This is a genomic window from Burkholderia sp. CpTa8-5 (assembly GCF_017815045.1).
In the GTDB taxonomy this organism is placed as follows: domain Bacteria; phylum Pseudomonadota; class Gammaproteobacteria; order Burkholderiales; family Burkholderiaceae; genus Burkholderia; species Burkholderia sola.
Map to the genome: position 1 here is coordinate 169493 of NZ_JAGIQD010000004.1, position 111952 is coordinate 281444.

At 68.4% G+C, this 111952-nt stretch carries 106 protein-coding genes and 1 pseudogene (1 of these 107 only partly in view); 56 read left to right on the top strand and 51 right to left on the bottom strand.

From position 1 onward, the window contains the following. The 5 genes from J8I35_RS08735 to J8I35_RS08755 all read left to right on the top strand — a co-directional run. Positions 1–645, top strand: the final stretch of a protein-coding gene (locus tag J8I35_RS08735; protein WP_209925010.1) for a sigma 54-interacting transcriptional regulator. The gene continues 843 nt to the left of window position 1, outside the view; the window shows 645 of its 1488 coding nt (coding positions 844–1488); its start codon lies beyond the left edge, outside the window; the stop codon is at positions 643–645. 54 nt (positions 646–699) lie between these two features. Further along, on the top strand, positions 700–1227 hold the full coding sequence (locus tag J8I35_RS08740) for a BON domain-containing protein (protein ID WP_124639674.1): 528 nt from the start codon (positions 700–702) through the stop codon (positions 1225–1227). 61 nt (positions 1228–1288) lie between these two features. Beyond that, positions 1289–1561 carry a hypothetical protein gene (locus J8I35_RS08745; protein ID WP_012493616.1) on the top strand — a complete coding sequence of 91 codons (273 nt, stop codon included), beginning with the start codon at positions 1289–1291 and terminating at the stop codon, positions 1559–1561. Positions 1562–1663: 102 nt separating this feature from the next. Beyond that, positions 1664–1969, top strand: a complete 306-nt coding sequence (locus J8I35_RS08750) for an H-NS histone family protein (protein ID WP_124555229.1) — start codon at positions 1664–1666, stop codon at positions 1967–1969. Positions 1970–2550: 581 nt separating this feature from the next. Further along, on the top strand, positions 2551–4908 hold the full coding sequence (locus tag J8I35_RS08755) for a GNAT family N-acetyltransferase (RefSeq protein ID WP_050013356.1): 2358 nt from the start codon (positions 2551–2553) through the stop codon (positions 4906–4908). A gap of 652 nt (positions 4909–5560) precedes the next feature. Here the strand turns inward: J8I35_RS08755 and J8I35_RS08760 are convergent. Together J8I35_RS08760 and J8I35_RS08765 are read right to left on the bottom strand one after the other, a co-directional pair. Next, the gene (locus J8I35_RS08760) at positions 5561–6112 is read right to left on the bottom strand and encodes a hypothetical protein (protein ID WP_050013355.1); all 552 of its coding nucleotides are present in this window, start codon (positions 6110–6112) and stop codon (positions 5561–5563) included. Between the two features lie 181 nt (positions 6113–6293). Further along, on the bottom strand, positions 6294–7115 hold the full coding sequence (locus J8I35_RS08765; protein ID WP_050013354.1) for an IclR family transcriptional regulator: 822 nt from the start codon (positions 7113–7115) through the stop codon (positions 6294–6296). A 654-nt stretch (positions 7116–7769) separates the two neighbouring features. Between J8I35_RS08765 and J8I35_RS08770 the strand changes: the two genes are divergently transcribed. Continuing rightward, on the top strand, positions 7770–8618 hold the full coding sequence (locus J8I35_RS08770; RefSeq protein WP_209925011.1) for an ureidoglycolate lyase: 849 nt from the start codon (positions 7770–7772) through the stop codon (positions 8616–8618). A gap of 138 nt (positions 8619–8756) precedes the next feature. Here J8I35_RS08770 and J8I35_RS08775 read toward each other — a convergent pair whose 3' ends face one another. After that, a complete protein-coding gene (locus tag J8I35_RS08775) occupies positions 8757–9140 on the bottom strand; it encodes a VOC family protein (protein WP_050013351.1) in 384 nt (127 codons plus the stop codon). A 275-nt stretch (positions 9141–9415) separates the two neighbouring features. On the opposite strand from J8I35_RS08775, the gene J8I35_RS08780 reads away from it, so the two are divergent. Next, positions 9416–10045 carry an ABATE domain-containing protein gene (locus J8I35_RS08780; protein WP_245170170.1) on the top strand — a complete coding sequence of 210 codons (630 nt, stop codon included), beginning with the start codon at positions 9416–9418 and terminating at the stop codon, positions 10043–10045. Between the two features lie 15 nt (positions 10046–10060). Here the strand turns inward: J8I35_RS08780 and prpR are convergent, their stop codons facing one another. After that, a complete protein-coding gene (prpR, locus tag J8I35_RS08785) occupies positions 10061–12049 on the bottom strand; it encodes a propionate catabolism operon regulatory protein PrpR (RefSeq protein WP_209925012.1) in 1989 nt (662 codons plus the stop codon). 170 nt (positions 12050–12219) lie between these two features. Between prpR and prpB the strand changes: the two genes are divergently transcribed. The 4 genes from prpB (at position 12220) to prpF (ending at position 18217) form a co-directional block, all read left to right on the top strand. Continuing rightward, positions 12220–13113: a methylisocitrate lyase gene (prpB, locus tag J8I35_RS08790; protein WP_006480320.1), complete on the top strand. Its 894-nt coding sequence runs from the start codon at positions 12220–12222 to the stop codon at positions 13111–13113. A 40-nt stretch (positions 13114–13153) separates the two neighbouring features. Next, complete coding sequence (gene prpC, locus J8I35_RS08795; protein ID WP_006480321.1) at positions 13154–14326, top strand: 2-methylcitrate synthase; 1173 nt, start codon at positions 13154–13156, stop codon at positions 14324–14326. Between the two features lie 81 nt (positions 14327–14407). Further along, positions 14408–17002 (top strand): Fe/S-dependent 2-methylisocitrate dehydratase AcnD, encoded by a 2595-nt coding sequence (gene acnD / locus J8I35_RS08800; protein ID WP_209925013.1) that lies wholly within the window; start codon positions 14408–14410, stop codon positions 17000–17002. Positions 17003–17026: 24 nt separating this feature from the next. Continuing rightward, complete coding sequence (gene prpF / locus J8I35_RS08805; protein ID WP_209925014.1) at positions 17027–18217, top strand: 2-methylaconitate cis-trans isomerase PrpF; 1191 nt, start codon at positions 17027–17029, stop codon at positions 18215–18217. Positions 18218–18275: 58 nt separating this feature from the next. Here the strand turns inward: prpF and J8I35_RS08810 are convergent, their stop codons facing one another. The 7 genes from J8I35_RS08810 to J8I35_RS08840 form a co-directional block, all read right to left on the bottom strand. Then, positions 18276–19214: an alpha/beta hydrolase gene (locus J8I35_RS08810; protein ID WP_209925015.1), complete on the bottom strand. Its 939-nt coding sequence runs from the start codon at positions 19212–19214 to the stop codon at positions 18276–18278. A 38-nt stretch (positions 19215–19252) separates the two neighbouring features. After that, positions 19253–20407 (bottom strand): acyl-CoA dehydrogenase, encoded by a 1155-nt coding sequence (locus J8I35_RS08815; RefSeq protein ID WP_209925016.1) that lies wholly within the window; start codon positions 20405–20407, stop codon positions 19253–19255. 37 nt (positions 20408–20444) lie between these two features. Further along, the gene (locus J8I35_RS08820) at positions 20445–21767 is read right to left on the bottom strand and encodes an MFS transporter (RefSeq protein ID WP_209925017.1); all 1323 of its coding nucleotides are present in this window, start codon (positions 21765–21767) and stop codon (positions 20445–20447) included. A gap of 10 nt (positions 21768–21777) precedes the next feature. Then, positions 21778–22830 carry a porin gene (locus J8I35_RS08825; protein ID WP_209925018.1) on the bottom strand — a complete coding sequence of 351 codons (1053 nt, stop codon included), beginning with the start codon at positions 22828–22830 and terminating at the stop codon, positions 21778–21780. 81 nt (positions 22831–22911) lie between these two features. Next, positions 22912–23709, bottom strand: coding sequence for an enoyl-CoA hydratase-related protein (locus J8I35_RS08830; protein ID WP_209925019.1), 798 nt, complete (start codon positions 23707–23709; stop codon positions 22912–22914). Further along, positions 23706–24926 (bottom strand): CoA transferase, encoded by a 1221-nt coding sequence (locus tag J8I35_RS08835; protein WP_209925020.1) that lies wholly within the window; start codon positions 24924–24926, stop codon positions 23706–23708. The genes J8I35_RS08830 and J8I35_RS08835 overlap by 4 nt, the downstream gene beginning before the upstream one ends. An 80-nt stretch (positions 24927–25006) precedes the next feature. Further along, on the bottom strand, positions 25007–25789 hold the full coding sequence (locus tag J8I35_RS08840) for a crotonase/enoyl-CoA hydratase family protein (protein WP_050013341.1): 783 nt from the start codon (positions 25787–25789) through the stop codon (positions 25007–25009). A 134-nt stretch (positions 25790–25923) separates the two neighbouring features. On the opposite strand from J8I35_RS08840, the gene J8I35_RS08845 reads away from it, so the two are divergent. The 4 genes from J8I35_RS08845 to J8I35_RS08860 all read left to right on the top strand — a co-directional run bounded on the left by J8I35_RS08845 (position 25924) and on the right by J8I35_RS08860 (position 28549). Then, positions 25924–26688, top strand: a complete 765-nt coding sequence (locus J8I35_RS08845; protein WP_050013340.1) for a helix-turn-helix domain-containing protein — start codon at positions 25924–25926, stop codon at positions 26686–26688. A gap of 160 nt (positions 26689–26848) precedes the next feature. After that, positions 26849–27901, top strand: a complete 1053-nt coding sequence (locus J8I35_RS08850) for a CaiB/BaiF CoA-transferase family protein (RefSeq protein WP_050013339.1) — start codon at positions 26849–26851, stop codon at positions 27899–27901. Positions 27902–28029: 128 nt separating this feature from the next. Then, a complete protein-coding gene (locus J8I35_RS08855; protein WP_048023838.1) occupies positions 28030–28278 on the top strand; it encodes a type II toxin-antitoxin system Phd/YefM family antitoxin in 249 nt (82 codons plus the stop codon). Next, positions 28268–28549, top strand: a complete 282-nt coding sequence (locus tag J8I35_RS08860) for a type II toxin-antitoxin system RelE/ParE family toxin (RefSeq protein WP_050018268.1) — start codon at positions 28268–28270, stop codon at positions 28547–28549. The genes J8I35_RS08855 and J8I35_RS08860 overlap by 11 nt, the downstream gene beginning before the upstream one ends. 28 nt (positions 28550–28577) lie before the next feature. Here J8I35_RS08860 and J8I35_RS08865 read toward each other — a convergent pair whose 3' ends face one another. Beyond that, positions 28578–29021, bottom strand: coding sequence for a PaaI family thioesterase (locus tag J8I35_RS08865; protein WP_050018269.1), 444 nt, complete (start codon positions 29019–29021; stop codon positions 28578–28580). A gap of 281 nt (positions 29022–29302) precedes the next feature. Here J8I35_RS08865 and J8I35_RS08870 point away from each other — a divergent pair, with 281 nt between their 5' ends. Next, positions 29303–30922 (top strand): methyl-accepting chemotaxis protein, encoded by a 1620-nt coding sequence (locus J8I35_RS08870; RefSeq protein WP_209925021.1) that lies wholly within the window; start codon positions 29303–29305, stop codon positions 30920–30922. On the opposite strand, the gene J8I35_RS08875 is transcribed toward J8I35_RS08870, so the two are convergent. Next, on the bottom strand, positions 30895–32004 hold the full coding sequence (locus J8I35_RS08875; protein WP_209925022.1) for an AGE family epimerase/isomerase: 1110 nt from the start codon (positions 32002–32004) through the stop codon (positions 30895–30897). The two genes, J8I35_RS08870 and J8I35_RS08875, sit on opposite strands and share 28 nt — an antisense overlap. A 115-nt stretch (positions 32005–32119) precedes the next feature. Here J8I35_RS08875 and J8I35_RS08880 point away from each other — a divergent pair, with 115 nt between their 5' ends. The 4 genes from J8I35_RS08880 (at position 32120) to J8I35_RS08895 (ending at position 35247) form a co-directional block, all read left to right on the top strand. Further along, on the top strand, positions 32120–32818 hold the full coding sequence (locus tag J8I35_RS08880) for an MgtC/SapB family protein (protein ID WP_209925023.1): 699 nt from the start codon (positions 32120–32122) through the stop codon (positions 32816–32818). A 105-nt stretch (positions 32819–32923) separates the two neighbouring features. Then, positions 32924–34285 carry a flagellar hook-length control protein FliK gene (locus J8I35_RS08885; RefSeq protein ID WP_209925024.1) on the top strand — a complete coding sequence of 454 codons (1362 nt, stop codon included), beginning with the start codon at positions 32924–32926 and terminating at the stop codon, positions 34283–34285. 175 nt (positions 34286–34460) lie between these two features. Continuing rightward, positions 34461–34616, top strand: coding sequence for a hypothetical protein (locus J8I35_RS08890; protein WP_162838117.1), 156 nt, complete (start codon positions 34461–34463; stop codon positions 34614–34616). A 151-nt stretch (positions 34617–34767) separates the two neighbouring features. Further along, positions 34768–35247 (top strand): GNAT family N-acetyltransferase, encoded by a 480-nt coding sequence (locus J8I35_RS08895; protein ID WP_209925025.1) that lies wholly within the window; start codon positions 34768–34770, stop codon positions 35245–35247. A gap of 170 nt (positions 35248–35417) precedes the next feature. Here the strand turns inward: J8I35_RS08895 and J8I35_RS08900 are convergent, their stop codons facing one another. Further along, positions 35418–38240, bottom strand: coding sequence for a heavy metal translocating P-type ATPase (locus tag J8I35_RS08900; RefSeq protein ID WP_209925026.1), 2823 nt, complete (start codon positions 38238–38240; stop codon positions 35418–35420). A gap of 470 nt (positions 38241–38710) precedes the next feature. Between J8I35_RS08900 and J8I35_RS08905 the strand changes: the two genes are divergently transcribed. Both J8I35_RS08905 and J8I35_RS08910 read left to right on the top strand, forming a co-directional pair. Further along, entirely contained in the window at positions 38711–40147 is a 1437-nt protein-coding gene (locus tag J8I35_RS08905) for a DUF1254 domain-containing protein (protein WP_209925027.1), read from the top strand. Positions 40148–40299: 152 nt separating this feature from the next. Then, complete coding sequence (locus J8I35_RS08910) at positions 40300–44133, top strand: DUF748 domain-containing protein (RefSeq protein ID WP_209925028.1); 3834 nt, start codon at positions 40300–40302, stop codon at positions 44131–44133. Positions 44134–44192: 59 nt separating this feature from the next. On the opposite strand, the gene J8I35_RS08915 is transcribed toward J8I35_RS08910, so the two are convergent. Further along, on the bottom strand, positions 44193–44414 hold the full coding sequence (locus tag J8I35_RS08915; protein WP_050012198.1) for a hypothetical protein: 222 nt from the start codon (positions 44412–44414) through the stop codon (positions 44193–44195). Positions 44415–44653: 239 nt separating this feature from the next. Between J8I35_RS08915 and J8I35_RS08920 the strand changes: the two genes are divergently transcribed. Further along, positions 44654–46312: an alkaline phosphatase family protein gene (locus tag J8I35_RS08920; RefSeq protein WP_209925029.1), complete on the top strand. Its 1659-nt coding sequence runs from the start codon at positions 44654–44656 to the stop codon at positions 46310–46312. A 77-nt stretch (positions 46313–46389) separates the two neighbouring features. On the opposite strand, the gene J8I35_RS08925 is transcribed toward J8I35_RS08920, so the two are convergent. Then, on the bottom strand, positions 46390–47286 hold the full coding sequence (locus tag J8I35_RS08925; protein WP_050012197.1) for a LysR substrate-binding domain-containing protein: 897 nt from the start codon (positions 47284–47286) through the stop codon (positions 46390–46392). Positions 47287–47447: 161 nt separating this feature from the next. Here J8I35_RS08925 and J8I35_RS08930 point away from each other — a divergent pair, with 161 nt between their 5' ends. The 6 genes from J8I35_RS08930 to J8I35_RS08955 all read left to right on the top strand — a co-directional run bounded on the left by J8I35_RS08930 (position 47448) and on the right by J8I35_RS08955 (position 52154). After that, the gene (locus J8I35_RS08930) at positions 47448–48299 is read left to right on the top strand and encodes an ABC transporter permease subunit (protein ID WP_209925030.1); all 852 of its coding nucleotides are present in this window, start codon (positions 47448–47450) and stop codon (positions 48297–48299) included. Positions 48300–48306: 7 nt separating this feature from the next. Continuing rightward, on the top strand, positions 48307–49350 hold the full coding sequence (locus tag J8I35_RS08935) for an ABC transporter ATP-binding protein (protein WP_209925031.1): 1044 nt from the start codon (positions 48307–48309) through the stop codon (positions 49348–49350). A gap of 26 nt (positions 49351–49376) precedes the next feature. Continuing rightward, positions 49377–50465, top strand: a complete 1089-nt coding sequence (locus J8I35_RS08940) for an extracellular solute-binding protein (RefSeq protein WP_124653950.1) — start codon at positions 49377–49379, stop codon at positions 50463–50465. 10 nt (positions 50466–50475) lie between these two features. Beyond that, positions 50476–51306: an ABC transporter permease subunit gene (locus J8I35_RS08945; protein WP_050012193.1), complete on the top strand. Its 831-nt coding sequence runs from the start codon at positions 50476–50478 to the stop codon at positions 51304–51306. Between the two features lie 76 nt (positions 51307–51382). Next, on the top strand, positions 51383–51838 hold the full coding sequence (locus J8I35_RS08950; RefSeq protein WP_245170181.1) for a TIGR00725 family protein: 456 nt from the start codon (positions 51383–51385) through the stop codon (positions 51836–51838). Positions 51839–51959: 121 nt separating this feature from the next. Next, entirely contained in the window at positions 51960–52154 is a 195-nt protein-coding gene (locus tag J8I35_RS08955; RefSeq protein WP_034206306.1) for a YqaE/Pmp3 family membrane protein, read from the top strand. Positions 52155–52365: 211 nt separating this feature from the next. Here the strand turns inward: J8I35_RS08955 and J8I35_RS08960 are convergent, their stop codons facing one another. Genes J8I35_RS08960 through J8I35_RS08970 form a run of 3 tightly spaced genes read right to left on the bottom strand, consistent with a single transcriptional unit; the run spans position 52366 to position 54966 of the window. Beyond that, complete coding sequence (locus J8I35_RS08960) at positions 52366–52545, bottom strand: hypothetical protein (RefSeq protein ID WP_209925033.1); 180 nt, start codon at positions 52543–52545, stop codon at positions 52366–52368. Then, positions 52517–53524, bottom strand: a complete 1008-nt coding sequence (gene cydB / locus J8I35_RS08965; RefSeq protein ID WP_209925034.1) for a cytochrome d ubiquinol oxidase subunit II — start codon at positions 53522–53524, stop codon at positions 52517–52519. The genes J8I35_RS08960 and cydB overlap by 29 nt, the downstream gene beginning before the upstream one ends. A 29-nt stretch (positions 53525–53553) precedes the next feature. Beyond that, a complete protein-coding gene (locus J8I35_RS08970; protein WP_069231751.1) occupies positions 53554–54966 on the bottom strand; it encodes a cytochrome ubiquinol oxidase subunit I in 1413 nt (470 codons plus the stop codon). A 386-nt stretch (positions 54967–55352) separates the two neighbouring features. Here J8I35_RS08970 and ltaE point away from each other — a divergent pair, with 386 nt between their 5' ends. Continuing rightward, the gene (gene ltaE / locus J8I35_RS08975) at positions 55353–56366 is read left to right on the top strand and encodes a low-specificity L-threonine aldolase (protein ID WP_124679817.1); all 1014 of its coding nucleotides are present in this window, start codon (positions 55353–55355) and stop codon (positions 56364–56366) included. Between the two features lie 111 nt (positions 56367–56477). On the opposite strand, the gene J8I35_RS08980 is transcribed toward ltaE, so the two are convergent. The 4 genes from J8I35_RS08980 to J8I35_RS08995 all read right to left on the bottom strand — a co-directional run bounded on the left by J8I35_RS08980 (position 56478) and on the right by J8I35_RS08995 (position 59462). After that, a complete protein-coding gene (locus J8I35_RS08980; protein WP_034205979.1) occupies positions 56478–56690 on the bottom strand; it encodes a DUF1059 domain-containing protein in 213 nt (70 codons plus the stop codon). Positions 56691–56849: 159 nt separating this feature from the next. Continuing rightward, positions 56850–57755 carry an HTH-type transcriptional regulator ArgP gene (locus J8I35_RS08985; protein WP_050012187.1) on the bottom strand — a complete coding sequence of 302 codons (906 nt, stop codon included), beginning with the start codon at positions 57753–57755 and terminating at the stop codon, positions 56850–56852. A gap of 103 nt (positions 57756–57858) precedes the next feature. Further along, on the bottom strand, positions 57859–58728 hold the full coding sequence (locus tag J8I35_RS08990; RefSeq protein WP_124638912.1) for a DUF3037 domain-containing protein: 870 nt from the start codon (positions 58726–58728) through the stop codon (positions 57859–57861). Beyond that, on the bottom strand, positions 58725–59462 hold the full coding sequence (locus J8I35_RS08995; protein WP_124638911.1) for a HipA family kinase: 738 nt from the start codon (positions 59460–59462) through the stop codon (positions 58725–58727). The genes J8I35_RS08990 and J8I35_RS08995 overlap by 4 nt, the downstream gene beginning before the upstream one ends. Before the next feature lie 497 nt (positions 59463–59959). Here J8I35_RS08995 and J8I35_RS09000 point away from each other — a divergent pair, with 497 nt between their 5' ends. Both J8I35_RS09000 and J8I35_RS09005 read left to right on the top strand, forming a co-directional pair. Next, the gene (locus tag J8I35_RS09000) at positions 59960–61030 is read left to right on the top strand and encodes an MBL fold metallo-hydrolase (protein WP_209925035.1); all 1071 of its coding nucleotides are present in this window, start codon (positions 59960–59962) and stop codon (positions 61028–61030) included. A gap of 125 nt (positions 61031–61155) precedes the next feature. Next, complete coding sequence (locus tag J8I35_RS09005; protein ID WP_209925036.1) at positions 61156–61815, top strand: glutathione S-transferase family protein; 660 nt, start codon at positions 61156–61158, stop codon at positions 61813–61815. 102 nt (positions 61816–61917) lie between these two features. Here the strand turns inward: J8I35_RS09005 and J8I35_RS09010 are convergent, their stop codons facing one another. Both J8I35_RS09010 and J8I35_RS09015 read right to left on the bottom strand, forming a co-directional pair. Then, positions 61918–62610: a phosphatase PAP2 family protein gene (locus J8I35_RS09010; RefSeq protein WP_209925037.1), complete on the bottom strand. Its 693-nt coding sequence runs from the start codon at positions 62608–62610 to the stop codon at positions 61918–61920. A 428-nt stretch (positions 62611–63038) separates the two neighbouring features. After that, positions 63039–64271, bottom strand: coding sequence for an MFS transporter (locus J8I35_RS09015; protein ID WP_209925038.1), 1233 nt, complete (start codon positions 64269–64271; stop codon positions 63039–63041). A 101-nt stretch (positions 64272–64372) separates the two neighbouring features. Between J8I35_RS09015 and J8I35_RS09020 the strand changes: the two genes are divergently transcribed. Continuing rightward, complete coding sequence (locus J8I35_RS09020) at positions 64373–65356, top strand: LysR family transcriptional regulator (protein WP_209925039.1); 984 nt, start codon at positions 64373–64375, stop codon at positions 65354–65356. Positions 65357–65386: 30 nt separating this feature from the next. Here the strand turns inward: J8I35_RS09020 and J8I35_RS09025 are convergent, their stop codons facing one another. Together J8I35_RS09025 and J8I35_RS09030 are read right to left on the bottom strand one after the other, a co-directional pair. Continuing rightward, complete coding sequence (locus tag J8I35_RS09025) at positions 65387–66025, bottom strand: 2-hydroxychromene-2-carboxylate isomerase (RefSeq protein WP_089489866.1); 639 nt, start codon at positions 66023–66025, stop codon at positions 65387–65389. A 144-nt stretch (positions 66026–66169) separates the two neighbouring features. Continuing rightward, on the bottom strand, positions 66170–66988 hold the full coding sequence (locus tag J8I35_RS09030; protein WP_209925040.1) for an IclR family transcriptional regulator: 819 nt from the start codon (positions 66986–66988) through the stop codon (positions 66170–66172). A gap of 172 nt (positions 66989–67160) precedes the next feature. On the opposite strand from J8I35_RS09030, the gene J8I35_RS09035 reads away from it, so the two are divergent. The 4 genes from J8I35_RS09035 to J8I35_RS09050 all read left to right on the top strand — a co-directional run bounded on the left by J8I35_RS09035 (position 67161) and on the right by J8I35_RS09050 (position 71944). Continuing rightward, complete coding sequence (locus tag J8I35_RS09035) at positions 67161–68147, top strand: hydroxymethylglutaryl-CoA lyase (protein WP_089489865.1); 987 nt, start codon at positions 67161–67163, stop codon at positions 68145–68147. Next, a complete protein-coding gene (locus tag J8I35_RS09040; protein ID WP_209925041.1) occupies positions 68144–69436 on the top strand; it encodes a CaiB/BaiF CoA-transferase family protein in 1293 nt (430 codons plus the stop codon). The genes J8I35_RS09035 and J8I35_RS09040 overlap by 4 nt, the downstream gene beginning before the upstream one ends. 83 nt (positions 69437–69519) lie before the next feature. Next, a complete protein-coding gene (locus J8I35_RS09045) occupies positions 69520–70827 on the top strand; it encodes an MFS transporter (protein ID WP_124638906.1) in 1308 nt (435 codons plus the stop codon). A gap of 1 nt (position 70828) precedes the next feature. Then, positions 70829–71944 (top strand): amidohydrolase family protein, encoded by a 1116-nt coding sequence (locus J8I35_RS09050; protein ID WP_209925042.1) that lies wholly within the window; start codon positions 70829–70831, stop codon positions 71942–71944. Positions 71945–71959: 15 nt separating this feature from the next. On the opposite strand, the gene J8I35_RS09055 is transcribed toward J8I35_RS09050, so the two are convergent. The 3 genes from J8I35_RS09055 to J8I35_RS09065 all read right to left on the bottom strand — a co-directional run bounded on the left by J8I35_RS09055 (position 71960) and on the right by J8I35_RS09065 (position 73378). Then, positions 71960–72436: an SRPBCC family protein gene (locus J8I35_RS09055; RefSeq protein WP_050012440.1), complete on the bottom strand. Its 477-nt coding sequence runs from the start codon at positions 72434–72436 to the stop codon at positions 71960–71962. Positions 72437–72555: 119 nt separating this feature from the next. After that, positions 72556–73041 (bottom strand): SRPBCC family protein, encoded by a 486-nt coding sequence (locus tag J8I35_RS09060; protein ID WP_050012175.1) that lies wholly within the window; start codon positions 73039–73041, stop codon positions 72556–72558. Beyond that, complete coding sequence (locus J8I35_RS09065) at positions 73013–73378, bottom strand: metalloregulator ArsR/SmtB family transcription factor (protein ID WP_124555265.1); 366 nt, start codon at positions 73376–73378, stop codon at positions 73013–73015. Before J8I35_RS09065 ends, J8I35_RS09060 begins: the two co-directional genes overlap by 29 nt. Before the next feature lie 212 nt (positions 73379–73590). Between J8I35_RS09065 and J8I35_RS09070 the strand changes: the two genes are divergently transcribed. Then, complete coding sequence (locus J8I35_RS09070) at positions 73591–74121, top strand: GNAT family N-acetyltransferase (protein WP_209925043.1); 531 nt, start codon at positions 73591–73593, stop codon at positions 74119–74121. 25 nt (positions 74122–74146) lie between these two features. Continuing rightward, entirely contained in the window at positions 74147–74725 is a 579-nt protein-coding gene (locus tag J8I35_RS09075) for a hypothetical protein (RefSeq protein ID WP_050012172.1), read from the top strand. A gap of 48 nt (positions 74726–74773) precedes the next feature. On the opposite strand, the gene J8I35_RS09080 is transcribed toward J8I35_RS09075, so the two are convergent. Further along, positions 74774–75352 (bottom strand): TetR family transcriptional regulator, encoded by a 579-nt coding sequence (locus tag J8I35_RS09080; RefSeq protein WP_176016280.1) that lies wholly within the window; start codon positions 75350–75352, stop codon positions 74774–74776. Positions 75353–75694: 342 nt separating this feature from the next. On the opposite strand from J8I35_RS09080, the gene J8I35_RS09085 reads away from it, so the two are divergent. After that, entirely contained in the window at positions 75695–76399 is a 705-nt protein-coding gene (locus J8I35_RS09085; protein WP_089489858.1) for an SDR family oxidoreductase, read from the top strand. A 57-nt stretch (positions 76400–76456) separates the two neighbouring features. On the opposite strand, the gene fabV is transcribed toward J8I35_RS09085, so the two are convergent. After that, the gene (gene fabV, locus J8I35_RS09090; protein WP_089437238.1) at positions 76457–77659 is read right to left on the bottom strand and encodes an enoyl-ACP reductase FabV; all 1203 of its coding nucleotides are present in this window, start codon (positions 77657–77659) and stop codon (positions 76457–76459) included. 162 nt (positions 77660–77821) lie between these two features. Here fabV and J8I35_RS09095 point away from each other — a divergent pair, with 162 nt between their 5' ends. The 6 genes and pseudogenes from J8I35_RS09095 (at position 77822) to J8I35_RS09120 (ending at position 82990) form a co-directional block, all read left to right on the top strand. Beyond that, positions 77822–78355 (top strand): MarR family transcriptional regulator, encoded by a 534-nt coding sequence (locus J8I35_RS09095; RefSeq protein WP_050012168.1) that lies wholly within the window; start codon positions 77822–77824, stop codon positions 78353–78355. 88 nt (positions 78356–78443) lie between these two features. Further along, positions 78444–79763 carry an SDR family oxidoreductase gene (locus J8I35_RS09100; protein WP_209925044.1) on the top strand — a complete coding sequence of 440 codons (1320 nt, stop codon included), beginning with the start codon at positions 78444–78446 and terminating at the stop codon, positions 79761–79763. Continuing rightward, a complete protein-coding gene (locus J8I35_RS09105) occupies positions 79760–80230 on the top strand; it encodes a DUF2269 domain-containing protein (protein WP_050012166.1) in 471 nt (156 codons plus the stop codon). The genes J8I35_RS09100 and J8I35_RS09105 overlap by 4 nt, the downstream gene beginning before the upstream one ends. Before the next feature lie 145 nt (positions 80231–80375). Next, a pseudogene (locus tag J8I35_RS09110) lies at positions 80376–80798 on the top strand (DUF393 domain-containing protein); the annotation flags it as partial. Then, positions 80795–82294 carry a TIGR01777 family oxidoreductase gene (locus J8I35_RS09115; RefSeq protein WP_209925045.1) on the top strand — a complete coding sequence of 500 codons (1500 nt, stop codon included), beginning with the start codon at positions 80795–80797 and terminating at the stop codon, positions 82292–82294. The pseudogene J8I35_RS09110 and the gene J8I35_RS09115, both read left to right, overlap by 4 nt. Positions 82295–82366: 72 nt before the next feature. Next, positions 82367–82990 carry a glutathione S-transferase gene (locus tag J8I35_RS09120; RefSeq protein ID WP_050012163.1) on the top strand — a complete coding sequence of 208 codons (624 nt, stop codon included), beginning with the start codon at positions 82367–82369 and terminating at the stop codon, positions 82988–82990. Between the two features lie 78 nt (positions 82991–83068). Here the strand turns inward: J8I35_RS09120 and J8I35_RS09125 are convergent, their stop codons facing one another. Continuing rightward, positions 83069–84490, bottom strand: coding sequence for a serine hydrolase (locus J8I35_RS09125; RefSeq protein WP_209925046.1), 1422 nt, complete (start codon positions 84488–84490; stop codon positions 83069–83071). A 235-nt stretch (positions 84491–84725) separates the two neighbouring features. On the opposite strand from J8I35_RS09125, the gene J8I35_RS09130 reads away from it, so the two are divergent. The 5 genes from J8I35_RS09130 to J8I35_RS09150 all read left to right on the top strand — a co-directional run bounded on the left by J8I35_RS09130 (position 84726) and on the right by J8I35_RS09150 (position 88889). Then, positions 84726–85145, top strand: coding sequence for an HIT domain-containing protein (locus tag J8I35_RS09130; RefSeq protein WP_050012161.1), 420 nt, complete (start codon positions 84726–84728; stop codon positions 85143–85145). Positions 85146–85408: 263 nt separating this feature from the next. Then, the gene (locus tag J8I35_RS09135; RefSeq protein WP_162838116.1) at positions 85409–85573 is read left to right on the top strand and encodes a hypothetical protein; all 165 of its coding nucleotides are present in this window, start codon (positions 85409–85411) and stop codon (positions 85571–85573) included. A gap of 156 nt (positions 85574–85729) precedes the next feature. Then, positions 85730–86389, top strand: a complete 660-nt coding sequence (locus J8I35_RS09140; RefSeq protein WP_209925047.1) for an isoprenylcysteine carboxylmethyltransferase family protein — start codon at positions 85730–85732, stop codon at positions 86387–86389. Between the two features lie 379 nt (positions 86390–86768). Continuing rightward, positions 86769–87206: a hypothetical protein gene (locus tag J8I35_RS09145; protein ID WP_050012159.1), complete on the top strand. Its 438-nt coding sequence runs from the start codon at positions 86769–86771 to the stop codon at positions 87204–87206. Between the two features lie 846 nt (positions 87207–88052). Continuing rightward, positions 88053–88889 (top strand): bifunctional allantoicase/(S)-ureidoglycine aminohydrolase, encoded by an 837-nt coding sequence (locus tag J8I35_RS09150; RefSeq protein ID WP_050012158.1) that lies wholly within the window; start codon positions 88053–88055, stop codon positions 88887–88889. A gap of 81 nt (positions 88890–88970) precedes the next feature. Here the strand turns inward: J8I35_RS09150 and J8I35_RS09155 are convergent, their stop codons facing one another. Next, positions 88971–89384, bottom strand: coding sequence for a hypothetical protein (locus J8I35_RS09155; protein ID WP_209925048.1), 414 nt, complete (start codon positions 89382–89384; stop codon positions 88971–88973). Between the two features lie 248 nt (positions 89385–89632). Further along, positions 89633–90427 (bottom strand): aminoglycoside phosphotransferase family protein, encoded by a 795-nt coding sequence (locus J8I35_RS09160; protein WP_209925049.1) that lies wholly within the window; start codon positions 90425–90427, stop codon positions 89633–89635. A 243-nt stretch (positions 90428–90670) separates the two neighbouring features. Between J8I35_RS09160 and J8I35_RS09165 the strand changes: the two genes are divergently transcribed. Then, positions 90671–92800, top strand: coding sequence for a PBP1A family penicillin-binding protein (locus J8I35_RS09165; protein ID WP_124594351.1), 2130 nt, complete (start codon positions 90671–90673; stop codon positions 92798–92800). An 8-nt stretch (positions 92801–92808) separates the two neighbouring features. Then, the gene (locus J8I35_RS09170) at positions 92809–93420 is read left to right on the top strand and encodes a trimeric intracellular cation channel family protein (protein WP_050012154.1); all 612 of its coding nucleotides are present in this window, start codon (positions 92809–92811) and stop codon (positions 93418–93420) included. Positions 93421–93451: 31 nt separating this feature from the next. Here J8I35_RS09170 and J8I35_RS09175 read toward each other — a convergent pair whose 3' ends face one another. From J8I35_RS09175 to J8I35_RS09220, 10 genes are all read right to left on the bottom strand, one after another. Next, the gene (locus J8I35_RS09175; protein WP_209925050.1) at positions 93452–93841 is read right to left on the bottom strand and encodes a VOC family protein; all 390 of its coding nucleotides are present in this window, start codon (positions 93839–93841) and stop codon (positions 93452–93454) included. A gap of 96 nt (positions 93842–93937) precedes the next feature. After that, positions 93938–94768: a heme ABC transporter ATP-binding protein gene (locus tag J8I35_RS09180; RefSeq protein ID WP_209925051.1), complete on the bottom strand. Its 831-nt coding sequence runs from the start codon at positions 94766–94768 to the stop codon at positions 93938–93940. Between the two features lie 19 nt (positions 94769–94787). Continuing rightward, positions 94788–95876, bottom strand: coding sequence for an iron ABC transporter permease (locus J8I35_RS09185; RefSeq protein ID WP_209925052.1), 1089 nt, complete (start codon positions 95874–95876; stop codon positions 94788–94790). A 15-nt stretch (positions 95877–95891) separates the two neighbouring features. After that, positions 95892–96809 (bottom strand): helical backbone metal receptor, encoded by a 918-nt coding sequence (locus tag J8I35_RS09190; RefSeq protein ID WP_209925053.1) that lies wholly within the window; start codon positions 96807–96809, stop codon positions 95892–95894. Further along, positions 96806–97897: a ChuX/HutX family heme-like substrate-binding protein gene (locus J8I35_RS09195; protein ID WP_209925054.1), complete on the bottom strand. Its 1092-nt coding sequence runs from the start codon at positions 97895–97897 to the stop codon at positions 96806–96808. The genes J8I35_RS09190 and J8I35_RS09195 overlap by 4 nt, the downstream gene beginning before the upstream one ends. Before the next feature lie 49 nt (positions 97898–97946). Beyond that, positions 97947–100226, bottom strand: coding sequence for a TonB-dependent hemoglobin/transferrin/lactoferrin family receptor (locus J8I35_RS09200; RefSeq protein WP_209925055.1), 2280 nt, complete (start codon positions 100224–100226; stop codon positions 97947–97949). Positions 100227–100459: 233 nt separating this feature from the next. Beyond that, positions 100460–100687, bottom strand: a complete 228-nt coding sequence (locus tag J8I35_RS09205) for a hypothetical protein (protein WP_012339294.1) — start codon at positions 100685–100687, stop codon at positions 100460–100462. A gap of 186 nt (positions 100688–100873) precedes the next feature. After that, positions 100874–101257 (bottom strand): DUF6232 family protein, encoded by a 384-nt coding sequence (locus J8I35_RS09210; protein ID WP_209925056.1) that lies wholly within the window; start codon positions 101255–101257, stop codon positions 100874–100876. 124 nt (positions 101258–101381) lie between these two features. After that, on the bottom strand, positions 101382–101642 hold the full coding sequence (locus J8I35_RS09215; protein ID WP_011548992.1) for a DUF2866 domain-containing protein: 261 nt from the start codon (positions 101640–101642) through the stop codon (positions 101382–101384). Positions 101643–101862: 220 nt separating this feature from the next. Beyond that, complete coding sequence (locus J8I35_RS09220) at positions 101863–103023, bottom strand: porin (protein WP_050012147.1); 1161 nt, start codon at positions 103021–103023, stop codon at positions 101863–101865. Positions 103024–103333: 310 nt separating this feature from the next. Between J8I35_RS09220 and J8I35_RS09225 the strand changes: the two genes are divergently transcribed. After that, positions 103334–104140 carry a MetQ/NlpA family lipoprotein gene (locus tag J8I35_RS09225; RefSeq protein ID WP_124594358.1) on the top strand — a complete coding sequence of 269 codons (807 nt, stop codon included), beginning with the start codon at positions 103334–103336 and terminating at the stop codon, positions 104138–104140. A 151-nt stretch (positions 104141–104291) separates the two neighbouring features. On the opposite strand, the gene J8I35_RS09230 is transcribed toward J8I35_RS09225, so the two are convergent. The 4 genes from J8I35_RS09230 to J8I35_RS09245 all read right to left on the bottom strand — a co-directional run bounded on the left by J8I35_RS09230 (position 104292) and on the right by J8I35_RS09245 (position 108569). Then, positions 104292–105407 (bottom strand): succinylglutamate desuccinylase/aspartoacylase family protein, encoded by a 1116-nt coding sequence (locus J8I35_RS09230; RefSeq protein WP_209925057.1) that lies wholly within the window; start codon positions 105405–105407, stop codon positions 104292–104294. Between the two features lie 224 nt (positions 105408–105631). After that, positions 105632–106414 carry an ABC transporter substrate-binding protein gene (locus tag J8I35_RS09235; protein WP_050012144.1) on the bottom strand — a complete coding sequence of 261 codons (783 nt, stop codon included), beginning with the start codon at positions 106412–106414 and terminating at the stop codon, positions 105632–105634. A 226-nt stretch (positions 106415–106640) separates the two neighbouring features. Next, a complete protein-coding gene (locus J8I35_RS09240; RefSeq protein ID WP_050012143.1) occupies positions 106641–107561 on the bottom strand; it encodes a LysR substrate-binding domain-containing protein in 921 nt (306 codons plus the stop codon). Between the two features lie 60 nt (positions 107562–107621). After that, on the bottom strand, positions 107622–108569 hold the full coding sequence (locus J8I35_RS09245; protein WP_209925058.1) for a helix-turn-helix domain-containing protein: 948 nt from the start codon (positions 108567–108569) through the stop codon (positions 107622–107624). A 105-nt stretch (positions 108570–108674) separates the two neighbouring features. On the opposite strand from J8I35_RS09245, the gene J8I35_RS09250 reads away from it, so the two are divergent. Both J8I35_RS09250 and J8I35_RS09255 read left to right on the top strand, forming a co-directional pair. Continuing rightward, positions 108675–108983: a DUF3817 domain-containing protein gene (locus tag J8I35_RS09250; RefSeq protein WP_050012141.1), complete on the top strand. Its 309-nt coding sequence runs from the start codon at positions 108675–108677 to the stop codon at positions 108981–108983. Further along, entirely contained in the window at positions 108980–109381 is a 402-nt protein-coding gene (locus J8I35_RS09255; protein WP_050012140.1) for a CopD family protein, read from the top strand. The genes J8I35_RS09250 and J8I35_RS09255 overlap by 4 nt, the downstream gene beginning before the upstream one ends. 10 nt (positions 109382–109391) lie before the next feature. Here the strand turns inward: J8I35_RS09255 and J8I35_RS09260 are convergent, their stop codons facing one another. Continuing rightward, on the bottom strand, positions 109392–109985 hold the full coding sequence (locus J8I35_RS09260; protein ID WP_209925059.1) for a hypothetical protein: 594 nt from the start codon (positions 109983–109985) through the stop codon (positions 109392–109394). Between the two features lie 213 nt (positions 109986–110198). Continuing rightward, complete coding sequence (locus J8I35_RS09265) at positions 110199–111587, bottom strand: NCS2 family permease (protein WP_050012138.1); 1389 nt, start codon at positions 111585–111587, stop codon at positions 110199–110201. Between the last annotated feature and the right edge of the window lie 365 nt (positions 111588–111952).

The window sequence follows — 111952 nt, forward strand, 5'->3', positions numbered from 1 at the left end:
GAGTTCGAGCCGGTCGGCTCGAACCGGATCGTGCGCGCGGACGTGCGCATCATCGCCGCCACGTCGGCCGACCTGCCGGCGCTCGTGGCGGCCGGGCGTTTTCGCGCGGATCTCTATTACCGGCTGAACGTGCTGACGATCCATGCGCCGCCGCTGCGCGAACGCGCATCCGACATCGCGGCGCTCGTCTACGCGACGCTCGAGGAACTGGCCGCGCAGCACGGGCGCGCCGCCCACTGCGAGCTGACCGACGATGCGCTGCGGATGCTGTGCGCGTATCCGTGGCCCGGCAACGTGCGCGAGTTGCGCAATACGCTCGAGCGCGCGCTGATGCTGTCCGACCGTTCGGTGATCGATGCGCGCGCGCTCGCGCCGTTTCTCGGGCCGGTGCGCATCTCGGCGGACGGCGCGGCGCCAACGCAGCGGGTTGCCGCGGTGCCGGCCGAGCAGCGTGCGGGCGATGCGTCGACGGCCTCCGGGGCGCCGGCCGCTTCGTATGCCGATGCACTGGCGGCGTGGGAGCGCCAGTTCCTGAGCGATGCGCTGGCGGCTTGTGACGGCAAGGTCATTGAAGCGGCCGCGCGCATCGGCATCGGCCGCGCGACGCTGTACAAGAAACTGGCCGCGCTCGGTATTGGCCGTTAGGCCGTTCGGCGACGCCGATGCGGCCCGATGTAACGCATCGAACAGGAGGTCACGATGAAGCGGATCGGCTTCGCAGGGTGGTTGACCCTGTTGCTGACGAGTGCCGCGCTCGCGCAGTCGGGCGATGCCGACGCGCCCGACGCGCGGCGCAACTGGTACAACGATCCGTTCGTCGCGCTGTCGCAGGACGTCGCCGAATGCCCGTTGCCGCTCGGCCCGTGGATGACGCGCGCCGAGATGACGGACGATGCGCACTACCGCGCCGAGCGCGGCACGACCTGCTGGCTCGCCCATCGCTGCACGAAGCCGAACTCGTATATGTATGACGCGTCGATCGCCGATGCGGCGAAGGCGCACTTCGCCGGCTCCGATCGCCTGCGCGGCACGAGCCTGTGGATCACCGTGCAGCGACGTTTCATCTACGTCGAAGGATGCGCGGATACGACGCTCGATCGCCACGCGCTGCAACGCGAATTCGAGGCGCTTCCGGACGTCGAGCAGGTTTTCGTTCGCATCACCGACGATCCGCGCAAGCGCTTGCCGTACAAGGCGCGCGGCCAACCCGACCGCGCGCCGGACTGACGGCCGAAGGGCAGCCCATGGCATACTCGCGACATTCAAAAAAAGGTTGACGGGAAGAATAATGAAACACATGCTTGCGTCGGTCTGTCGGTGGCCTCGGGCGGCCGTGATGTTGGCTCTGGTTGCAGGGCTCGGCGGGTGCGGCGGCGGTGCTCCGCTGTTCACGTCGGATGGGCGCCCGACCACTCAGGTGCAATGCACCGGCAGCGACTGGAGCAATTGCACGGACAATGCCCGGGCCATGTGCAACGGGGATTTCGACGTGATCCAGCAATCCACGGATGACGCCGTGCGAAACCTTCTCTTCGCATGCAAGAAGAAAAGCGGTTATTGATCCCGAAATGACCGGCTGAGGAGACACGATCGGGCAAAGCGCTTTTCCGTTTGCTTTGAGTCACTTGTTTTTCACGAATAACACTCATGGAGTCCCATCCATATGGCGACCTACAGGCAACTGAGCGCGCAGCTCGAACGGCTTCAGCAAAAGATCGACAAGGAACGTGAAAAGGCGATTGCCGACGCGATTGCGCATATCCGCGCGAAAATCGACGAATACGACATTACGCCCGAAGAGCTCGGTTTTCGCCCGGCAGGATCGGCCGCCGCCAATGCCGCCGCGAAGCCCAAGCGCACCTTGCCGCCGAAGTACCTGAACCCGAAGACGGGCGAAACGTGGAGTGGCCGCGGGCGGGCGCCGGCATGGCTCGGCAAGAACCGCGGACGTTTCCTGATCAAGGACTGACTCCCGGAAATCCTCACCTTTCGTGTGCCGACTGACGGTGCGAACGGCCATGCGGCCTTCGCACCGTTTTGTTTTCGCGCAATCGTCACGCGATTTTCCCCGACGAATTGAAGTGCAATGCCGCGCAATTAACGGATCCCGTTTTGCGAATTCGCCGCGATCCGGCTGCATGTTGCCGGTAATTCCCGTAAACAACCGCGTAATGGCGCAATGCATGCGCATTGGCATGTGCGATTTTCGCGGTGCATGCATCACGCGGATTTTCATCACCTTTCGCATGCGGATGCGGTGTGTCGTGCGATTCCCGAAGATACTCACCATGGCTCCTGTAAATCCTCACCTTTGAGAAAACGGCTGCAGCGTCGTGCCGAGTGGCGTGCCTCGTGCATGCGGCGCTACGATGCCGGGCCGTATGTGTTGCAGGTCCATGGTGCGGGCGTTGACACCCGTCGAATAGTCGGCCGTTCGGCATATAGGCAGTCGCAAGCGGTTCGCCTATGCTTGGGGTTCGCGTCGATCGGCGCACGGCCTGCCCGGCCGCATGCCGATCGTGTCGTCTTTCGTCACCGCAGGGAGCCGATGTGACCGTTCGCCATCTCGATGCGTTGTTCCAGCCCAAGTCCGTTGCGGTCGTCGGCGCGTCGTCACGCGCCGGCAGTATCGGCGCGATGGTGTGGTCGCGTGTGCTCGACGGCGCGTTCCAGGGGCCTGTGTGGCCGGTCAATCCGAAATATCGCGAGCTCGACGGGCATGCGGTCGTCTCCGATGTCGACCGGCTGCCCACGCCGCCGTCGGTTGCCGTGATCTGCACGCCGCCCGCGACCTGGGCCGGCATCGTGCGCAAGCTCGGCGAACTCGGCACGCGCGTCGCGGTGATCGTCGGCGACGCGCGCACCGATGCCGATCGCGTCGCGGTCGATCGCACGCTGAAGGCGGCGAAGCCGTTCGTGCTCCGTATCGTCGGGCCCGGCAGCCTCGGCGTGTTGTCGCCTGCGCGGCATGCGCATTTCGGCGCGCCTGCCTATACGGCGCGATCGGGCGGCGTCGCGTGGGTGTCGCAATCGAACGCGCTGACGAACGCGGTGCTCGGCTGGGCCGATGCGCGCGGCCTCGGCTTTTCGCACGTCGTCGCGCTCGGTAGTGAAGCCGATGTCGATGCGGGCGACGTCCTCGACTATCTGGCAAGCGATCCCGGCACGCGCGCGATCCTGCTCGAACTCGATACCGTGCGCGCGGCGCGCAAGTTCATGTCGGCGGCGCGGGCGGCCGCACGCAACAAGCCGGTACTCGCGTTGCGCACCGGCCGTGCCGATCCCGGCGACGCGCTGTACACGGCGGCATTCCAGCGCGCGGGCATGGTGCGCGTCGATGCGCTCGACGATCTGCTCGACGAAATCGAGACGCTCGGCGTCGGCCGCGTCACCGCGCGGGGCGCGGCGACGCTCGTGACGAGCGATGCGGGCGTGGCGAAACTGGCGGTCGATGCGGTGGCCGACGTGCGCGACGTGCTGACCGACTGGTCGCCCGCGGCAACGTCGGCCGTCGCGGCCGCGCTGCCGCATCTCGCGGCGCCCGGCAATCCGCTCGCGCTGGGCGACGATGCGCGCCCCGAGCACTTTGCCGCGGCGATCAAGGCGCTCGCCCCGTTTCCGCAGACGGGCACGCTGTTCGTCGTTCATTCCACTTCGCACAGCGCGCCGGCCGAGTCGGTCGCGCGCACGCTGATCGATTCGCGGCAGTACGCGCATCGCGGCATCCTCGCGTGTTTCTTCGGCGCGGTCGACGCGGCGACGCGCGATGCGCTGCACGCGAACGGCATTCCGGTGCACACGACGCCGCAGCGGCTCGCACGCGCGTATGCGCGTCTCGTCGACTACAACCTCGGGCGCCAGTTGCTGATGCAGACGCCGGAGGGCACGCCGCTGCAGCCGGCCGAGTGCGTGGCGTCCGCCCAGGCCGATGCGCGCCGGCTGGTCGAAGCCGGTCAGCATGAACTGGCCGGCGAGGGCGCGCTGCACTGGCTGTCCCGTTTCGGTCTGCAGGGCGAGCAGCCCGACGAACCGGCCGGCAAGAAGGTCGTCGATATCGCGGTCGACATGTACGACGATTCGAACTTCGGTCCGGTGTTTCGCTATGCCGTGCCACCGGCCGATGGCGTATCGGCACCGTTTGTCGTCTACGGCCTGCCGCCGCTGAACACGGTGCTCGCCCGCGCGGTGATGGAGCGCTCGCCGTATGCGCGCAGCACGCGTGTCGAGCCGACGCTCGACGCGCTGACGGCCCTGTCGCAGGTCGTCTGCGACGTGCGCGAAGTCGTCGCGATGTCGGTCACGCTGCGCGTGCTGTCCGACCGCGCCTGGGTGATCGCGCCGCGCATCACGCTTGCCTCGGGGCGCAGCCGGCTCGCGATCATGCCGTATCCGCGACACCTCGAGCAGACGCTCGAGTGGCGTGGCGAGACGGTGACGATCCGTCCGATCCGTCCGGAGGACGAGGCCGCCCACAACGAACTGCTCGGTGCGATGACGCCGGAAGATCTGCGGATGCGTTTCTTCGGCGCGGTGCGCAGCTTCGATCATTCGCAGGTGGCGCGCATGACGCAGATCGACTACGACCGCGAAATGGCGTTCATCGTGTCGTTCACCGATGTGTCCGGGCGCGACCACACGCTCGCGGTGGTGCGTGCGGTCGCCGATCCCGACAACGAGACGGCGGAGTTCGCGATCGCGGTGCGACCCGATCAAAAGGGCAAGGGGCTCGGCCGGTTGTTGATGACTCGCATTATCGATTACGCACGCTCGCGCGGCACCGCGTGGATGGTCGGCGAGGCGCTGCGCGAGAATTCGGCGATGATCTCGCTCGCGAAAGCGTGCGGGTTTGCGGTGTCGACGACCGAGGAGCCCGGCGTCGTGGGTTTCAGGATGAAGTTACAGCCGTAGGCGTCGGTCCGTGGTTCGACGCCGAGGGCAGCGCATGGTGTCGATGCTGCAATGTGTCGCCATGCTGCGAATTCAATCAGGAATGCAAATAACTCCAAATCAATCTGTGCGGTGAAACGTCTGCCAACATGTCGGATCTGTCGATCGCGGCGATATCGCGCCGCACGCACGGTGTCCGGAGACGCATGCAGTGGGCTGCGATGACCACCTTCCGCAGCCGTTTCGAGCGACGTGCATGTCCATGTTCGTGGCCGTATTCCGGCCTCGCCAATTCAAGGCCATCAGCAAGGTGAGACTTTTCGGGAGCAGCGAGTGAGCTTTTCCGGGACAGCGTGGTGAGCCGATACGGGAGCGTTCGGTGAGCCTTCGCGGGAACGGCCGGTGAGCACCTGCGGGAGAGGCCGGTGAGCCTTTTCGGGACGTGTCGGTGAGCCCTTGCGGGAGCGATCGGTGAGGACGTTCGGGAGACGTCAGCGAGCGTCTCAGGGGGCCTTGGGTGAGACTTTTCGGGAGGCCGCGGTGAGTGCTTGCGGGATGCCGAGGTGAGCTTTTACGGGAGCATGCGAACGCACGGCTCCCGTGGGCGTGGCGCCGGCCCATGCCGGCGCGACACGCGGGTGCGGGCACGCAGGAACCGTGCCCGCGGTCACATTCACGCAGCGAGTTTCGACGCCGCGTCGTTCACCTGGTCGCGCGAAATCGCGAGTTCCTCGAGGTGCGGATCGGCGTAGACCGCGCCGGTTTCGCGCTCGAGGCGGGCGATCGTCAGCGCACAGCGCGCGGTGTCTTTCGGCATCGCGATGAAGCGCTTGACCGACTCGCCGGCCGTGAACGCGTCGAACAGTGCGCCGCGCACGTCGTCCGGAAGCGTCTTGGTCCACTGGTACGGCTTGCCGTTGAACGTGATCGACGGCGGCAGCGTGCGCTCCTTCTTGGTCGCCGTGATGAGCCCGTAGGTGCGCGCCGCGTCGCCGATCTGCTCGGGCGAGAAGAGTTCGTCAGGCGTGATGCCGAACTGCTCGATGTAGTTCTCGATCGCCTGCATCGCGGCGGCACGATCGTCGCGCTTTTTCTGCGCGCGCGCGACGATATCGCGCAGCTCGTCCGCTTCCTCGGGCGTGATCGTGAAGCTTGCCTGCTTCTGCTGAAGTTCGGAGAAACGCTGGAATTCTTGATCGTTCAGAAGTTTGGCCATGACATCCATCGGACACGACGGCCGCGACAACCGGCCGCCGTAGTTTTTGAGAGGGCCGCTATTCTAGCGTAGCGCCGCGGGCGCCCGATGCGGCATCGCGCATCGGGCGTCGCACGGGCATCGTGGATGCGGGACCGGAACCGGCGCCGCTGCGCCGCAGCCTGTGCGCGTTGCCTGGAACCCGCGCGTGTCAGCAGGTCTCCGTGCGGCACATCGACAGACGGGCGGCCGTGCCGCGCAGTGCGTCGACGACCACGTCGACGGACGGCGCGAGGTGCGCATCGATCCGGCGCATGTACGGGCACGTCAGCACCGCGATCGCATGGCCGGCCGGCCCGAGGATCGGCACGGTCAGGTCGGTCACGCCGTACGCCTGGCGGCTGTCCTGGCGCAGATAGCCGGACTGCCGGATCGACTGGCACGCGTTCGCGAGTTCCTGCTCGTTCAGCGGCGCTTCGCCCTTCACCTTGCGATGCTCGGCCAGCATGTGCGCGCGTTGCTCGGCGCTCTGGAACGCCAGCATCATGCGCCCCGACGCCGTGTCGGCGAGGCCGACGCGCGAGCCGAGCCGGACCGACACGCCCCACGGGCCGGGCCCGTCCACTTGCGCGATCACGAGCAGGTTGCCGCGATCGTAGACGGACAGGTGGCACGACTGCTCGGCGGCATCGGCGAAGCGCTGCATCGGCGGCAGCGCCTCGGCGATCAGCCGGTTCATCGGCGGATGCCGGTGCGCAAGCGCGAACAGCTTGAGGCTGAGCGTGTAGCGATCGCCGCCGGTCGAACGCATCACGTAGCGGCGCGCGACGAGGCGTTCGAGCATCCGGTAGATTTCGCTCGCATTGCGGCCGAGTTCCTTCGTGATTTCGGTGCGGGTGAGTCCTTCCTTCTGCTCGGACAGGAGTTCGAGAATGTCGAGGCCCTTGTCGAGCGCGGGTGCGCGATAGCGATCAAGAGCGGCCATCGATTCCCGTGCGTCGCAGCCGGGAAGCGGGTCGTTGGTTGTCTGCATTGTCGATGTGAAGTTGGGGGATTACCGTCGATCGGTGGGCGACGCACGCTGGCCGGTTCTGCTCCGCGTATGGCAATGAAAGCCGTCCGTACGAGCTTAGCAATAAACATACAGTGTGCAATGCAGCGTCTTTTTACCGATCATTACCCGACAAGAACGGATGGGCAAACGTTTTCGATGACAGGGGCACCCCGAATAGCCAGTATTCATGCCTCGATGGCAGGCGCGCCTGCGCATGACGGCCGGTCGATCAACGTGGGCGCGGCGCGTGTTGCGAAGCAGCTTCGGCAGTCGCACCAATAGTCGGTATCCGTCGCGTGTCATTTCACGGCGCGCGACCGGTGGTACAAAGGCTTGCGGGCCAGCGACGGCGCGGCCGCGCGTGCAGCCGGCCGGCATGGGCCGGCACGCGTCGCGGATGCCGGGCCGTCGTCGCCGATGCGCAGACCGGCGGCCGCCCGTTCGATGCGTGCCGTACTGCAGTACGGCGCCACGATCGCTGCGCCCGCGCGACGCTCGCGCGTCGACGGCATGCCGCACGCGGCGCCGACGCGTGCAATTGACGATCGACGATCGACGACCAGTCCGGCGCGTGGCTGCGAAAGGCCGCGTCGGCCGGTATCCTGTCCCATTCGACAACAGAGGTTAAGCACGATGAAACTGCTTCGCTACGGCCCGTCCGGCCAGGAAAAGCCCGGCATCCTCGACGCAGCCGGCCGCATTCGCGACCTGTCCGCGAAGGTGCCGGATCTTGCCGGCGATGTGCTGTCCGACGCGGGTCTCGCGCGGCTGCGCGCGATCGATCCGGCCACGCTGCCGCTCGTGTCCGGCGAGCCGCGCATCGGTGCATGCGTCGGCCAGGTCGGCAAGTTCATCGGCATCGGCCTGAACTATGCCGATCACGCGGCCGAAGCCGGCATGCCGGTGCCGAAGGAGCCGGTCGTGTTCGGCAAGTGGACGAGTTCGATCTGCGGCCCGAACGACGGCATCGACATCCCGAAGGGTTCGGTCAAGACCGACTGGGAAGTGGAACTGGGTGTCGTGATCGGCGCGAAGTGCAAGGACGTCGACGAAGCGCGCGCGCTCGATTACGTCGCGGGCTACTGCGTCGTCAACGACGTATCCGAGCGCGAATGGCAGATCGAGCGCGGCGGCCAGTGGGACAAGGGCAAGGGCTTCGACACGTTCGGCCCGATCGGCCCGTGGCTCGTCACGCGCGACGAAGTGCCCGATCCGCAGCGTCTCGACCTGTGGCTCGACGTCGACGGCCATCGTTATCAGAACGGCAATACGCGCACGATGGTGTTCACCGTCGCGCAGCTGATCGCGTATCTGTCGACCTGCATGACGCTGCAGCCGGGCGACGTGATCACGACCGGAACGCCGCCGGGCGTCGGGATGGGGATCAAGCCATCGCCGATATACCTGAAGGCCGGCCAAACGGTGCGCCTCGGGATCGAAGGACTCGGCGAGCAGTTGCAGAGCACACGCCACGCACAATAAGCGCGTGCGCGGCGCGGACCGGCTGGAGGATGCAGCTACCCGCGCGCAGCGAACGACGACGTAGCCAAAAACAGGGGCCCGATTCCGCGCGAGGCGGAATCGGGCCCTTGTCGCTCGTGCGCGTCCGGACGAAGCGGATCACACGACGTTGTCGAGTTCGCAGTGCGCTTCGAGCCGATAGCCGTCGGGGTCGACGACGAACGCCGCGTAATAGCCGGGGCCGTAGTGCTCGCGCTTGCCGGGCCCGCCGTTGTCCTTGCCGCCGTGCTCGAGCGCGGCGCGGTAGAACGCGTCGACCTCGACCGGCGACGCGGCCTTGAACGACAGGTGCAGCCCGGAATCGGGATCGGCGACGACAGGCCGGGCCGCGTGCTGCAACCACAGCTCGGGCTCGGTCGTGCCGTAGCCGAGCGCGCCGTCGTCGCTATACAGGCGCTTGTAGCCGAGTGCGCCGAGCGCGCTGTCGTAGAAGGTGCGGCTGCGATCGATGTGGGCAACGCCGAACGAAAGGTGGTCGATCATCTGTGGCTCCTTGAACTGAGGGGGACGTCAGTGCGGCAAACCTGCTTACAGGCACCATGCCAGCCGCTTGTAGCGCAGCGCGCCGAGCGTGCTGTCGTCGTACCTGCGGCCAGTGGAGGTGTGGATAACGCTGAACGAAAAGCGATCGATCATCTGTGTCTCCTTGGATTGAACCGGCATCGGTGCGGCCAGCCAGTTTTTAACCACCATGCCGGTTATGTTAGAAATCGCTCGGACGCTTGTCAACCGGCATGGTGGTTAGATACGATCGCGTCATGAGCAAAACGCAACCTTCCGTCACAACGGACTGCCTGATCCCGGCGCCGCCCGAAACGTTGAGCCTCGATTTCGCGAACACGCTGTATTGGCGCGGCAGCGACCCACCGACGGAAACCTTCGGCACGATGGACGACCTGTTCGCGTGGTGCCGCGAGCAGGCGGGCGTACCGGCCGGGCTGGCCGACGCGTGTCGTGAGCAATACCTGAACCTGAAGAAGAATGACGAACCCGCGATGCTCGCGCAGGCGCTCGCGTTGCGCGAGGCGCTATACCGGCTCTTTCACGCGCAGGCGGAGCAGCGCGAGCCGCAGGCCGAGGATCTCGCGCTGCTCGGCGGCTTCCTGGTGGAAGCATCGCCGCGCGTTGCGCTGGCGCGCGTCGACGGCCGCTATGCGTGGCGGATCGACGCGTCGGGCGCGACGCTCGCGCGCCTATTGAGCCCGGTGCTCTGGTCGGCGATCGACCTGCTCGGCGGCGCGCGGCTCGCGAAGGTCAAGCGCTGTGCGAACGACGCATGCCAGTGGCTGTTCATCGACGACAGCAAGAACGGCAGCCGACGCTGGTGCTCGATGTCGTCGTGCGGCAATCGCGCGAAGGCGTATCGCCACTATCACAAGGCCGAATGACGGCGCGGACGGAACCTATTTCGCCGACAACTTCCGCCACAGCGTCGTCTTGCTGATGCCGAGCATCGCGCACGCGCGATCGCGGTCGCCGCCGCACGCGTCGAGCACCGCGCGGATCTCGTCGGCTTCCGCGCGACGGCGCCGCGCGTGGAGCGTCCGTGCATCGTCGCCGCCGGCGCCGGCCGCATCGGGCGGCGCGGCGAACAGCTCGGGCGCGATCACTTGCAGCGCGCCAGGGGCGAGCGCCGCGCACGCGGCGGCCGGATCGTTTTCGTCGACTTCCTCGGCCAGCTCCACCGCGATCCGCTCGACCACGTTCTGCAGTTCGCGCACGTTGCCGGGCCAGCGGTAGCGCGCGAGCGTCGCTTGCGTCGCGGCGAGCACGCGCAGCGCGTCGTCGGCGTCGCGCACGCGGTCGGCGAGACGCGGCTCGCGCCGCGCGGCCTGCACGAGCAGCGTCGCCGCGAGCGCGGGGATGTCGGCCGCGCGCTCGCGCAGCGGCGGCAGGCCGATGTTCAGGATGTTGAGCCGGTAATAGAGATCCGCGCGGAACGTACCGGCCTCGACGGCCGCGAGCAGCGGCCGGTGCGTCGCGGCGATCACGCGCACGTCGATGCGGATCGGCTCGGTCGAGCCGAGGCGGATCACCTCGCGCTCCTGCAGCACACGCAGCAGCCGGCTTTGCAGCGACGGCGGCATCTCGCCGATTTCGTCGAGAAACAGCGTGCCGCGGTGCGCGGCCTCGAACAGGCCGGTCTTGCCGCCGCGCCGCGCGCCGGTGAACGCGCCTTCTTCATAACCGAACAGCTCGCTCTCGAGCAGCGCTTCCGGAAACGCGCCGCAGTTGACCGCGACGAACGGATAGCTGCGCCGCGCGGACAGCGCATGCAGGCTCTGCGCGATCATCTCCTTGCCGGTGCCGCTTTCGCCGAGCACGAGCACGGTCGCGTCGGATTTCGCGTAGCGGCGCACGAGGTCGCGCACGCGCGTCATCGGCGCCGACGCGCCGACCACGTCGTCGAGCGCGTAGCGGGCGGCGAACTGCTGCGTGGTCGGCTGCGAACGCAGTGCGCGATCGAGCCGTTCGACCGCGCGCGATTCCTGGAACGTCAGCACGCTGCCCGACGTGACGCCGCGATCGACCAGCGGCCCGCGATGCACGACGTAGCGCACGCCGCGCACGGTCGCGAGCGCGTCGCCGTCCTCGCCGCGCAGCGTGCGCAACTCGGGCCGCAGGTCGACGAGCGCGCGACCGACGGCCGCCGCGGGTTCGACCCCGAACGCCGATGCGAGCCGTTCGTTGATCGCTTCGACGCGGCCGTGCGCGTCGAGCGCGACCACGCCGTCGCGCAGGTGCTGCAGCAGCGTGTCGAGCCGCTGGCGGCGAAACGCCTCGGCGTGCGTCGCATACGCGACTTCGAGCGCCGTCTCGACAGCCTTGCGCACCGACGCATGCGAATACAGGAATACCGCGCCCATGCCGACGCTGGCGGCGAGATCGGTGACGAGGCCCGGGCCGACGATCGTCTCGATGCCGCGATCGCGCAGGTCGTGCACGCAGGCTTCCGCTTCCTGGGCGGACTGATATGACGCAAACTGCACGTCGAGGCCGTACGCGGCGACGAAGCGGCGCACTTCGGGCGGCGTCTCGCCGGCGCTGACGAGCGCGATCCGCGTCGCATCGCGCCGCGCGCGCGCGAGCGCCTGCATCACGTCGAAGCCGGTCGGCGACACGACCACCACCGGCACCTGCGCGCGCGTTTTCAGGAAGCCGCCGTTCGAGCCGGCCGCGACGATCACGTCGGGCCGCGCGGCGCCGGCCTCGGCGATCGCGCTCAGCGCATCTTCATAGGCGCGCGTGACGATGCGCACGTCCGCGCGTTCGTCGAATTCGCCGGCGATCTCGCGAAACAGCTCGCGCAGCCGGCTGATGCCCATCGCCCAGATGCGCGGGCGCACCGTGCGGTCGGCGGGGCCGACGGGCTTGGTCGAGGAGAGGTCCATGATGGCCGATTATGCGCGCGCGATTTCATTTTTGAAACATGAAATCGCTAAATTGAAATCGCCGGGCGGTGCCGCACCCACGGCGGTCGCTTAAGAATCAGTGGGTTAGCGACGTTCCGCAAGCTGGCCCGGTCCTTGCTGTTATCGGGCATTCCATCAGGAGGCCGTTCATGAGCAATACGCATCTTCAGAGCGCCGGCGCGAAGTTCCGCGCGGCAGTCGCGGCCGAGCAGCCGCTGCAGGTGGTCGGCGCGATCACCGCGTACGCGGCCAAGATGGCGCAGGCCGTCGGCTTCAAGGCCGTGTACCTGTCGGGTGGCGGCGTCGCCGCGAACTCGCTCGGCATTCCCGACCTCGGCATCAGCACGATGGAAGACGTGCTGATCGACGCGACGCGGATCACCAACGCGACCGACCTGCCGCTGCTGGTCGACATCGACACGGGCTGGGGCGGTGCGTTCAACATCGCGCGCACGGTCCGCTCGTTCATCAACGCCGGCGTCGCGGCCGTGCACCTCGAGGACCAGGTCGGCCAGAAGCGCTGCGGCCACCGTCCGGGCAAGGAAGTCGTGCCGATCGACGAAATGGTCGATCGCGTGAAGGCCGCGGTCGACGCGCGCACCGACGACCAGTTCGTGATCATGGCGCGCACCGACGCGGCCGCCGCGGAAGGGATCGATTCGGCGATCGAGCGCGCGGTTGCGTACGTCGAAGCCGGCGCGGACATGATCTTCCCGGAAGCGATGAAGACGCTCGACGACTACCGCCGCTTCAAGGCCGCCGTGAAGGTGCCGATCCTCGCGAACCTGACCGAGTTCGGCTCGACGCCGCTGTTCACGGTCGACGAGCTGCGCGAGGCGAACGTCGACATCGCGCTGTACTGCTGCGGCGCGTATCGCGCGATGAACAAGGCCGCGCTGAATTTCTACGAGACGCTGCGCCGCGACGGCACGCAGAAGGCGGCCGTGCCGACGATGCAGACGCGCGCCGAGCTGTACGACTTCCTCGGCTATCACGAATACGAGCGCAAGCTCGACGAACTGTTCGCGCAGGGCAAGAAGTAACGCGGCCCGCACCCCCCGATACCCATTGGAGAAGGAAAACATGAGCGAGACGAAAGACGCAGCAGCACCGGCCGCCGCAGGCGCATTCAAGCCGAAGAAGTCGGTGGCGCTGTCGGGCGTGACGGCCGGCAACACGGCGCTGTGCACGGTCGGCAAGACCGGCAACGACCTCCACTATCGCGGCTACGACATTCTCGACGTCGCCGAATCGTGCGAATTCGAGGAAATCGCGCATCTGCTCGTGCACGGCACGCTGCCGAACCTGACCGAACTGGCCGCGTACAAGACCAAGCTGCGCGCGCTGCGCGGCTTGCCGAGCGCGCTGAAGGCCGCGCTCGAACAGATCCCGGCGTCGGCTCATCCGATGGACGTGATGCGTACCGGTGTGTCGGTGCTCGGCACCGTGCTGCCGGAGAAGGACGACCACAACCTGCCGGGCGCGCGCGACATCGCCGACCGCCTGATGGCGTCGCTCGGTTCGATGCTGCTGTACTGGTATCACTTCTCGCACAACGGCAAGCGCATCGAGACGGAAACCGACGACGACTCGATCGGCGGCCACTTCCTGCACCTGTTGCACGGCAAGACGCCGTCGAAGTCGTGGGTCGAGGCGATGCACACGTCGCTGATCCTGTACGCGGAGCACGAATTCAACGCGTCGACGTTCACCGGTCGCGTGATCGCGGGCACGGGCTCGGACATCTACTCGGCGATCACCGGCGCGATCGGCGCGCTGCGCGGGCCGAAGCACGGCGGCGCGAACGAAGTCGCGTACGAGATCCAGAGCCGCTACAGCTCGCCGGACGACGCCGAAGCCGACATCCGCCGCCGCGTCGAGAACAAGGAAGTCGTGATCGGCTTCGGCCATCCGGTCTACACGATCTCCGATCCGCGCAACAAGGTGATCAAGGGCGTCGCGCACAAGCTGTCGAAGGAAGCGGGCGACACCAAGCTGTACAGCATCGCCGAGCGCCTGGAATCGGTGATGTGGGACGCGAAGAAGATGTTCCCGAACCTCGACTGGTTCAGCGCGGTGTCGTATCACATGATGGGCGTACCGACCGCGATGTTCACGCCGCTGTTCGTGATCTCGCGCACGTCGGGCTGGAGCGCGCACATCATCGAGCAGCGCATCGACAACAAGATCATCCGCCCGAGCGCGAACTACACCGGTCCGGAAGACCTGCAGTTCGTGCCGATCGAGAAGCGCTGATCGTCCGCCGCATGCGCCGGCGCCCGTGATGCGGGCGGCCGGCGCACGCGGCACGTCTTACCCCGAATTCCGCCCCACATCATGAATACCGCCAACCGCAAACCCCTGCCCGGCACGTCGCTGGACTATTTCGACGCGCGTGCCGCGGTCGACGCGATCGCGCCCGGCGCGTACGACACGCTGCCGTACACGTCGCGCGTGCTCGCCGAAAACCTCGTGCGCCGCTGCGATCCGGCGATCCTCGCCGATTCGCTGAAGCAGATCATCGAGCGCAAGCGCGAACGCGATTTCCCGTGGTTCCCGGCGCGCGTGGTGTGCCACGACATCCTCGGACAGACGGCGCTCGTCGATCTCGCGGGCCTGCGCGACGCGATCGCGGACGGCGGCGGCGACCCGGCGAAGGTGAACCCGGTCGTGCCCGTCCAACTGATCGTCGACCACTCGCTCGCCGTCGAATGCGGCGGCTTCGATCCGGACGCATTCGCGAAGAACCGCGCGATCGAGGATCGCCGCAACGAGGATCGCTTCCACTTCATCGAGTGGACGAAGAAGGCGTTCGAGAACGTCGACGTGATCCCGCCGGGCAACGGCATCATGCACCAGATCAACCTCGAGAAGATGTCGCCGGTGATCCAGGTGCAGGATGGCGTAGCGTTCCCGGACACCTGCGTCGGCACCGACAGCCACACGCCGCACGTCGATGCGCTCGGCGTGATCGCGATCGGCGTCGGCGGGCTCGAAGCCGAGAACGTGATGCTCGGCCGTGCGTCGTGGATGCGCCTGCCCGACATCGTCGGCGTCGAGTTGACCGGCAAGCGCCAGCCCGGCATCACCGCGACCGACGTGGTGCTCGCATTGACCGAGTTCCTGCGCAAGGAGAAGGTGGTCGGCGCGTACCTGGAGTTCCGGGGCGTTGGCGCGGCGAGCCTCACGCTCGGCGATCGCGCGACGATCTCGAACATGGCGCCCGAATACGGCGCGACGGCCGCGATGTTCTTCATCGACGGCCAGACGACCGACTATCTGCGCCTCACCGGCCGCAGCGACGAGCAGGTGAAGCTGGTCGAGACCTACGCGAAGGCGGCGGGCCTGTGGGCCGATACGCTCGCCAATGCGCAATACGAGCGCACGCTGACGTTCGACCTGTCGAGCGTCGTGCGCAACATGGCCGGCCCGTCGAATCCGCACAAGCGGCTGCCGACGTCCGATCTCGCCGCGCGCGGGATCGCCGGCCAGTGGGAAGAGAAGGCGGGCGAGATGCCCGACGGCGCGGTGATCATCGCCGCGATCACGAGCTGCACGAACACCAGCAACCCGCGCAACGTGATTGCCGCGGCCTTGCTCGCCCGCAACGCGAACGCGAAGGGCCTGACGCGCAAGCCGTGGGTCAAGAGCTCGCTCGCGCCGGGCTCGAAGGCGGTCGAGCTGTATCTGGAAGAAGCGAACCTGCTGCCGGAACTCGAGAAGCTCGGCTTCGGCATCGTCGCGTTCGCATGCACGACCTGCAACGGGATGTCGGGCGCGCTCGATCCGAAGATCCAGCGGGAGATCGTCGAGCGCGACCTGTACGCGACGGCCGTGCTGTCCGGCAACCGCAACTTCGACGGCCGCATCCACCCGTATGCGAAGCAGGCGTTCCTCGCGTCGCCGCCGCTGGTCGTCGCGTATGCGATCGCCGGCACGATCCGCTTCGACATCGAGAAGGACGTGCTGGGTCACGATCAGGACGGCAAGCCCGTCACGCTGAAGGACATCTGGCCGACCGACGAGGAGATCGATGCGATCGTCGCGTCGAGCGTGAAGCCCGAGCAGTTCCGCAAGGTCTACGAGCCGATGTTCGCGCGCAGCGCCGACGCAGGCGAGCGCGCGGCGCCGCTGTACGACTGGCGTGCGCAGAGCACGTATATCCGCCGCCCGCCGTACTGGGAAGGCGCGCTGGCCGGCGAGCGCACGTTGAAGGGCATGCGTCCGCTCGCGGTGCTCGGCGACAACATCACGACCGACCACCTGTCGCCGTCGAACGCGATTCTGCCGAACAGCGCGGCCGGCGAATACCTCGCGAAGATGGGCCTGCCGGAAGAAGACTTCAACTCGTACGCGACGCACCGGGGCGACCACCTGACCGCGCAGCGCGCGACCTTCGCGAACCCGACGCTGATCAACGAGATGGCGATCGTCGACGGCGCAGTGAAGAAGGGTTCGCTCGCGCGCGTCGAGCCGGAAGGCGAGGTCATGCGGATGTGGGAAGCGATCGAGACGTACATGAATCGCAAGCAGCCGCTGATCGTCGTGGCCGGCGCCGACTATGGCCAGGGCTCGTCGCGCGACTGGGCCGCGAAGGGCGTGCGGCTCGCGGGCGTCGAGGCGATCGCCGCCGAAGGTTTCGAGCGGATTCACCGCACGAACCTGATCGGGATGGGCGTGCTGCCGCTCGAGTTCAAGCCGGGCACCAACCGGACGACGCTCGGCATCGACGGCACCGAGACCTTCGACGTGGTCGGCGAGCGCACGCCCCGCGCCGACCTGACGCTCGTGATTCACCGCAGGAACGGCGAACGCGTCGAGGTGCCGATGACGTGCCGGCTCGATACGGCCGAGGAAGTGTCGATCTACGAAGCGGGTGGCGTGCTGCAGCGTTTCGCGCAGGACTTCCTCGAATCGTCGCAGGCCGCCTGACCGGCGCACATTGGGAACACAGACATGGCTCACATTCCTCAAATCAGGATTCCCGCCACGTACATGCGCGGCGGCACCAGCAAGGGCGTGTTCTTCCGGCTGCAGGACCTGCCGGATGCCGCGCAGACGCCGGGCGCCGCGCGCGACGCGCTGCTGCTGCGCGTGATCGGCAGCCCCGATCCGTACGGCAAGCAGATCGACGGGATGGGCGGCGCGACGTCGTCCACCAGCAAGACGGTGATCGTGTCGAAGAGCACGCGGCCCGGTCATGACGTCGACTACCTGTTCGGCCAGGTCGCGATCGACAAGGCGTTCGTCGACTGGACGGGCAACTGCGGCAACCTGTCGGCGGCGGTCGGCCCGTTCGCGATTGGCGGCGGGCTCGTCGATCCGGCGCGCGTGCCGCGCGACGGCGTCGCGACCGTGCGGATCTGGCAGGCGAACATCGGCAAGACGATCGTCGCGCACGTGCCGATCGTGAACGGCGCGGTGCAGGAGACGGGCGACTTCGAACTGGACGGCGTCACGTTCCCGGCCGCCGAAGTGCAGCTCGAATTCATGGACCCGGCCGCCGAGGAAGAAGGCGCGGGCGGCTCGATGTTCCCGACCGGCAACCTCGTCGATGATCTTGCGGTGCCGGGCGTCGGCACGCTGAAGGCGACGATGATCAACGCGGGGATCCCGACCATCTTCGTCGACGCGGAAGCGATCGGCTATACGGGCACCGAGCTGCAGGACGCGATCAACGGCGATGCGAAGGCGCTCGACAAATTCGAGACGATCCGCGCGCACGGCGCGCTGCGGATGGGCCTGATCGACACGCTCGACGAAATCGCGACGCGGCAGCACACGCCGAAGATCGCGTTCGTCGCGAAGCCGGCCGACTACGTCGCGTCGAGCGGCAAGCGCGTGAACGCGGGCGACGTCGACCTGCTGGTGCGCGCGATGTCGATGGGCAAGCTGCACCACGCGATGATGGGCACGGCGGCGGTCGCGATCGGCACGGCCGCGGCGATCCCGGGCACGCTCGTCAATCTCGCGGCGGGCGGCGGCGAACGCAATGCGGTGCGCTTCGGGCATCCGTCGGGCACGCTGCGCGTCGGCGCGCAAGCGCGGCGCGAGAACGGCGAATGGGCCGTCACGAAGGCGATCATGAGCCGCAGCGCGCGCGTGCTGATGGAAGGCTGGGTGCGGGTGCCGGGCGACGCGTTCTGAGCGTCGTCGTCGGGATCGACGCGGATGCGGGCGGCTTCGGCCGCCCGCGTCGTTTTCGTCAGCCGTGCAGGAAGCGGCGCAGCGCGTCGTGGCTCAGGCGGCGCGCCGTTTCCGAGACCCGCGCGCCGGGTACGAGGTCGAATCCGTGTACGCCGCCGGGCAGCACGTGCAGCTCGGTCGGCACGCCCGCGCGCAGCAGGCGCTGCGCGTAGTCGAGATTTTCGTCGAGGAACAGGTCGAGCGAGCCGACCGACAGGAACGTGGGCGGCAGGCCGTCGAGTCGCGTGGCGCGCGCGGCCGCCGCGTACGGCGACACGCCGTCGATGCCCGGCGCGTGACCGAGCAGCGCGGTCCAGCCGAACCGGTTGTTGGCCGCATGCCAGATAAATTCGCCGGCATGCGGACGCGGCGTGCGCGTGCAGGTGCGATCGTCGAGCATCGGATAGATCAGGTGCTGGAACGCGAGCGGGAATTCGCCGCGGTCGCGGGCCAGCAGCGCCAGCGCGGCGGCGAGCCCGCCGCCCGCGCTTTCGCCCGCCGTGCCGATCCGCGCGGCGTCGATGCCGAGCGTGTCGGCGTGACGGAACACCCAGCCGAGCGCCGCGTAGCAGTCCTCGATCGCACCGGGAAACACGGTTTCCGGCGCGAGACGGTAGTCGACCGAGATCAGCGCGCAGCCGAGCTGCGTCACGAGCGACCGGTGCACCGCTTCGAGCTCCTTCGCCGCGCCGCGCACGTAGCCGCCGCCGTGCAGGTGGACGACCGCCGGCAGCGGGCGCGCATGGCCGTCGGGCAAATAGACGAGGACCGGGACGTCCGGCGCGCCGGCAGGACCGGGTACCGTGCGGCGTTCGAGCGTGCTGCCGGCCGGGTCGGGCGGCGGCAGCGGCAGCACGCGCTGGCGCGACTGTGCGAGGTTGTCGGCGCTGAGCGTGACGGTCGGCCAGGTCTCGAGCAGCGGGCGGATTTCGGGATCGACGAGAGGCAGGGTGTTCAACGCAGGGCTCCATCGTGGAAGTGGGCGGTGCGCCGCGGTCAGAGCACGCTGCGCGCGACGACCCAACGGTGCACCTCGGTCGGGCCTTCGAAGATGCGCATCAGCCGCGCTTCGCTGGCCATCTGCTGCAACGGCATTTCCTTCGTCATGCCCATCGCGCCGAGCGTCTGCATCGCATGATCGATGACGGTCGACGCCATTTCGGTCGCGAACACCTTGACCATCGAGATCTGCGTGCGTGCATCCTGCCCGGCATCCACGCGCGCGGCCGCTTCGTAGGTCATCAGGCGGCACGCATGGATCTGCGTGAGCGCGTCGGCGACCCACCACTGGACCGCCTGGCGCTCCGCGAGCGGCACGCCGAAGGTCGTGCGCTGTTTCGCATGGTCGCACAGCAGCGCGACCGCGCGCTCGGCGCGGCCGATGCACCATGCGGCCATCTCCAGCCGCCGGTTCGCGAGCCGGGCCTGCATCGGCGCGAAGCCGGCGCCTTCCCGGCCCAGCAATTGCGCGGCGGGAATGCGGCAGTCTTCCAGCACGATTTCGTAGGTCGACAGGCCGCCGATCATCGGGATCCGGCGCTCGATGACGAAGCCCGGCGTGTCGCGCTCGACGATGAACGCCGACATGCCGCCGCGCTTGCCCTTGCTGCGATCGGTCAGCGCCATCACGATCGTCCAGTCGGCTTCGGCCGCGTGGCTGATCCAGATCTTCCGGCCGTTCAGCACCCAGGTGTCGCCATCGCGCACGGCCATCGTCGACAGCGCACCCGGATCGGAGCCGGCGCCCGGCTCGGAGATCGCCATTGCCGCGCGCGTGGCGCCGCGTGCGTACGGGTCGAGATAGCGCGCACGTTGCGCCGCGTCGGCCGCATCGCACAGCATCCGCAGGTTCGGCGAGTCGGGCGGCAGGATGTACGGGGTCACGGTCGTGCCGATCGCTTCGTTCACGCCGACCATCGCGACGGCCGGCAGGTCCGAGCCGCCCGCGTCGAGCGGCGCGTCGAGTCCCCACAGGCCGAGTTGCCGCGAGCGCTCGTCGAGGTGCGCGCGCTCGTCGGCGAGCAGCCCGAAACGCTGGCCGTCGGCCTCGCGCGCCATCACCGCCGCTTCGAGCGGAATCAGTTCGTCCTTCACGAAACGTGCGACGAGGTCCCGGATCATCCGGTGTTCGAGTTCGAGGTCGAAATTCATGAGGGTGGGTCCGTACAGGGGGGAAGAAGGCGTGCCGTCAGCCGGCGTTCGCGTGCGCCGCCGCGCGGGCGCGCAGCGTGCCGAGCAACGCGAACGCGCCGGCCGCCAGCAGCGCGGCATTGAAATAGAGGCCGCCGCGCATCGACCCGGTGGCCGTGTTGAGCACGCCCATCAGGAACGGGCTCGCGAATCCGCCGATCGCGCCGGTCATCGTGATCGCCGCGATCGCGACCGCCATCGAGCGCTTCGGCAGCGCGAGCCCCGGCAGCACCCAGAACGCGGGCAGCGCCGCGGCGTGCGTGGCGACCGCGATGCACAGCGCGATCATCAGGTGCGACGTGCCGGCGCTGCTCGCGAGGCCGGCGAGGGCCGCCGCGCACGCGAGCATCGCGACGGCGCCGTGCTTGCGCCATTCGCGCCGGCGCTCGGTGCGCCAGCCCATCGCGAGCATGCCGACGATGCCGCACAGGTACGGCAGCGCGGACAGCAGCCCGATCTGCATCGCGCCATGCAGGCCGCCGCGATGCAGGATCACGGGCATCCAGAACACGAGCGCGTAGCCGGCGGCCGCGATTGCGAAATTGGCCGCGCACAGCAGCCAGAAATCGCGATGTGCGAGCAACGGCCGCGCTGCGTTCGCGTCCGGCGTACCGGCTTCGGCCTGCGCGTGCGCGGCGCGCAGTGCGGCCTTGTCGGTGTCCGACAGCCAGTGTGCGTCGTCCGGCCGGTCGTCGAGAAAGCGCAGCGCGACGAGGCCGAGCGCGCTGCTCGGCAGCCCTTCGACGACGAACAGCCATTGCCAGCCGCTCAGGCCGGCCACGCCGTCGAAGTACGACAGGATCGCGCCCGACACGGGGCCGGCGATCAGCCCCGCGAGGTACAGCGCGGTCATGAACAGCGCGAACGCCTTGGCGCGCTGCCGCGGCGGATACCACGCGCCGAGATAGAACAGGATGCCGGGGAAGAAGCCGGCCTCGAACACGCCCAGCAGAAAGCGGCACGCGTAGAACTGCGCGGGCGTCGCGACGAACATCGTCGCGGCCGAGCCGAGGCCCCACAGCACCATGATCCGGGCGATCGTCCGGCGCGCGCCGATCCGCGCGAGCCACGCGTTGCTCGGAATCTCGAACGCCATGTAGCCGATGAAGAAAATGCCCGCGCCGAGCCCGTAGACGGCGTCGGAGAAGTGCAGTTCGGCGGCCATCTGTGCGTGCGCGAAGCCGATGTTGATCCGGTCGATGAACGACAGCGTGTAGCAGAGGATCAGGAACGGCAGCAGCCGGCGCGAGATTCGGCGGTAGAGTGCCTGCGTCGCGCCATCGTCGACGGCGGCCGGGTGGATCGAAAGGGTCGGGGTCATGGGCACTCCGTCAGAAGCGGTGAGTGACGCCGAGCGCAAACACCTGCTCGGTGCCGCCCGGTTGCGGTTGCAGACCGGCGACGACGGTATTGCGGGCGTCGCCGCCGTTCTTCATGCAGAGATAGCGTGCGTAGAGCGATGTCCGCTTCGACAGCGGATGGTCGTAGCCGACGCCGAGCGCGGTCGCATCGTTCGCCGAACCCTTCACGTCGCGGCGCACCACCGACACGAGCACGCGATCGAGCGCGCCGACGTTGATCGACGCACCGACGCTCGCGGTCGAGAACGCGGGCAGGCGCGCCGCCGTGCCGACGCCATACAGGAACGCGGCGTACAGCTTGACGCGCGCGAACGCGTAGTTAGCCGCGAACACGTAGTGGCGGGTCGTCGACGGGGAGACGACGGGCGCCAGGTTGCCGGCCGACGTATCGCCCTGGAAGCCGGCGCCGACGTAGAGCCCGCCGATCCGGTACTGAAGCCCGGCGCCGTAGTTGCGTCCGGCTTGCGTCGAGAGTGCGTTCGGCGTCGGAAAGCCGTACGTGGCCATCACGCGCAGGCCGTTCCAGTCGGGACTCAGATACGACGCCGCCTGGTTGAAGCGCGGAATCGGCGGGGTCGTGTTGCTCGTGATCGTGTCGGTCGACGTTGCGAGCAGCGCGAGCGGCGACATCCGCTCGTTGAGTCCGAACGGATCGCCGTCGTACACGACGTAGAACGCGGGCGTGTATTGCCGGCCGAGCCGCAGGTCGCCGTAGCGCGTGTTCTGCAGCGATACATAGGCCTGCCGGTAGAACAGCGTGCCGCCCTGGAACGATCCGTCGGCCGGCGAGAAACCGCTTTCCAGCACGAATTTCGTCGATGTGCCGCCGCCGAGATCCTCGACGCCCGTCAGGCCGAAGCGGCTCGTCGACGCGCCGCCGCCGCTTTGCCGCAGGGTCGACAGGCTGCCGATGCGATCGAATTCGACGTAGCCGTCGACGATCCCGTACAGCGTGACCGACGACGCGTGCGCCGACGTCGCGCATAGCACGCACGCGCCGACCAGGAATGCTTTCCGTTGCATGAAGGTGTCTCCGTCCATGTTTTTTGGGCGCGCCCGCGTTCTGGGAGCGGTGCGCGCGGGTGCTGCGGTGCGGCGCCGGGCTCAGCGGCCCTTGAACACCGGCTTGCGCTTCTCGAGAAACGCGCGGGCGCCCTCGATCCGGTCCTCGCTCGCGTAGACGTCAGGGCCGACGTCCAGCCGCAGCGCGGCGGCCACCGGCAGCCCCTGGCTGCGCGTCGCGGTTTCCTTGATGCGGCGGATCGTGAGCGGTGCGTTCGCGGCGATCGTCTGCGCCAGCTCGCGCACGGTGTCGTCGAGTGCGGCGCCGGGCACGACGCGGTTCAGCAGGCCGGCGCGCTGCGCTTCGTCTGCGTCGAAGCGGCGGCCCGTGAACAGCAGCTCCATCGCGATCGCGTGCGGCAACATGCGCGGCAGCAGCACGCTCGCGAAGTTCGCGCCCATGCCGACCCGCGCTTCGGGCAGCGCGAAGGTCGCGTGAGCGGCAGCGATCCGCAGGTCGCACGCGAGCGCGATTTCGCAGCCGCCGCCGATCGCGTAGCCGTTGATGGCCGCGATGGTCGGCTTGCGCAGCTCCAGGATCAGCTCGTGCACGTTGCGTGCGAGCCCGCGCATCGGCTGCATTCCGCGGATCTCGGGGTCGCCGAGATCGACGCCCGCGCTGAATGCGCGTTCGCCCGCGCCGCGGATCACGACGACGCGAATCGACGGGTTGTCGTCGAGCGTGACGAGCGCGTCGCACAGGCGGCGGATCGCGTCGGCGGACAGCGCATTGGCGACGTGTGGGCGATGGATCGTCAGCCACGCGATGCCGTCGGCGTCGTCGCGCAGGATAGACGGGGCATCGTCGCCCGCCGGTGAAGAAAAGCGCTGGGTGGTCATGACGCGCTCCCGGCCACGTCCGCCCGCGTGTCGTGCAGCACGCCGGCCTGCCGCAGCGCGTCGCGGCGCGCCGCGTCCATCCCGAACGCGTCGAGCACGGCGTCGGTGTCGGCGGCAAACGGTTGGGGCGGCCGGCGTATCGAGCCGGGCGTGCGGGACAGTTTGGCGGGAATGCCCGCGCCGGTGTACGTATCGGTATCGACGAACATCGCGTTGCGTGCCGCCTGCGGATGGCCGAACGCATCGGCCACGGTGTTCACCGGCCCCGTCGCGACGCCGGCGTGCATCAGCCGCTCGACGACCTCGTCCGCCTGCAGTTCGGCAGTCAGTTGGCCGAGCAGCGTGTCGAGCGCTTCGCGATGCGCGACGCGCTGCGCATTGGTCGCGAAACGCGGATCGCGCGCCAGTTCGGGCACGCCGAGCGCCTCGACGAGCCGCGCGAACGTGCGGTTGTTGCCGGCGCCGGTCGCGACCGGCTTGTCCTTGCACGGATAGACGCCGTACGGCGCGATCGCGCCGTACACGTTGCCGGTCGCGACGGGCACGTCGCCGGTCGCCATCCAGCTCGTGCTGACCGGATGCAGCATCGACAGCGCGGTGCTGAACAGGTCGATGTCGACGTGCTGTCCGAGGCCGGAGCGCGTCCGCTCGACCAGCGCGACCAGGATGGTGGAGACGGCGCTCAGGCCGGCCGCATGATCGACGACCGGAAACGGCACCTTGAGCGGCATGCCGCCCGGCTCGCCGTTGATCGACATGAAGCCGGCGAGGCCCTGCGCGACCGCGTCGTAGCCCGGAAACCGCGCGAGCGGGCCGTCGGTGCCGTAGCCGGAAATCGAGCAGTGGACGAGGCGCGGAAAGCGTGCGCGCAGGCAGTGTTCGTAGTCGATGCCCCAGCGTTCGAGCGTGCCCTGCTTGAAGTTGTCGATCAACACGTCGGCCGTTTCGAGCACGCGCAACAGCACGTCGCGTCCGTCGGGATGCGACAGGTCGAGCGCGAGATTGCGCTTGTTGCGGTTGAGCCCCCAGTAGTAGCTGGAGATGCCGTTCGGCATCGCGGGCCCCCAGTCGCGCGTTTCGTCGCCCTGCGGCGGTTCGATCTTGATGACGTCCGCGCCATGGTCGGCGAGCGTCTGCGCGCAGAACGGCCCCGCGTAGACGCGGCTCAGGTCCACCACGCGCACGCCTGCAAGTGCGCCTTCGTTGCTGCTGGTCATGACGATGTCTCCTTCGATGTGGATTCGACGGGCCGGCAGGCCGGCATGCGTCGGCTGCACGGCCGCGATGCGTCGCGGGTTCAGCCGCGCGAGGCGAACAGCGCGGTGACCGCCGCGCGATGCTCGGGGCTGGCGTGCGCGAACGCCTGGTACGACGCCGACAGGTCGAGCAGCGTGTCGAGGCTCGCGTGGCGGCCTTCGCGCAGCAGCCGCTTGGTCAGGCGCAACGCGGTGCCCGAATGACGGGCGATGCGGCCGGCCAGTTCCTGCGCATGCGCGAGGAGGTCACCGTCGGGCACGACGCGCGACACGAGCCCGCAGCGCAGCGCGGCCTGCGCGTCCAGCGCATCGCCGGTGAACGACATTTCCGCGGCGACCGCGGCGCCGACGATCTGCGGCAGGAACCACGCGCCGCCGTCGCCCGGCACGAGGCCGAGCGCGATGAAACTCTCCGCGAAGCGCGCGCTGTCGGCGGCGATGCGGATGTCGCACATGCACGCGAGGTCGGTGCCGGCGCCGATGGCAGGGCCGTTGACTGCCGCGATGGCCGGCACTTCGAGATGCAGGAACGCGTGCGCGAGCCGCTGGATGCCGCGCCGATAGCCGGTCCGGATCGCGGCAGGGTCGTGCGGGCCCGATTCCATGAACGTGCGCATCGTCTTCACGTTGCCGCCCGACGAGAACGTCGTGCCGGCGCCGGTCAGGACCAGCACGCGGATCGATTCGTCGCGGTTCGCTTCGTCGCAGCATTCGGTCAGCGCGTCGATCGCATCGGTGTCCGAAATGGCGTTGCGGGTGTCGGGACGGTTCATCGTGACGGTCAGGATCGCGCCCTGCCGTTCACGGTTCAAAAAAGCTGCCATGGTGTCTCCGTGTATTCGGTGCCGCGGGACTTCACGCCGCGGCCCGAAGCCTAGTATCGTCACGACGGTCGGCGGCGGGAAATTCCGTTCCACATACGTGGAAGGCCCGTGCCGGTCTCTGCGGAGAAGGCGGGATGAGCGGAAACGTGGTCAAGAGCGCAGCGCGCGTGTTCGAGGTGCTGGAACTCTTCAGCACCTTGCAGCGGCCGCTGAGCGTGCGCGAGATCGCCACGCGGTGCGGGTATCCGGGATCGAGCGCGGCGGCGCTGCTGACCAGCATGAAGACGCTCGGCTACCTCGCATACGACGACTCGACCCACGCGTATGCGCCCACCGCGCGGCTCGTCAATCTCGGCGAAGCGCTGGTCGATTCGGCGGCCGGCAGCCGTCGGCACTGGCATGCCGTCGCGAAGCGGCTGGCGGCGCGCACGCACGAGGCGGTCGTGGTCGCGGTGCAGAGCGACCTGTACGTGCAGTACATCGATGCGGTCGAAGGCTCGCATTCGATTCCGGTGCAGTTCTATGCGCCGATCGGCACGCGTCGCGAGATCTGCATGTCGGGCCTTGGCTGGGCGCTGCTGAGCCTCCAGCCGGACAGCACGATCCGCCGGCTCGTGTCGCGCAGCATCCGCCGGATCGGGAAGTCGGGCAGGACGATCGACGAGGACGTCGTGCTCGACAAGGTCGAACAGACCCGCCGGCTCGGCTATTCGTATTCGGCGCATACCGTCACGCAGGGCGCCGCGATGATTTCGATGGTGATCGCGGACGGCTGGAACGGGCTGCCGCTGGCGATGGGCGTGGCCGGGCCCGTCGAGCGGATCGACCCGCATCGGGACGCGATCGTGCGCGCGATGCGGGCGGCGCTCGCCGAGCGTGCGTGCGACGTGGTCGGCTAGGGAACATTCCGCTGTTTGGAGAAATTCATTCGTGAGGCCAGCGCAAGCCCGTTATTCGCGTGAACAGGTCCTAACCGCGCGAAACCGGCGCGCGCAGGCATTCACATAGAATCGGGACGTTTCGCCGCTCCTGTCCCGACTGCATTTCAGCGAGGCCGCCATGCCATTAAACGCGCCGCTTTCCGGCATCCACGTCATCGAATTCGAAGGTCTCGGCCCCGGTCCGCTCGCGGGCTGGATGCTTGCCGGCATGGGCGCGCGCATCACGCTGGTCGCGCGCCCGTCCGGCCGCACCAGTGCGCCGGACGCGCTGCGGGCCCGCGACGGCGACCTGCTGCGCGAAGGCAAGACGATCGTCGAACTCGACCTGAAGGCGCCAGCCGGGCGTGACGCCGCGCTCGACCTGATCGCGCAAGCCGATGCGCTGATCGAGGGCTTGCGGCCCGGCGTGATGGAGCGGCTCGGCCTCGGGCCCGACGTTTGCGCGCGCCGCCATCCGAAGTTGGTCTACGGGCGCATGACGGGCTGGGGCCAGCACGGCCCGCTCGCGGCCGCGGCGGGGCACGACCTGAACTACGTCGCGCTGACCGGGCTGCTGTCGCTGTCCGCGCCGCGCGACGGCCGGCCGGGCGTGCCGCCGACCGTCGTCGGCGATGCGGGCGGCGCGCTCGGGCTCGCGTTCGGGATCGTCTGTGCGTTGCTCGACGTGCGCGGCGGCAGGCCGGGGCGCGTGGTCGATGGCGCGATCGTCGACATCGTGTCGATGCTTGGTTCGCTCGCGCTGTGGGCACGCGCGAACGGGCTGCTCGACGGCGCGCAGCCGAGCCTGTTCCACGACGCGCCGTTCTACGACGTGTATCGCTGCGCGGACGGCGAATGCGTGACGATCGGCGCGCTGGAACCGCCGTTCTATGCGCTGCTGGTCGAACGGCTCGGGCTGACCGACGTCGATCCCGCGTCGCAGTACGACCGGGCGCGCTGGCCCGCGCTGAAGGCGCGTTTCGCTGAGGTGTTCGCGCAACAGCCGTCCGCGCACTGGCGCGCGCTGCTCGAAGGCACCGACGCGTGTTTTGCGCCGGTGCTGAGCGTGGCCGACGCGGCCGTGCATCCGCACAATGCGGCGCGCGGCATCTATCGGACGGATGAGCACGGGAACGTGCGGGCGCGGGTGGCGCCGCGGTTTTTGCCGTTGGCGGGGGATGACGCCGACTAGGGCCGTCTTTCAGGAGGCTGCTTCCGCTCCTCGACGGTCGAGTGCCCAGCGCATCCGAGAACTAATTTTGATGCTAAATTTAGTATCAAATGAAGTGCAATCGACGCTCGATCGAAAAAGGAGCAGACATGCCCCACACCATTCTGGCGAGCGTGACGGCGAGCGTCTCGGAGCTGAAGCGGAATCCGATGGGAACCGTTGCCGCAGGCGAAGGTTTTCCGGTCGCGATCCTGAATCACAACGAACCCGCGTTCTACTGCATTCCCGCGAAGACGTGGGAGGCGATGGTCGAACGTTTGGAAGACATCGAAGACAATGCGTTGGCCGATTCGCGCGCCAAGGAGAAGGTCGTCAAGGTCAAGCTGAATGACCTTTGAACTCGCCTTTCTCGAACCTGCATTGAAGGAGTGGAAGAAGCTCGATCGCACCGTGCGCGATCAATTCAAGGCCAGGCTCGCGGAGCGGCTGGAGCATCCCCGCATCCCGTCAGCCAAATTGCATGGCCACCCGGATCGCGACAAGATCAAGCTGCGTGGTGTCGGCTATCGCCTCGTCTACGAAGTGCGCGACGCGGAAGTCATCGTGCTGGTGGTCGCGGTGGGCCGCCGCGAGCGTGATGCGGTTTATCTGGCTGCGATGAAACGCTAGCGCGGCATCAACGCTCGGCCTCGGCAACTCACGCCGTTTCCGCCGGCGCATCCGGCATCTTGCCGTCGCCGACGCGGTTGATCGTGCCTTGCGCGATCGCGACGAGCCGTTCGTGGTCGCCGTCGATGACGAACACGTGGCACTGGCAGGTCGCCTGGTGCCGGCCCGCGTAGACGAGCTTCGCGCGGGCGACGAGCGTGCCGTTCACGGCCGGCCGCAGGTAGTTGATCTTGTATTCGGCGGTGATCACGCGCGGGCCGAGCACGAGCGCGCCGGCGAACGTCAGCGCGTTGTCCGCGAGATAGCTGATGACGCCGCCGTGCACGAAACCGTGCTGCTGCCGCAATTCCTCGCGCACCGGCAGACACAGCGACACTTCGTTGTCGCCGATATGCATCAGCTGCGTGCCCAGCAGCATGCTGAACGGCTGCGCGCGCAATGCGCCGCGCGCGTGGTCCGTGATGTCGGTCATTGAACGTCCTTGGAAATGAGTGCCCGCTTGCGCTGAACTCTAGGAAGGGGGCTCCGGATAAGCAAGGAAATTCGTCCGCGTTTCGTGCAAATCCCGGCGCGATGCGACGCGATTATTGTGCCGAATACGCAAGATCTCCGCGTTTGCGGGCGATTCGACACGAATGCGCGAGCGGAGCGCGCGATTCGCCTGCATTGGCGGCCATTCCGCCTAAAGTCCGACGAAGAAATGCCGCTAATGCCGGGGCATCGCCTCATCGTCCGCTCTTCAGGAATTCCCCCATGTTCGGAAAAATCAAGCTCGCGTCGGGTCTGCTCGGCGTGTTGACCGTGTTCTGCCTCTTCCTGTTCGCGATCGAAGCGCTCGGCTTCTGGACGCTCGCGTCGACGCGCCGCGGCGTCGACGATCTGTCGAACGTCGCGATCGCGCAGGTCGACGCGGCCAGCCGGGCGACCGAGCAACTGCTCGACGCGCGCATCAACCTGTCGCGGGCCGGCACGCGGATGGTGCGCGGCGGCCCGAAACCCGAAGACATCATCCGCCATGCAGGCGCGTCGCTCGCGGAAGCGGACAAGGCGTTCGCGGTGCTGACGGCCGCGCAGCCGGTCGACGACACCAACCGCACGCGCGTCGCGGCGCTCACCGAGCGCTATCGCGCGCTGCGCGGCGCGTTGGGCGAACTCGTGCAGTTCCTCGACGCCGACAACATCCAGGCGTTCCTCGACCAGCCGACCCAGGGCTTCCAGGACGCGTACATCGCCGAGCTGCATCGCTTCACCGACTATGGCGGCACGTCGAGCCGCGCGGCGCTCGACACGATCGACGGCGGCATGCTGTGGTTCAAGTCGGTCGGCATCGTGCTGCTGGTGGCGATGCTCGCGGCGAGCGTCGCGATCTACGCGGCCACGCGGCGCGCGGTCGTCGCGCCGCTGGAGCAGGCCGGCCGCCATTTCGAGCGGATCGCGCAGGGCCGTCTCGACGAAGCCGTGCAGGCGGGCGGCGTGTTCGAGATCGACCGGATGCTGCGCGACCTCGCCACGATGCAGACGAGCATCGCGGGCACCGTGCGCACGGTGCGCCAGGCGTCCGACGCGATCCATCTCGGCGCCGGCGAGATCGCGGGCGGCAACGCCGACCTGTCGGCGCGCACGGGCACGCAGGCCGCGTCGCTCGAGGAAACCGCCGCAAGCATGGAGGAACTGACCGCGACTGTCCGCCAGAACACCGACAGCGCCCGCGCGGCGAGCGCGCTGGCCGACGCGGCGCTCGAAGCGACGAGCCACGGCGGCGGCGTGGTCGACAGCGTGATCGACCGGATGCGCGGCATCGCGCAGAGCTCGGGGCGCATCGCGGAGATCATCTCGGTGATCGACGGCATCGCGTTCCAGACCAACATCCTCGCGCTGAACGCGGCGGTCGAGGCCGCGCGGGCCGGCGAACAGGGGCGCGGCTTCGCGGTGGTCGCGGGCGAAGTGCGCTCGCTCGCGCAGCGCAGCGCGCAGTCGGCGAAGGAGATCAAGGCGCTGATCGAGGATTCGGTCGCGCAGATCAACGGCGGCGCGGCGCTCGTCGAGCGCGCCGGCGACGCGATGCGCACGGTGTCGGCGTCGATCACGCGCGTCGTGCAGACGATGTCGGAGATCACGGCGGCGTCGGTCGAGCAGAGCGTCGGGATCGAGCAGGTGAACCAGGCCGTCACGCAGATGGATCAGCTGACGCAGCAGAACGCGGCGCTGGTCGAGGAAGTCGCGGCGGCGGCCGCGTCGCTGAACGACCAGACCGCGCACCTGATGCAGGCGGTGTCGGTGTTCGAACTGGGCGACGGACGCGCCGCACGCGGCGATCGCGCGGCGCCGTCGTTCGCTGCGACGGGTTACGAACCGGCCGGCAGCGCCGCGTAGGCGGTCGCGAGGTGGTAGGGCGTCGTCGACGGCATGTCGGCGCGCGACACCTGCCCGTCGGCCGTCTTGCACTCGAACCAGCCGCGCGGATGCAGGAAGCGCGCGGCGAACCGCTCGATCTGGCGTGCGAGCGGCGCGGAGGCCGGCGTGCCGCCGTGCGTCGCGAGTGCGCGCAGGTATTCGGTCTGCGCCCAGATCCGCTGCGTGCCGTCGATGCACGCGCCTTGCGCGTCGAGCGCCGCGCACACGCCGCCCGTCTGCGGATCGACGCCGGATTGCTCGGCGAACGCGAACGCGCGCGACAGCGCGGCGGGGAGCCCGGTCTGCGCGAGCCGCGCACCGGCCGCGTCGACCAGATAGAACCATTCGAACTGATGGCCGGGCTCGAAACGGTTGTCGGCCGCCCCGAGCGGCAGCTCGGCCACGCAGCCGGTCGCCGCGTCGACGAACGTGCGCTCGACGGCCTGCGCGGTGCGCAAGAGCGCATCGTCGAACGCCGGGTCGCCGAACGCATCGGCGGCCGCGAGCCACGCTTCGGTCAGATGCATCAGCGGATTCTGCAGCGCGCCGCTGCCGGATGACGAGAAATCGGCGTGGCGCGCGGCATCGAGCAACGCGTCGCCGTGGCGCGGCGCGAAGCGGTCCTGGATCAGCGCGGCGGTGGTTTCGGCCACCGTGCGCGCGGCGGCGTCGCCCGACGCCGCATGCCAGGCGGCGCACGCGAACACGATGAACGCGTGCGTATAGAGATCCTTGGTCGTATCGAGCGGCGCGCCCTGCGCGTCGACGCTGTAGATCCAGCCGCCGTGGCGCGCGTCGCGAAAGTGCCGGCACAGCGCGTCGAACAGCGTGGCCGCGTGCGCGGTGTCGCCGGCCTGCGCGAACACGAACAGTTGCCGGGCGCACGCCATTGCGCGATAACGGGTCACGGGCAGCGGCGCATGGGTGGCCGGATCGACGGCCTCGAACGGCAGTTGCAATGCTGGGTCGAACCCTGAACCCCGCCAGATCGGCAAGACGACGTGCGCGAAATGGTGGCGCAGTTGGGCGGCCTGGGCGGAAGCGGAGTCGGAAACGGGCATGACGGGGTTGAGCGCTTGGATCGAAACGTGTCGGCGCGGCCCGGAGAATCGGCGCGGCCGGGGCCAAGGATAAAACATTCCGCGCGGCCGGCACCAAAAAAAGGAGATAAATCGGATGCTCAGCAACCTGGAACTCGTGATGCGGCTCGTGCTCGCGGCGGCGCTCGGGAGCGTCATCGGCTTCGAGCGCGAGCGCCTGTCGTGGGCGGCCGGCCTGCGCACGCACATGCTGGTGTGCGTCGGCTCGACGCTGATCATGATCGTGTCGGCGTTCGGTTTCGCCGACGTGCTCGGCACCAGCGACCACGTCGTGCTCGATCCGTCGCGGATCGCCGCGCAGGTCGTGTCGGGCATCGGCTTCCTCGGCGCGGGCTCGATCCTACTGCGCGGCGAGATCGTGCGCGGGCTGACGACGGCCGCGAGCCTGTGGTCGGTCGCCGCGATCGGCCTCGCGGTGGGCGGCGGGCTCTATGTCGCGGCGATTTCGGCGACGATCATCATTTTGATCATCCTGGCCGGCATCAAGCCGCTGGAGCGGCGCTATTTCACGGTGCGCCAGCGGCGCCAGCTCGCGTTGACGGTGGCGAGCGGCACGCTGACGTTCGATTCGCTGCACGCGGCGCTCGGCCCCGACAGTGCGCGCGTGAAGCAGTTCATCGTGCAGCGTGCCGACGACACGGGCGAGCAGGACGAGGTGCGCATCGCGCTCGCGCGGGTGTCGGAAGGCGAATACAAGGCGATCTGCGCCAAGCTGCGTGCGCTGCCGGGCGTCACGCGGTTCGACGGCGGGAACGGGCTGGGGGGCGACGAATAGCGTGACTCGATTGCGTGACTCGGTTGCGGGGCGTGCGACAATGGCCGACCACCGATTCCGTTCGACATCCGGGTTCGCGCCTGCGGGCCCCGCTATCCGATTTCCATGACCGAATCCGTTTCCACGCCGCGCTCCCGTTCCCGTTCCGCCCGTTCGTCGGCCCGTTCCCGCCCGCGCGCGGCCGCTGCCGCAGGCAGCACGTCCGCCAGGGCGACGGCGCGATCCGGCAGCGCAGCGGCCGGCGACGCGCCGCGCGACGAACGGACGCTCGACCTGTTCGGCGATCCGGTGCTGGAGCCGGGCGAGCGCATGCCGGTTGCGGCGCGCGATGAAGCGAGCGTGGAAGCCGATGCGGCGGCCGGTGTCGACGACGGCCGACAGGCCACGTTGGACGGGTTCACCCCGTCTGCGGATGTGGATGCGGATGTGGCGACGCATGCGGAACCTGGAGGTGCGGCGCCGATGGATGTGGCGGCTAAGGTTGTTTCGACACCTGAACGCGACGTGGCCGCGAACGTCGACGGCGCATCGGCAGAGGGTCTTGCAACGAAGGCAGCCGATTTGCCTGCGGGCGATGGCGTCGTAACGCAGAGCGACGTGCCCGTGGTCGACGGCGCCGCGAACGCGGCGGCGAAGCTGCAAGCCGCAGACGGCGCTGCGATGCAGGCGGCGGAATCGCAAGCGGCAGAGGGCGAAGTCGCGAAGCCTGCCGTCGAGGCGGCGGGCGTCAAATCCCGCGAAGGGAAATCCTCCGGTGATACCGCGAAGGAACGCCGTTCCTCTTCGGGCGGCAAGCGCCGGGCGGCTGCCGGCGCAAGCGAAGCGACGGCGACGCAGGCCGCACCGGTTCCGACGCGCATCGATTCGAAGCCGGAAGCGGCTGACTTGAACCCGCCGCCGGTCGTCGCTGCACGGGTCGAGCCGCAGACGCCGGCAGAGCCGTCCGAACCGGCGATCACCCCGCATTCCGCGAAGCCCCGCGACACGACCCGGCATCCCGACGCTTCGCCACCGCCGGTCACGCAGCCGATGGGCTCCGCCGCATCGTTCGTGACCATGCCCTCATCGGAGCGTACGCAACCGCCCACGCCGGCCTTCGATCCGGACACGCACCTGCGCCCGCTGACCGACCGGATCGCCGCGCTGCAGTCCGACGTGGACGGCCTGACGCGCGCGGCCGATCGCGAGATGCGCCGCGTGAACCGCCTGCTGCTCGCGCTGGCCGTCGTCGTGCTGGCGGGGCTCGTCGCGCTGGTACTGCAAACGCGCCAGATCGCGCACCTGAAGCAGGACGTCGCCACCAAGCAGCAGCGGATCGATCGCCTCGCGGCCGATCTGTCGACGCAGCAGGCCACGCTGATGACGCTCGAGGAGCACCACGAAGCGCTTCTGTCGCAAGTCGACCGGCTTCAGCGCAACGCGAACCGCGAGGCGGCCGTCGGGAAGCGGGCTCACCGCGCGCGCTAATCGTTTCGACCCCATCCTGGAAGCCCGACGCAGCAAGGATCGCCATTCCGCGCTGGCGATCGGCTGTCGCGCGCCTGCGGCAAACCGGTGCAGCTCACTGGCAGAGTTCAGGGAAAACCCTTAGAATGGAGGTCATCTAAGGGAAAACCCTAGCCACGTCTATCAGGAGTCTCACATGAGCTTCATCTTCGCCCTGCTGCAAAAAATCGACGACCTGTTCGTCTCCCCGCACCTGCCGCTCGACGCCGAGTACTCGTACGCTGCGCGTCATGCGGAAGCCGAGCGCGTGCGCCGTGCGCACCTCGTGCCGATCGTCCTGTACCGTCGCTGATTCGCTGATTCGCTGATTCGCTGATTCGCTGATTCGCTGATTCGGCGCGGCGTTCGCCGCACCTGCCTGCCCGTTCTCCACCGCCGCATCGCGCGCCGGTGCGACTGTCCCGCTACACTGGAAGTCCGATTCCGTTCACGGCGACCGGGCCATGTTGCAGATGCGGCCGATGACGGCCGGCGAATTCCGCGCGTACCGCACGCGAGCCATCGACGGCTACGCGAGCGATCTCGTTTCCTCCGGACAAAATGCTGTCGAAGACGCGGCCGATCGTGCGCGCGCCTGTTTCGACACGCTGCTGCCGGACGGCCTGCTGACCGCCGGCCAGACCCTCGTCACGCTCATCGATGGCGCCAGCGGCGACACGGTGGGCGGCCTCTGGTACGCGATCGTCCCCGAAGGGCCGAACCGCACGCTGTTCATCTACGACCTCGACATCGTCCCGTCCCGGCGCCGCCAGGGCTGGGCCACGCGTGCGCTCGACGCACTCGACGCCGAGGCGCGCCGCTACGGCGTCACCGAGATCGGGCTGTCGGTGTTCAATCACAACGCGGCGGCGCGCGCGCTGTATCGCGCGTGCGGCTTCGTGCCGATCACCACGACGTTGATCAAACCGGTCGTGTCGGACTGAATCCGCCGGCCGGCGATGCGTCGTCACATGCGGCCGGTTCGGCACGCCGCGTCGCCGGCCAACGTCGGCATGCGTCCCTATCCGCCCTCTTGGTCGAGCGTCGACCGCCGAACGGCCCATCCGGCCATCCGCCATTCATCGTCCACCGCTCACCGCTCACCGCTCACCGCTCACCGCGCGCGGCCTTTCCATCTCCGCAGCAGCAACGCGTTGGTCACGACGCTGACGCTGGAAAACGCCATCGCCGCGCCCGCGATCACCGGGTTCAGCAAGCCGAGCGCCGCGAGCGGCACGCCGACCAGGTTGTAGACGAACGCCCAGAACAGGTTCTGCTGGATCTTGCGGTACGTGCGTTTGGAGATGTCGATCGCGTCGGCGACGAGCGCCGGGTCGCCGCGCATCAGCGTGATGCCGGCCGTGTGCATCGCGACGTCGGTGCCGGTCGCCATCGCGATGCCGACGTCCGCCGCGGCGAGCGCGGGCGCATCGTTGATCCCGTCGCCGACCATCGCGACGATCCCGCCGTGCGTGCGCTTCAGCTCGGCGACGACGCGCGCCTTGTCGTCGGGCAGCACCTGCGCATGCACTTCGCCGATGCCGAGCGCCGCCGCGACGGCCGCCGCGCTGCCGCGGTTGTCGCCCGTCACGAGTGCGCTCGCGACGCCGCGCGCCGACAGTGCCGCGATCGCGTCGCGGGCGCCCGGCTTCACGGTGTCGCCGAAGGCGATCAGCGCGAGCACCGCGCGCGGCGCGTCGGCACGCATCAGCCACGAGATCGTGTTGCCGGCGCGCTCGAGTTCCGCCGCGCGGGCGTCGAGCGCCGGCGGCACCGCGATGCCGAGTTCGTCGCGCCAGCGCGTGCTGCCGAGCGCGAGCCGCTGCCCGCCGACCTGCGCCTCCACGCCGCGTCCGGCCACCGCGCGCGCATCGGTCGCGACGGCCGACTCCGCCGCGCCGACTTGTGCGGCCACGTCCGCTTCATGCGCGGCTACCACGGCCCGCGCGAGCGGATGGTCGCTCTGCCGCTGCACGGCCGCCGCGAGCGCGAGCGCCTCGCCGCGCGGCACGCCGACGGCGTCGAACGCGGTCACGGACGGTTTGCCTTCGGTCAGCGTACCGGTCTTGTCGAACGCGATCACGGTCGTGCGCTGCGCGAGTTCGAGCGCCTGCGCGTCCTTGATCAGCACGCCGTGCCGGGCCGCGACGCCCGTGCCGGCCATGATCGCGGCGGGCGTCGCGAGACCGAGCGCGCACGGGCATGCGATCACGAGCACCGCGACCGCGTTGAGGATCGCGGTTTCCATTCCCGCGCCGGCGATCAGCCAGCCGACCAGCGTCAGCACGGCGATGCCGAGGATCGCCGGCACGAACACTTCGCTGACGCGATCGACGAGCCGCTGGATCGGCGCCTTCTCGGCCTGCGCGGATTCGACGAGGCGGATGATGCGCGCGAGCGTCGTCTCCGCGCCGATCGCGGTGGTTTCGACGACGAGCGCGCCTTCGCCGTTGATCGAGCCGGCCGTGACCGCATCGCCGTCGTCTTTCGGCACGGGCAGGCTTTCGCCGGTGATCAGCGATTCGTCGATGTGCGAGCGGCCCGACACGATGCGGCCGTCGACGGGCACGCGCTCGCCGGGCCGGATGCTCACGTGCGTGCCGACGCGCACCTGCGACAGCGGCACGTCGCGTTCGACGCCATCCTCGACGACGCGCGCGCGGTCCGGCCGCAGCGCGTTCAGCGCGCGGATCGCCTCGGTGGTCTGGCGCTTCGCGCGCGATTCGAGCCACTTGCCGAAGCGCACGAGCGTGACGATGACGGCCGACGCCTCGAAATACAGATGGCCGGGATGCGCGGGATCGCGCAGCAACATCCACAGGCTCAGCCCGTACGCGGCCGACGTGCCGAGCGCGACGAGCAGGTCCATGTTGCCGGTGCGCGCCTTCACCGCATGCCAGGCCGCGCGGTAGAAGCGCGCGCCGAAGCCGAACTGCACGATCGACGCGAGCACGAGCTGGAGCCAGCCGGGCAGCATCAGGTCGATGCCGAACGGCGCGGCGAGCATCGGCGCGACGAGCGGCGCGCTCAGCACGGCGGCCGCGATCACGAGGTTGCGTTCGCGGATCGCTTCGCGGCGCTTGCGGGCGTCCGGGTCCTGCGCGGGGCCGGACGGTTGCAAGTCGGCGCCGGCCGGTGCGCCGGCGGGCGACGCGACCGGAAGCGATGCATGGTAGCCGGCTGTGGTGACCGCCGCGATCAGCGTGGCGGCGTCGAGTGCGCCGGCGCCGTGCACCGATGCGCGCTCGGTCGCGAGGTTGACCGTCGCGCGTGCGACGCCCGGCACGGCGGCCAGCGCTTTTTCGACGCGGCCGGCGCAGGACGCGCAGGTCATGCCGCCGATGTCGAGTTCGACGTCGGTGGAAGCGGGCGTGGCAGCGGAAGTGGCGGGCGGAGCCGCGACGGCTGCCGGTGTCGCGCCGTAGCCGGCTTGCTTCACCGCGTCGACGAGCTGTGCGGCGGATACGTCGTTCGACGCATCGACCGTCGCGCGTTCGGTCGCCAGGTTGACTGACGCTCGCGTAACGCCCGGCACCTTCGCCAGCGCTTTTTCGACGCGCGACACGCAAGACGCGCAGGTCATCCCGTCGATGTCGAGTTCGATCGTCGCAGCAGCGGGAGGAAGCCCGGAAGCCGCGGACGGCGTTTCGTCGCGCGACGCGTGCGCCGAATGCGTGGCCGCGCCGGCTTCGATGGCCGCTTCGCGCACCGCCGCGCGATAGCCGGCCTCCCGGACGGCGCCGACGAGCTGGCCCGCCGCGACGGTGTCCTGCGCCGTGACCGTCGCCGCATGCGCGTCGAGATCGACCGCCGCATCGACGACGCCCGGCACGGCGGCCAGCGCGCGCTGCACGCGGCCCGTGCAACCGCCGCAATGCATGCCGTCGACGCTCAGCTCGATCGTTTGCAGCGCCGCGGAGGCGAGTGGTTCAGTCATGTCGGATTCCCCAAAAGCGCGGTTCGTGCCGCGGATGGTTCCAGTATCAACATTCCCATGATGGTAAGGTCAAGTACCGGCGACGATGCGGCGCAAGTCGATGCACACAGGGTGTCACAACACGGAAAAAGCGATCGCCCGGCTTCCAGACGGACAGTCGGTGCGCGCTGAGGACCAAGCTTGGCGCTCGCGAGGCGTTTACGGGCAACTGGCTGGGGTTGCCGGCGTTGTTCCGGATTTTTGCTGAATCCCGTGAAACGTTTCAGATTTTTTGACGGTTCAACTAGCGTTTCACCCGTTATTCGGCATATTGGGGGATGCCCTTAGGCGCTATGATACCGGCCTGACATCAGCGCCCACCGTTACGAAGCGTCACGAACGGTCATCCGGGCACGCTGGGGTGCCTTGCTTCGCCGTTCGCGAGACGAACAAGGCGTTGACTGAAAAGAACGATATTCGGCCAGTAATCGATGATTGAAAACCAGCGAGAATCAGTTTCTCTGCGACGCGCGTGCGCGTCGCTGGCCATTGCGGCGTTGCTTGCAGGATGCGCGTCGCAACCGGATGCGATCCAGCGCAAGACCGGCTGGATGCGCGCGGAAGTCGCCGACTCCTATATCTATGCGTATCCGCTCGTGCTGATGGACGTCGCGAAGGAAGCGGCGACGGGCGGCGACGGCGCGCAACCGGGGCAGGCGCCGCTCAACACGCTGCGCCACGCGCAGGCGCTGCCGCCCGTCGGCGCGGTCAATCCGCCGCTGCCGGGCGTCGACACGCTCGACTCGACCGGCTGGCTCGACGTCGCCGCCGAACCCGTGATCGTCACGCTGCCCGACACGCGCGGCCGCTATTGGGACGCACGCGCACTCGACATGTGGACGAACGTGCTGTGGTCGTCGTCGAGCGTCGCGGCACGCGGTACGCGTGGCGCCGGGCGAGCGCAAACGATTGCCTTCGCCGCGAAGGGGTGGCAGGGCACGCTGCCGAAGGGCGTGGTGCGCGTCGACGTGCCGTCCGCCAATGCGTGGCTCGAAGTGCGGCTGCAGACGAGCGGCGGGCGCGACCTGACGAACGTGAAGAAACTGCAGCGCGCGATCCGCGTGGTGCCGCTGTCGGTCTACACCGGTGCCGAGCGCGGCGCGTCGGTCGCGGTTCACGCGGGCAGCGCGCCGTCCGAAGCGGTGGGCGGCGGCACGCCGGCCGAGCAGGTGGCCGCGCTTGATCCGAAGGCGTTCTTCACGCGCTTCGCGCGGGCGCTGCAGGACAATCCGCCGCCGGCCGACGATGAGCACGCGCAGGAATCGCTCGGCGACATCGGCGTGACGGCCGGCTATCCGGTGCTGTGGACGGGCGACCGTCTCACGGCCGCGACGGCCGGCGTGGCCGAGGCGCGCGCGCGGCTCGCGACGCCGCCGTCGAACCTGCTGAACGCGAACGGCTGGACCTGGATCGGCGATACGGCCGGCAAGTACGGCCAGGACTACGCGCTGCGCGCGTACGCCGCCTTCACGCAGTTCGGCACCGCGACGCGCGACGACGAGACGCTCGCGGTCACCCGCGTCGATAGCGACGGTCATGCGCTGAACGGCGCGAACCGCTACGTGCTGCATTTCGCGCCGGGCGCGCTGCCGCCGGTACGCGCATTCTGGACGCTGACGCCGTACACGACCAACGGTGCGCTGCCCGACGTCGGATCGGCGCGGCGCTCGCTCGGCGATCGCGACCGGCTGCGCCGCAACCGCGACGGCTCGATCGACATCGTCGTATCGGCGTCGCCGGGCGGCACGCATGCGGCCAATTGGCTGCCGGCGCCGCGTACCGATTTCGCGCTCGCGTTGCGGCTGTACGCGCCGAAGCCGCAGGCGAGCGACGGGTCGTGGATGCCGCCCGTCGTCGTCCGGAAATGAACGGTTGACCGCCGCCGTTGTCCGACCGGCGGGCGCGGCGGCGGCGCCCGACCGCCGTACCGTCACCTCCTGAGCCTATACTTTCGGGATAGCGTGCGCGGCCGCCCGGTTTGTCCGGTGCGGCCCGGCATCCATTCCCGAGGCATTCAAGCATGGCAAGCGCAGACAAAGAAACCCTACCCTCGACCCTCCATGCCCTCGGTGGCGTTGCACGCTCGCACCGGACCCGGCGTATCGGCATCGGCCTGCTGATCTTCGTCGTTTTGTTTGGATTGCTCGGCTTCTTCGCGGCGCCGCCGCTGATCCGCCATGTCGCCGAACAGCAGTTGAGCAAGCAGCTCGACCGGCCGGCCACGATCCAGCGTATCGCGCTGAACCCGTACACGCTCAACCTCGAAGCCGACGGCATCCATCTCGGCGAGCGCGGCGGCCAGGGCGACTTCATCGACATCGGCAAGCTCGTCGTGAGGCCATCGTGGTCGTCGCTGTTTCGCGGCGCGCCGATCGTCAACGAAATCCGGCTCGACTCGCCGCGTTTTCACGTCGTCCGCTACGACGCGCAGCGCTTCAACTTCACCGACCTGATCGAGAAGTTCTCGTCGCCGTCGCCGACACCCGATAGCAAGCCGACGCAATTCTCGGTGTCGAACATCCAGGTCAACGACGGCCGGATCGATTTCGACGATCGCCTGCTGAACGAAAAGCACGTGGTCGACAACTGGACGCTCGGCATTCCGTACATCGCGACGCTGGCCTCGAAGACGGACATCTTCGTCGAGCCGAAGCTGCGCGCGCGCTTCGACGGCAGCCCGATCTCGATCGACGGCAGGACCAAGCCGTTCGCGCAGTCGCGCGAATCGGAGATCGCGCTGAAGTTCGACCGCCTCGACGTGCCGAAGCTGATCTCGTACGTGCCGGCGAAGCTGCCGGTGGCCGTGACGAGCGGGCTGCTGAGCAGCAACCTCACGGTCAATTTCGTGATGAGCGGCGAAACGCCCGCGCTGCGCGTGTCGGGCACCGTCGACCTGAACGACGCGAAGGTGACCGACCGCGCGTCCGCGCCGCTGTTCGCCGCGCGCGGCGTGCACGTCGCGGCGGCCGGGCTGGAACCGCTGCGCAACGCGATGCACTTCGACGAGATCCGGCTCGACCAGCCGGTGGTCGACCTGTCGCGCGACAAGCAGGGCGTGCTGAACGTCGAGAAGCTCGTCGCGCAACCGGCCGCCGCGCCGAAGGTCGAAGCCGGCAAGCCGGCCGCGTCGGCCGTCGCCGTTTCCGGAGCGTCCGCGGCGTCCGGTGCGACCGTCGCCGCGGCCAGCGGCGCCAGCGGTGCGAAGGCCGAAGGCGCCGCCGCGAAGGAAACGCCGCCGCTCGACCTGACGATCCGTCACGTCGCGATCGACGGCGGCACGATCAACGTCGACGACCGCGTGCCGGCGACGCCGACCGCGCTGTCGCTGACGAAGCTCGCCGCGACGCTCGACGGTTTCACGCTGCAGGGCAAGACGCCGGCGAAATACACGCTGTCGACGTCGCTGTCGCGCGGCGGCGACGTGAACGCCGAAGGCACGTTCAATCTCGCGGTGAAGCAGGCCGACACGAAGCTGACGGTCGCCGCGCTCGCGCTGCCGGCGCTGCAGCCGTACCTCGGCGAGGCGACGCGTGCGCGCGTGCTCGACGGCACGCTCGGCGCGACCGTCAACGCGAAAACCGACTGGGGCAAGACGCCGCTCGCCGCGGAGGTCGCGGACAGCACGGTGAGCCTGAAATCGCTGAAGATCGCCGCGCCGGACAACAAGGCGCCCGCGATCGTGCTGCCCGACGCGAACGCGAAGATCGCGAAGGTCGACGTCGCCGCGCGCACCGCGGAAATCGCGAGCGTCGACGCGACTGGCCTCGCGCTCGACGTGAAGCGCCTGAAGGACGGCAAGATCGATCTCGCGGCGCTGGGCGAACCCGCGCAGGCGGCCGTGCCGCCGCGTACGGTCGCGCGCAAGGCGCAGGCTGCCGCGCCGTCGTGGCACTACCGGATCGACGCGCTGAACGTGAAGGACGCGTCCGCGAACTTCACCGACCTGTCGACGCCGCGCCCGGTGAAGCTGGCGATCAAGCCGCTCGACCTGTCGGTGCAGAAGGTGAGCGACGACCTGACGAAGCCGCTGCCCGTGCAACTGAAGGCGACGCTGAACCGCAAGGGCTCGCTGAACGTGACGGGCGACGTGACCGCGCAGCCGCTGAAGCTCGGCCTGAAGATCAACGGCAACCGCCTCGACGCGGCCGCGTTCGAGCCGTACTTCGGCAGCGCGCTGAACGCGACGATCGCGAGCGCGCTGCTCAACGCGCAAGGCAACCTGACGTTCGCGCAGGTGAAGGACACGCCGCGCGCGACCTACCGCGGCGACGTCGCGCTGGTCGACGTGCGGATGCTCGACAAGGCGACGTCCGACCCGTTCGCCGGCTGGCGCTCGCTCGCGCTGTCGAACCTGAAGGCGAACTACGACGAGAAGGGCACCGACGTCGACGCCGCGCGCGTGACGTTCTCGAACTTCTACGGTCGCGTGCTGCTCGACGCGCAGGGCCGGCTGAACCTGAAGGACGTGGTCGCGAAGGAGACGGGCCCCGCGCAGTCGCTCACGCGCGACGCGAGCAAGGGCGAGCCGGTGCCGCTGTCGCCGGGCGTGACGCCGCCGGCCGCCGCGCAGGCCGCCTCGGCCGCGGCCGCGCAGCAGGCGTCCGTGCCGGCCGCCGCGTCGGCGACGGTGGTCGTGAAGGCCGCGCCGCAGCCGCAGAACCCGGTGCGGATGCACTTCGGCGAACTGGTGCTGCAGAACGGCCGCGTCACGTACACGGACAACTTCATCAAGCCGAACTACACGGCGAACCTCGTCGCGATCAAGGGCACGGTCGGCGCGTTCGGCACGGATTCGACGACGTCCGCGCCGGTCGACGTCGCCGCGAACCTCGCGGGCAACGGGCCGATCTCGATCAAGGGCACGGTGAACCCGCTGATCGAGAAGCCGGCGCTCGACCTCACGGCCACCGCGCACGACATCGAGCTGACCAACCTGACGCCGTATTCGGCGAAGTACGCGGGCTATCCGATCACGAAGGGCAAGCTCAACGTCGACCTGCACTACCAGCTCGCGAACGACCAGCTGTCGGCGAACAACCACATCTTCATCGACCAGCTCACGTTCGGCGATCACGTCGAGAACGACACCGCGACGAAGCTGCCGGTGAAGCTCGCGATCTCGCTGCTGAAGAACACGCGCGGCCAGATCGACGTGAACCTGCCTGTGTCGGGTTCGCTGTCGAATCCGGAATTCAGCGTCGGCGGGCTGATCTGGCACGCGGTGCTGAACCTGATCGCGAAGGCGGTCACGTCGCCGTTCACGCTGCTCGCGAATGCGTTCGGCGGCGGTGGCGGCGAGGATCTCGGCTATGTCGAGTTCGCGCCGGGCTCGTATGCGCTGACCGACGCGCAGCAGAAGAAGCTCGACACCGTCGTGAAGATGCTGACCGAGAAGCCGTCGATCCGCCTCGACCTGATCGGCCGCGTCGATCCGGCGCAGGACACGCCGGGGCTGCGCGACGCGTACGTCGAGCGGCTGGTGCGCCAGCAGAAGCTGAAGGACGTGATCGGCCAGGGCGAGAGCGTCGATCCGATGTCGGTGAAGGTCGACAAGGCCGAATACTCGAAATACCTGACGCGCGCGTACAAGGCCGCCGATTTCAAGAAGCCGCGCAACCTGGTCGGCCTGCAGAAGACGCTGCCCGATGCGGACATGAAGCAGGCGCTTGCCGATCACGCACCGGCCGACGACAACGCGCTGCGGGCGCTCGCGCAGCAGCGTGCGCAGGCCGTGCGTCAGTATCTCGACGGCAAGATCGACTCGAGCCGCATGTTCGTCGTTGCGCCGAAGCTCGACGCGAAGGGCATTTCGGACAAGGGCGCGACGACCCGCGTCGACTTCGGGCTGCAGTAAGCGTTACCACCATCCGTGATCCGCCGCCGCGCCCGCATCCGCCGGGCACGGCGGTTTTTTCAGCGGCTGGCGACGGCCGGCTCGCGCTTGTCCAGCTCCTTCCTCGCGGCCAGCGGCAGACGCGCGTCGTCCCACTGCGTCAGCCATTCGACTTCCTTCGTGGTGAACACCGGTCCGTGGTTGCGCAACGCGTACTGCAGCGCGTCGACGACGTGATGGCGAATGATTTCGGGGGTACGTGCATCGTCCAGCACGAACCGGAGGGCTTCCAGGGTCGACATACTCGTGCTCCGGGTCAGGGAAAACCCTTTATGCCACGCCAATAGTCGCGGGCCAACCCGAAAAAAAATCCCGGCGCACGCGACGGCCGCGCATGGCGACCGCTTCGTGTCATTTGCGATTGGTTACGTTTGACAGAGAACAGAAAGCCCCGCTTCATCCGACCGCCGCACGATCCGGCGATATTTTGCGCGCCTGATGGCAAGTCACGTAGTTCAACATCAATCGGTGAGGTGGGGTGATGATTTCCAGGTTCATCAAGCAACGGAAAACGGCGGTGATGGTGGCGGCTGCGCTGGCGCTCGTCGGCGCGGGCGTGCATGCGGCGCAACCGGACGGCAACGGCCGCGCGAGCCGCGTCGTGAAGCACGTGCTGCTGCTCAGCATCGACGGGCTGCACGAACAGGATCTCGCGCGCTGCATCGGCGCGAATACGTGCCCGAACATCGCGGTGCTCGCGAAGAGCGGCGTGACCTACGCGAATGCGTACACGCCGGGGCTGTCGGATTCATTCCCGGGCCTCGCCGCGCTGGTGACGGGCGGCTCGCCGAAGACGGCCGGCTTGTTCTACGACGTGTCGTACGACCGCAACCTGTACGCGCCGAGCGATACGACGTGCTCGGGCAAGCAGGGCTGGAACGTCGTGTTCGACGAGACGACCGGCATCGACGCGCAGAACGGCGGTGCGCTCGTGCACCTCGACGGCGGCGGCGCGTTCAATCCGCAGGCAATCCCGCATGCGAAGGTCAACGGCCAGTGCGTGCCGGTCTATCCGCACAACTACGTGAAGACCAACACGGTGTTCGAGGCCGTGAAGGCCGGCGTGCCGAATGCGCGCACCGCGTGGGCCGACAAGCACGCGTGGGGCTACGACTGGCTGAACGGCCCGTCGGGCACCGGCGTCGACGACCTGATGCGCACCGAGATCAATTCGATCGACCCGGCGACGAACACCGCCTACACCGACGTGTATTCGCACACCGCGCGCTTCGACAACCTGCACGTGCAGGCGCTGATCCACCAGATCGGCGGCCGCGATTCGACCGGCACGAAGACCGCGCCGGTGCCGACGCTGTTCGGCGCGAACTTCCAGACGCTGAGCGTCGCGCAGAAGGCGCCGGTCGCAAAGGGCGGCGGCTATCTCGACGCCGACTTCACGCCGAACGGGCAGGTCGCGAATGCGATCACGTATGTCGACGACGCGATCGGCCACGTCGTCGCGGCGCTGAAGCAGGCGAACCTGTATACGTCGACGGCCGTGATCGTCACGTCGAAGCACGGCCAGTCGCCGAGCGATCATACGAAGCTCGTGAAGAACGGCGACACGCTGACGAAGCTGCTCGAAGCGAACGACTTCATCGACCCGAACGGCAACTTCGGCCAGAACAACACGACGACGGGCAACCTGAACGACGGATCGGGCCTGGTCGGCACGGGCTTCGTGCAGACCGACGACGTCGGGCTGATCTGGCTGCGCGACCGCGGCCAGCGCACGGCCGTCGTGCAGGCGCTGAAGGCGAATCTCGGCTGCAACGCGCCGGGGATCTGCGCGGACGGCCCGCAGGCGTACGTGCTGTACGGCGCGGCGCTGGCCGACCGCTTCGGCGATCCGGCCAACGGCCGCGCGCCGGACATCGTCGTCCAGCCGAATCCGGGCGTGATCTACACGTCGAGCACGAAGAAGGACGAGGAGCACGGCGGCAACGCGCCGGACGACAGCCACCTCGGCCTGCTCGTGTCGTATCCGGGCATTCGTCGTGCGCGCACGGTGAACGATCTCGTCGGCACGAAGCAGGTCGCGCCGACGATCCTCGCGCTGCTCGGCGCCGATCCGCGCCTGCTGCAGGCGGTCGTGGCCGAGAACACGCGCGTGCTGCCGGGGCTCGGTATCGGGCGTTGACGTTGCAGCCGGATGCCGCCGGGGGCGGTGTCCGTCGGGCTAGGGGCGCGCGCAGCCATGCGACGGTGCGCGTCGCCTTACGCGCGCCCGGCCTCGTCCAGCATCCATTCCCTGAAGCGCCGCAACGCATCGCTCGTGTCGAGGCGCTCCGGCGCGTAGCACAGGTAGTGTCCCTGCGCGGCCACGTCGACCGGCGCGTCGAACGGCTCGACCAGCGTGCCCGCCGCGAGATTGTCGAGAATCAGGAAGCGCGGCACGAGCGCGATCCCGAGTCCGGCCTGTGCGGCCTGAATCAACACCGAATACTGCTCGAAGCGCGGCCCCGCCAGCGCGTTCATTTGCGCCGCGCGATGACGTTCCGCCCATGTGGACCACGCGATCTCCGCCTGCTCGTGCACGAGGCGCGGCGCCGCCGCCGCGTCGGCGGGCACACGCAGCGCATGCCGGTCGGCGAATTCGCGCGAGCAGACGGGCACGAAGGTCCGCCCGCCGAGATAGTCGCTTCGCACGCCCTCCCATCCACCGTCGCCGTAGCGGATCGCCGCGTCGAGCCCGAACGGAAACACGTCGCCGGGCGCGAGATGACGGCGAAAACTCAACGTGACGCCCGGCGCGGCGGCGAGAAAGCGCGTGAGGCGCGGCAACAGCCACTTCGTCGTAAACGTCGGCACGCTGGCGATCGTCAGCAGGTCGCTGTTCTCGCGGGCACTCAGCAGTTCGATCGACGCGTTGCCGATTTCGCGCAGCGGCCCGACGACGCGCGCGTGATAGACCTGACCGGCACGGGTAAGCGCGAGGCCGCGCCCCTCGCGCACGAACAGCTTCACGCCGAACAGCGCCTCGAGGTTCGCGATCTGCCGGCTGACCGCGCTTGGCGTCAGGCCCAGTTCGCGCGCCGCGTACGAGAAATTCAGGTACTTCGCGGACGTGGCGAAGGCATGCAGCTCAGCCACGTTCGGATACAGATGCTTCATCGCGAGCTGTTCCGTCCTTGCACAGATCGATGCGGGCTTTTTACGTTTTTTTCATGACGATGCCATGTCGAAACCGCACACTGCGCCGGCTTCGACAACGCATGCGGGCCCGGCCGGCGGGCGTTGCGCGAGGTTTTTCCCGATCGTCAGCGAGTGTCTTCATGTCTGAGTCAACTGCCCCGGCCATCGCCGACGGTATTCCGATTCGTCGTAACAAACCGGCCCGGCCGCGCGTCGGGCGCCTGCTGCTGCAGGCGCTGCTCGCGGTGTTCGGCCTCTACCTGCTGTTGCCGATCGCACTGCTGCTGATCGGCGCGGTGGGCGAATCGTGGACGAACACGTTGCTGCCCACCGGCGTCACCGGGCACTGGTTCGCCGACCTGGCCGCGAACCGGAGCTTCACGCGCGCGTTCGGCGTGAGCTTCATGGTGGCGCTCGCGTGCTGCGCGCTCAACGCGGTGATCGGCCTGCCGCTCGCGTATGCGCTCCATCATCGTGCGCAGGCCGGCGGCGGGTTCGCGACGCGCGTCGTGATGCTGATGCCGGTCGCCGTGCCGGCGCTGACGCTCGGCTTCGGCTACATCGCGATCTTCAGCGGCGACACGTTGCCGTGGCTCGGCACGTTGCCGCTGATGATCGCCGCCCACGCGGTGCTGACGCTGCCGTATCTGCTGCAGACGCTGCTCGGCGACCTGCGCCACCTCGGCCTCGCGCGGCTCGAGGCCTGCGCGGCGACGCTCGGTGCGACGCCGCTGCACCAGTTCGTCACGATCGTGGTGCCGAACCTGCGGCACAGCCTGTTCTCCGGCCTCGTGATGGTGGCCGCGCTGTCGATCGGCGAATTCCAGATTTCGAACCTGATCGCCGGCTTCCGCTACCGGAACTATCCGATCGTGCTGCTGCAGGCGTTCTACGGCGCGACGGGGATGGCGTGCGCGGCCACCGTCGTGCTGCTCGTGCTTGCCGTGCTCGCGACGCTGGTCTCCGTCGGTACCGTGCAACGTCTGAAGTGAGTCATCCATGAGCCTCGAATTCGAACACGTCAGCTTTCAGTATCCGGGCGCCCGTCATGGCGTCGACGACATCACGCTGTCGGCCGCGCAGGGCGAACTGCTCGCGGTGATGGGGCGCAGCGGGTCCGGCAAATCCACGCTGCTGCGGCTCGCGGCCGGGCTGCTCGACGGCTGGCGCGGCCGCATCGCGATCGGCGGCGACGACGTGGCCGGCGTGCCCGTGTGGCGGCGCGAAGTGGGGATGGTGTTCCAGCACTACGCGCTGTTTCCGAACCTGTCGGTCGTCGACAACGTCGCGTACGGGCTGCGGATGCGCGGCGTCGCGGCCGACGTGCGGCGCCGGCGCGCGCTGGACATGCTCGAGCGGGTCGGGTTGTCCGCGCATGCGACGCGCGGCATCGCGATGCTGTCCGGCGGACAGCAGCAACGCGTCGCGCTCGCGCGGGCGCTCGTGATCGAACCGAAGCTGCTGCTGCTCGACGAGCCGCTGGCGGCGCTCGATGCCGGCATCCGTCATCAGTTGCGCGACGAGATCCGTGCACTGCAGCGCGCCTGCGGCGCGACGACGTTGTTCGTCACGCACGACCAGGACGAAGCGTTGAGCATGGCCGACCGCGTCGCGATCGTCGACGGCGGCCGCGTGCTGCAGGCCGGCACGCCGCGCGACCTGTACGAGCGCCCGGCGACCGCGCAGGTCGCGCGCTTCGTCGGGCATTCGACGCTGCTGCGCGGCCGTGTGGTCGCGCAGGGCACCGTCGACGTGCGTTTCGCGACGCTGCGCGCGGAAACGGGCGAGCACCGGCCGGGTGCGGAAATCGAGGTGCTGGTGCGCCCCGAACACGTACAGGCCGATCCGCCGGGGCACAGCGCGAACCGCATCGACGGCCGTCGCGGGGACGTGCGCTATTTCGGCGCGACGCAGCGCTACGACTTCATTCCGGACGGCTCGGCCGACGTGCTGCTGTGCGAAGGGCGCGAGCCCGCCGCGCGCAGCATCGCGATCGACCCTTGCCATCTGCTCGTGCTGCCGGCGTCGCCGGCCGCGCAATGACCTCTTTCGTTCAACGGAGATTCACGATGCTTGCAGGCTCCCTTTTTGTGAAGGCCATGCGCGCCCGCGTGCTGGCGCTGTGCGCGCTCGCGGCGCTTTCCTGCGCGGCGGCGCACGCCGCGCCGCTGTATCCGGGCGAAGACGCGCTGTACGCGAAGGCGGCCGACGAAGGGCTCGTCGTGTCGTTCGACACGGGCCCCGAATGGGCGAACTGGAAGGCGCTGTTCGCAGAATTCCGCAAGCGCTACCCGAAGGTCGAGATCACGTACAACGACATCGGCTCGGCCGCGACCGTCGTCGCGCTCGACAAGTCGCGCCGCCGTCCGCAGGCCGATACCGCGTACTACTTCGCGGCGTCGGCGCTCGATGCCGCCGGCAAGGACGTCGTCGCGCCGTTCCGGCCGGTCAACTTCGACAAGCTGCCGGGGGTGTTTCGCGCGCCTGACGCCCGCTGGTTCGCCGTGCATTCGCTGAACATCGCGTTCCTCGTCAACCGGAAGCTCGTCAAGAACGTACCGCAGCGCTGGTCCGACCTGCTGAAGCCCGAGTACCGCAACGCGGTGGTCTATCTCGACCCGCGCTCGACCGGGCAGGGCCAGGTCGCGGTGTTCGCGGCCGCGTATGCGAACGGCGGCAGCGTCGAGAACCCGAAGCCGGGCGCCGACTTCTTCGGCAAGCTGAAGCAGGCCGGCAACGTGCTGCGCGTCGAGGGCACGACGCCGTACGCGAAGTTCGTGAAGGGCGAGATTCCGATCCTGATCGGCTACGAGAACGACGGCCTCAAGGCGAAGTACGCGGACGGCATGGGCGACGCGGCCGACGTCGTGATTCCTCAGGACGGCAGCGTGTCGGCGCCGTATGCGATGAGTCTCGTGAAGAACGGCCCGAATCCGTCCGCCGCGCAGCTCTGGCTCAACCTCGTGATGAGCGACGTCGGCCAGGCGCTGTTCGCGCAAGGCTATGTGCGTCCGGCGGTGCCGGGCACGCCGGTCGCGGCGGACGTCGCGGCGAAGCTGCCGAACGCGCCGCAGGTGCGCCCGCTCGATGTCGCGAAGGCGGCGGCGCGCAAGGCCGAGGTCGACCAGTTCTGGTCGCAGGCCACGCTCGGCCAGTAAGGGGCGCGGGATGCAGGCTTCCTTACCCGAGCGCGGCGTGCTGCGCCGTTTCGGCGCGCTGCCCGCGGCCGCGTTGCTCGCGGTGTGCTTCGTGCTGCCGCTGGCCGCGCTCGTCGATGCGGCATGCGCGGGCGGCGGCCGCGCGTTCGCGGCGGTGTGGCGCGATCCGCTCGTCGCCGATGCGATCGCGCGCTCGCTGGCCCTGGCGGTGGGCGCCGGCACGCTGTCGGTCGCCGTCGGCGTGCCGGTCGCGTTCGCGCTCGCCGGACAGTCGCCGGCCCGTCGCCACTGGTCGCTCGCGCTGCTCGGCGTGCCGCTGGCGTTTTCCGGGCTGGTGATCGCGTACGGGTTCATCCTCGCATTCGGCCGCGCGGGCTTCGTGACCACGCTGCTGGCCGCGCTGGGCGCCGATCCGACCGTGGTCGGCGGCGCGATCTACACGATGCCGGGGCTCGCGGTCGCCTATGCGTACTACCTGATCCCGCGCGTCGCGCTGATGATCTACCCGACGCTCGCGAATCTCGACCGGCGGCCGCTCGAGGCGGCGCTGACGCTCGGCGCGCGGCCGTGGCGCGCATGGCTCGACGTCGCGTGGCGCGAGCTGTGGCCGTCGGTCGCGTCCGCGTGGTGCCTCGTGACTGCGATCGCGCTCGGCACGTACGGCACGGCGCTCGCGCTGGCCGGCACGCAGATCAACATCCTGCCGCTGCTGATGTATTTGAAGCTGTCGGACGGGCAAACCGATTTCTCGCAGGCGGCCGTGCTGTCGATCGTGCTGACGGCCATCTGTACCTGCGTTCTTGCACTGGGGGAAGGCCTTGTTCGGCAACGGCGTCATTGAAAGCGTGTGGTCCGAACCGGCGCGCGACGCGCTCGCGCGACTCGCGCAACGGCAACGCGGCACGCACCGGCACCGGATGCCGGTCGGCGTGATCGGCCCGCGCGACGCGACGGATGAACAGATGCGCGTCGCGGAACGGATCGCGCACGCGGTGGCGGCCACAGGTATCGCGCTCGTCGGCGGCGGCAAGCAGGGCGTGATGGAGGCCGCCGCGCGCGGTGCGCACGCGGCAGGCGGCTGCGCGATCGGGCTGTTGCCGGAAGACGACGCCGCGCTGGCGAATCCGTACCTGAGCGTCGCGCTGCCGACCGGGCTCGGCATCACGCGCAATGCGCTGGTTGCACGTGCGTCGGTGTGCCTGATCGCGGTCGGCGGCGGGCTCGGCACGCTGTCCGAAATCGCGCTCGGGTTGCAGTGGGGCAAGCCGGTGTTCACGATTTGCGGTGCGCCGCAGGTCGCGGGCGTCGAGTGCTTCGACGACGCGGACCGGCTCGTCACGCGTGTCGCGCAGTGGCTGGCCGATTCCGCGTAGCGCGGGGGCGTCGGCACGGGGCTTTGCCCGGCGAGCATCGTGCGCGGGCTTGAAACGGGGCGCGCAACCCGCCATATTGGCCGGGTATCACCCGTTCAACGACGTACCGAGAGGATCGCTCATGCGCCTTTTGCTTGCTCTGCTGCTCCCGTGGTTCCAGTTCTTCACGATCGGCCGCCCGATCGCCGGGATCATCTGCCTGCTCCTGCAACTCACGATCATCGGCTGGCTGCCGGCCGCGATCTGGTCGGTGTATGCGCTGAGCCAGTACAAGACCGATCGCAAGATCGAAGCGGCGTTGCGCGGGCGGGGGTAGACGCGCAGTGCGCGGTGGGGTGATTCAGCCGCGTGGTTCGTATTTCGGTAGAAATCTATATATTTCGTTCACATCGGCGATGTGATTTGTATGGATTTCTGCCCAAATGGCGGATTCATGCGTTGTTCGGCTTGATGCATCCGGCTGAAGCCGCAGCCATCCACGACAAAACGGCCGCCCGGTCCATCGTTCGACCGGGCGGCCGCTTTGCCTACTTCACCGCAAACAACGTCAGGTTCATGAAGATCTTGAACGCATAGCCCAGCGTGACGGCGCCGATCACGCCGCCCGCCCACAGAACGACGAACCACATCCAGCCGCGCATCCGCCGCCGCGGCGCGCCGGGCTGGCCGGCGGTGGAATCAGTGGTGGTAGTAATGCTGGTCTTCATGGCGCACCTTGCCTCGGAATACCCAATAGCCCATCGTCGTGTAGGCGATGATGATCGGGAGGATAACCGCTGCGCCGACCAGCGTGAAGGTCTGGCTCGAACGCGGCGCCGCCGCTTCCCAGATCGTCATCGTCTGCGGAATCGCATACGGGAACAGCGTGACGAGCAGGCCGACGTAGCCGAGCAGCACCAGCGCCAGCGCGAGCACGAACGGCGTCATGTCGTGCCGGTCGCGCACCGCGCGCCGCATCCACGCCGCGCACGCGGCCACCAGGAACGGCACCGGCAGCAGGCGCCAGAACAACCCCGAATCGAACCAGCGCTGCGCGATGGCCGGATCCTGCAGCGGCGTCCACAGGCTGATCACCGCGATGAAGCCGAGCAGCACGACGGTCAGCGGCCACACGACGCGATGCAGGCGGCGCTGCAGGTCGCCTTCGGTCTTCGCGACGAGCCAGCAGCAGCCGAGCAGCGCGTAGGTCGCGATCAGGCCGAGGCCTGTCAGCAGGCTGAACGGCGTGAGCCAGTCGAACGCGCCGCCGGCGTACACGCCGTCCTTCACGTCGATGCCCTGCAGGAACGCGCCGAGCGCGATCCCCTGGAACAGCGTCGCGCCGGCCGAGCCGCCGATGAACGCGAGATCCCACAGCTGCTTCGTGCGCCGCGCCTTCGCGCGGATCTCGAACGACACGCCGCGAAAGATCAGGCACACCAGCATGAAGATCAGCGGCAGGTACAGCGCCGACAGCACGGTCGAATAGACGATCGGGAACACCGCGAACAGCCCGGCGCCGCCGAGCACGAGCCACGTCTCGTTGCCGTCCCATACGGGCGCGACCGTGTTCATCATCAGGTCGCGTTCCTGCTCGTCCGGGAAGAACGGGAAGACGATGCCGATGCCGAGGTCGAAGCCGTCGAGCACGACGTACATGAAAAGCCCCAATGCGATGATCGCGGCCCAGATTACGGTGACGTCCATAGGTTTTCTCGTTTGCGAATGGAGTGGACTCAGACGGTCTCGATCAGCTCGTCGACGGCCGACATCGGGCGGCGCGCGGTGTGATCGGGGCGCGTATCGGGTTTGTCGTCGTGCTTGACGTCGGGCAGTGCGGGGCCGGCCTTCATCAGCTTCAGCATGTAGTACACGCCGGTGCCGAACACGAGGAAGTACACGATCACGAACGTCATCATCGACAGGCTGACCTGCTGCACCGACAGCGGCGACACGGCCTGCGCGGTGCGCATCACGCCATACACGACCCACGGCTGGCGGCCGGCTTCGGTCGTCACCCAGCCCGCGAGCAGCGACACGAAACCGGTCGGGCCCATCACGAGCGCGAAGCGCTGGAACCACTTCGATTCATACAGGCGGCCGCGGCGGCGCAACAGCCAGGCGAGCGCGGCGAGGCCGATCATCGCGAAGCCGAGGCCGACCATGATCCGGAAGCTCCAGAACACGACCGTCGAATTCGGCCGGTCTTCCGGCGGGAAGTCCTTCAGCCCGCGGATCTCGCCGTCCCAGCTGTGCGTGAGGATCAGGCTGCCGAGGTGCGGCACCTTCACCGCGTAGCGGGTCGTTTCCGCCTGCATGTCCGGAATGCCGAACAGGTTCAGCGCGGTGCCGCCCTTTTCGGTTTCCCACAGCCCTTCGATCGCGGCGATCTTCGCGGGCTGGTGCTTCAGCGTGTTGATGCCGTGCTGGTCGCCGATCACGGCCTGCAGCGGCGCGAGCACCAGCAGCAGCCACAGCGCCATCGAGAACATCTTCTTCACGCCCTTGTCGCGGCGGCCCTTCAGCAGGTGCCACGCGCCCGTCGCGGCCACCACCAGCGCGGCGACGATGAACGCGGCGATCGCCATGTGGAACAGGCGGTACGGGAACGACGGGTTGAAGATGATCGCGAACCAGTCGGTCGGCACGACGCGGCCGTCGACGATCTCGAAGCCCTGCGGCGTCTGCATCCAGCTGTTCGACGCGAGGATCCAGAACGTCGAGATCAGCGTGCCGATCGCGACCATCAGCGTCGCGCCGAAGTGCGCGCGCGGGCTCACGCGGTTCCAGCCGAACAGCATGATGCCGAGGAAGCCGGCTTCGAGGAAGAACGCGGTCATGACCTCGTACATCAGCAGCGGGCCGGTGACGGCGCCGGCGAAGCTCGAGAAGCCCGACCAGTTGGTGCCGAACTGATAGCTCATCACGACGCCGGACACGACGCCCATCCCGAACGCGACCGCGAAGATCTTCGACCAGAACAGGCAGAGGGTTTTGTAATACTGCTTGCCGGTCTTCAGCCAGCGATATTCGAGCACGGCGATGAAGCTGGCGAGGCCGATGCTCAGCGCAGGGAAGACGATGTGAAAGGAGACGGTGAACGCGAATTGCAGGCGGGCCAGATCGAGGGCCGAAAGTGCGGTGTCCATACCAGATGACCGAGGCTGACGATACCCGCCGGCGGGTGCCGGCGGCCCCCGGCGGACGGGCGTCGGGGTTGGCTGGAGTATGGGCTGCGATGTTGCACCGCGAAATGCGCCAACTCGTCGCAGATGTCCAGCCCGTCGTGCGTTGTTTCGCGATAAATCGTTGATTCGTATCAAGAAGGCCGTTCGCGGCGCATGCGGCCGCGGCGTGGCGGCCTGCCGCACGTGCGGCAATATGGCGCGTCGCGTCATCGGAACGACGTCGCGCGTGCGGCATCGCGGTGCGCGGCGACGGCCGGCAGGCGCCGCGCGAATTGCGTACACTCTCAGTCTCGTTTCGGCAGGGCCGGGCGCATCGGTTCCGGCTCGCGTTTACTCAGGGCACAGCGATGATCGATTTACGCAGCGATACCGTGACACGTCCGAGCCAGGCGATGCTGGCCGCCATGACCGCCGCCGAAACCGGCGACGACGTCTGGGGTGACGACCCGACCGTCCTGCGCCTGCAGGCGGTGACGGCCGAGCGGGCCGGCAAGGAAGCCGGCCTGTTCTTCCCGAGCGGCACGCAGAGCAACCTCGCCGCGCTGATGTCGCATTGCGAGCGCGGCGACGAGTACATCGTCGGCCAGCTCGCGCACACCTACAAGTACGAAGGCGGCGGCGCGGCCGTGCTCGGCAGCATTCAGCCGCAACCGATCGAGAACGCGCCGGACGGCACGCTGCCGCTCGCGAAGATCGCCGCGGCGATCAAGCCGCTCGACAATCACTTTGCCCGCACGCGCCTGCTCGCGCTCGAAAACACGATCGGCGGCCAGGTGTTGCCGGAAGGCTATGTGCAGGAAGCCGTCGCGTTCGCGCGCGGCCGCGGGCTCTCCACGCACCTCGACGGCGCGCGCGTGTGCAACGCGGCCGTCGCGTCGGGGCGCCCGATCGCCGAGCTGTGTGCGCCGTTCGACACCGTGTCGATCTGCTTCTCGAAAGGGCTCGGTGCGCCGGTCGGCTCGGTGCTGGTCGGCAGCCGTGCGCTGGTCGAGCGCGCGCAGCGCTGGCGCAAGGTGCTGGGCGGCGGGATGCGGCAGTCGGGCATTCTCGCGGCGGCGTGCCTGTATGCGCTCGATCACAACGTCGAGCGGCTCGCGGACGATCACGCGAATGCCGCGCATCTCGCGGCCGGCCTCGCCCGCATCGATTCGGTGAAGGTGCTGTCGCATGCGACGAACATGGTGTTCGCGCAATTCCCCGAAGCCGATTGCGCGCCGCTCGAGGCGTGGCTGAAGGAACGCGGGATCCTCACGCAGATGCTGTATGCGTCGCGCTTCGTCACGCATTGCGACGTGTCGCGCGCGGATATCGACACCTTTATCGGCGCGGTCGGCGCGTATTTCGCGCAGCGTCGCGCATAACGCGTTACGCGGAATGCGCCGGCCGGCGACGGGCCGGCGCGGCGTGGCATCACGCAACACACGAACGGGTGACGCGGCACGCGGTCGGTCGATCCTTGCCGTGCCGGCGGATTACGCCTGCCGCGGCATGTCGGCGGGCGGCGTGCCGTCGTGAAACAGCGACTTCAGTTGCGTGCGCAGTTCGGCGCTGTCGGTGTGCTGGTGCACCGAGACCGCATGCTGAACGGCGGCCTCCAGCAGTTCGTTGTCGGAGTCGGCGGAGATTGCGACCGAGCAATGCGTCGCGCTGGGAAACTCGCGGCAATCGATATAGCGGCGGGACATGATGTTCTCCTCACATGAAAGGGAACGGCCGGACCTGGATGAGCGGCCGCGCGGCGCGTTCGCGAGGCCGATGGGAAAAGTATAGGCGGCGCGGCCGACTTTCTCGTCGCCGTGCGTACCGCGCCGGCAGCGTCGCTCACCCGCGCGCCCGCCGGCGCATTACGGCAACGGCGCGAGCAGCCTGCGCGCCGCTTCGACCACCCGCGCGGACAGCGACGCCATCGTCGGCGACTGCACGGTCCACGCGTGCCAGTACAGCGTGACGTCGGTCGGATGCGCGGGCGCGAGATCGACGAGCCCCTGCGCATCGAGCGGCGCGGCGCCGATCAGCGGCTCCGGCACCATCGCGTAGCCGAGCCCGTGCCGCACCGCCGCGAAGTGCGAATGCGTGCCCGGCACGTAGTGGCACGGGTACGCGCCTTCGGGCAAGCCGAACTTCTCCTTCAGGAATGACGATTGGAGCGTGTCGCGCCGCGAATACGCGACGACGGGCGCGTGGCGCGCGCTCGTGCGGTTCAGCCCGCGCGGAAACCAGCGCACCGCGAACGCGGCGGCCGCGAGCAGCCGGTAGCGCATCGTGCCGAGCGGCGTCGCGATGCAGCCGCGCATCGGCTTCGGCTCGGTCGTCACGCAGCCGACCGCCATCCCGCTTTCGAGCAGCGCGAACGTGTGATCCTGATCCTCGACGATCAGTTCGAACAGGATCCGCTCGCCCGCGAGCACCGACGTCAGCGCCGGCAGGAACCATGTGCCGAGGCTGTCGGAGTTGAGTGCGATCGTCACGGAGATCGGCGATTCGCGGTCGGCCGCGAGCGTGCTTTGCAGGTCGGCCTGCAGCAGCGCGACGCGGCGCAGGTGCTGCAGCACGCGCTGCCCGGCCACCGTCGGGCGGCATGGCCGCGTGCGCAGCACGAGCGGCGTGCCGAGGCTCGCTTCCAGCGCGCGGACTCGCTGCGTGACGGCGGACGCGGTCACGTGCAGGCGCACGGCCGCCTGCTCGAAGCTGCCGGTGTCGGCGACGGCCAGCAGCGCGGCGGCCTGCTTCGGATCGATCGTCATCGACATGTATTAGACAAGAGAAGGTCGGACATGAGATCCCGGCTTGGCGTCGCCAGCCACGTCTCGACATATGAGAAGCCCCGCACTGGGCGGGGCTAGTTGACAGTGGTTAGTCAGAATCGCTGGTCTCAAGGTCGGGAGTGTCTCCCGCAAACGCGAGAATACGACTGCGTTCTGTTTCACGGGCCAAGGCAATATTGCTGAGTTTCAGTTGCTCGCTGATTTCTGCGTAGGCCGCTGCCCGTGGGCCGAAGCTTTCTTTCGGGGCTTCGGCGGCAAAGAGAACATCACCCACTAGAGTCTGATCGCGCCGCAGTTTCCTGATTTTTCCAATCCAATCCCAACCATGGTCGTACAGCCGCGTTGGATCGTCATGGGCCAAGAAAATTGGCTTAATAGCTCTTACGGCATCGCCGGCAGCGTTGACGCGAACGAAGGGCAGGCGTGCCTTGTAGGTATCGTCCTTGCCTAAGGTGCGTTCCCGGTAGAGGCCCGTCAGATCTGCCGCTCGGAGGATTTGGTGAATCCTCTTCTCAACGAATCGCTCTTGATACGCTTTCGTCGCAAACGATCTACCGACATAGTGATCGAAAAGTTCTTCGAGCTTTTCGCTGGGAGGCCCATCTGTCATCACTACCCGGTCACCTTGAGCAATCACCAACCCTTCTCGCGGTTTTACGAGTTCCCGGAACGCGAAGTTTGCGAAGTCCGCACTCGGTCCCATGCTTGCTTCCGCAAATGCTCGCTCGATCGATTGTGCAATGCGGACCAACTCGGTCGCGTACACCTTTCGTGCCTTACGAAAAATGTTTGCATCGAGCTCTTCAAAGAATGCGGTGATCCGAGATACGCGCTCAATCAGCTTGTATCCGACGTACTTGGCCGTCGGACTCATCAGAACGATGCCGATGTTTGCGAACTCGCCAGTCTCTGGGTACGGCATGAAGCGCACGATGGTGTATCTGCAAGCATGTTTCATCGGCGACTCCAGAAGTCAGGCAGGTACTCCGTCAGGATTGAACGTGCGTCATCTTGGCTGAAATTGAGGGGAAGATCGTCGTCAAGCCACCACCAAGAATCGGGCATTCTATCGCAAATGCCCTCCAGTTTGCCGAGGGCGGCATGAAGCCGATCTTCATAGTGTTGGCGCTCGATCAAGTCCTCAAAGACATGATCCCACGATTCGGCGAACGCATGTGACGAAAAGAAGGTGTCGCAATCGAAGTCCGTATCAAACGCCTGATTGAAGTCAATGACGACAAGTTCCTTGCGTGTCGGGTCCCAAAGCAGGTTGGGATTGCCTCCGAGATCTGTGAGTATGCGGTCCTGATTCCTCACCCAGTAGTCGAAGATGAGGACGTCGCTCCGCACAACTAACGGGACTTCTTGTATGTTCAGCCAAGTAAATTCCATTACGCTTTCGGCCCGTCGGGAGAGGAACACGTAGCCGGCGCCCAGGTCGGCTAGCTCAGGAGCTCCAAACTGGACGATCGCGTCGTCCACCTCGCCGACAGCGAAGGGCGCGATCGGGAGGCCAAATTCACGTGCGAGTGAGCTTCCGAGCCATTCGGATACCAAGCTCTTGCGGCCAGCAGCCCGGCCCTTTGCGTAATAAAGCGCACCATCGTCGCCTCGACACAGGAATGGTTCGGTGATCCCTTGAGGCGTTCTTCCGAGGACCTCCATCACTTGGATCACGTGATCGTTAATCATTGTTTCGGACCAGTATGGGCGGGCTCAGCGGCGGCGCTCGTAATGGTCTCCGGTGCGAGCGTTCTTGTACTTGCCTCCCTTATGGGATGACCCGTGACCACCGGCATAGTGCCCACCCCGTGCAAGGCTGATCGTAGGGGCTGCCAAAGCGATGCAGAGCAGGATTGCAGCGATTCTTTTCATATTATGGTCTCTCTCAGTATGTGTCTCTTTGCACCGACAGTTCTGGCGCGGCTAAAGCGCAACCACGCGATTATAGCTAGGGCTCGTGGTGTATGTCCCCGGGCTAGAGTGAGAGCTGTCCGTCACAGATTGCGTGTACTCGTCATCGATATATCTACAGAATCGTCGTGCAAGTACGGTTTGAATTCGCTATTCGCTCATCATCCGCGGTACACGTTTTGATCTACGCTTTAAAGACGCGCGGTACGGGCGATACGGCCATGGCGTGCCCTTTTCCTGGCAGCCGGGGTCAACCGACAACGGAGCACCGAGCCATGATCTTCCGGCAACTTTTCGACCCGCAATCGTCGACGTACACGTATCTGCTCGCCGACAGCGCTTCGCGCGAAGCGCTGCTGATCGATCCCGTGTTCGAGCAGGTGCGCCGCGACGCTGCGCTGCTCGACGAACTCGGGCTGCGGCTCGTCGCGACCGTCGACACGCACGTGCATGCCGATCACGTGACGGGCGCGTGGCTGCTGAAGCAGCGCACGGGCAGCGCGATCGCGATCTCGGCCGCGAGCGGCGCGCAAGGCGCCGACCGCTACCTGAACGACGGCGAGCGCTGCGCGTTCGGCGCGCGCTACCTGACGGTGCGCGCGACGCCCGGCCACACGAGCGGCTGCGTCAGCCTCGTGCTCGACGACGAATCGATGGCGTTCACCGGCGATTGCCTGCTGATCCGCGGCACCGGCCGCACCGACTTCCAGCAGGGCGACCCGCGCGCGCTGTATCGCGCGGTGCACGGCCGGCTCTTCACGCTGCCGGCCACGTGCCTGTTGTATCCCGCGCACGACTATCGCGGGCTCACGGTGACGAGCGTCGGCGAGGAGCGGCGCTTCAACCCGCGCCTCGGCGGCGATCTCAGCGAAGACGATTTCGCCGGCTACATGCGCAACCTCGGGCTCGCGCATCCGCGCCAGATCGACGTCGCGGTGCCGGCGAACCTGCAGTGCGGCGTCGCCGCGAACGCGCCCGATGCGCAGGCGGCCGCCGACTGGGCGCCGCTCGTCTACACGTTCGCCGGCTTCTGGGAAATCGATCCGCAATGGCTCGAGGATCATCTGCCGGCCGTGCAGGTCGTCGACGTGCGCGAACCGGACGAGTTCGCGGGCCCGCTCGGCCATCTGCCGGGCGCGACGCCGATCCCGCTCGGCGAACTGGCCGCGCGCACCGGCGAAGTCGCGCGCGACCGTCCGGTCGTGACCGTGTGCCGGGCCGGCGGCCGTTCCGCGCAGGCGACGGTGATCCTGAAGAAGGCCGGCATCGACGCGGTCGCGAATCTCGGCGGCGGGATGCTGCGCTGGCGCGCCGAAGGGCGCGTCGTGATGGACGGTCGCTCGTAGCGGCCCAGGCGGTCCGTCGAAAAAATATCGGGCCGATGTCGAAACGGCCGGGCGCCGAGCGTCGTCAAGGTATCCGATCATGCGGCGCCGCCTGACGCGGCGCCGAAACCCCAGGAGCCTCCACGATGATGCCGACGCTTTACGCCCATCCGTTTTCGTCCTACTGCCAGAAAGTGCTGACCGCGCTGTACGAGAACGGCACGCCGTTCGAGTATCGCGTGCTCGCGCACGACGATCCGAAGCCGATGCAGGAACTGACCAGGCTGTGGCCGTTGAAGCGCTTCCCGGTGCTCGTCGATGCGGGCCGCACGGTGATCGAGGCGTCGATCATCATCGAGTATCTCGGCCTGAACCATCCGGGCCCCATGCGCCTGCTGCCCGACGATCCGCACGCCGCGCTCGAGGTGCGGACGATGGACCGCTTCTTCGACAACTACGTGGCGACGCCGCAGCAGAAGGTCGTGTTCGATGCGCTGCGGCCGGAAGCCGAGCGCGATGCGCGCGGGGTGGCCGACGCGCGCGCGATGCTCGACACGTCGTATGCGTGGCTCGACAAGACGATGGCCGATCGCGAATGGGCGGCCGGCGACCGTTTCAGCCTCGCCGATTGCGGCGCGGCGCCGTTCCTGTTCTACGCGGACTGGACGCACCGGATCGATCCGGCGTTCGCGAACGTGATCGCGTACCGCAAGCGTCTGCTCGCGCGGCCGTCGTTTGCGCGCGCGGTCGAGGAGGCGCGGCCGTATCGTTCGTTCTTTCCGCTCGGCGCGCCCGATCGCGACTGACGGGCGCGGCCGTCGCACGGCGCGCCGCGGCCGCGCATGGCCGGCAGCGCGCGCCGGGGCGACGGAACGACAGCAGCAGCGGCAGCATCGCGCGTCTGCCCGTCACATCGTGCGCGTGGCCGACTGCGCGAGCGTCAGCAGTTCGTCGAACTGCGTGATCAACTCGAAGCACAGCAGGAACGCGAGCGTATAGGCCGGCGCGGGGAAGCGCCGGATCATCTCCAGCACCTGCGGGGCGAAGCGCGCGCGGATCGCGTCGCGCGTCAGCAGCCACGCGATCGCGATGCCGATCGCGGCGCCCGCGATCAGATCGGTCGGATAGTGAAAGCCGAGATACGCGCGCGGCAGGCAAATGAACACGACCGAATACAGCAGCGCGACGATGCCGACGCGGCGCGCGATGATGAAGATGCCGGTTGCGATCGCCATCCACAGCATCGCGTGATCGCTCGGAAACGAACTCCAGGTCTGCAGCGTCGCCGCACGCAACCCGGCCGACGGGAAGTGCAGGTGCAGGTCGGGGTTGTAGATCGGCCGCATGCGGAACGGCAGCACTTGCGCGAGCACGCGGCCGACGGCGAGCGCGATGAGCCCGCTCGCGATAGTGGCGACGACCAGCTCGCGTTGCCGCTCGCGGTTCGGGCCCGGCTGGAACCACAGCCAGCACAGCGCCGGAACGAGCACGAAGCCCTTGAACGTGTAGAGGCCCGCGATCACGCGGATCGCGTGATTCATCAACGGACCGAACGTCATGTGAGTGAGGAAGACCTGGATCGTCGTGTCGAAATTGTTCATGTCCTGTGCGACCCGGGCGAACGCGCAGCGCATGACAGGCGGCCGGCTGGATCGGAAAGCGCGCTCGCACGGAGCGCAACGGGGGGCAAGTATGTCACCCGTTATTTCGAAGAAAATGCGAAAAAATACCGGGATTCCCCTGATAAAACGGGGTTCGGTGGAGGGGCCGGATGGGAGCGCGCCGGGTGGTGCGGCAGGGACGAATCGTCCGACGTCTGCGTGCGCGCGTGCACGGACGCCGGAAAAATATTTGGGTGAACTGGACAATTCGGTCAGTCGGCGCGGACCTTGCGCCGGATGAACGATTGCGGCGTTACAGCCGCGCGAATCTGCCGGGCGGCGCAGCGTCATGCGCGCGCCGATCAAAAAATAAAAAAAAGCGGGCAAGCCCCGTGGGCCTGCCCGCCGATGTTACGCGATGCCCGACTTCAGTTGCGCCACACCCGCACGGCGAGCGCGGCCAGCGACGTCACGACGGCCAGCGCGGTCACCGCGTTCCAGCCCAGTTGCGCGAGCAACGAACTGCCGATCGCGGCGCCGGCCGCCATCCCGATGAACATGCCGACGAACAGCACCGCATTGAGGCGGCTGCGCGACGCGGGATCGATCCGGTAGACGATCGACTGGTGCGCGATCAGCGTGGCCTGCACGCCGAGATCGAAGCCGATCGTCGCGACCGCGAGCAGCACGAGCTGCGCATGCGGCGACATCAGCGGCGCGGCGGCCATCGACGCGAACGACACCGTTGCGATGCCGATCCCGATCCGCGTCACGCGCTCGGGGCCGTGATGGTCGGCCAGGCGCCCGGCGATCGGCGCGGCCAGCGCGCCGGCGGCGCCCGCGAGGCCGAAGGCGCCGGCGGCCGCGCTACCGAGGTGGAACGGCGCGCCGTGCAGCATCACCGCGAGGGTCGACCAGAACGCGCTGAACCCGACGGCCAGCAGCCCCTGCGCGAGGGCGGCGCGGCGCAGTGCCGAATGCTCGCGCCACAGCGCGCCGAGCGAGCCGATCAGCGCGCGATACGGCAGCCGCGTGGTCGGCTCGAAGCGCGGCAACCCGCGTGCGGCCACGGCGCCGATCGCGGCGACGCTGGCGGCGGCGAGCGCGAACATCGCGCGCCAGCCGGCCGTCTCGGCGACGAATCCGGCCACGACGCGCGACAGCAGGATGCCGAGCAGCAACCCGGTCATCACCGTGCCGACGATGCGGCCGCGATGCATGTCGTGCGCGAGCGTCGCGGCGGCCGGCACGACGTCCTGCGCCATCGTCGCGGCGAGGCCGATCGCGAAGCTCGCCGCGAGCAGCAGCCCGAGCGACGGCGCGACGGCGGCCAGCAGCAACGCGGTGACCAGCGCCGCGGCCTTGATCACGATCACGCGGCGCCGGTCGAAGCGGTCGCCGAGCGGCGCGAGCAGCAGGATGCCGAGCGCATAGCCGAGCTGCGTGAGCGTCGGCACGAAGCCGATCGCCCGCGCCGACGCGCCGAGATCGGGCGCGAGCGCGCCGAGCATCGGCTGCGCGTAGTAGAGCGGGGCGACGCCGAGGCCGGCGGCGGCCGCGAGCAGCAGCACGAGCCGCCGATCGGGCATCGAATGAGCGGCCGGGCGGGCCGCAGCGTGCGCCGCGCCGGGCGCGGCATCGAGACGGGTCGGGGTGGACATCGCGTACATCCGTGGTGGAAGAATGGGATGGACGCGAGTGTGGCGGTACGCGGCCGGCGACGGTAGTGCCACCCGGCGCAGATTTGTTATACGCTCGACGAATGACCGAAAAATCTTCTCCCTCTCCCGCTGCTGGCGGGTCTCGGCGCATTCAGGCGGTGCCGGTGGACGGCGCCGGCTATCGTTTCGAGCTGATGGAAACCTTCGTGCGCATAGTCGAGGCCGGCAGCCTGTCGGCGGCCGCCGTGCAGTTGCACACGACGCAGCCGACCATCAGCCGGCGGCTGCAGGCGCTGGAAAATTCGCTCGGCATGCGGCTGCTGCAACGCACGACCCATACGATGCGGCTGACCGTCGACGGCGAGCGGTGCTTCAAGCAGGCGAAGGAGCTGCTGGCGAGCTGGGCGGCGTTCGAGGCCGATTTGCGCGGCGCGCAGGAGGAGCCGGACGGGCTGCTGCGCGTCGCGGTGCCGCACGCGTTCGGCCAGCAGCGTTTCGTTGCGCCGCTCGCGCAGTTCCTGCGCGACTACCCGCGCGTGTCGGTCGAGTGGCTGCTGCAGGACGAGGTGCGCGATTTCGTCGGCAGCGGCATCGATTGCGCGATCCAGGTCGGCGAACCGACCGATCCGGGCGTGGTCGCGATCCGGCTGACGAAGGTGCCGCGCTTCGTGGTCGCCGCGCCGTCCGTGCTGGGCGGCGCCGACGTGCCGGCCGATCCGGACGCGCTCGCCGCGCTGCCGTGGCTCGCGTTGCGCACGTACTACCGCACCGAACTCGCGCTGACGCATGCGACCACCGGAGACACGCGACGCATTCCGATCCGCCCGCGCATCACGACCGCGAACCTGTATGCGTTGCGCAGCGCGGCGCTGCTGGGCGTCGGCGCGTGCGTCGGATCGTCGTGGATGCTGGCCGACGATCTCGCGCGCGGCGATCTCGTGCACCTCGCGCCCGAATGGCAGGCCGCGGCGCTGCCCGTCTACCTGACTTATCCGCATGCGCAGTTCTATCCGTCGCGGCTCGTGCGGTTCGCCGCGATGATGCGGGAGGCGGTGCCGGCGCTCGTCGAAGGGCGCGACGGCTGAAGCGGGCGGCGCGGTGGCGGCGGCTCGCCGTCAGCCGCGCCGGATCCCTTCGGGCAGCGCGCTGATGCGGCGCACTTCGGGCGAATCGAGCCACGCGCGCGACGTCGCGCAGTCGACGAACATGTCGGTCGCGTCCTCGCCCCAGAACAGGTCGCCGTCGAGCGCGAAGGTCGGCACGCCGAACACGTTCTCGGCGATCGCGCGATCCGTGTTCGCGCGCAGCGCGTCCTTGACCGGCTGAGCCTCGACGGCCGTCACGCCTTCCGGAAAGCCGACCGCTTCGCACAGCGCGGCGAAGCCTGCGGGCGTCGACACGTCCTGGCCGTCGCGCCAGATATGCCGGAAGATCCGCCGGATCGCGTCGCGCGAGCTGCCCATCGCGATCGCGAGACGCAGCGGCTTGATCGGGTTGAACGGGTGCGCGGGCGGCATCCGGAACGCAATGCCCAGCTTATCCGCCCGGTATTGCGCATGCCGATAGGTGAACACGCGCTTGGCCGCGATTTCCGCCGGCGCTTTCTGGCCCCAGTGCGCGAGCAGCGCGCCGAGCACGATCGGCCGAGGCTCGAACGCGGCGGCGGGCGGCAACCGGTCGAACTGTTCCTGCTGCAGATAGGCGAACGGCGAAACGAAATCGAAATACCAGCTGGCGGTGCGCGCGGCGTTCATCGCGGGGTCTCCTCGGGCGGGTCCGGTGGTCGGTTGCACGCATGGTGCGTCGCCTGAGAACGGCGCGCTGCGCGCATCGGCGGCCAGTGTCGCATGCGGCCGTCTTTCGCGCTGCCGTATCGCGTGCCGCGCGCAACCGGCTCCCTACGACCGGGCGTCGTCGTCCGCCGACGATGCGAGCCGCGCGAGACTGTCGCGCACGGCCGGCGCGTCGTAGCGCGCGCCCGCGCCGCCGAGTGCGACGGTCGCCTTTTGCGCGAGCGGCAGCAGCATCGCGAGCGCCGCCGTCATCGCCGGCGCGGCGGCGAGCCGCGACTTCGGGCCTGATACCGTCAGCGCACCGACGCATTCGCCGGCCGCGCCGAACACGGGCACGGAAGCCGACGCCGTTTCCGGGTCGCGCTCGCCGTACGACGCGGCCCACAGCTGTTCGCGCACGTCGTTCCAGCGGGCGTCCTGCGTGTCGGTGAAGGCCAGCAGCACCTTCCCGGATGCGCCCTGGCCGACCGGAAACTCCTCGCCGACGCGGATCGACACGCGTACCGCCCGTGCGGGCTCGACGCGATACAGCACGGAGCGCACGTCGCCCTGGCGCACATAGAACGATGCCGTTTCCCCGAGTTCGCGGCTCAGCGTCTCGAGCAGCGGCTCGATCACCGGGCCGACCCGGAACGAACGCTGGTACAGCGCGGCGAGCCGCTGCGGCTCGTGCCCGATCGCGTACTGGCCGTCGTCGAGCTTGCGCATGAAGCCGCCATGTTCGAGCGCCGCGAGCAGGCGCAGGATCGTGCTCTTGTACAGCCCGGTGCGGCGCGACAACTCGGCGAGCGACAGCCGGTCGTCGGTCTGGCCGAACGCACGGAGGATCGCGAACGCGCGGTCGAGCACCGCGACGCCGCTGGACGCCTCTTCCGTCGCCGGATCGGCTGCGTCGCCGGCGTGATCTGCTGGATTCCTGGGCACGGCCTGATTCCTTCGAATGATGGTCGGCGGACTATATCGTTCTATCTGACAGAACTCAAGTTCCAGAAAAACGCGATTCCACGGGTATACCCCCCTTATCGCCCATTCGACGCACGCTTAAAGTTCTGTCAAACAGAACTATGTTCTTTCAGATAGAACTATGGGGTATCGAATGAAGGTTTCAGAAAACTCGAAGGTGCTGGTCAGCGAGGTCGGCCCGCGCGACGGGCTGCAGAGCATCAAGACCGTGATGCCGACGGCCGCCAAGCTGCGCTGGATCACCGCGCTGGCCGCGGCCGGCCTGCGCGAGATCGAGGTCGGGTCGTTTGTGCCGGCCACGCTGTTGCCGCAGATGGCCGACGTGCGCGAAGTCGTCGCGCACGCGCTCGCGATTCCCGGGCTGCACGTCGCCGCGCTCGCGCCGAACCTGCGCGGCGCCGAGGGTGCGTTCGACGCGGGCGTGCACAAGCTGACGCTGCCGGTCTCGGTGACGCAAGCGCATTCGCTGGCCAACATCCGCAAGACGCCCGCGCAGATGATCGACGAGGTGCGCGCGATCGTCGCGCTGCGCGACGCGCGGTTTCCGTCGGTGCAGATCGAGGCCGGCGTGTCGGTGGCGTTCGGTTGCACGATTGCCGGCGCGGTCTCCGACGACGAGACGATCGCGATGGCCGTCGCGATGGCCGAATGCGGCGTCGACGAAATCGGCCTGTCCGACACCAGCGGTTATGCGAATCCCGCGCAGGTGCGCCGGCTGTTCACGCGGCTGCAACGCGAAGTCGGCGACAGGGCCGGCGGCGCGCATTTCCACAACACGCGCGGGCAGGGGCTCGCGAACGTCGTCGCGGCGCTCGACGTGGGCGTGACGACGATCGACGCGAGCCAAGGCGGCCTGGGCGGCTGCCCGTATGCGCCGGGCGCCACCGGCAACATCGTCACCGAGGACCTCGTGTTCCTGCTCGAAGCGATGGGCGTCGACACGGGCGTCGACGTCGACGCGCTGCTCGCCGCGCGCGCGATCCTGCATGCGGCGCTGCCGTCCGACGCGCTGTACGGCCACGTGCCGGACGCCGGGCTGCCGAAGGGCTTTCGCTATGCGGATGGCCGCGTGCCCTCGGCCGCGCAGCCGGAAGGATGCGTGGCGGGAGTCGCACGATGAACGATCGGCAACCGGTTGCCGCACTGCCGTACGCAGGCGTGCGCGTGATCGAGATGACGCACATGGTGATGGGCCCGACGTGCGGGATGCTGCTCGCGGATCTCGGCGCGGAAGTGATCAAGATCGAGCCGATCGCGGGCGACAGCACGCGGGCGCTGCGCGGGTCCGGCGCGGGCTTCTTCGGGATGTTCAACCGCAACAAGAAGAGCGTCGCGGTCGACGTGAAGGATCCGCGCGGGCTGGAGATCGTGCGGCGGCTCGTCGCGACGGCGGACGTCTTCAGCGAGAACTTCAAGAGCGGCACGATGGACCGGCTCGGGCTCGGCTACCCGCAGCTGGACGCGCTGAATCCGCGGCTCGTGTACGTGTCGCACAAGGGCTTCCTGCCGGGGCCGTACGAGCATCGCACCGCGCTCGACGAGGTCGTGCAGATGATGGGCGGCCTCGCGTACATGACGGGCCCCGAAGGGCGGCCGCTGCGTGCGGGCGCGAGCGTGAACGACATCATGGGCGGCATGTTCGGCGCGATTGGCGCGATGGCCGCGCTCGCGCAGCGCGAGCGCACGGGCCGCGGCCAGCAGGTGCAGAGTTCGCTGTTCGAGAACAACGTGTTTCTCGTCGCGCAGCACATGATGCAGTTCGCGGTGACGGGGCAGGCCGCGTCGCCGATGCCGAGCCGGATTTCCGCGTGGGCCGTCTACGACGTGTTCTCCGTCAAGGATGACGAACAGATTTTTCTCGCGGTCGTGTCGGATACGCAGTGGGCGCTGTTCTGCGATGCGTTCGGCCTCGCCGCGCTGAAGGACGACCCGCGCCTCGCGACCAACAACCTGCGTGTGCAGGCGCGCGAATGGCTGTTGCCGGAACTACGTTCGCGGCTCGCGCCGTACTCGGCCGCGGAGATCGGCGCGATCTTCGAATCGACCGGCCTGCCGTATGCGCCGATCACGAAGCCGCAGGACCTGTTCGACGATCCGCATCTGCTCGCCACGGGCGGCCTCGAAGCCGTGACGCTGCCAGCCGACGCGAGCAGCGCCGGGCGGCCGATCGACACGCGCACCGCGCTGCTGCCGCTGACGCTCGCGGGCGAACGCCTGCGGCTGCGCTCGGCGCCGCCTGCGCTCGGCCAGGACACGTGCGCGCTGCTCGGCGAGCTCGGCTACACGCCGGACGACGCGCGTGCGCTGATCGATGCCGGCGTCGTCGCGGGGCGGCACGGCGCGGACGTCGCCACGCACGGCGACGGACCGGGCGGTGCGCCGTCGGCGAACGAAGTGGCGAGCGCGTAGCGCAGCCGCGATTCATCGAACGAACAAAGGCGTCCCGGCCGCGCGCCGCGCGGCAGAGGATCGCCGCATCCACGGAGACAACCATGACATCCGCTTCCCCGGCGCTGGCCGCCGATCGCGACACCGACGCGTCGATCGAGCAACGCGCGGTGCGCAAGGCCGCGTGGCGCTTCATCCCGCTGCTCGCGCTCGCGTACTTCTTCAACTATCTGGATCGCACGAGCGTCGGGTTCGCCGCGCTCACGATGAACCGCGATCTCGGGCTGACGGCGACGCAGTTCGGCTGGGGCGCGGGGATCATGTTTGCCGGCTACTGCGTGTTCGAAGTGCCGAGCAATCTCGCGCTGTACCGCTTCGGCGCACGCCGCTGGCTCGCCCGCATCATGATCACGTGGGGGCTGATGGCGGCCGCGACCGCGCTCGCGACCGGGCCGACGAGTTTCTACGCAATCCGGCTGCTGCTCGGCATCGGCGAGGCTGGATTCTTTCCCGGCGTGATCTTCTTCCTCGCCGTGTGGTTTCCGGCGAGCTACCGCACGCGCGTGCTCGCGTGGTTCACCGTGTCGACGCCGCTGTCGTCGCTGATCGGCGGCCCGCTGTCGACGTGGCTGCTGCAGCTCGATGGCACGCTCGGGCTCGCCGGCTGGAAGTGGATGTTCATCGTCGAAGGGCTGCCCGCGTGCGCACTTGGTTTCCTTGTGCTGAAGCTGCTGTCCGATTCGCCGGCGAATGCCGCGTGGCTGTCGGACGACGAACGTGCCGCGCTGCAGCGCGCGTTCGAGCGCGACGGCGCGGCGGCCGGCCGCAAGAAGCGCTTCGGCGTCGCGCTGCGCGACGTGCGCGTGTACGTGCTCGCGCTGATCTCGTTCGGCTTCACGATGGGTTCGTACGGGATCGGCATCTGGTTGCCGCAAATGCTGAAGGCGCACGGGATGTCGACGATGCAGACCGGCTGGCTGTCCGCGGTGCCTTACTTCTTCGCCACGATCGCGCTGCTGTGGTGGGCGAAGCGGGTGGACCGTCGCGGCGGCCCGGTCGCGAACCTGGCGATCGGCTTGTTCATCGGCGCGGTGGCGCTCGGCGTGTCGACGCATTTCCTGACGCTCGGGCCGGCGCTCGTCGGCATCACGCTCGCGCTGATCGGCACGATTGCCGGCCGCACGATCTTCTACACGCTGCCGTCGCGCTTCCTGTCCGGCCAGGCCGCGGCCGGCGGGCTGGCGCTGATCAATTCGATCGGCGCGCTCGGCGGCTTCGCGGGCCCCTATCTCGTCGGCTACCTGAAGGACAGCTTCGGCACCTTCACGGCCGGGATGCTCGGCCTCGCGATCGTGCTGGCGATCACGACGCTGCTCACGCTGTCGCTGTATGCATTCGACCGGAGCGAATGACATGACTTTTTCGATCACGCGGCGCCGGTTGATCGGCGCGGCCGCCGCATCGTTCGCGCTGCCTGCGTTTGCCGACACGGCGGCCCATGATGGAGCTTCACGCATGACGCAAAGCAACTACCTCGCGGTTCGTCCCGACTGGCTCGCGTCGGCGCTCGAACCCGCGCTCGAGCCCGACCTGCCGATCGTCGATGCGCATCATCACTTCTATGAACGGCCGGGCTGGATCTACCTGCTCGACGACTATCTGCAGGACGCGCGCTCGGGTCACGACATCCAGGCGTCCGTCTACATGCAGGCGCAGACGCGTTATCGCGATTCGGGCCCGGCCGAACTGAAGCCGGTGGGCGAGACGGCCTATGTCGCCGGCGTGACCGAGCCGCTTCAGCACGGCCCGGTGGCCGTCGCGAAGGGCATCGTCGGTCACGCGGACCTGCGGCTTGGCGAACGCGTGCGCGACGTGCTGGAAGCGCATGTCGAAGCCGGGCGCGGACGGTTTCGCGGCGTGCGGCACCTGAGCACGTGGGATGCCGATCCGACGCTCGCCAATCCGCTGTCGGCGGTGCCGCGCGGGCTGCTGCTCGATCCCGCGTACCGGGCCGGCGTCGCGCAGCTCGCGCCGCTCGGGCTGTCGTACGACGCGTGGCTGTTCTTCCCGCAGTTGCCCGAATTGTTCGAACTCGCGAAAGCGAACCCCGACACGCGGATCATCGTCAATCATTGCGGCGGCGTCGTGCGGATCGGCAGCTATGCGGACAAGCGACCGGAGGTGTTCGCGCGCTGGTCGGCGTCGATGCGCACGCTCGCGCAATTGCCGAACGTGTACGTGAAGGTCGGCGGCCTCGGGATGCGCATCAATGGGTTCGATTTCGAGAAAGGCGCGAAGCCGCCGTCGTCGACGCAGCTCGCCGACGCGTGGAAGCCGTGGATGATGACCTGCATCGACGCGTTCGGTCCCGGGCGCTGCATGTTCGAGGGCAATTTCCCGGTCGACAAGGGCTCGTATTCGTTCGTGAACGGCTGGAACGCGTTCAAGCGCCTGACCGCGCAGGCCGGCGCGGACGAGCGCGACGCGCTGTTTCGCGGCACGGTCACGCGCGCGTACCGGCTCGGCTGACGCGCATGCGCGGCGTCAACCGGCTTCCACCAGCGCCGCGAGCCGCGCCAGCGCCATCTGCCAGCCGGTCTCGTTGTCGGCGGCCGGCACGCCGGGCGGGACGCCGTCGTGCACCGCGTCCACGCGCGTGCCGCCCGCCTCGTCGGACAGCGTGATCGTGATCGTCATCGCGCCGCGCAGCATCGGGTCGTCGGTTTCGAATACATCGATCTCGACGATCCGCTCGTCGGGCACGAGCGTGACGAAGCGGCCGTGATAGGTGTCGGTGTGCGCGGTCGTCTTGCCGGCGCCGCCCGACGGCGCGTCGTAGCTCAGCGACACGCGCAGCGCGCCGCCTTCGCGCGTGTCGTACGCATGCACGCGGCACGTCATGCCGTCGGGCACTTTCCATTGCTCGACCGCGTGCGGGTCGAGCAGCGCGCGGTAGACCCGCCCGCGCGGCGCGTTCAGGTGCCGGCTGACCCGGGTCGAATGCGTGTGCGTGTGCAAAATGTCGCCTCCCGCGAAGCGTGCGAGACGGTGCACGCCGGCGCCCGGCGTGTCGTCATGCTTCCTTCAGGAATCCTAGGCGCGGGCGCGGCGGCATGCAATGACCGCACGCGCAGCGGCGTTCAGCGCAGGGTGGCGGCGAACGCGTCGAGCTGCGTGATGCAGGTGTTCCAGCCCTCGAAAAAACCGAGCGCTTCGTGGCGCTCGCGCGTCGCGGCGTCGGGATGCATCACGCGCGCCTCGTAGCGGCTGCCCGCGTCGTCGTCGGCCATCGTGACGATCGCCGTGAAGCCCAGCCACGGCGTCTGCGGCCGCCAGCCGCCCGCGAGCATCGACGTGAACGCGATGCGCGATTCCGGCACGATGTCGAGGAAGCAGCCGGGGTTGTCGCTCGTGCCGCCGTCGGGGCCGCGCATGAACGTATGGAAAGCGCCGCCCGGCCGCAGGTCGAATGCGCGCACCTCGGTGGTCCATGGTTTCGGGCACCACCATTCCTTCAGCAGTTCCGGGTCGGTCCAGGCGCGCCACAGCGCGTGGCGTGGTGCGCGCAGCGTGCGCGTGATGACGAGATCGTGGGCTTCAGCGGGGTCGACGTGGCTGGCTGACATCTTGCTCCTCCTGGTGACGGCGTTCGACGAATTCGACGAGACGATCGGATCGCGCTTCCCACTGCGCGCGCTGCGCGGCGAGCCATGCCTCGGCCTCGGTCAGCCGGCTGCCGACCAGCGCGCAGGTGCGCGAGCGGCCGGTTTTCCGGGTCTCCACGAGGCCGCTGCGCTCGAGCACGGCGACATGCTTCATGAACGACGGCAGCGCCATGTCGAACGGCGCGGCCAGCGCGGAGACGGTCCGCTCGCCATGGCCGAGCGCGCTGACGATCGCGCAGCGCGTCGGATCGGCGAGCGCATGGAACACGTCGCTGATGTGGAGGGGAAGGTTATCCATTCGGCTAAGTGTAGGCGATGGTGCCACCGCTGCAACGACAATTTTCGTCGCGTACGATGATGGGGCGGTAACACGCGCCGACCGCGTGCCGCGTTGTCGGATACCTGCCGTCGTGGTGGGCGCCTCGACACCCGGCCGGCGTTCGTTCCGATCCCGCCCCATGCCGAACCCGCGCGTGCGGCTCACCTGACTACCTGATTACCGGAGATGGCATGACCGAACCTGTTACCGTCCGCCGCGTCGGCGCGAGCGAAGCGATGGCCTGTGTCGATGCGCTGGCCGACGTGCTGATCGATTGCGTCGAAGGCGGCGCATCCGTCAGCTTCATGCTGCCGATCGAGCGGTCGACCGCCGTCGCGTTCTGGACGCGCGTGGCCGAAGGCGTCGCGAACGACGAGCGCATCCTGCTCGTCGCCGAGGACGGGGCCGGGCGGATCGTCGGCACCGTGCAGGTCGTGACCGCGCAGCCCGAGAACCAGCCGCATCGCGCGGATATCGCGAAGATGCTCGTGTCGCGGCACGCGCGCCGGCAGGGCGTCGCCGCGCGCCTGATGGCCGCGGCCGAAGCGGCCGCGCGCGACGCCGGCAAGACCGTGCTCGTGCTCGACACGGTGACGGGCGGCGACGCCGAACGGCTGTACGAACGGGCCGGCTGGCAGCGCGTCGGCATCGTGCCGAACTACGCGCTGATGCCCGACGGCGCGCTGTGCGCGACGACGTATTTCCACAAGCAGCTCGCGTAACGGCATCCCCCAAACCGCTGCCTCGATGAAACGCTCCTATGTCGCTTTCGCCCTCACGGGCCTGCTGGTCGCGCTGCCGATTGCCGCGTATGCGCTCGTCAAGCCGCTGCGCGTCGTCGCGCCCGCGCTGATTCCCGGCGTGTCGTGCCCGAGCGCCGACATCTGCACGGACGATGCCGCGAAGCTCGACGACGCACGGCAGCTCTATCGCGACGGCTACGCGCGCGCGGCCGCGGCCGTCGGCGCGTTCCGGGCTTCGCCGCGCGTCGTGTTCTGCTCGACGCGCGCGTGCGCCGATGCGTTCGGCCTCGGCTCGCGCGCAGCGCTGGCGCTCGGCGATTTCGGCGTGGCGATCGCACCGCGCGGCTGGCAGACCTACTTTCTCGCGCACGAGCTGATCCATCACCGGCAGGCGGAAGTGCTCGGCAACGTCGCGGTCGTGACGAAGCCGCGCTGGCTGATCGAAGGAATGGCGTATGCGCTCAGCGACGATCCGCGTCATCCGCTCGCGCAACCGTTCGAATCCTGGCGCACGCAGTTCGCCGCGTGGAATGCGGCGCGCGGCGCGCAGCCGCTGTGGGACGCCGCGCGGGTGGTGGAATAGCGGGAATGACGGCAATGACGATCGCGCGCGACCGGCCCCGCCATGCCGCTACGCCGGCACGGTCGGATCGTCCGGCTGCCCCACGAGCGTGCGCCGCCCCGCGTCGAGAATCTCATCGGCCAGCGCCGGATCGGTGCCGGCAATCGCGCGCGACAGCACGAGCGCGCCGATCATCTGGCTGAAGACGGCGAGCGCGTCGCGGCGCGCGTCTGCCGAGCCTTCGGCGGCCAACGTCCGCTCCAGCCGGTCGAGATAGCCGGCGACGCCGCGCGTGTAGCAGGCGCGCGCCGCGTCGGTCAGCCGCGGCGCATCGCCCGCGAACCCCGACAGCGGGCAGCCGCCTTCGACGTTGTCGCGATGCGCGGTCGACAGGTAGGCCGTCACTTGCTTCGCGACGCTGCCGGCACTTGGCGAATCCGCGCGGTCCTGCATGGCTTTCTCCATCACCGCGGCGACCAGCGCATGTTTCGATTTGAAATGGTTGTAGAAGCCGCCCTGCGTGAAGCCGGCTTCCTTCATCAGTTCCGTCAGCCCGACGGCCTCGACGCCGCGCACGCGAAACAGCCGCTCGGCGGCCGCGACGATCGCGTTGCGGTTTTCCGCGGCCTGTTGTCTCGAGACGCCCATCGATCCCTCCCTCTTTCCCGCAATTGCGTCGATTGAAAAACACAATGGTGATCACCATTGACGTGCCGACCTCGCGCTGGCACCATGCTTCGCAAAGACGATGGTGATCGACATTGAGATTCAAGTGTAGCCGACTTCGCGGACGAAGCGAAGCAACCCGGCGCAGCATGGATCGAAGTCGGTCGGCGTCCAGGGTGCGGCGAGGCGCGGGCGGCGGGACGGCCCGGCTGGCGGCACCGGCGGTGCAACGGTTCGGTACGCGATGGCAGCGTGGTTTTTCACCGGATTCCGGGCGTGTGGCGAACCGGCGCGCACGGGATTCAATCTCCGAAAGGAAGGGTCATGAAGATCGAAGGTGCAGTCGTTTTCATCACGGGCGCGAACCGCGGGCTTGGCCTCGAGTTCGCGAAGCAGGCGCTCGAGCGGGGTGCGCGCAAGGTCTATGCGGGCGCACGCGATCCGGCCAGCGTGACGCTGCCGGGCGTCGTGCCCGTGAAGCTCGACGTGACCGATCCGGCGGCGGTCGCGGCGGCCGCCGAGGCGGCGCGGGACGTCACGCTGCTGATCAACAACGCCGGCATCGCGCGGCTCGGCAGCCTGACCGACGACGGCGCGGTCGATGCATTGCGCGCACACCTGGAGACCAACGTGTTCGGGATGCTGGCGATGTCGCGCGCATTCGCGGGAACGCTCGCGGCCCACGGCGGCGGCGCGATCCTGAACATCCTGTCGGTCGCGAGCTGGACGAACCGGCCGATCCTGTCGGCCTACGGCGTATCGAAATCGGCCGCATGGGCGCTGACCAACGGGCTGCGCCATTCGCTGCGCGAGCAGCGCACGCGGGTGATCGGGCTGCATGCCGGCTTCATCGATACCGACCTGACGGCCGGCCTCGACGTGCCGAAAGCGACGCCGGCCGACGTCGTGCGCCAGGCGTACGACGCCATCGAGGCAGGGGCGGAGGAAGTGTCGACCGACGAGTTCACGCGGCAGGTGAAGGCCACGCTGTCGTCGGGCGTCTATCTGGAAGAACCGGCGCCGCGTTGACGCCGCCGGCAGGGCGAACCCGCCGCCGCGCCGTGCGCGCGGCGGCGGATCGACCCGTCAGACCGTCGTGTCGATGATGCCCGGGATCTTCACGTCCGGGTTCACGTCCGCGTCATAGTCGACGCCGGCGATCTCGAAGCCGAACAGGCGCAGGAACTCGGTCTTGTAGCCCGCGAAGTCGGTCATCTCGTACAGGTTCTCGTTCGTCACCTTGTCCCACATCGCGACGACCTTCGCCTGCACCTGCGGATCGAGCTCCTTGTAGTCCGCGCGCAGGCGGCCTTCTGCGTCGACGTGCGGCGTCGCGCCGTACAGGCTGTCCTTCAGGAGCCCGTACACCTGCTCGATGCAGCCTTCGTGCGTGCCCGTTTCCTTCATCACCTTGAACAGCAGCGACAGGTACAGCGGCATCATCGGGATCGCCGAGCTGGCCTGCGTGACGACGGCCTTCAGCACCGACACGCGCGCATCGCCGCCGTGCGCGGCCAGCTTGTCGCGGATCGACAGCACCTTCTTGTCGAGATCCTTCTTCGCTTCGCCGATCGAGCCGTTCCAGTAGATGTCGTGCGTGATCTGCTCGCCGAGGTACGTGAACGCGGTGGTCTTCGCGCCGTCGGCCAGCACGCCGGCGTCGGCCAGCGCGTCGATCCACATCTGCCAGTCCTCGCCGCCCATCACCGCGACGGTGCCGTCGATCTCTTCCTGCGTCGCCGGCTCGAGCGACACTTCGCGGATCACTTCCTTGTCGGTGTCGAGCCCGCGGAACGTGACGGCCTTGCCGACCGGCTTGAGCGTCGAGCTGATGGTTTCGCCCGTCTTCGGGTGCGTGCGGCGCGGCGCGGCGAGGCTGTAGACGACCAGGTCGACCTTGCCGAGATCCTGCTTGATGGTGTCGATCGTGACCTGCTTGACCTTGTCGGAGAATGCGTCGCCGTTGATGCTGCGCGCATACAGCCCCTTTTCGGCGGCGAATTTCTCGAACGCGGCGCTGTTGTACCAGCCGGCCGTGCCGGGCTTCGTTTCGCTGCCGGCGCGCTCGAAGAACACGCCGAGCGTGTCCGCGCCCGAGCCGAATGCGGCCGAGATCCGGGCGGCGAGGCCGTAGCCGGTCGACGCGCCGATCACGAGCACCTTTTTCGGGCCGTTGGCGATCGGGCCGTGCGAAGTCACGTAATCGATCTGTTCCTTGACGTTGGCTTCGCAGCCGACCGGATGAGTCGTCACGCAGATGAAGCCACGCACGCGCGGTTTGATGATCATGGGAGAACCTCTAGTCAGAAAGGCGGGGACGGCCTGAAATCGGAAAAATCCCGCGCATTGTAAAGGAAGCGGCCGATCGCGGGCGGGCACGGACGGCAGGCGTCGGATCGCCCGGTTATTTCTCTCTTGACAGAAATAACTGAAAAAACTAAATTCCCCACCATGGAACTCACGCCGATTGCCGAACGATTCATTCTCCACTGGGGCGAAATGGGCTCGCGGTGGGGCGTCAACCGTACTGTGTCGCAGATTCACGCGCTGCTCTACCTGGCCGGACGGCCGGTTGCGGCCGACGAGATCGCCGAGACGCTCAACGTCGCACGCTCCAACGTCAGCACGAGTCTGAAGGAGCTGCAGGCGTGGCGGCTCGCGAAGGTCGTGCACGTGCTGGGCGATCGCCGCGACCACTTCGAGACGTCGACCGACATCTGGGAGTTGTTCAAGCTGATCGTCGAAGGGCGACGGCAGCGCGAGATCGAGCCGACGCTCACGGTGCTGCGCGATTGCCTGACGAATCCGGACATCGCGAACGAGAGCCGCGAGACCGAGCAGCGCATTCGCGACACGCTGCAGTTCGTCGAGACGCTCACGACCTGGTCCGACGAAATGCTGCGGCTCAAGCCCGATACGCTGATGAAGGCGCTCGGCATCGGCGCGAAGATCAGCCAGACGGTCAGGCGCAAGCCGTCGAAGTAAGCGGTAACGGCAGAGCGGGCACGCAGCCCGCTTTTTTCGAGGTTGTTATTTCTGTCTGTACAGAAATAACTGTAAATAGAGGATGAGCATGAACGCAGTCTTGCCGTCTACCTCCCCGCCCGATCGCACCGGCGCACGCGGCATGACCGTGCTCGTCTGCGGCGCGAACGGCTTCATCGGGCAGGCGCTGTGCGCGCGGCTCGAAGCCGGCGGGCATCGCGTGTTGCGCGGCGTGCGCCGCGCGGCCGGCCCGCACGACGTCGCGATCGACTTCGCGCAGGACGTCGATCCGCAAGCGTGGCTCGCACGGCTGAAGGGCGTCGACGTGGTGATCAACGCGGTCGGCATGCTGGCCGATCGACGCGGCGCGACGCTCGATGCCGTGCATCGCGCCGCGCCGTGCGCGCTCTTTACCGCGTGCTGCCTGGCCGGCGTGCGGCGCGTGATCCAGATCTCGGCGCTCGGCGTCGAACGCGGCGATACGCGGTACTTCGCGAGCAAGCGTGTAGCCGACCGTTTCCTTCAGACGCTGCCGATCGACTTCCGCATCGTGCGCCCCGCGCTCGTCTACGGGGCGGCCGGCGCGTCCGCGCGGTTTTTCCGGATGCTCGCGAGCCTGCCTGTGCACATGTTGCCGGCGGGCGGCCATCAACGGCTGCGCCCGGTGCATGTCGACGATCTCGCCGAAGTCGTGGCGCGGCTCGTCGTACAGCCGGGCGATTCGCGGGCGGCCGACAGCCGGGTGATCGACGTGGTCGGCAGCGACGAAGTCGAATACCGCGAGATGCTGGCCGGCTACCGCGCCGCGCTCGGATTTCCGCCGGCGGCCCGCGTGACGCTGCCGGGCCCGCTGGTCGGCGCGGCGGCCGCACTGCTCGGCACGCTGCCGGGGGCGATGCTGACGCGCGACACGTGGGCGATGCTGCGCGGCGGCAACACCGGCGACCCGACGGCCGTCACGGCTGTGCTGGGCCGGCCGCCGCGCGGCCTCGGCAGCTTCATCGGCGCGGAAGCCGGCGCATTGCGCCGCGACGCGCTCGCGATGTGGCGGCGCCCGGTGCTGGTGGGCGCGCTCGCGATCGTGTGGATCTGGACGGCGATCGCGAGCGCGTTCATCCATCCGCTGCACGCGAGCCTCGCGCTGCTGGCGCCTGCGCACCTGACGGGCCTGCCCGCGCTGATTGCGCTTTACGCGGCCAGCGCGCTGGATTTCGCGTTCGGCATCGCGACCGTCGTCGCGCCGTCGCGGCGCCTGTGGGCCGCGCAGGCGGCGCTGATCGTCGCGTACTCGGCGGTCATCGCGGTCACGATGCCGGGCCTGCTGGCCGAACCGTTCGGCCCCGTGCTCAAGAACGTGCCGATCCTCGCCATCCTGTTGATCCTCTATTCAGAAGAAGAACACGCATGAATACCTATCTCGTCATCAAGGCGCTTCATATCCTGTCTTCGGTGCTGCTGGTCGGCACGGGGTTCGGCACCGCGTTCTACCTGTTCTTCGCGAACCGCACGCGGTCGGTGCCCGCGATCGCGGCCGTGTCGCGGCTCGTCGTGCGCGCGGACTGGTGGTTCACGACGCCGGCCGTGATCTTCCAGCCGGCGTCCGGGCTGTGGCTCGCGCACGCGGCCGGCTGGCCGTGGCATACGCCGTGGCTGCTCGCGTCGATCGTGCTGTATGCGGTCGCCGGTGTGTGCTGGCTGCCGGTCGTGTGGCTGCAGCTCGAACTTGCATCGATGGCGAAGCTCGCGCACGCGAACGGCGATGCCGCGTTGCCCGAGCGCTACTGGCGCTATGCGAAGCGCTGGGAACTGCTCGGCTATCCGGCGTTCTTCGCGATGCTGACCGTGTATTTCCTGATGGTGGTCAAGCCGATGTAAGTCTGCCGCCGTCGCGTTGGGGCGGCGGCGTACGCGGGACAGCAGTCAATCGATCGATTCATGATGCTTGCAATAACAAGCAGGAGTGCGAAGCATGGGATCAAGTGAAATGGTTCTCCACTTCGATGGGCGATGTCCGCTCACCCCGCGCCGCATCGTCGTGCGCTGGATGTACGCAGCCGCGATCGCGCACCTGCTGGTCGGCGCAGCCATTCCGTGGATCGCCGGCGCATCTTGGCTCGACGTGTATCACCGCGACATCGAGTGGCATTTCTGGACGGGAGCCGCGCCCGAAGCCGCGCGCGCCCAGCAGGTCTGGTGGATGTCGCTGCTCGGCGCGACGGTGCAGTGCGCGTCGGTCTGGATGCTCGCGCTCGTCCATCTCGGCAACCGGCTGCGGAAACGGGAAGTGTGGGGCTGGCTGCTGGCCGGCCTGTCGATCTGGGCGCCGCAGGACATGCTGTTGTCGTGGCAGGCGCAGGTGTGGAGTCACGTGGCGATCGACGTTGCTGCACTCGTCGCGATGGCGCCGCCGCTCGTCTGGCTTTGGAGGAGGGATACCGCATGAACACGTTGCCTGCTTTCGACTGGGCGCTCAACCTGCTGATCGTGCAGGGCGCGATGGGCGCATTCGATACGCTTTATCACCACGAACTCACGCAGGACCTGCCGCACAGCCCGCGCGCGCGGCTCGAGCTGGCGATTCATGCGGTGCGATCCGTGCTGTACGGCCTCGTGTTCGCGTCGATCGCGAACGTCGCGTTTCACGGCGCGTGGGTCGCGGCGCTCGCGACGGTCGTGCTCGTCGAAGTGGTGCTGACGTTGTGGGATTTCGTCGTCGAGGACCAGAGCCGCAAGCTGCCGGCGACCGAGCGCGTGCTGCATACGCTGCTGGCCGTCAACGGCGGCGCGCTGTTCGGAATGGTCGCGATGCAGCTCGCCGTGTGGGCGCACGCGCCCACCGCGCTGCACGCGATCGACGTCGGCTGGCGTGGCTGGCTGCTCAGCCTGTTCGCCGTCGGCGTGACGCTGTCGGGCGTGCGCGACGGGATCGCAGCATACCGCATCGCGCCACGCGCGCCGGCCGCCAACCCGTTCGCCCGGCAGCGGCCGGGCAACGTACTCGTGACTGGCGGGACCGGCTTCATCGGCGAAACGCTCGTGAACCAGTTGCTCGATGCCGGGCATACGGTCACGTTGCTGGCACGCGATCCGTTGCGCGCGGCTTACCTGTTTCAAGGCCGCGTGCGCAGCGTGACGTCCGTCGACCAGTTGCAGCCGCACGAGCGCTTCGACACGGTGATCAATCTCGCCGGCGCGCCGGTGCTGGGCGCACGCTGGAGCAAGCGCCGGCGGGCGCTGCTGCTCGCCAGCCGCGTCGGCGTCACGCAGGCGCTGATGCGCTGGGTGGAAACCGCCGTGGTCAAGCCGCGCACGTGGATCCAGGCGTCCGCGATCGGCTACTACGGCGTGCGGCCGGGCGACGAACGGCTCGACGAGGGCAGCAGTACCGGCGCCGGCTTCATGTCCGAGCTGTGCCGGCAGTGGGAGGCGGCCGTGCAACCGCTCGAGCGCCACGGCGTGCGCGCGGTGGTGCTGCGGCTGGGCATCGTGTTCGGCCCGGGCGGCGCGTTGCGCCCGATGCTGCTGCGGCATTACGTCGGGCTGGGCGGCCGATTCGGCGACGGCGCGCAGGTGATGAGCTGGATTCACCGCGACGACGTGCTGCGGATCGTCGCGCGAGCGATGACCAACGCGGCCATGCATGGCGTCTACAACGCGGTCGCACCGGTGCCGCTGACCCAGCGCGCGTTCGTGCGGGTCGTGACGAAGGTGCTGCGCCGTCCGGCGTTCCTGCACGTGCCGGCCGCGCCGCTGCGCGCCGCGATGGGCGAGATGGCCGAGCTGCTGCTGGACGGGCAGCGCGTGGTGCCGGCACGGCTGCATCAGGACGGATTCATGTTCCGGTTCCCGACGGCCGAGCACGCGCTGCGCGACCTGACGAACCGGCCGCACACCGATTTCGCGCCCGCGGTCTGCCGTTTCCCGCGAGGTCGTGTATAAATTCGGCGTGAACGCGTTCGGCGTGTGCCGTGCGCGCCGAACGCTCCGCACCCGACCTCACAAGGAGACTGCATGCTGCACGTCCTCGGCAAGATTCCGTCCATCAACGTCCGCAAGGTGCTGTGGTTGTGCACCGAACTGAACCTGCCGTTCGAACAGGAAGACTGGGGCGCGGGCTTCCGCACGACCCACGATCCGGCCTATCTCGCGCTGAATCCGAACGCGCTCGTGCCCGTCATCAAGGATGACGATTTCGTGCTGTGGGAATCGAACACGATCATCCGCTACCTCGCGAACCGCTACGGCGGCGATGCGCTGTATCCGGCCGAGCCGCAGGCGCGTGCGCGCGTCGACCAGTGGATCGACTGGCAGGGCTCGGACCTGAACCGCTCGTGGGTCGGCGCATTCCTCGGCCTCGTGCGCAAGTCGCCCGACCATCAGGATCCGGACGCTATCGCACGGTCGATCGCGGGCTGGACGACGCACATGCGCGTGCTGAACGCGCAGCTCGACAAGACCGGCGCGTACGTGGCCGGCAACACGTTCACGCTCGCGGATATCCCGATCGGTTTGTCGGTGAACCGCTGGTTCGGCACGCCGTTCGAGCATCCGGACCTGCCGGCGGTGTCGCGCTACATCGAACGCCTCGCGACGCGCGAAGGGTTCAAGCAGTACGGCGGCAGCGCGAATCCGTAATGCAGCGCGGATAGCGCGTGAAGCGGCGGCGTCGTCACGGCCGCCGCCGTAGCGCGTGCGGCGGGCAAGCGCCCGTCGTCACGCACCGGGGGCCGGCACCGCGTCGAGCACGCGCGCGAGAAACGCCTCGTGATTCCACGCGGCTTCCGGCCGCGACAGCCCGAGCCGCACGATCACCAGCTCGCGGCTCGGCACCACGCTCACGAACTGACCTTCATGGCCGACCGCATGAAACGCGTCGACCGGCATCGCGCGCGCATGCGGACCGGGATCGTTGAACGGCTCCGGCACCTTCACCCACAGCTGCGCGCCGAATTCCTGCCGCGTCGACTGCGGCGTCGCGCGCGTCAGGTAATGCACCCAGCCTTCCGGCAGCAGCCGCTGCCCGTTCCACACGCCGTCCTGCAGCAGAAGCTGACCGAAGCGCGCCCAGTCGCGTGCGCTCGCATACAGGTACGACGCGCTGACGAGCGTGCCGGACGCATCGGGCTCGAACACCGCGCTGCGCATCCCGAGCGGCGCGAACAGCGCGCGGCGCGGAAACGCGAGGTAGTCGGCGTCGCTGCCGCCCAGCGCTTCGCGCATCACGCGCGCGACGATCGCGCTCGTGCCGCTCGAGTACGACCACTGTGCGCCGGGCGTCGCGGCAAGCGGCTTCGCCGACGCGAACCGCGCGGTATCGGGTTGCGTGAACAGCATCACCGCGACGTCGGACAGCGGGTCGTCGTAGTCCTCGTTGAATTGCAGGCCGCTCGTCATCCGCAGCAGTTCGTCTAGCGTGATGGCCGCGCGCGGATCGCCGCTGCCGCGCCATTCGGGCAGCAGCGCCGACGTGTCCGGCGACAGCTTGTGCCGCGCGACCAGCGTGCCGACCAGCGCGGCGGTCACGGTTTTCGTCATCGACCAGCCGGGCAGCGGCGTGTCGGCCGTGAAGCCGCGCGCATAGCGTTCGGCGATCACCTGGCCGCGCCACATCACGACGACCGCGCGCGTGCGCCGCGGCCGCGCCGGATCGGGTTCGTCGAACGCGCGGTCGAGCGCGGTCTGCAGCTTGCGTGCGTCGATGCCGGCGGGCGGCGTGGCCGGTGCGGGTGGGTCGGGCGGCGCGACCGGCGGATCGGGGAGGGGCGGCAACGCGGCCGGCAAGGTGGCCGCCGCCGCACCGGTCGGGGCCCCGAGTGCGAGCGTGCAGCCGAGCCCGGGTCGGAAGTCGGCTGCGCGTTCGGCGAAGCCGACGAAGGTCGCCATCGCGCGATGATGGTCGGGATCGAGCGACGGGCGTACCAGTTTCAGCAGCGGATGGACGCCGGCCATGATGTCGACGTCGATCACGGACGCGGCCGGGCGGCCCGACACGAATACGCCCGAGCACAGCGCCTTGGCCGCATAGCCGGTTGCGATCGGCGCGAGCCGGGACAGCATGTAGCCGGTGTAGCCGATAGCGGCCACGAGGGCGAGCGCGACACCGCGCAGAATCAGCTTTTTGAGGGGGATCGTCATGCGCGAGCGTCCTCGGTGGCGTGCCGGCCGGCAACGATCCGGCAGTGTCGCAGGTTCGGGCGATGCGTTGCAATCGCGGCCGCGTGACGCGTGACGACGATCGCATGCAGTCACGTCGCCGGCCGCTCGACAATTCGGCGCGCGTCGCGCGAGTTGATATCGGGCCGGCCGTCGGCCGATAATCGTCCGGCATTGCTGTCCTAGTCCCACTGTCCAATCGAGATCGGAAAACGCCATGTCCTACGACAACAACAACCCGTTCGCCAAAATCCTGCGCGGCGAACTGCCGTGCGTGAAGGTCGCCGAAGACGACGCGACGCTCGCGATCATGGATCTGATGCCGCAGGCCGACGGTCACGTGCTCGTGATCCCGAAGGAGCCGGCCGCGCAGATCTTCGAGCTGTCCGGCGACGCGGCCGCGGCCGGCATCCGGATGGCGCAGCGCGTCGCGGCGGCGGTGCGCGCGGCGCTCGAGCCGGACGGCGTGTTCATCGGCCAGTTCAACGGCGCGGCAGCCGGCCAGACGGTCCCGCATGTGCATTTCCACGTGATTCCGCGCTGGGAAGGCGCGGAGCTGCGGATGCACGCGCGGGACATCGCCGACGCCGCGACGCTCGAAGCGCTCGCGCAGCGCATTCGTGCCCGCTTCGTGTAACAACCCGTCCGCACCCGGCGCGGCGGCCGTCCACCGGCCGGCCGCTGCGCCGCCAGAGCCTGTTTCAGCGGTCACACCAGGTAACACGTGTAACCGCCCGGGAAACTCGGCCGGCCGGGCCCGGCGCTAGACTCCGCGCATTGTTTCATCGAGCGACAGGAGGGGCGGATCGCCTCTTCGTGCCGGCCGTCGCGTGGTGCGGCGACACGCGGCGGCGCGGTCTTCGCGAGATGCCGTTCGTCTTTCGCGCCGGGAACCGAGCCATGTCCAGACTTCTCATCACGCTTGCCCTGATCGGCGGCCTGTCCGGCTGCTATGTCGCGCCGCCGTACGGCTACGCGCCCGCGCCGGCCTACTACGGCTATGCCCCCGCGTATTACGCGCCGCCCGTCACCGTCGGCATCGGCGGCCACTTCCACATCCGCTGATCCGTCGCAGCACGCCGGCCGCGGCCATACCGGCCCGGTCGGCTGCCGTTGGCCGGACGATGCCCGCGCGTTCGCGCGCGGCATCACGGTGCTGCACGGCGCGCGGGCTGCGCGGTTCCTATACTTCACAGGAATGCGTATCCCCGCGAGGCCGTCATGACAGCCACCCCCAAGGTCATCGTTCTGTCGAGCCTGTCCACGCTCGTCTATCTCGGGCTCGCCGTGCTCGGCATCGGCGGGTTCGCTGCATTCTTCTCGCATCCCCAGCTGACCGTCGTCGCGCTCGCGACGCTCGCGATGGCCGTCACTGCGCTGTTCACCGAAGGCAACCTGAGCAGCGGCGAGCGCGAGCGTCGCGACAACCGCTGGGTGCTCGCGGCGTTCGCGGTGAGCGGCTTCCTGCTCGCGTACCTGCCCGCGCTGACCGACCGGCTCGACGTCTGGACGTTCGGCGGCGACACGGTGCGCTGGATCGGCGTCGCGCTGTACCTTGCGGGCGGCGTGCTGCGGATGTGGCCCGTGTTCGTGCTCGGCAAGCGCTTCAGCGGGCTCGTCGCGATCCAGCCGGGCCATACGCTCGTGACCGGCGGCATCTACAGCCGCATCCGCAATCCCAGCTATCTGGGCCTGGTCGTCAATTCGTTCGGCTGGGCGCTGGCGTTCCGCTCGGGCGTCGGCGTGCTGCTGGTCGTGCTGACGTTCGTGCCGCTCGTCGCGCGGATCCGCTCGGAAGAGGCATTGCTGCGTTCGCAATTCGGCGCCGAGTACGACGCGTACTGCGCGCGGACGTGGCGGTTGCTGCCCGGCGTGTACTGACCCTCTTCATCTTCTCCCTGACCGTCGTTCGGAGGCCCACGCCGCGGCATGTGCAGATGTGTTGCCACGTGTGTCTCGAATGTGCGGCCGCTTGCATCACCGGCCTGTCGCGATGCGGGGCCAGAACCGTGCCCAAGCCAATGCCGGCAAGGGTTTCAGCCGGATTCGGCGGGCGCGTTTATCGTCTGTTATTCGTAAACAACTTGTTACCACAATGTCCACGGCAGGAATGCGGGACCGGTGCTATTCTTCGCCGCAAGCTCGTTGAAATGAATTGGTCCGCGGTTCGGCACAATGCCTGCCCCGACGTCGATCGATTCAGATCGTCGTACCGAGCGGACCTCGATAACCAGAATTGCGAACAAGGAAGAATACGGGAATGTGGAAGAAAATCGCCCCCGCTCTCGTCGTCGCCGCGTTGACCGGCGCGACTGCACTGCCGGCAATGGCCGGTGACTTGAACAACGCGCTCGGCGGCGCGCTCGGCGGGGTTGCCGGCGCAGCGGTCGGCGGCGCGGTCGGCGGCAGCACGGGCTCCGTCATCGGCGGCGCGATCGGCGGCGGCGCCGGCGGCGCGGTGACGTCGAACCGTCGCGAGCGTACCGGCGCGATCATCGGCGGCGCCCTCGGCGGCGGCGCGGGTACCGCGGCAGGCAACGCGATGGGCGGCCGCACGGGCGGCCTGCTGGGCGCGGCCGTCGGCGGCGGCGCCGGCGCGGCACTCGGCGGCAACATGTCGCGCAGCTCGTACGATCGCGATCACGGCGACCGCGGCTACCATCGCCGCAAGCATCGCCACCACCGCGACTGGGACTGATCGCCGCTGGCGCGGCCCGGTGCGCGACCCGCGCACCGGCGCGCCGACGGCGTCGGCATCCCGACGCGAGCCTCAGCCCGGCGCGCTGCCGGGCCGCTTCGCCGGCCACGCCGGCGATTCTCCTCCGGCTTCATCAGCCGCTGCCATGTGCCCGATCGACGGGCCGGCAATTCTCCTTCCGCTGTTTTCTCCGTTTCTCGACGACACCCGTTGCCGCGTCCGAATGTGCGCGGGCAGGGTCGGTCGAATGCCGTCCACTTTTCCTTCGACACGTCGGCTCGTTCTGACCTGACCGTATCTCGCGGCCCTGCCGCAGCGGTCCGCTGCCGCGCACGTTTCGACTGCCTTCGATCCGCGTAACGGGATGCATCGAGACCGGCGCTTTGCACGCTGCGTTGTCGTGCACGGACCCATCGCGCGAGCGTTCGCAACCGTCAGGATTTCCCCGATAGCCGGCGCGCCCCGCAACGCTTCCCCACCGCGCATCGCGGGCGCCGGTGGGTAGTGCGAAATCGAATGCATGTCATCGCAACATTTAATTGGTCGATCGAGATCGACTTCGCTATCGTCGGCGATGCTCGCGTACCGAGTCGAACCGTGCCGCCATCCGCGCCTCGCTGCATGATCGCGAGGGCCGCGGCCTGACCGCCGGCCCGACCATCCGGGCCGCCGCGTCCGCTCGACGGACGGACCCGATGCGAAGCCTGGCCGACCGACCGAAGGCGCATGCGCTTTCAAGCCACCCCGGCAACGACGTCCCGCCGTCGTCTGCGCGTTTCACGCGCAGGCGAACCGCCCGACGCCGTTTGCGCCCGGGGCCGGACCAACCCATTGCCTGGATGCACTATGTCTAAGACAACGTATTACGCGCCGCATGGCGGCCACCCGCCGCAGACGGATCTGCTGACCGATCGCGCGATGTTCACCGAGGCGTACGCGGTGATCCCGAAGGGAGTGATGCGCGACATCGTCACGAGCTGGCTGCCGTTCTGGACCCACACGCGCCTGTGGGTGATCGCGCGCCCGCTGTCGGGTTTCGCGGAAACCTTCTCGCAGTACATCGTCGAAGTGAATCCGGGCGGCGGCAGCGACAAGCCCGAGCAGGACAAGCACGCCGAAGCCGTGCTGTTCGTCGTCGAAGGCGAAGCGGAGCTGACGCTGCAGGGCAAGCAGCACACGCTGAAACCGGGTGGTTACGCATTCATTCCGCCGGGCGCGGACTGGACGCTGCACAACGTCAGCGATGCCGCGGTGCGTTTTCACTGGATCCGCAAGCACTATCAAGTGGTCGACGGCATTCCGCTGCCGGACGCGTTCGTGACGAACGAGCAGGACGTCGAGCCGATTCCGATGCCGGGCACCAACGGCGCATGGGTGACGACGCGCTTCGTCGACATGAGCGACATGCGTCACGACATGCACGTGAACATCGTGACGTTCGAGCCGGGCGGCGTGATTCCGTTCGCCGAAACGCACGTGATGGAGCACGGCCTGTACGTGCTGGAAGGCAAGGCCGTTTATCGGCTGAACCAGGACTGGGTCGAGGTGGAAGCCGGCGACTTCATGTGGCTGCGCGCGTTCTGCCCGCAGGCATGCTATTCGGGCGGGCCTGGGCGGTTCCGTTATCTGCTGTACAAGGATGTGAACCGTCACATGAATCTGACGCTGAACCCGGCGCGCTGAAGGCGCGGCGCAGGTCGGATATGAAAGCCCGTCGGTGTTTGCCGGCGGGTTTTTTTTCGCGTTCAGCGTAGGGTCAGACAGTCAGCGGATAGGCTGTCCGACAACCCGAGCCCACACCGCCCGAAGGCGTCGCGCGCGGTCTTCGAAGAGATATGACGCCGCAAGCGCCAAGAGACCTGAAATCGCACCCGTCACGATGTGCTCGACATAGGGGATGCGGTAATGACTCGTGTGCGAGTAGGCGTCGCCCAACGTCGTCAGGACGCCAACGATCAGCGCATTGCCGTATCGATGCGCGTAGAGTTTCGAGGCGGGCGTGAAAGTCAGAAGTATCGCCAGGAGCCCGGTCAGCAGACCCGTATGAAAGGCGATAGTCCAGTGGGTAACGCTCATGACGTTTCCCCAGCTCCCGGGCATGCAGGTCATGCACGCGCTGGTCGGCTGCCAGAAGCGCTGGATAAACAGTCGGACGCGGTGCTTCCACTCGGTTGACATGATGCGTTTCCATCAATGCCGTCGTCACGGCCGTTGCCACTATACGTAGATGGGTCGGCGGTGCGCCGTAGAGGCCGGGTAATCACCTCGATATCGGGGAATACTACTCCACGATCAGACGGCCGCGGTTTCGAACGAGCCCGGAGTTCAGCGCTTGCGTCTATCTGTGCGGCACCGTCCGTCCGGTGGTCTTCGCCGCTTCCCCGCAGACATTCGCGATGGGCTGTTTTCATGGTCGACGCGTATCGCTACAGCTCGAGCGCAGCCGCCGCAAGCATCGCAACCTGCAGCCGCGTATCGGCCGGCTGCTCGTCCTCCATCAACCACACCGCCGACAGCCCGGCCCACGCGAGTATCCACTTCAACAACCGTCCCCGTTCGAGCCGCGCCGCATCGGCCACGACCACGACACGCCGTTCGAAACGCACCGGATCGACCGCGATCTCATGCGCAGGATTGCAGAACAGATTCGCATAATCGAACGCGTGCTCGCCGCGCAGTCCTTTCGGGTCGATCGCGCGCCAGCCGCGATCGCCGAAATGAAGCATGTTGTCATGGTGAATGTCGCCGTGCAGCACGACTTCGTCGACGGATGGCCCGGCCAGCAACTGACGAGCGACCGCCGCCGAACGGCGCAGCGTATCATTGTCGGCATCGCTCGACAGCAACGCATAGAACCAGTCATGCAGCGGCACGACCTGCGGCACCTGCGGCGCACGATGCGCGTGCAGCCGCGCGACGACGTCGCACGCGATGCGCATCGTGTCGTCGTCGTGGCCCGCGGCCGACAACACGGCGAGCGTCGGCGTCGGCTGCGCGCGTTCGAGCAGGATCGCGTCGCCGTCGTGCTGCCACACTTGCGCAGCGCCTTGCCCGTTCCACCACGCCATTAGCGCATTTCCACGCCGCTCTTCGTCGCAAGTGGCGACTTTCAGCATCGCGGGCCGCGCATGCCAGACGACCGGCAGCAGGCCGCCGCTTGCGGTCAGGATCGGGCCGCCGTCGGGGACGAGGCCCCACAGGTCGAGGTATCGATCGAACATCCGACGATGGTACAAGCGAACCGGCTCGCGCGCCCGGCGCACTCGACCGCAACGACATGCCGCAAACCCCGTATAGACGGTGCGAGCAGACCCCAAAGCGTTTTCCTAAACAAAATTTAGCCAGCCAAACTTTGGCTAAAGAATGTTCCGATTTCATGCCATCCCTTCGACAATGCGCGCCTTTCGTGACCGATCGGCGCGTGTCTCGCGCCGGCCGTCGCGGCACTGAAGAAGGAGCCCGACATGACCGACCCCACCGCCAATCCGCCTCCGCCGCCCGCGCCCCCCTCCACACCGCCGCGCCGCCGCCGCGTATGGCGCACGCTTGCGGGCGCGCTGCTCGGCCTGACGCTCGCGTGCGCGGGCATCGGCGCCTGGACGATCGATCGCATCTGGACGCAGCTGCCGTCCGTCGAGCACCTGGCCGTCTATCGTCCCGCGCTGCCGCTGCGGATCTTCTCGCGCGACGGCGACCTGCTGGCCGAATACGGCGTCGAGCGGCGCGAGTTCGTGCCACTCGAACGCATCCCGCCGCTGATGCGGCACGCGCTGCTCGCGGCCGAGGACGCAAAGTTCTACGAGCACGGCCCGGTCGATGTCGGCGGCCTCGCGCGCGCAACGTTCGCGAACGTCGTCACCGGGCAGCCGGGGCAGGGCGGCAGCACGATCACGATGCAGGTCGCGCGCAACTTCTACCTGACGCGCGACAAGGTGCTGAGCCGCAAGCTCGCCGAGATCCTGATGGCGGCCAAGCTCGAACGCGCATACAGCAAGAACAAGCTGCTCGAGCTGTACATGAACGAGATCTATCTGGGCGAGCGCGCATACGGCTTCGCGGCCGCCGCGCACGTGTACTTCGGCAAGCCGCTCGACGCGTTGAGCGCGGGCGAAGCGGCCGTGCTCGCCGGGCTGCCGAAGGCGCCGTCCGCGTTCAACCCGGTCGTCAATCCGGCGCGCGCGACCGCGCGGCGCAACTACGTGCTCGGCCGGATGCATGCGCTCGGCCAGCTCGACGATGCGGCGTATCGCGCGGCCGTCGACGCGCCGATCGCGCTGGCGACCACGCCGCCACCCGGCATCATCGCGGCGCCGTACGTCGCCGAGCGGGCGCGCCGGATGATGGTCGAGCGGTTTCATGACGACGCGTACACGCTCGGCCTCGACGTGACGACGACGATCTCGATGCGCGACCAGCGCGCCGCCGAGGCCGCGCTCGAGCGCACGCTGAGCCGCCAGTCGCGCGCGACACGCGATGCGCGCAACGGCCTCGAAGGCGCGCTCGTGTCGCTCGATGCGGCCACCGGCGACATGCTCGCGCTGGTCGGCGGCGCGGATTTCAATCGCAACGTGTTCGACCATGCGCTGCAGGCGTATCGGCAGCCGGGGTCGAGCTTCAAGCCGTTCGTCTATTCGGCGGCGCTGGAGAAGGGCTACTTCCCCGGCGTGCTCGTCGACGATACGCAGCGCACGCTCACACACGCGGAAACCGGCGCGCGGCCGTGGCGCCCGCGCAATTTCGCGAACAACTACGAGGGTTTCATCCCGGTGCGGAGAGGGCTCATGCGCTCGAAGAACCTCGTCGCGGTCAGCCTGATGCAGGCCACCGATGCGCGCTACGTGCAGCAGCACGCGGTGCGTTTCGGCTTCGATGCGCAGCGCAATCCGGCGTCGCTGCCGCTCGCGCTCGGCGCGGGCGCCGTGACGCCGCTCGAACTCGCGAGCGCATATAGCGTGTTCGCGAACGGCGGCACGCGGATGGAGCCGCGCCTGATCCTGTCGGTGAAGCAGCGTCACGGCGGCGCGATGTACGAGGCGACCGTGCCGGCGGGCGAGCGGGTCGTGTCGGCGCGCAATGCGTTCGTGATGGACAGCATGCTGCGCGACGTCGTGCGTGCCGGCACCGCGCGCGGCGCGCTCGCGCTCAGGCGTGACGACGCGGCCGGCAAGACGGGCACGTCGAACGGGTCGAAGGACGTATGGTTCGCCGGCTATTCGTCGGGCATCGTCGCGGTCGCGTGGCTCGGCTACGACACGCCGCGCCCGATGGGGCGCGCGACCGGCGCGACGCTTGCGCTGCCGGTCTGGCTCGACTACATGAAGACGGCCGTCGACGGGCGCACGCCGGTCGATGCGACGCCGCCGCAGGACGTCGCGCTCGTCGACGGCGATTTCGTCTACGCCGAATACACGCGCGGCACGTGCACGGCCGACGTGCCGGCGTATATCCGCAGCCGCTTTGCGTGCGGCGGCGCGGCGGCCGTCGATGCGCCGGATGCATCGGCCGACCACGGCCAGCGCGACGAACCGATGCCGGCCGCCGTCGATGCGGCCGAGCGCGAACGCGTGCTCGACCTGTTCCGGACCGACGACTGACGCGCGCGATGCATACGCTCTACCTGATTGCGATCGTCGCGGAAGCGATGTCGGGGGCGCTGATGGGCATGCGGCGCGGAATGGACCGCTTCGGGCTCGCGCTCGTCGGCGCGGTGACGGCGCTCGGCGGCGGCACCGTGCGCGACGTGCTGCTCGGCCACTATCCGCTCGGCTGGATCGCGCATCCCGAATACCTGGTGATCACGCTCGTCGCGGCGACCGTCGCGTCATGGGCCGCGCGGCACGTCGCGCGGATGAAGACGCTGTTCGTCACCGTCGACGCGATCGGCCTTGCGGCGTTCACGATCATCGGCTGCGACATCGGCGCATCGACCGGCACGGCGCCGATCATCGTCGTGCTGGCCGGCGCGATCACGGGCGTGTGCGGCGGGATGCTGCGCGATTTACTCTGCAACGAGATGCCGCTGATCCTGCGCGAGGAACTGTATGCGAGCGTCGCGTTCGCCACGGGCGCGCTGTATGTCGGGATGCAGCATGTCGACATCGATGCGGGATTCGCGACGCTCGTCGCGCTGGCGGCCGGCTTCTCGATGCGGATGCTCGCGGTGCGGCTCGGCTGGAAGATGCGGACCTTCGGCGCGGCGGACGTCGAGCATTGAGCGTTCGTGCTCATGCCTGCCGTGCCGGCATTCAGTCCGGCTGCATTACCTGAAAGACGTTCCCTTCCGGATCGACGCCGTCATACAGTCGGAACGGGAAGCCATCGTAGCGCTTGGGATCGCGGACGGTCACGCCATCTCGGGCGAGCCGGTCGCGATGCGCGTCGAGATCGGCGTCGATCCTGAATACGAGTTTCACGTTGCTGGTGGTTGCGTACGCGTTCGTGTTTGCGAATGCGGCCGCATCACGGAACGCCGGCCCGGCCCGATGCAGCGCGAGTGCGATCGCGCCTGCGTCGAGCACGACCCATTCGACGTCGATTTCCTCGATGACGGGCAGTGCGAAATATCGTTGGTAGAACGCTTTCAGCAACGCGACGTCGCGGACGTACAGGATGATGCGGGTCATCGGAAGCGGCACGGAGGTTTCCTCGAAAAGGGGCAGACGAACGATCTCGAGCGAACGCCGCCGCTGACGGCAGCGCACGACGCTACGATCATGCGACACACGCCCGCGCTACGCGGGCACCATCACCGGCGGCGTCCCGTCGCCGGTTTCCACCCTCTTCACCGCGAAGCCATAGCACCGCGCGATATGGGCCGGCGTCATCACGTCGCGCGGTGCGCCCTGCGCGACGATCGTGCCGTCGGCGAGCATCGCGATCGTATCCGCATGTCGCGCGGCGAGGTTCGGATCGTGGACGATCGCGAGCACGCCGAGCTGCCATTCGCGCGCGACGGCGCGTACGGTATCGAGCAGCCGGTGCTGGTGCGCGAGATCGAGCGCGGCGGTCGGTTCGTCGAGCAGCAGGTAGCGCGGGCCGGTTTCCGTCGCTTCGTGGTCCGGCCACAGCTGCGCGAGGACGCGGGCGAACTGCACGCGCGAGAGTTCGCCGCCCGACAGCGTCGTGACGTCGCGGCCGACGAGTGCGTCGGCCCCCGCGCGTTCGAGCGCGCGCCACGCGATGTCGCGATCGCGGTGCGCAACGACGTGGCGGGCGCCGCTGCGCCGCGCATGCGGATAGCGGCCGAGCAGCACGATTTCGTCGACGCTGAACGGGAACGCGGGCTGCGCGGCCTGCGGCAGCACCGCGCGCAGGCGCGCGAGCCGCGGCGCATCGATGCGCGCGAGCGGTTCGCCGTTCAGCGTGACGTCGCCCGTCACGCGCACGCCGTTCGGCGCGACGCTGCCGGTCAGCTCGCCGGCGAAGGTTTTCAGCAGCGTGCTCTTGCCCGCGCCGTTGCGGCCGAGCAGCGCGGTCACGCGGCCGGGTTCGATCGACAGCGACAGATTCCGCAGGATCGTGTCGTGCCGACGGGCGACGTCGAGGTGATGGGCAGTCAGCATGGTCGTCGTGAAGAAGGGATCAGCCGCCGAGCGCGCCGCGGTTCTTCCACAGCAGCGCGAGGAAGAACGGCGCGCCGAGCAGCGCGGTCAGCACGCCGAGCGGAATGTCGGCGGGCGCGGCGACCGTGCGCGCGGCGAGATCGGCCGCGAGCGTCAGCAACGCGCCGAGCAACGCGGCGCCGGGCAGCACGATGCGCTGGTCGGGGCCGCACGCAAGGCGCACGCAATGCGGCGCGACGAGCCCGATGAAGCCGATGATGCCCGCGCACGACACGAGCGCGCCGACCGCGAGCGCGACCGCGACGAGCACGCGCCGCTTCAGTCGCTGCACGGGCACGCCGAGATGCAGCGCTTCGGTTTCGCCGAGCTGCAGCGCGTTCAGCGCATCGCGTTCGCGCACGAGCAGCATGCAGCCGAGCGCCACGCACGGCGCGACGGCCGCGAGCGTCGACCATTGCGCGCCGCCGAGGCTGCCGAGGCTCCAGAAGGTCAGCGAGCGCAGCTGCGCGTCGTCGGCGACGAACGTGAGCAGCCCGATCGCCGCGCCGGCCAGCGCATTGATCGCGATGCCGGCGAGCAGCAGCAGCGGCAGCGCGAGCCGGCCGCGCGACGCGGCCAGCCGGTAGACGAGCGCCGCGACCGCGAGGCCGCCCGCGAACGCGGCGACCGGCAGTGCGACCGCACTCGCGTGGGCGGCAAAGAGCGCGGGGCCGAGCACGATCAGCGTGGTCGCGCCGAGTGCGGCGCCGCTCGACACGCCGACGAGCCCCGGATCGGCGAGCGGGTTGCGGAACAGCGCCTGCATCGCGGCGCCGGTCGCGCCGAAGCCGCCGCCGACCAGCAGCGCGAGCACGACGCGCGGCGCGCGGATGTCGAGCAGCACCGCGCGCGCCTGCTGCGCGGCCGCGTCGCCGCTCAGCGCGGCCCAGGCTTGCGCCAGCGGAATGCGGTACGCGCCGACGCACAGCGCGACGACGGCCATCGCGCCCACCAGAACGGCGAGCGCGGCGAGGACGAACGGCGCGAAGCGGCGCGACGTGCCAACACGGGCGGCGCCGGCGCGCGAGGCGGGCGACGGCGCGTTGAAGGGCGAAGCGTGAGCGGGCATCGGGTCGATCCGGAATCAGGCGAGCGCATTCGACAGGCGTCGATGCAGGGTCGTGACGGCGAGCGGCAGGCGCGGGCCGAAGCCGAGCAGGAACAGTGCGTCGAGCGACACGACGCGCCGCGCGCGGCCGGCCGGCGTTGCGCCGAAGCCGGGCGTCGCGAGCAGCGCGGCGTGGCCGCCGACGGCCGCCAGCCCTTCGTCGGAGATCAGCACGACGTCGGGCGCGGCCGCCGCGAGCGCCTCGGTCGTCAGCGGCTTGTAGTGCTCGAAGCCCTGCATCGCGTTGCGCGCGCCCGCGTAGCGGATCATCGCGTCGGCGGCCGTGCGCTGGCCCGCGACGAGCGCCTGGGTGCCGGTGTGGTTCAGCACGAACAGCACGCGCGGCGGCTGCGCGCCGCCGGGCGCGCGCGCGGCGACCGCGTCGCGCGCGGCCTGCCAGTCGCGATCGAAGCGTTGCAGCAGCAGGGTGCCGGCGTCGCGCACGTCGAGCGCCTGCGCGACGCCGGTGATCTTCGCGCGCACCGATTCGACGTCGTGGCGCTCGTCGAACGTCGTCACCGTGACGCCGGCGCCTTTCACCTGCGCGATCGCCGTCGGCGGGCCGGCTTCCGCGGAGGCCAGCACGAGATCGGGCCGCAGCGACAGCAGCCCTTCGGCCGATAGCGCGCGCTGGTAGCCGACCTTCGGCAGGCGCTTCGCGGCGTCGGGATACGTGCACGTCGTGTCGGCGCCGACGAGCCGGTAACGCGGCGTCTCGGCGCCGCCGAGCGCGAACGCGGTTTCCGCCAGCGCGCCGCCGATCATGATCACGCGTTTCGGCGCGGCGGCAGCGACCTGGGCGAGCACGCCGGCGGGCAGTGCGCCCGCGAGCGCACCGGCCGCCGCACCGGCCAGCAGCGACCGGCGGCGCGGATCGAACGGCCGCGCGCTCACCGCGCGCCCCCGCGTGCGGCCGCCGGCAGCGTCGCGACGAGCGCGCGCCAGTCGTCGCGCTCGACCTTGCCGGGCTTGCGCTCGCCGAACAGCAGCGCGACGTGGTCGCCCTGCCGGTCGAACAGCTCGAGCGACGTGACGATGCCGTCGCTCGTCGGCTTCTTCACGACCCATGCGGCGGCGATCAGGTCCTCGCGGACATGCAGGTTGAAGCCCGGATCGAGGACGTTGATCCACGCGCCGACCTCGCGCACGTTCGCGACGGGGCCCGTATGGATCTGGATCATTCCCGCGTTGCCGACGAACACCATGATCGGCTGGCCGCTTTGCGCCGCGTGTTCGAGCACGTGGCGCAACGCATGCGCGGTTTCGACCGGATACGCGTAGTGCGGATCGGCGAGGCGCAGCGCCTGCATGCGGCTCACGCCGAAGCGCTGCGTGATGCCGAAGAACTGGTGCGTATCGGTCATCGCGTCCCATGCGGCGCGAAAGCCCGCGACGTCGATCTCGCTATCGGCGCGCTCGGGCGTTTTCGGCGCGGCGGGCGCGACCGCGAGGCCCGGCTCCTGCGACTGCGCGCGCCAGTGTTCGACGAACGCGTCGTACGCGGCGTGATCGCTGTGCGCGCGCAGATAGACCTTGTGGATCGCATGGCCCTGCGCATCGAAGAACTGCAGGCTCTTCAGCGGGCCGTGCGCAGTCTCGTCGCGCACCGCGAACGCCGACACCCAGTGACGATAGAAGATGCGCAGGTCGATGTCGCCGAGCGCGAGGCCGACCGGGCCGTCGTGGCTCATCTGCGCGTATTCGCCGTCCTTTTCGTGGACGGCCGTGTCGTTGCGCGTCAGCGCCATCACGCGGCCGAGGCGCGGCATTTCCTCGAACATCGCCGGAAAGCGCGCGTCGAGCCGCACGACGTGCTCGCCGACGAACGCGGCGAGCGCCTCGCCTTCGCTGACGCCGAGCGCCTGCGCGACGTCGCGGTTGCGCAGCTGGCGCTCGGTCTTGAGCTTGACGAACGCGTCGCGCAGCGCGGCGGCCGCGCGGGCCGGCGTGGCCGATTGACCGGGAAGGGCGGATTGCATCATGTCGGACTCCTTCGAGTAACGGTTGGGATGGGCGCGCGGGCGACGCGCATCAGAAATCCACTTTCATGCTGACGGCGACGGTGCGGCCGGGCGACGAATACGCGTCGAGCACCTGCGCGTCGGACGCGAGGCCGCGCACGTCCGACCAGTTCCAGTACTTGCGGTCGAACAGGTTGCGGATGCCGATGGTCGCGCTCACGTGCTTGTTGAAACGGTAGCCGCCGCGCAGGTCGACGACGAATGAAGACGGTGGCGCGAAGCACGACGTTCTCGCCCCCGGGCATGCGTTCGCCGGGATGTCCTTGTCGCGTTTGGCGGCCTGGAACAGCAGGTCGGTCTGCACGAACCAGCGTTCGCTTGGTTCGTACCGCACGCCGAACACGGCCGAGAACGGATTGATCGTGTCGAGCGGCTGGCTGGCCGCACCGTTGTCCTGCGTCGAGCCCTTCGTGAACGCCATTGCCGTCTTCAGCGTGATGCCGTTCGGCATCACCCATTCGGCGCGGCCTTCGAGGCCGTGGATGCGCGCGTCGGCGAAGTTCACGTACTGGAACACGAACGGGTCGACCGGCCGGCCGCTGCCGGCGATCGTCGTGCGCGAGATGAAGTTGCGGTAGCGGCCGGTGAACGCGGCCGCGCTGTAGCGCACGACGCCGTAGCCGGTGCCGGCCTTGCCGCGCAGGCCGGCTTCGAACGTGTCGCTGGTTTCGGGCTTCAGGTTCGGATTGCCGATCGACGTGTAGCCGTACACCGGGTTCGAGAAGCTGCTGTTCACCTGGTCGGGCGTCGGCGCACGGAAGCCATGCGCGTACTGCACGTACGGAATGACCGCGGGCGTGATCTCGTAGAGCACGGCGACGCGCGGCGACAGTTCGTTCGCGCTCGTCGACACGGCCTTGCCGGTGAACAGCGGATCGTTTGCGGTCGGACTCAGCCGGTACGTGTCGAAGCGCAGGCCCGGCGTGACGAGCAGGCGGCCGTAGCCGATCTGGTCCTGCACGAACGCGCCGAACAGCGTGTAGTCGGTGTCGGGGAACGCCTTGTTCGGAAACGCTTCGCCGACGCCCGGCACCGTGCCGTCGCGCAGGTTCGTCACGCGCGAGACGCTGCCGTCCACGCCGTAGAGCAGCTTGTGCGCGAGCGGGCCGGTCGCGAAGCCGCTTTCGGCGAACGCGGTGCCGCCGAACGTGCGTTCCTTGTACTGGTTGTCGCGCGAACGCGAAGCCGCCCGGCCGCGCGTCTCGAACGCGTACTGGTCCTGCTTCGCGTCCTGGTAGTAGAACTGCACGTGCGCGGTCTGGAACCAGCGGAACGTGTCGTCGCGGAAGTCGTAGTCGACGCTGAAGCGATTGCGCTCGAGCCGGTCGTAGGTCGTCAGGCCGAGCGTGGTCGGCGGGCTGATCGCCGACAGCACGTCGGTGCTCACGCGCCGCTGCACCGTTTCGGCGGTGAACTTGATCGTGTCGCGCGCGGTGGGCGTCAGCACGAGCTTGCCGAGCAGCGATTCCGAATAGACGTCCTGCGGGTTCGACGTCGTGCGCAGCGTGCTCGCCGAATTGTTGCTGCCGCGCGTGTCGACCTCGTGGCCGCGCCGGCCGTCGGCGATGATCATCCCCTGGATGCGATCGTTGCCGCCCGCGGCCGACACGGTCGCGCCGATGCTGCGGTCGGTCGAGTCGTAGCTCGGCCGGAACGAGAAGTAGTAGGGCTTTCCGTAGATCGACAGCAGGTCGCGCGGGTCCTTCGTGATGAAGTTCACCGCGCCGGTCAGGCCGTCGCTGCCGTACAGCGCCGACGCCGGCCCGCGCAGGATCTCGATGCGCTTGAGCGTGTCGAGATCGGCGTAGTCGCCGCGGCCCGCTTCGAGCGGACCGAACGAAAACGCGCTCGGCAGGCGGATGCCGTCTTCCATCAGCAGCACGCGATTGCCTTCGAGGCCGCGGATGTTGATGCTCGAATCGCCGTCGCGGCCGCCGCCGAGCGCGGCGCTGCCCGGCCGGTACGCGGTGCGGCGCACCGTGATGCCCGGCTCGTAGCGCAGCGCGTCCTTGATGTTGGTGACCTGCCGTTCTTCGAGATCCTCGTCGGTGATCACCGACACGGCCGCCGCCGTGCGGCTCGCCGCAGTGGCGGTGCGGGTGGCCGTGACGGTGACGGGATCGAGCAGCGCCGCATCGCCGCGCGCGGACGCGGCGGCGGCGGTCAGGACGGCGGAAGGCGGGTTGGCGCCTTGCGGCGACGAATCGGCGTGAGCCGGGGCAGCGGACAGGCCGAACGCGCCGAACAGCGCGGCACAGATCGGCCGCCGCGCCAGCGTATAGCAATGCACAGGTGGTCTCCCATTGACGATAACAAGCCCGAAGGCTGGCTGGGCGACGCGTTCACCTGGCTGGCCCGTTTGCGCGCGACAGGCGGCAAACGGCGATTTGAAAGGCAACTGACAACCTTGTCAGTGTAAATGAGAATTGTTATCAATACAAGAACGCAAAGCGGCTCATGCGAGTGAGCACTTGCATGCACGGCTCGGGCGAGCCGTGGCGCAAAATTTGAGAGAAACAGGCACTAAGCCAGCGCTTCGATGCGAATCAGCAGGTTGCGCGCATGCGCGATGAACGCGTCGTGCGTCGCACGATCGCTGTGGCTTTCGATGCCGGCCTGTTCGGCGAACGCGATCTGTTCGGTGTAGAGCTCGACGAGCGCGCGACGTGTGTCAGGGGGAAGCGCGCGGATCATCGACACGATCAGCAGTTCCTGCGCGCGAAGCATGCCGGACAGCGATTGAGCGTTCATGCTGGCCTCCTCGGACGATGCGGCGGCGAGCCGCTCTTTCCATACTAGGCGGTTGGCGTCCGCCGTGGAGGCGAGATGCGTGTGGAGCGGCGCATGGCACGCGATTCGACGGGCAGGCCGCGCACACCGACGCTCGCCGCGGGCGTGCGGCAAGCGCGAATCGAAGCGTGCACGAATGGAGTGGAATCAGCCGGCGGCGGTGGCGGACTGCGCATCGCGCACGACCTGCGCGACGCGTTCGACGAACGCGGCGTCGACGCTCGACAGCGCTTCGAGCTTGCCGTCGGGCATCTCGACCATCAGCCGATACGTGATGTCCTGCGTGGCCCACGCGAGATAGCCGACGACGACGAGCATCACGCCGACCACCAGCGCGGCGCTCGATGCGCCGATGCCGCCCGCGACGGCGACGGCCGCGCCGATCAGCGAGATCAGCGACGGCACGAGACGGTTCTTTGGAATCTTGACGACATCGACCTGGCGGATGTCACGCAGTGCGAATACCTGCCCGGCGGCCGACAGGCCGTTGCGCGTGACCATGACGCCACGTTCGTTGAATGCGTTTTCCATCGTGTGTGACGTGGACGAAAACGCGCAGCGTAGCAGGTTTCGTTGCCGCGTCAAACGAAACCGACTGCCGCACGATGCGTGCGGCGCGGCCGGCGGACGGGAAGCGGGTGGAATGGAAACGCGTTCAGAACTGCAGCCGGCCGTCGCCGTAAAGCCGGCCCGGCACGTGCGACGCGACGACCTCGGCGATCTCTTCGTCGGTCGATTCGGCCGGCACGATCTGGCGCCGCGCGGGTGCATCGAGATGCATCGTCCACTCGACGAGACGATACGGACGGCCCCATGGCCGCTGCATTTCCACCGAGACGCGGCAGCTCTGGACCGGCAGCGAGTGTTGGCACGTCAGAATCGCGTGCAGATGGCTGAAAACGGTATCTTCGATCATCGTGGCCTCCGATCCTGTCTTGTGGGCAGTTGATGGCGGTGCCGTAGGGAGTCTCAAAAAAAAAGCCGCCGATGCTCAGGCGGCCAACAGGGGGGGTGAGAGCATCGTCTCAGCCCAGAATTAAGCGAAACTTAAAAGCGCATAAAAAAGCGCCCCGCGTGGAGCGGGGCGCTGCGTGCCGTCCTGATCCGCGCGTGACGCGGACAGTTAAGCGGATGCTTTAGAACTTGTGACGGATACCGACGCGAGCAGCCAGCTGGTTCGACGAACCGTTGCCCGACGTGTTGAAGTAGCTCGTGCTCGAACCGATCTGCGCCTGCACGTTGTTGCCCGATGCCTTCTGGTAGATGACCAGGCCGTACACGTCCGTACGCTTGCTCAGTGCGTAGTCGAGGCCCACGTTGCCCTGGTTCCAGTGCGCCGAGCTGCCGCTTTGCGTCGCGTTCGTGTACGTGTAGCCCGCTGCCGCCGACAGCGCCGGCGTGAACGCATACTTCACGCCTGCTTCGTATGCGTTGTAGAACGTGCCCGATGCGCCTGCCGCGATCGGGGTGAACTGCGTGCGCGTCCACAGCAGCCATGCCGTTGCCGGGCCGAAGACATAGCGGCCGCCGACGCCATACGTGCGCAGGTCGCGGATGTTCGTCAGCGCGATGTTCGCGATCGACGTCGAGAAGGCCGGCGTCGACTGGCTCGGGAAGCGGATGTCCGTGTACGCGGCGCCGAGCGAGAACGGGCCGTTCGCGTAGTTCAGGCCGAAGCTGTAGGCGCGCGACGAACCGGCCGTCGTCGTGGTGCCCGTCGTCGTCGACGGTGCGCCGGCGAAGTCGGTCGAGTTCGAGAAGCCGTACAACGCGCCGAACGTGAAGCCGGCGTAGTTCGCGCTCTGGAACTTCACCGCGTTGTTGATGCGGCTCGACGTCAGCTGGTCGATGTCGTTCACGTGGTAAGCGTAGTTACCCGCGACCGTGTTGCCGCCGGTCGAGTAGTTCGAGCCGAGGATGTCGGTCGAGAACGAGTACTGGCGGCCGAACGTGACCGTGCCGTATTGCGCCTGGCTCAGGCCGACGTAAGCCTGGCGACCGAAGATCGCGCCGCCTTGGCCGATCGTGCCGTTACCGCTGTTGAAGCCGTTTTCGAGCACGAAGATCGCCTTCAGGCCGCCACCGAGGTCTTCGGTGCCGCGCAGGCCCCAACGGCTGCCCTGGGCCACGCCGTCGTCGTACTTGAACAGCTTGCTGCTGCCGCCGTTGGCGGTCTTGCTGTGGTTCACGTAGCTGATACCGGCATCGATGACGCCGTACAGGGTCACGCTGCTTTGTGCGTGCGCCGTGCCGGCCGTTGCTGCGAGGGCGGCGATGGTCAACAGTTTCTTGTTCAAAGGATTCTCCGAGCGAATGAATGGCGTGTCCAGTTGCGGTTCCGGCGCTCTCTATGGAGCGCTTTCACGGACCGGCGCAACTTTATCGGCGGGCCACGTAATGAATATGACAGCGACTGTCATATGACGAATCTGTGGTGCCGATGCGACACCGAATTCTGCCCGGGTTGTATAGCGGGGGTTATACCGATTTCGGCTGAGATTCGATTCCGAACCGGAATATGCACATGAAATAAGCTTGGTTTGCCGCATCCGCGCCCCGTGCCACGATCCGTCCTCCAACAAACGACACGGGACAAGAGGACACCCCATGCGACGTTCGATTCTGACCGGCCTCGGCGCACTCGCCGCCGCGCTGGCATTCGCCGCGCCCGGCGCGCACGCCGACTCCCAAACGCTGAAGATCGGCACGATGAGCGGCCCCGACGCGCAGATCTGGACCGAGGTGACGAAAGTCGCCGCGCGCGAAGGCCTCGCGATCAAGGTCATCGAATTCAACGACTACGTGCAGCCGAACGCGGCGCTCGATTCCGGCGATCTCGACGCGAACGGTTTCCAGCACCAGCCGTTCCTCGACAGCCAGATCAAGCAGCGCGGATACAAGATCGTCAACGTGGGGCTCACCTATACCGCGCCGATGGGCTTCTATTCGAAGAAGCTCAAGTCGCTGAAGGATTTGCCGGCGGGCGCGAAGGTCGGGATCCAGAACGATCCGTCGAACGGCAACCGTGCGCTGTTGCTGCTGCAGAAGTACGGGGTGATCAAGCTGAAGCCGGGCGTCGGCGCGAACGGGGTGAACGCGACGCCGCTCGACATTGCCGAGAACCCGAAGAAGATCAAGATCGTCGAGCTTGATTCCGCGCAACTGCCGCGCGCGCTGCCCGACCTCGACGCCGCGTCGATCAACACCGACTACGCAGTGAAGGCCGGGCTCACGCCGGTGAAGGATGCGATCGCGATCGAGGATCTGCGCGGGCCGTACGCGAACCTGATCGCGGTGCGCGCGCAGGACAAGGACAAGCCGTGGGTGAAGAAGCTCGTCGCGGCCTATGAATCGGACGACGTGCGCAAGTTCATCGACCAGAAGTTTGGCGGCGCGATCGTGCCGGCGTTCTGAACGTCCTTCGCGCGCAGCGCGCGGCGGCGCAGCATCGGCTGCCGACGCCGGCTCCGGAAAGCAAATCGCCCGCGCAAGCGGGCGATTTCGTTTGATGCGGCCGATGGCGTGCGATGCGCGCCGCGGCCCGGCGCGCGGGCCGCGCTCAGGCTCAGGCCGACAGCAGCGAACCGGTACGGATCGCGGTCGCGCCGGCGATGCGCGCGACTTCCATGCCGGCCGTCGCGAAGCGCACGACCTGGCGCGCGTACAGCACGCCCGACACGCTGCTCTTCAGCGTGACGACGCGATCGGTCAGCGGATCGACGATGTCGGCCACGGCCTGGCCGGCCTCGATCATCGCGCCGACCAGCGTGCGGAACACGATCACGCCCGACACGGGCGCGACGAGCGGATCGGTGCCCGCGAGCGGCGTGGCCGGATGCGCGAGCGGCGGCAGCGGCGCCGGCGTGCCTTCGACGATGCCGCGCTCGGTCAGGTAGTCGACGATCGCCTGCGCGTCTTTTTCCGCGAACTCGTACGACACGTCGCGTTCGCTGCGCAGTTCCACCGTGACGGAAATCGCGCCGTTCGGGATCGGGAAGCGGTCGCCGAAGCGGTTGCGCAGATCCGACCAGCAGAAGCTGTGGATTTCGTCGAACGGGTTGCCGACCGAATTCAGCGCGAGCAGCGACGCCTTGGCATCGAGATAGCGCGCCAGCGGCTCGACGTCCGCCCACAGATCGGGATTCGTGTAGAGGTGCATCACCGCATCGCTGTCGCAATGCAGGTCGAGCACGATATCGGCGTCGAACGACAGCTTCTGCAGCGCAAGACGCTGCGAGTCGAGTTCGGTGCGCGGCTTCTGTTCATCGAGCGCTTCGCGCATCGCCGCGCGTACGACGGCGAGATTGCGCTGCGCGTCGTTCGTGAGGCGGCTTTCGACATGCGGCAGCACGAGCGCCGCGAGATCGTGGAAATTGCGGTTGAAGTTCTGCATCGAGCCGAGCTCGAAGCGGCCGAGGTGATCGCCGAACACGTGTTGCGACAGGCCGATCGGATTGGGCACGGGCACGATGACGACTTCGCCTTGCAGCTTGCCGGCCGTCTCCAGCGCGGCGATCTTGCGACGCAGCAGCGTGGCGACCAGCATGCCGGGCAGCTCGTCCGCGTGCAGCGACGACTGGATGTAGACCTTCTTGCCGCCGCGCGGGCCGTAGTGGAAGCTGGTGATCTGGCGTTCGGTGCCGACGGCGGGGGAAATCAGCGGATGGGTCTGCGTTTGCATGATGAGGGGAGTGCGGCGCAGCCGCGAATGATCCGTGTGCGTGGAAGATCGATTGTACGTTGCCTTCCTCGCCGCCATCAAACCGGTGCCGGAGCGTTCGGTTTTCCGTTGAGAATCATCGGGTTGGCGCAGAAAAAATAACGCTGCCCGCGCCGCGCGCAAAAAAAACGGGCTCCTCGCGGAGCCCGTTCCCGTCGCGCCGAATCGCGCGTCGTTCGGCCGGATTACTTGCCGTAGACGTCGAAATCGAAGTACTTCTTCGCGATCTTGTCGTACGTGCCGTCCTTGCGCATGCCGGCGATCGCGCCGTCGATCTTCGTCTTCAGGTCGGTGTCTTCCTTGCGCAGGCCGATACCGGCGCCATTGCCGAGCGTCTTCGGATCGTCGAGGTCCTTGCCGGCGAAGTCGAAGTTCGCGCCGCGCGGCGTCTTCAGGAAGCCGATCTCGGCTTGCACCGCGTCCTGCAGCGCGCCGTCCAGACGGCCGGAGATCAGGTCGGCGTAGACCTGGTCCTGGTTCTGGTAAGGCACGACGTTCACGCCCTTCGACGCCCAGTACGTCTTCGCGTAGGTTTCCTGGATCGTGCCCTGCTCGACGCCGACCGACTTGCCCTTCAGCGATTCGGCCGTCGGCTGCAGGTTCGCGCCCTTCTTCGTGACGAGGCGCGTCGGCGTGTTGAACAGCTTCGACGAGAACGCGATCTGCTCGGCGCGCGCCGGCGTCATCGACATCGACGACAGCACGCCGTCGAACTTGCGGGCTTTCAGCGCCGGGATCATCCCGTCGAAGTCGTTTTCGATCCACACGCACTTCGCGTTGATGCGGCGGCAGATCTCGTTGCCGAGATCCACGTCGAAGCCGACGACCTTGCCGTCGGCGCCTTTCGATTCGAAAGGCGGGTAGCTTGCGTCGACGCCGAACCGCACGGTCGACCAGTCCTTCGCGTATGCACTGCCGGCCGATACGGCGAGCAGGGCCACGGTCACTGCCGCAAGAATCTTTTTCACTCGGTGACTCCTCGTTTTGTTCGATGGGTGCGCGGTTGTGCCGCGCCGTAAGCCTTCGGCCCGCCGCGGCTTCGCGTCGGACAGTCCGTTTCGCCCGCCCGATGGGGGCGCGCGACGTGCGGAAGATTATCAAGACAAAATACCGGCGGGGCGCCTAGGACAAGCCCCGATACCGGGCCCGGCGGCGGCGCGTCGGACGCACCGCCGTTTCACACACAGGAACGATTCAGCCGAGCGTTTCGTTGACCGCGCGCTGCAGGCAGGTGGCGAAGTGCGACACGGCCGGCGTGGGCAGCAGGTCGCGCCGCGCGATGATCGACAGGTCGAAGCGCGGCATGCTTTCGTCGAGTTCGGCCGTGCGGATGCCGAGCGGCGCGACCATCGCGGCAAGCGGGCGCGTGAAGCAGCCGATCACGTCCGAGCGCGCGACGAGCCCGAGCGTCACCGCGAACGACATCGGCGAGCGCAGCAAACGTTTCGGCAGCGGCAGCCCGTGCGCCTCGAACATCCCGACCATCACGCTGTGCGGAAACTGCTCGGCGCCGACGGTGACGATCCACTCGGCGTCGAGCAGTTCCTCTAACCGGCGCGCGTGCGCGAGCGGGTGGCCGTCGCGCATCACGATCGTGAATTCGGTCGACAGCAGCGGCAATTGCGTGAAATCGCGGTCGAGCGCGGGCACATGGTGCATCGCAGCGATGTCGAGCGTGCCGTTGCGCAACTGCGCGAGCGCGTCCGGCACCGTCACTTCCTCCAGATGCAGGCTCACGTTCGGCATCGACCGGCGAAACGCCGTCACCGCGTGCGGCAACGCGGTCAGCGCGATCGACGGCATCGTGCCGACCGCGACGCGGCCCGACATCTCGCCTTTCACCTGTTCGACGGCTTCGACCGTGCGGCGGACGTCGCCGAGCAACTGCTCGGCGCGCGGCAGCAGCGCCTCGCCGCAGGCGGTCAGTTCGACGCCGCGCACGCTGCGCACGAGCAGCTCCGCGTTGAGCGCCGTTTCGAGCTCGCGGATCGTGTGCGTGATCGCCGGCTGCGTGACGCCGAGCTCGCGCGCGGCGGCGCGCAGGCTCTTCAGATGCGCGGCGGAGACGAACGCCTGGAGCTGCGCGATGTTCAGGGGATTGCGGATGCGGGTCATCGGTCGGGTCCGGTTGGCGCGAAAGGGGGCGGCGGGTTCAGGCGGCGAGCCCGATGAAGGTCACGCATCGGCGCGTGTGCGGAACGCCTGCCGATAGCGCTGCGGCGACGTGCCGACGATGCGCGAGAAGCGCTCGCGAAACGCGCTGACCGAGCCGAACCCGGCTTCCGTCGCCACATGTTCGATCGACAGTTCGGTCACCTCCAGCAACTGCTGCGCATGCCTGACGCGCGCGGTCTGCAGCCATTGCCCGGGCGACGTGCCCGTCTGCTCCTGGAAGCGCCGCGTCAGCGTGCGCACGCTCGTCGATGCCTTGCGCGCGATCGCGTCGAGCGTCAGCGGCTGGCGCAGGTTCGCGTTCAGCCAGTCCATCAGGTCGTGCAGCCTGTCGCCGCCGGCCGGCCATTCGGGCGCGATGAACTGCGCCTGGCCGCCTTCGCGCACGCGCGGCGCCACAGCGTTGCGGGCCGCGTCGACGGCGACGGCCGCGCCGTAGTCGGCCTGGATCATGTGCAGGCACAGATCGAGGCCGGCCGCCGCGCCGGCCGAGGTCAGGATCCGGCCGTTGTCGACGAACAGCACGTTCGGGTCGACGTCGACGGTCGGATAGCGGCGCGCGAGTTCGGCGGCCGCGAGCCAATGCGTCGTCGCGCGCAGGCCGTCGAGCAGCCCGGCTTCCGCGAGTACGAACGCGCCGCTGCAGATCGACGCGATCCGGCGCCCGCGCGTGGCCGCCGCGCGCAGCGCGTCGAGCACGCGGCGCGACGTCGGCGCGAGCGGCACCGACGTGCCGGGCACCATGATCGTATCGGCGTCGGCCAGCGCGTCGAGGCGAAACGGCGGGCGCAGCTCGAACAGGTCGCCGCCGACGCGCGGCTGTTCGCTGCACACGCGTACGCGGTACGCCTGTTCGACATGGGGGGCGCGCACGCGCACGAACGTGTCGCAGGCGACGCCCAGATCGAACGGAACGACATCGGGCAAGGCAAGAACGGCGACCGTGTGCATGGCGTTGCGGCCGTGGCCAGAATCCGTTGAAAGATGTCATTCTAGCCAATGGCTCGGGCCGGCACCACACGCGACAATCGCGGCGGACCACCTGGAGCCCTGCCGATGAAACAAGACGATCGCAACGCGTTGCGGAACCTGCAATACCTGTCGCTGCTGGAGGCGACCACGCTCGTCGCGCTGGTCTGCGTGGCCGTGCCGCTCAAGCATCTGGCCGGCTACCCGGTCGCGGTGTCGATCATGGGCCCGGTTCACGGCATCGCGTTCGCGATGTACGTGTGGGCGGTAGTCGTCACCGCATCGAGCGGGCTGTGGAGCAAGGGCGAGGTCGCGCGGCTCGTGCTGTCGGCCGTCGTGCCGTTCGCGGGGCTCGCGAGCGCCGGCTGGATCGCGCGCAGGCGGCACGCGCAATGATCTACCTGGTGCTGAAGGCCGTGCATCTGGCGGCCGTCGTCACGTTCGTCGGCGGGTTGTTGTTGTCGTCTGTCGCGGTCCGGATCGCGAACCTCGCCGTGCATCGCGCGGTGCGGCGCTGGGATCGCACGGTGACGGCGCCCGCGCTCGCGATCGTCTGGATCGCCGGCATCGCGCTCGCGCTGAGCGGTCACTGGTTCGGCGCCGCGTGGCTGTCGGTGAAGCTCGCGCTCGTCGTCGCGCTGTCGGTGCTGCACGGGATCCTGGCCGGCACGCTGCGGCGCATGGCGCGCGACGATCTCGTCGTCGTGCCGGCGCCGTGGCTCGGGCACGCGGCGGGCGCGGTGATCGTCGGGATGGCGCTCGTCGTCGGGCTGGCCGTGATCAAGCCGTTCTGACGCGGCGCGTTCAGGCGAGCGCCATCTCGACCGCTGCCAGCGTGCGGCGCCGGATCCAGCCGCTGCCCACTCGGATCGCGAGCCAGTACGGCGTGAACAGCCAGCGCGTGCGCGCGCTCGGGCAATGGACGAAGGTTTCGGTGCGCAGGATGTGCGCGCCCGACGCGAGCCCGACGACCTCGAACCGGAGCACCAGCTTCGCGTCGCGCGGGTCGTCGTGCCGGACGAACGCGTCGGCATCGGCGACGGCGCGCACGTCGGGCGTCGGGCGCCAGAAGCGTCCGACGAGGCCGAGCGACAGCGACGTGTCGTCGCGATGGAGCGGCGTGAACGTGTCGAAGCCGAAACGCGCGCGTTCGGGGCGGGCCCGCGCGTGGCGCAGCGCGCCGGCGACGGCTGCCGGGAATTCTCGCATCGTCAGCAGCGTGTCGATGACGGGATCGGCGCGCATGTCGAGCGAGGCGACGACATCGATGATGGATGCGGGCGGCGCGTCGATCGGCTGCGATTCATGCACTTCGTGGAAGCCGAACGACGGAATGAACGGCGGCTTGCGCGCCGAGGCCCGGGTGGTCGATTCGGAGACGATGCCAAGTGGGTTCATCGCGACTCCTGAAGGGGCAAAACGCGATCGTAGCACCGCGCGCGAATGAGCGTCGCGACGTTTTCGCGCAGTGCGTCGCGCTGCGTCGCACCGATAAAAAAGCCTGGAAACTCGCGTTCCCAGGCTCGAGGCCATCAACGACGATGGTGGAGGAGACGGTATCGTCCCGATGCGCGCCGCCCTTCTGCAGGCGACGTCGCGCATGTGTCGCGCTCAGATCGCCCAGCCGCCGAGATAGAACGTGACGAGCACGGCCGCGATCAGCACGGTGCCGACGTTGAGCTTGCGGAATTCGCCGCTGGCGACGCGGCCGATCACGAGCGTCGAGAAGCCGAGCATGATGCCCGTCACGATGTTCGCGGTCAGCACGATGAACACCGCGCACACGAGGCCCGACATCGCGTCGACCATGTCGTCCATGTGCAGCTTGCTCACGCTGCCGAGCATCAGCAGGCCAACGTACATCAGCGCCGGTGCGGTCGCGTACGACGGCACGAGGCCCGCGAGCGGCGAGAAGAACATCACGACGAGGAACAGCAGGCCGACCACGGCGGCCGCGAGGCCCGTCTTCGCGCCGGCGGCCACGCCGACGCTCGACTCGATGTAGGCCGCCGCCGGCGCGCCGCCGAGGAAGCCGGAGAAGATCGAGCTGATCGAATCGGCGGTCAGCGCGCGGCCGCCGTTGATGATGCGGCCGTTCGCGTCGAGCTGGCCGGCCTGGCCCGCGACCGCGCGGATCGTGCCGGTCGCGTCGAACACGGCGGTCATCACCAGCGCGAGCACGCTCGGCAGCACGGCCATCGACAGCGCGCCCTTGATGTCCATCGCGCCGATCAGCGACGCGTGGCCCGGTGCGCTCAGCGACGGCAGCGCGAAGATGCCGCGGTATTTCACGCCCGGATCGAAGATCAGCCCGAATACCGAGATCGCGATCACGACGAGCAGGATGCCGCCCGGCACGCGACGTTTTTCGAGGCCGAAGATCGCGGCGAGCCCGACGACCGACATGATGACCGGGAACGCGGTGATCTGGCCGAGCGACACCGGCAGGCCGGCGCCCGGGTTCTTGATCACGAGGCCCACGTCGTTCGACGCGATCAGCAGCAGGAACAGCCCGATGCCGATCCCCGTGCCGTGGGCGACGCCCGCGGGCAGGTTGCGCAGGATCCACGAACGCACGCCGGTGATCGAGATGCCGGTGAACACGAGACCCATCAGGAACACGGCGCCGAGCGCGACCGTCGGAGGCAGCCCCTTGCCGAGCACGAGCCCGAACGCGGTGAACGCGGTCAGCGAGATCGCGCAGCCGATCGCGATCGGCAGCTTCGCCCACAGGCCCATCAGCAGCGAGCCGAACGCGGTGGTGAGACAGACCGCGACGAACACGGCGCTCGTGTCGAAGCCGGCCTTGCCGAACATGCCGGGCACGACGAACACGGAGTAGACCATCGCGAGGAAGGTGGTCACGCCGGCAATGATCTCGCGGCGTTGCGTGCTGCCGCGCGACGAAATGCCGAAGTACCGGTCGATGGCGCCGTTGGCGCCCAAGCCGGTTTCTTCCGCGCCGACGCCGAGCGTCGGCTGCACCGGGGTATCACTCATGAGCTTGCTCCTTTATCAGCATGCTGAAACGGCTCGCAGCGAACCGTCGTCAGGGTGTCTCGTATCTGGTTGGATTGATCGGCAACGTCGCGGGGACGCATGACGCGCGGTGCGTGTCGTGACGGGCGAATCGAAACGATCGCGAGGGTGTCGCGTCGGACGACGCATGGTGTGGTCGACCCCGTCACGTGTGCTTTGCCGTAGCGAAGGTTAGGCGAGCGGCCCATCACGTCCCATCGGGGGAAGAGCATGCAGCGCATGTCGCAGCGCTTATATCGGCGTGCAACGGGGCTCCGTCGCGCCGACACGCGTGTATACGCCTAGTTCGAATCCGTTAAGGCGACTATTTGAATGCAGGGTCGGCG

What these genes read in the sequence shown, in the direction of transcription:
- J8I35_RS09095 (WP_050012168.1), top strand. Translation starts at nt 77,822, where the DNA reads ATGGAACTCACGCCGATTGCCGAACGATTCATTCTCCACTGGGGCGAA.
- J8I35_RS09050 (WP_209925042.1), top strand. Translation starts at nt 70,829, where the DNA reads ATGACTTTTTCGATCACGCGGCGCCGGTTGATCGGCGCGGCCGCCGCA.
- J8I35_RS08865 (WP_050018269.1), bottom strand. Translation starts at nt 29,021, where the DNA reads ATGACCGACATCACGGACCACGCGCGCGGCGCATTGCGCGCGCAGCCG.
- J8I35_RS08845 (WP_050013340.1), top strand. Translation starts at nt 25,924, where the DNA reads ATGAGCGGAAACGTGGTCAAGAGCGCAGCGCGCGTGTTCGAGGTGCTG.
- J8I35_RS09010 (WP_209925037.1), bottom strand. Translation starts at nt 62,610, where the DNA reads ATGAACAATTTCGACACGACGATCCAGGTCTTCCTCACTCACATGACG.
- J8I35_RS08940 (WP_124653950.1), top strand. Translation starts at nt 49,377, where the DNA reads ATGCTTGCAGGCTCCCTTTTTGTGAAGGCCATGCGCGCCCGCGTGCTG.
- J8I35_RS08970 (WP_069231751.1), bottom strand. Translation starts at nt 54,966, where the DNA reads ATGGACACCGCACTTTCGGCCCTCGATCTGGCCCGCCTGCAATTCGCG.
- prpF (WP_209925014.1), top strand. Translation starts at nt 17,027, where the DNA reads ATGGCTCACATTCCTCAAATCAGGATTCCCGCCACGTACATGCGCGGC.
- acnD (WP_209925013.1), top strand. Translation starts at nt 14,408, where the DNA reads ATGAATACCGCCAACCGCAAACCCCTGCCCGGCACGTCGCTGGACTAT.
- J8I35_RS09245 (WP_209925058.1), bottom strand. Translation starts at nt 108,569, where the DNA reads ATGCACACGGTCGCCGTTCTTGCCTTGCCCGATGTCGTTCCGTTCGAT.
- J8I35_RS09215 (WP_011548992.1), bottom strand. Translation starts at nt 101,642, where the DNA reads ATGATCGAAGATACCGTTTTCAGCCATCTGCACGCGATTCTGACGTGC.
- fabV (WP_089437238.1), bottom strand. Translation starts at nt 77,659, where the DNA reads ATGATCATCAAACCGCGCGTGCGTGGCTTCATCTGCGTGACGACTCAT.
- J8I35_RS08895 (WP_209925025.1), top strand. Translation starts at nt 34,768, where the DNA reads ATGTTGCAGATGCGGCCGATGACGGCCGGCGAATTCCGCGCGTACCGC.
- J8I35_RS08935 (WP_209925031.1), top strand. Translation starts at nt 48,307, where the DNA reads ATGAGCCTCGAATTCGAACACGTCAGCTTTCAGTATCCGGGCGCCCGT.
- J8I35_RS09185 (WP_209925052.1), bottom strand. Translation starts at nt 95,876, where the DNA reads ATGCCCGCTCACGCTTCGCCCTTCAACGCGCCGTCGCCCGCCTCGCGC.
- cydB (WP_209925034.1), bottom strand. Translation starts at nt 53,524, where the DNA reads ATGGACGTCACCGTAATCTGGGCCGCGATCATCGCATTGGGGCTTTTC.
- prpC (WP_006480321.1), top strand. Translation starts at nt 13,154, where the DNA reads ATGAGCGAGACGAAAGACGCAGCAGCACCGGCCGCCGCAGGCGCATTC.
- J8I35_RS08990 (WP_124638912.1), bottom strand. Translation starts at nt 58,728, where the DNA reads ATGAAACATGCTTGCAGATACACCATCGTGCGCTTCATGCCGTACCCA.
- J8I35_RS08825 (WP_209925018.1), bottom strand. Translation starts at nt 22,830, where the DNA reads ATGCAACGGAAAGCATTCCTGGTCGGCGCGTGCGTGCTATGCGCGACG.
- J8I35_RS08920 (WP_209925029.1), top strand. Translation starts at nt 44,654, where the DNA reads ATGATTTCCAGGTTCATCAAGCAACGGAAAACGGCGGTGATGGTGGCG.
- J8I35_RS08945 (WP_050012193.1), top strand. Translation starts at nt 50,476, where the DNA reads ATGCAGGCTTCCTTACCCGAGCGCGGCGTGCTGCGCCGTTTCGGCGCG.
- J8I35_RS08815 (WP_209925016.1), bottom strand. Translation starts at nt 20,407, where the DNA reads ATGAATTTCGACCTCGAACTCGAACACCGGATGATCCGGGACCTCGTC.
- J8I35_RS08950 (WP_245170181.1), top strand. Translation starts at nt 51,383, where the DNA reads ATGCCGGTCGGCGTGATCGGCCCGCGCGACGCGACGGATGAACAGATG.
- J8I35_RS08775 (WP_050013351.1), bottom strand. Translation starts at nt 9,140, where the DNA reads ATGATCGACCACCTTTCGTTCGGCGTTGCCCACATCGATCGCAGCCGC.
- J8I35_RS08760 (WP_050013355.1), bottom strand. Translation starts at nt 6,112, where the DNA reads ATGGATGTCATGGCCAAACTTCTGAACGATCAAGAATTCCAGCGTTTC.
- J8I35_RS08820 (WP_209925017.1), bottom strand. Translation starts at nt 21,767, where the DNA reads ATGACCCCGACCCTTTCGATCCACCCGGCCGCCGTCGACGATGGCGCG.
- J8I35_RS09210 (WP_209925056.1), bottom strand. Translation starts at nt 101,257, where the DNA reads ATGGAAAACGCATTCAACGAACGTGGCGTCATGGTCACGCGCAACGGC.
- J8I35_RS09130 (WP_050012161.1), top strand. Translation starts at nt 84,726, where the DNA reads ATGTCCTACGACAACAACAACCCGTTCGCCAAAATCCTGCGCGGCGAA.
- J8I35_RS08840 (WP_050013341.1), bottom strand. Translation starts at nt 25,789, where the DNA reads ATGGCAGCTTTTTTGAACCGTGAACGGCAGGGCGCGATCCTGACCGTC.
- J8I35_RS09165 (WP_124594351.1), top strand. Translation starts at nt 90,671, where the DNA reads ATGACCGACCCCACCGCCAATCCGCCTCCGCCGCCCGCGCCCCCCTCC.
- J8I35_RS08880 (WP_209925023.1), top strand. Translation starts at nt 32,120, where the DNA reads ATGCTCAGCAACCTGGAACTCGTGATGCGGCTCGTGCTCGCGGCGGCG.
- J8I35_RS09265 (WP_050012138.1), bottom strand. Translation starts at nt 111,587, where the DNA reads ATGAGTGATACCCCGGTGCAGCCGACGCTCGGCGTCGGCGCGGAAGAA.
- J8I35_RS08995 (WP_124638911.1), bottom strand. Translation starts at nt 59,462, where the DNA reads ATGATTAACGATCACGTGATCCAAGTGATGGAGGTCCTCGGAAGAACG.
- J8I35_RS08900 (WP_209925026.1), bottom strand. Translation starts at nt 38,240, where the DNA reads ATGACTGAACCACTCGCCTCCGCGGCGCTGCAAACGATCGAGCTGAGC.
- J8I35_RS09000 (WP_209925035.1), top strand. Translation starts at nt 59,960, where the DNA reads ATGATCTTCCGGCAACTTTTCGACCCGCAATCGTCGACGTACACGTAT.
- J8I35_RS09240 (WP_050012143.1), bottom strand. Translation starts at nt 107,561, where the DNA reads ATGACCCGCATCCGCAATCCCCTGAACATCGCGCAGCTCCAGGCGTTC.
- J8I35_RS08780 (WP_245170170.1), top strand. Translation starts at nt 9,416, where the DNA reads ATGAGCAAAACGCAACCTTCCGTCACAACGGACTGCCTGATCCCGGCG.
- J8I35_RS09070 (WP_209925043.1), top strand. Translation starts at nt 73,591, where the DNA reads ATGACCGAACCTGTTACCGTCCGCCGCGTCGGCGCGAGCGAAGCGATG.
- J8I35_RS09205 (WP_012339294.1), bottom strand. Translation starts at nt 100,687, where the DNA reads ATGAACGCTCAATCGCTGTCCGGCATGCTTCGCGCGCAGGAACTGCTG.
- J8I35_RS08980 (WP_034205979.1), bottom strand. Translation starts at nt 56,690, where the DNA reads ATGTCCCGCCGCTATATCGATTGCCGCGAGTTTCCCAGCGCGACGCAT.
- J8I35_RS09105 (WP_050012166.1), top strand. Translation starts at nt 79,760, where the DNA reads ATGAATACCTATCTCGTCATCAAGGCGCTTCATATCCTGTCTTCGGTG.
- J8I35_RS08835 (WP_209925020.1), bottom strand. Translation starts at nt 24,926, where the DNA reads ATGACCAGCAGCAACGAAGGCGCACTTGCAGGCGTGCGCGTGGTGGAC.
- J8I35_RS09135 (WP_162838116.1), top strand. Translation starts at nt 85,409, where the DNA reads ATGTCCAGACTTCTCATCACGCTTGCCCTGATCGGCGGCCTGTCCGGC.
- J8I35_RS08885 (WP_209925024.1), top strand. Translation starts at nt 32,924, where the DNA reads ATGACCGAATCCGTTTCCACGCCGCGCTCCCGTTCCCGTTCCGCCCGT.
- J8I35_RS09085 (WP_089489858.1), top strand. Translation starts at nt 75,695, where the DNA reads ATGAAGATCGAAGGTGCAGTCGTTTTCATCACGGGCGCGAACCGCGGG.
- J8I35_RS09040 (WP_209925041.1), top strand. Translation starts at nt 68,144, where the DNA reads ATGAACGATCGGCAACCGGTTGCCGCACTGCCGTACGCAGGCGTGCGC.
- J8I35_RS09195 (WP_209925054.1), bottom strand. Translation starts at nt 97,897, where the DNA reads ATGATGCAATCCGCCCTTCCCGGTCAATCGGCCACGCCGGCCCGCGCG.
- J8I35_RS09150 (WP_050012158.1), top strand. Translation starts at nt 88,053, where the DNA reads ATGTCTAAGACAACGTATTACGCGCCGCATGGCGGCCACCCGCCGCAG.
- prpB (WP_006480320.1), top strand. Translation starts at nt 12,220, where the DNA reads ATGAGCAATACGCATCTTCAGAGCGCCGGCGCGAAGTTCCGCGCGGCA.
- J8I35_RS08860 (WP_050018268.1), top strand. Translation starts at nt 28,268, where the DNA reads ATGACCTTTGAACTCGCCTTTCTCGAACCTGCATTGAAGGAGTGGAAG.
- J8I35_RS09255 (WP_050012140.1), top strand. Translation starts at nt 108,980, where the DNA reads ATGATCTACCTGGTGCTGAAGGCCGTGCATCTGGCGGCCGTCGTCACG.
- J8I35_RS09115 (WP_209925045.1), top strand. Translation starts at nt 80,795, where the DNA reads ATGAACACGTTGCCTGCTTTCGACTGGGCGCTCAACCTGCTGATCGTG.
- J8I35_RS08910 (WP_209925028.1), top strand. Translation starts at nt 40,300, where the DNA reads ATGGCAAGCGCAGACAAAGAAACCCTACCCTCGACCCTCCATGCCCTC.
- J8I35_RS09025 (WP_089489866.1), bottom strand. Translation starts at nt 66,025, where the DNA reads ATGAACGCCGCGCGCACCGCCAGCTGGTATTTCGATTTCGTTTCGCCG.
- J8I35_RS08915 (WP_050012198.1), bottom strand. Translation starts at nt 44,414, where the DNA reads ATGTCGACCCTGGAAGCCCTCCGGTTCGTGCTGGACGATGCACGTACC.
- J8I35_RS09140 (WP_209925047.1), top strand. Translation starts at nt 85,730, where the DNA reads ATGACAGCCACCCCCAAGGTCATCGTTCTGTCGAGCCTGTCCACGCTC.
- J8I35_RS09250 (WP_050012141.1), top strand. Translation starts at nt 108,675, where the DNA reads ATGAAACAAGACGATCGCAACGCGTTGCGGAACCTGCAATACCTGTCG.
- J8I35_RS09170 (WP_050012154.1), top strand. Translation starts at nt 92,809, where the DNA reads ATGCATACGCTCTACCTGATTGCGATCGTCGCGGAAGCGATGTCGGGG.
- J8I35_RS08750 (WP_124555229.1), top strand. Translation starts at nt 1,664, where the DNA reads ATGGCGACCTACAGGCAACTGAGCGCGCAGCTCGAACGGCTTCAGCAA.
- J8I35_RS09005 (WP_209925036.1), top strand. Translation starts at nt 61,156, where the DNA reads ATGATGCCGACGCTTTACGCCCATCCGTTTTCGTCCTACTGCCAGAAA.
- J8I35_RS09260 (WP_209925059.1), bottom strand. Translation starts at nt 109,985, where the DNA reads ATGAACCCACTTGGCATCGTCTCCGAATCGACCACCCGGGCCTCGGCG.
- J8I35_RS08770 (WP_209925011.1), top strand. Translation starts at nt 7,770, where the DNA reads ATGAAACTGCTTCGCTACGGCCCGTCCGGCCAGGAAAAGCCCGGCATC.
- J8I35_RS08960 (WP_209925033.1), bottom strand. Translation starts at nt 52,545, where the DNA reads ATGAAGACCAGCATTACTACCACCACTGATTCCACCGCCGGCCAGCCC.
- J8I35_RS09035 (WP_089489865.1), top strand. Translation starts at nt 67,161, where the DNA reads ATGAAGGTTTCAGAAAACTCGAAGGTGCTGGTCAGCGAGGTCGGCCCG.
- J8I35_RS09125 (WP_209925046.1), bottom strand. Translation starts at nt 84,490, where the DNA reads ATGACGATCCCCCTCAAAAAGCTGATTCTGCGCGGTGTCGCGCTCGCC.
- J8I35_RS08855 (WP_048023838.1), top strand. Translation starts at nt 28,030, where the DNA reads ATGCCCCACACCATTCTGGCGAGCGTGACGGCGAGCGTCTCGGAGCTG.
- J8I35_RS08930 (WP_209925030.1), top strand. Translation starts at nt 47,448, where the DNA reads ATGTCTGAGTCAACTGCCCCGGCCATCGCCGACGGTATTCCGATTCGT.
- J8I35_RS09225 (WP_124594358.1), top strand. Translation starts at nt 103,334, where the DNA reads ATGCGACGTTCGATTCTGACCGGCCTCGGCGCACTCGCCGCCGCGCTG.
- J8I35_RS09080 (WP_176016280.1), bottom strand. Translation starts at nt 75,352, where the DNA reads ATGGGCGTCTCGAGACAACAGGCCGCGGAAAACCGCAACGCGATCGTC.
- J8I35_RS08890 (WP_162838117.1), top strand. Translation starts at nt 34,461, where the DNA reads ATGAGCTTCATCTTCGCCCTGCTGCAAAAAATCGACGACCTGTTCGTC.
- J8I35_RS08765 (WP_050013354.1), bottom strand. Translation starts at nt 7,115, where the DNA reads ATGCAGACAACCAACGACCCGCTTCCCGGCTGCGACGCACGGGAATCG.
- ltaE (WP_124679817.1), top strand. Translation starts at nt 55,353, where the DNA reads ATGATCGATTTACGCAGCGATACCGTGACACGTCCGAGCCAGGCGATG.
- J8I35_RS08985 (WP_050012187.1), bottom strand. Translation starts at nt 57,755, where the DNA reads ATGTCGATGACGATCGATCCGAAGCAGGCCGCCGCGCTGCTGGCCGTC.
- J8I35_RS08745 (WP_012493616.1), top strand. Translation starts at nt 1,289, where the DNA reads ATGAAACACATGCTTGCGTCGGTCTGTCGGTGGCCTCGGGCGGCCGTG.
- J8I35_RS09065 (WP_124555265.1), bottom strand. Translation starts at nt 73,378, where the DNA reads ATGGATAACCTTCCCCTCCACATCAGCGACGTGTTCCATGCGCTCGCC.
- J8I35_RS09160 (WP_209925049.1), bottom strand. Translation starts at nt 90,427, where the DNA reads ATGTTCGATCGATACCTCGACCTGTGGGGCCTCGTCCCCGACGGCGGC.
- J8I35_RS08830 (WP_209925019.1), bottom strand. Translation starts at nt 23,709, where the DNA reads ATGACCACCCAGCGCTTTTCTTCACCGGCGGGCGACGATGCCCCGTCT.
- J8I35_RS09075 (WP_050012172.1), top strand. Translation starts at nt 74,147, where the DNA reads ATGAAACGCTCCTATGTCGCTTTCGCCCTCACGGGCCTGCTGGTCGCG.
- J8I35_RS09120 (WP_050012163.1), top strand. Translation starts at nt 82,367, where the DNA reads ATGCTGCACGTCCTCGGCAAGATTCCGTCCATCAACGTCCGCAAGGTG.
- J8I35_RS09020 (WP_209925039.1), top strand. Translation starts at nt 64,373, where the DNA reads ATGACCGAAAAATCTTCTCCCTCTCCCGCTGCTGGCGGGTCTCGGCGC.
- prpR (WP_209925012.1), bottom strand. Translation starts at nt 12,049, where the DNA reads ATGGACCTCTCCTCGACCAAGCCCGTCGGCCCCGCCGACCGCACGGTG.
- J8I35_RS08850 (WP_050013339.1), top strand. Translation starts at nt 26,849, where the DNA reads ATGCCATTAAACGCGCCGCTTTCCGGCATCCACGTCATCGAATTCGAA.
- J8I35_RS09155 (WP_209925048.1), bottom strand. Translation starts at nt 89,384, where the DNA reads ATGTCAACCGAGTGGAAGCACCGCGTCCGACTGTTTATCCAGCGCTTC.
- J8I35_RS09145 (WP_050012159.1), top strand. Translation starts at nt 86,769, where the DNA reads ATGTGGAAGAAAATCGCCCCCGCTCTCGTCGTCGCCGCGTTGACCGGC.
- J8I35_RS08740 (WP_124639674.1), top strand. Translation starts at nt 700, where the DNA reads ATGAAGCGGATCGGCTTCGCAGGGTGGTTGACCCTGTTGCTGACGAGT.
- J8I35_RS09045 (WP_124638906.1), top strand. Translation starts at nt 69,520, where the DNA reads ATGACATCCGCTTCCCCGGCGCTGGCCGCCGATCGCGACACCGACGCG.
- J8I35_RS09180 (WP_209925051.1), bottom strand. Translation starts at nt 94,768, where the DNA reads ATGCTGACTGCCCATCACCTCGACGTCGCCCGTCGGCACGACACGATC.
- J8I35_RS08875 (WP_209925022.1), bottom strand. Translation starts at nt 32,004, where the DNA reads ATGCCCGTTTCCGACTCCGCTTCCGCCCAGGCCGCCCAACTGCGCCAC.
- J8I35_RS08870 (WP_209925021.1), top strand. Translation starts at nt 29,303, where the DNA reads ATGTTCGGAAAAATCAAGCTCGCGTCGGGTCTGCTCGGCGTGTTGACC.
- J8I35_RS08955 (WP_034206306.1), top strand. Translation starts at nt 51,960, where the DNA reads ATGCGCCTTTTGCTTGCTCTGCTGCTCCCGTGGTTCCAGTTCTTCACG.
- J8I35_RS09060 (WP_050012175.1), bottom strand. Translation starts at nt 73,041, where the DNA reads ATGTCAGCCAGCCACGTCGACCCCGCTGAAGCCCACGATCTCGTCATC.
- J8I35_RS08905 (WP_209925027.1), top strand. Translation starts at nt 38,711, where the DNA reads ATGATTGAAAACCAGCGAGAATCAGTTTCTCTGCGACGCGCGTGCGCG.
- J8I35_RS09015 (WP_209925038.1), bottom strand. Translation starts at nt 64,271, where the DNA reads ATGTCCACCCCGACCCGTCTCGATGCCGCGCCCGGCGCGGCGCACGCT.
- J8I35_RS09230 (WP_209925057.1), bottom strand. Translation starts at nt 105,407, where the DNA reads ATGCAAACGCAGACCCATCCGCTGATTTCCCCCGCCGTCGGCACCGAA.
- J8I35_RS08925 (WP_050012197.1), bottom strand. Translation starts at nt 47,286, where the DNA reads ATGAAGCATCTGTATCCGAACGTGGCTGAGCTGCATGCCTTCGCCACG.
- J8I35_RS09100 (WP_209925044.1), top strand. Translation starts at nt 78,444, where the DNA reads ATGAACGCAGTCTTGCCGTCTACCTCCCCGCCCGATCGCACCGGCGCA.